The following is a 115,343-nucleotide window of genomic DNA, read 5'->3' on the forward strand; positions in this document are numbered from 1 at the left end:
CCCCCGGATTGGTAGTCTTCCCAGGAGGTGGTTTCAAAGATGTCATCCCCGAAATACCTGGCTATTTTCAGAAATTTCTCTGGTGTCTGGTAACCCGGTACCGGCGAAAGTAACTGTTGTTTTTCATTCAGAAAAACCACGGTGGGATAACTCAGGCGGTTCTGAAGCAATGCTGCCGCAAGTTCGTGATATCCTCTGCGACCGGCTGCCACATATTTAAAAGTACGCCCGTTATATGCTATTTCTTCTTTTCCTTCCCCGTCCAGTTTGACCATATAAAATTTGTCGCGCATATAAGCAGCTACTTCCGGATTGGCAAAAGTATCCTTATCCATTTTCTTACACCATCCGCACCAGTCGGTGTACACATCGACAAATATCTTCTTCGGAGAAGTATCCTGTTTTGATTTTGCTACTGCCTTTTCCCAACTCATCCAGTTCACGGAAAGGTCTTCCTGTCCGAAGACAGCCGTAAACATTCCCAGAAGTAAGATCAGCAGAAAAGACAATATATACCGTATCCAGGCCATGGTTCTGTATTTTAGTGCATAAAGGTAAGAAAAACTTTGACATCCGGCCGGTTATTTACGCTCCTTACCTTACCGGAATACGGATATTGACGGCTTTTTGGTTCCGGGTTCCCTTCAAAATAATACGATCTTCGGTTATGTGTACTCCACATGAAATTATTACATTTACTTTTTCTGACAGCAGCCTCTTCTGTCTTACGGGATTTAAGAATATACTATGATAAATTCAAAGATTATTGCCAACGGAATTATCCGGGCGGTAGGCATACTGGTCGGAATAGCACTTCTACTGTTTCTCCTGTACAAGATCAAAGCAGTTCTGATCTATATCGCTTTTGCAGTCGTTATATCACTTATCGGAAGACCAATAGTCCGGTTTTTCAAATACAAACTGCATTTCGGCAACACCATTTCCGTGGTAATCACCATGACACTGCTCGTAGGTATTATTGCCGGCCTGGTGGCTATGTTCATTCCCCTCATTATCCAGCAGGGGCATAACCTCTCTCTGCTCAATATCAATGAACTTCAGCGAAATCTGGAAAGCCTCTACACCCAGATCAGTGATTATCTTGCGGCGCGGCAGATAGATATCTCTCAGTCTTTAAAAGAATCCGATGTATTCTCGGCCTTCGGGATATCCGCCATTCCCGATTTCCTGAACTCCCTGGTCGGCACTATAGGAAATTTCGGTGCGGGATTATTCTCTGTCGTTTTTATCTCCTTTTTTTTCCTGAAAGACAGCAGGCTATTCGATGCTTCGGTCTTTACACTCATTCCGGACAACAAGGAAGAAAAAGCCCGGAGGTCTATGGAAAAGATCAAAAACCTGCTTTCCAGATATTTTATAGGTCTGGTTTTACAAATCCTTATACTTTTTGTCATATACACCATTATTTTACTGATCCTGGGCATTCCCAATGCACTGGTTATAGCCTTCCTCTGCGCCCTGCTCAACCTTATTCCCTATATCGGCCCGCTTATCGGCGGATCTCTGATGATCATCCTCACCATGACAGGGAACCTCGGAGAAGATTTCAGCAGCGTTATACTTCCCAAGAGTATTTATGTCCTTATCGGTTTTATAATTGGTCAGCTTGTCGATAATTTTGTAAGCCAACCGGTTATTTTCTCCAACAGCGTCAAATCGCATCCGCTCGAAATTTTTCTCATCATTATCATAGGAGGGCTACTTTTCGGGGTAACGGGAATGATTATTGCCGTTCCTGCATACACGGCGATAAAAGTAGTTTTGAAAGAGTTTCTGGCCGAAAACAAGATCGTAAAAAGCCTGACCAAAAACCTGTAATTCATCTTGAATAAAACACTATTATATCCGGAGGTACAACAGTATATTTCCGAAAATATTTATACCGACACCGTAGCGCTCAGCCTTCGGAAAAGTCCTTTTGAAGGGATTGCCATGCACGAAATAACCGGGCAGATCGATGCCAGGAAAAAGTCGGAAAAAAAACTACCCTCCTGGTTTTCGACTCCGGGGATCTATTACCCCTCCAAATTGTCGATAGAACAAACCTCATCGGAAAAAACAGCCGGGTACAAGGCTTCACTGACCGGAGGTGACTCCCTGATAGACCTCACCGGAGGCTTCGGAGTCGATTGCCGATTTTTTGCCCGGCAGTTCAAACAGGTATTTCATTGCGAGGTCAACGAAGAACTTTCGGCAATCGCCGCTCACAACTTCCGGCTCCTCGGGATAACGAATATCACAACCGTTCCGGGTAACGGTATCGATTATATCCGGACATCCGGAAAGCAGTTCGATTGGATCTATATAGACCCTTCACGCAGAAGTGACAGCAAAGGAAAAGTCTTTATGCTTGCAGACTGTATTCCGGATGTTCCTTTTCACCTGGATATGCTCTTTACCCATGTGGACAATATTCTTATCAAGACCTCCCCCATACTGGATATCTCCAACGGTATCCGGGAATTGTGTGACGTCCGGGAAATCCACATTGTAGCCGTAAACAATGAAGTAAAGGAATTACTATGGCTATTAGAGAAAAAATATACCGGAGACTGCCAGATAAAAACCGTTAACCTAAACGATCCCCATACGGAAAAATTTAATTTTCGAAGGGAAGCCGAGACCGGTGCCCATGTATCTTATAGCCCGCCCCTGAACTATCTGTACGAACCGAATGCCGCCATAATGAAATCGGGAGGTTTCCGGTCGCTTTCGAAGAAAACAGGACTGTCCAAACTTCATCAGCACACCCATTTGTACACTTCCGAAGACTGCTTTCCGGACTTTCCCGGGCGTACGTTCAGGATACTGAAAATAATGGATTACAATAAAAAGGCTATTAAAAAAGAGCTGGGTGCAGGACGGGCCAATATCACCACCCGAAACTTCCCCGAAAGCGTAGCGACAATCCGCAAAAAATTCGGGATAAAAGATGGGGGGGACCGCTATGTCTTTTTCACAACAGACCGGAACGACACCAAAACAGTGCTGATATGTGCAAAAAGTAATGTAATTTTATAACAATGAAACGGATCGGCGCATACGCTCCATACCTGTAATTCGAATACCTAAAAAAGATGTTCACTTTCTTTCAAAAAAAGCAAAAGGACTATCCGGACTACTGGCTGGCCTACGAGGAGTGTTTCCGGGAAAAAAACGGACCGGAAATCTTCAATACCCGTTTTGTTGCGCTCGATACGGAAACCACAGGATTCCATTATAAAAATGACCGGGTGCTCAGCATCGGGGCCGTATCCGTGATGCAAAACACCATCTCCGTCGCTGACGTTTTCGAGATCTATATCCGCCAGGACACTTTTAATCCCGAAACCGTTAAGATACACGGGTTACTCCGTGAAGACAGACGCGTGGATGCCGTGAGTGAAGAGGAAGCGATACGACAATTCCTGGATTATATCGGGAATGCGGTTCTCGTGGCCCACCATGCCAACTTTGATCTCACCATGCTAAACACAGCCCTGAAACGCATGGGATTACCGAAACTGAAAAACCAGGTACTGGATACCTCGGTCCTCTACACGAGATCGCGGATCACCTCTAATCTTATAGATCATAACCGGAGTTACAGCCTGGACGAACTTGCCGATACCCTCAATGTAGCCAAAAGTGACCGCCACACTGCTACCGGAGATGCCTATATCACGGCACTGGTCTTTCTGAAAGTACTGTCGCGGCTCGAAAAGAAGGGAATACACAAAAACAAAGACCTGTCCTGATTCCTTTTTCCCGACTTATCCTTTAACGGTAGACCTTGATATAGTCCACAATAAACTGCTGTGGAAATATCGAATCATCGACTTCCGGTCCGCCGAAATTTCCTCCTACGGCCATATTGATAAGAAAGTAAAAAGGATGTTTAAACGGATAGGTATCCTCATTTTTAGGTTCCGGGGAAAAGGTATAAACTTCCCGGCTGTCGATAAAGAATATAATCCGTTCGCTGTTCCACGATACACCGTACGTATGAAAATCCCGGGCGAGACCGGGAACTACGGTTGTTTTGGTATTTACGGTATTTCCGTGACTTTCCGGGGTATGTAATGAGGTGTGTACCGTATCGGGTTGCCGCCCTACGTATTCCATGATATCGATCTCACCCGCCCCGGGCCATCCGGCTTCTGCTATGTTACTTCCGAGCATCCATAATGCCGGCCATAGTCCTTTTCCCTTCGGCACCTTAGCCCTTATTTCTATAGTACCATACCTGAATTCCGCTTTACCCCTGGTATTGATCTTTCCACTGTAATACGTATCTCCTACTTTGTCGGCCGTAATCATGAGAAAGCCATCTTTTACGGTCACGTAATCCTTATTATAGATCTGTCGTTCGTTATTGCCCCAGCCACAAAGATCGGGACACCCGTCACCGGTTTCGTAATTCCAGCGGAGTGAAGACAGGCTATCCCCGTTAAAATGCTCCTCCCACAACAGTTCCTTATCGTTCTGGGCTATCAGTACCAGATGGGAAAAACTCAAAAACAGTAGTGCTTTTAATTTCATTATTGTTCGGATTTAAATTCGAAAGCGGTCATATCGGTATCCACAGAATTTCCGCCGATAAAAAGTTTAAAACGTCCCGGTTCGGCCTCCCATTTCCTGTTGATGGTATAAAAGGAGAGCATTTGTTCGTCAATTACAAAATTAACGGTTTTAGCCTCCCCCGGCTCAAGGTAAATTTTTTCAAAAGCTTTGAGCATTTTCACCGGACGTGTCAGGCTGGCGACTTCGTCATGCAGGTATAGCTGTACCACTTCGGCCCCGGCCATTTTACCGGTATTGGTCACGGTCACCGTTACGTTGATCTTTTCCCCGGGACCAAAAGTATCCCGGTCCTGCCGGATATTACCGTATGCAAAATGGGTATAACTCAGCCCGAACCCGAACGGGAACAACGCCTCGTTTGGCGTATCATTATAATGAGAATAGGTCACCTGTTCCCCGCCTTCCGGTCGCCCTGTAGGTTTCCTGTTATAATACAGCGGGGACTGCCCTACGCTATGCGGAAAGGATACAGGCAGCTTTCCTGCGGGATTATACTTTCCGAACAGCACTTCCCCCACTGCATTTCCGTGTTCCGTACCTAAAAACCAGGTTTCCAGAATAGCTTTCATGCTACCCGAACTTTCACTGATATTCATGGGGCGGCCGTTCATCAATACCATCACCGTATTTTTATTAATGCGATGCACCGCATCGATCAATTGCTGTTGTACCCCGGCAAAACGGATATCGGCCTGACTCCTGCCTTCACCGGACTGAAAGGCATCTTCTCCCACAACGAGAATAACCACATCTGCTTTACCTGCAAGGGACAGTGCTTCCGCAAAACCGCTGGTATCATCGGTATTGATATGGAGCGGGGACAAAAAATTCCGCGCTCCCGTGGCCAGGTCGGCCCCTTTTGCGTAGGTCACCGTACATGATGCGGGAGCATGGTTGCGTATGCCCTCCAGTACCGAAACAGCCGAACCCGGATCTGCCTGTGCTCTCCAGTTTCCGAGGGGAGAATCTTTATCGTCGGCCAAGGGCCCTATCACTGCAATGGTCCCGCTCTTTTCGTGCAGTGGCAGGATATGATCTTGGTTTTTGAGAAGCACGATAGACTTTCGGGCTGCTTCCAGGGCAACTTCACGGTTTTCAACAGTGTACAACTCCTTTTTTTCCCGTTCTTCGTTACTGTAGCGATAAGGGTCATCGAACAACCCCAGGTTAAATTTAACCCTTAAAATACGTTTTACGGCATCATCTATTACCGACTCCGGTATTTTATGGTCTTTCAGCAGGCCTGCCAGGTTTTCCTCATAGGCCCCTCCCTCCATGTCCATATCTATGCCGGCGCGTACTGCGAGTTCCGATGCACGGACCTTATCGCCCGCTACCCCGTGGGGGATCAATTCGGCAATAGCCCCCCAGTCGGACACGTTAAAACCTTTCCACTGCCACTCCTCCTTGAGAATTTCACGTTGCAAATAACGATCGGCACTCGCCGGGATACCGTCGATATCATTAAACGAACTCATAAAGGTAGCCACCCCTGCTGCTGCAGCGGCCTTAAAAGGCGGCAGTATCGTATTGTGAAGTTCATGCATACCGATATTCACCGTATTGTAATCGCGTCCTGCTTCGGCAAAACCATACCCGGCAAAATGTTTGGCGCAGGCCGCAATCGTAGCCGGATCGGAAAGATCATCGCCCTGAAATCCTTTTATTCTCGCTACGGCAATCCTCGTATTGAGATAAGGATCTTCACCCGCACCTTCCATGATTCTTCCCCAGCGTGCATCGCGGGAAACATCCATCATGGGAGCAAATGTCCAGTTGATCCCTGCAGCGGCGGCTTCTCTTGCGGCTACGGATGCTGTTTTCTCCATAAGCGCTGTATCCCAGCTGGAACTTTCTCCCAAAGGAACAGGGAACATCGTACGGTACCCATGGATAACATCATACCCGAAAATAAGAGGGATCTTAAGCCTGGAATGCTCCATAACCAACCGCTGCGCTTCCCGCGTATTTTTGACGGATGTTACATTGAGCATCCCCCCCACATATCCTTTCTTCAGCTTTTCCAGTTTTTTCCGGTCATCCGTACCGGTCGCAGGTCCGGTAACATCCCAGCTTCCGTTATACAACACCATCTGGCCTATCTTCTCTTCGAGGGTCATCAATCCCAGTACGGAATCGACCTTATGCTCCGTAACCCGTGACGGATTGTCCGGTGCGGATGAGTAATCCCCGGAACACCCGGTGAGCAGCGCTCCCATAAAACAACCACTAATGATATATGCTTTATAATTCATGATTTTTTTCAGAAAAAAGGGCAGGTCTACCCTGCCCATGTCATATAAAAACACGCTTAAACTACTGATAAACCCTTACGTAATCGACCTCCATCGCAGTCTGCTGAAAAGCGGGATCGATCGCTCCCCCGAATGTACCGCCCATAGCTACATTCAGGATAATGAAAAACGGCTGATGAAAAGGGGTGTCGGATGTATTATCGAATTTGTGAAATATCTTGTTATCCACGGCAAAGATGATCTGTTCTTCCGTCCATTCTACGGTGTAGTTATGGAATTCGGTGGCCGCATTGCTCACTCCTGTGGACTGCGTCAGACCGTTTGCCCCGGAATTCCCGGGAAAGTGCAGTGTTCCGTGGGTGATATCGGGTTCGTTACCTTTGTATTCCATGATATCGATCTCTCCGCAACCCGGCCATTCCACCTCGGTAAAATTAGACCCGAGCATCCATATTGCAGGCCAGGAACCTCCTCCTTCGGTCAGTTTTGCCCGTACTTCTATACGTCCGTACTGAAAATCGTACTTGTTCTGGGTCGTTATCCGGGAAGAGGAATACTGGAAATTATCTATATTTTCTGCGATGAGATTGATTTTCAACGTTCCGTCTTCTACCACCGCATTGTCTTCGGTATAATATTGCTTTTCCTGATTGCCCCAACCATTGTTGTTCCCTGTTTCATAATTCCAGCTGGCCGCATCGGGTTCGCTTCCCTGGTCGAACTCATCGGCCCATACCAGTTCATCGAACTGGGTTTGAAGCATTTCTTCTTCCTCTCCGCCATTACCGCCGCCACCTTCGGGATCGGTAGTCAACTTCAGGTACCAGGCCAGACTATCGTCAGATCCCATAATAGCGCGTAATTCCATATAATCGTCTTCGATCTTCATAATCTCATACGTACTGGTCCCGATATAGTAGTTCATAAATCCTCCGTCGGATATGATAAATTGTGTTCCGGGAGTACCCGGAGCTTCCGAGGAAGACGGGGCAAGATTTACGTATTTTTTACCCGAAGTATCAAAGGCCAGACACTGATCATCGCCTCCGCTACCGCCGGCAACAGAGAGGTAACTCGCATTGAAGAAGGTCTCTCCTTTATTGTCATGCTCAAAGGCAATACTACCGTCATTTTCAAGACTGAATGTCATGGCGTCATCGTAGAAACACTCGTCCTTCTCATTAGGAGCTGCCGAGTAATAATCAGGGGTAAAAGTTCCCGAAGGACCTACACCGAGGTGGGCCGGAAGTGCCTTGGCTATATACCAGGTTTTGCTCCCGTCACCAGTGAGCAGCGATTTTGTTTCCGGATCATCGAATTCACTGAATACCCGTAATGTCAATGTTTTACTGGTACTTATACCCCCGGTCCCCGTAGCCAGAACGGTAACTACATAATCATTGATACCGGGAGTAGTAAACCGATGTGTATACGTTCCGTTCGAGGTGTTTTTGGACGATTTATCGCTGAATACGAACTTGTAGTTCGTAGCGTGTTGTGCACTTACCTTAAACTCCACCAGGCCACTGCCATCCCCGTATTCGTTTTCGTCATCGACCCCGATGATTCGTGCTTCCATACTCAGGTCGGCCGGGGCAATAAGGGCCCCGAGACTGTTATCGTCATCCTGGCAACTGCTGTGCAACAGCAACAGCATACAAGCCAGTACCGAAACTATAGGTATTATATATCGTTTCATCTTATGATTTAATTTTTGAGTTGTATATCGTCTATATAATAGGTATTCCCTTCTCCGGGCTGATCAAAATTCATAAAAATGGTAACCACATCCAGATGTTCCGGGTGTTCTATGCCGGAGAAATCGAAGGTAAGCTCTTCCCATGATTCTGTCTTTGTCGTGGTTGCGGAGACCTCTGTGGCATAGTCAGACCCCGAGTCTTCCAGTTTGAGAAGTACGGTAATGCTACTTTTCGGAGACCAGGTTTTGACACTCAGTATCGTGGATGAAGAAAAATCTATAGGTTTATCGAGCAGTATATTAGAGCCTGCCCAGGTCTCGGCACCCGCAGATTTGACCAAACGGGTCACTTTTGAGGAGGTATTGATACCCGATACATCCGGATTATCCGCAATATCCGAAACAGCCCCCCCGAAATTCATCCATGCATAGGATATCGGGGCTTCGAAAGTAAGCGGAAGTTCGGGAAAAGCCAGCCGGATATTATCAAAATAATAGGTCTCTCCTTCTCCGGGAATATCGAAATTAAAAAACAGTACAAGCGTGCTGTAATCCGTAGCTTCGTCCAATGCTGACAAGTCGAAAACCAGCGTTTCCCATTGTCCGGCAACCGTAGTTGTCTGTTCGAATTCCACAAAAGTACCGGAATCCCCGGCTTTTTCCATTTTGAACAATACGGGTGCGCCGGCAGCAGGCGAATATACATCAACAGCTACGGATTTTGTCACGGAAAAATCAATTCCCCCGTTCAGGGAAGCCGATATGCCCGCCCAGGTTTCCGAGCCCTGTGGCTTGGTGTAAGCACCTACGGTGTTACTGCTATTTACCTGGTCGGGATCCGGATTGTCAACCAGGGCTACGGTAGTACCATCACCTCCCCCGAAGTAATAAAAATCGTATTTTACGGTGGGAACCTCAAAGGTTACCGGAAGTACCAGGGGTGTGGATATTTCTATATCTTCGGTGTATGCTGTAGTAGCACTACCACCGCTGAGGGCCACTACTTTTATCGTATAGGTTCCTATATCTCCGTATTCGTAAGAAGCACTTTCTCCCGAAAGGAAAGACACGGGAGCCTCATCCTCCTTTTCTCCGAAATACACCTCGAAAGCAGCTGCATGGTCTGCTACCGCAATTACGGTGACCTTAAAAGGCTCCGACTGTTCCCTGCTGATCGTGACCTCCAGGTTTTCCGGGGGCAGAAAGGACAGCAAAAGCTCTTTTTCTGCAGTGGCTGTAGCACCGGCCTGGTTCCTGGCTGTAATTCCGATGGTATACGTACCTTCCGGATAGATATGAGAGACTCCCTGTCCGGAAACGAATTCTTCCGACGGTTCGCTGCCATCTCCGAAATCTATGATAAAAGAGTGGGCTCCTTTTGCCGAAGGGTAGATACTTACCTCCCCCGAATTGTCCTGTTTGATCAGAAAATCTGCCGAAATATCGGTAGGTTCCGAGAGGTTTACACGTGTTGTGCCGTCATCATCGGAACAACCCCACACCAGCAGCATACAGGCCGAAAATATGAGTATATAGCTTTTTAGTATCGCTTTCATAATAATGATCTTTTTAGTAGTCAGGATTTTGTTCCCATGTATTCTGCGAGAACTGAATTTCTTCGAGCGGAACAGGGAAAATATTATTTTTCGGAGCGGTAAATCCGGTAATGGTACCCTGTGCTCTTCCGGTACGGACCAGGTCAAAAAAACGATGTCCTTCGCCCATAAGCTCTGACCTGCGATCGCGATAGATGGCTTCCAGCAGCACATTCCCGGAGGCGGATACTTCCCCCAGGCCTGCACGCTCCCTGACCTGGTTCAGGTAATCCCTTGCAAGTACCTCGTCAATACCTCCCCTGACCAGCGCTTCCGCAGCCATCAGCAGTACATCTGCATACCGTATAGCTCTGTAATTATTAGGCTGGGTAAGATTGGCATCTCCTTCATTGTCGTTGATCCGCGGGAGATATTTCCGGTTGTAATAGCCGGTATGTCCGGTTACCGGATCGGTATTACCGATCCCGTACGATGCACCCGTTTCGGAGACCCAGGCTTCGATATCGAGTACGGTAACATCTCTTCGGAGGTCCCCGGATTCGAAAGAATTATAGGCTTCTTCGGTAGGGAGGTTAAACCCGTAACCGGATTCGAATACAGGACCGGAATAATTACGGATACCACTGAACCCCACCATCACATTTCCTTCACTACACTGCAAACATTCGAATCCTGCCCCCTGTACACCGGTGTACTGGATCTCAAATACCGATTCGCCACTGTTTTCCGCTTCATACTCAAACAGGTCTTTATAATCCTCACCCTGCCTCGTACCGTACAGGTGATATTTACCGGAAGAGATCACCAGATTCAACATCGGGGCAGCTTCGTCAAATTTATCCTGATAAAGGTATACTTTGCCAAGCAGCGCCTGGGCGGCACCTTTGCTAACACGTCCCGTTTCGGGGGCATCAACAGCAAGTCTTTCCACCGCATATTCCAGGTCGCTCTCTATATAAGCATAGACTTCACTTACCGGGGAGCGCGGTACGATGGCCTCGTCTCCAAGAACGAACTGTCCTTCCGGTTTCATCGGGATTGCACCAAACCATTTCACGAGTTCAAAATTGAAATAAGCTCTGAGGAACCTGGTTTCCGCCAGTAACTGTTCCTTACCTTCAAAATCGGTTTTATCCTGGTTTTCTATAATAAAGGAAGCTCTTTGAACCCCTGCAAAATTCCAGTCCCATATATCATCGAGATTATCGTTTATAGGCGTATGCTCCATACGGTCTACCTGCTGCCATCCTATGACATCGGTAGCACTTTCCCCGCCCGCATGCGTGTTGTCCGAAGCGATCTCTCCCAGAATTACATTGACATAGGTAGATTGCAGTATGTCGTACGTTCCGAGCAGAGCATTGTAGTAATCATCTTCACTGTTGAAATAATTTCCCGAGGAAATTTCATAGCGCGGATCCACTTCGACAAAATCATCACTGCATGCCGTAAAAGTAAAGGTTGTGAACGCCGTGGTCAGCAACAGGCTGTATATATATGTTTTTTTCATGTTTTTCATCCGTTTAGAATTGAAGGTTTACACCGATAATGTATGTTCGCGGCACAGGATAAAATCCGTAGTCGATACCGCTGCCGATAGGATCACCGGAAGATGCCGTCGGGTCGTACCCCGAATACCTGGTAAAGGTGTGTACATTATCCACTTTGGTATAGATACGGAACTTCTCGAGCCCTGATTTTTTTATGAAGCTGTCGGGTATGGTGTACCCCAGGGTAATACTTTGTATCCTGGCAAACGATCCGTCTTCTACAAAAAAATCGGAAAATACGTGATTGGTCGTCGGTTCGGTGGTTACTCTCGGAACGCTATTTCCGGTCCCCGGTCCTGTCCAACGGTTGAGCCGGTAATTCATTTTATTGACATTGGGCTGATCCCTTTCGTAATTTCTCACGATATCATTACCGAGATTGGCAAAGGAATACGCAGAGAAATCAAATCCTTTGTATTGCAGGGACAGGTTGAGTCCCATGGTTACTTTGGGAATCGGGTTTCCGAGGTCGGTACGGTCTTTGGCATCGATAACCCCGTCACCATTGACATCCACATAGCGGATATCTCCCGGCCTTGCTTCCGCACCCAGCGCTTTTTGTGACGGATGGGTTTCTACTTCGTCCTGGGTCTGGAAAATACCGTCGGTACGATAACCGTAGAAATATCCGAGGGGTTTTCCCACTTCCATTCTCGCCGGCATAGGCTGTCCCACACTAAAAGCCCCACCTTCGTAATAGCCGGTACCATTGTTTACCCGTGTTGCTTTATTGTGGAGGGTAGCAATATTATATCCTGCCGAGATATTAAAACCGTTATCGAAGGTCTGATTGTAGTTTACGGCAAATTCAAGTCCCTGGTTCTCCACGGTTCCGGCATTGACGATAGGTCCTTCGGCGCCCGGTGCTCCGGTACCGAGTATACCGGATACGGGAATATTGGATATCAGCAGGTTTTCCCTGACATTTCTGTAATAATCGGCGATAATCTCTATTTTGTTATCGAAAAGCTGAAGATCCAGTCCGACATCAAATTTTTTGGCTTCTTCCCATTTTATTCCGGGATTAGCCAGTCTTCCCAAAGCATAGCCGTTTACAAGGCTCTGATCGTTCCCGAGAACATACGTCGCCTCCCCGTTAAGCAGGGAAAGGTAGCCGAAGGTGGGAATCCTGTCATTACCCAGCACACCGTAGCTCGCACGCAGTTTCAGAAAATTTACGGCACCGGTGTCATTGAAGAAGTCTTCTTCCGAAACCACCCATCCTGCAGAAGCCGACGGGAAATATGCCACACGATGCTCCGGTGCAAAAAGCGTAGACGCATCACGACGGATCATGGCCGAGAAGAGATATTTGTTTTTAAAGGCATACTGTAACCTGGTAAAATAGGACAACCGGCGCAAATCGTAAGCATACGAATTGTTCGTCTGGTTATCTCCGGAACCTGTTGCGGTATTGAAATCGGCAAACTTCCAGCTGTTGGCCTGGACTCCAGTACGTGTTCCGCCAAGGCCTTCCCCGTATTGTTTATAAGCCGTCATCCCCAGCATGAACGTCACCTTATGATGGTCTGCCAGCACATTGGAATACGTATTGAAAAGATCGAAAGTATAGTCGTTATCATTGATCTTGTTCAGCGTAACCATATTATCTGTACGGGTATAGATCTTACCTGCACCGTAATTGTAAATCGGTGCGAATTCACGGTTTCTCGAATTTGAGGTATTAAACCCGAACCGGGCCTGAAGCTCCATATTACGGATATATTTCAACGTAGCCTGTATGGTCCCGCTAAGACGGTTGGTGACATACTCATTGAAGGTATTATCGATCTGTGTCAACGGGTTCACTACTTCATTACCCAGACTGATGGTATTATCGAGGTTAGCTGTGGAAGGATCGATGACCGGAGCGATATTTGCCGCGTTAAAAAGTACGGAGCCCAGTGAAAAACTATTGATATTATGACGTTTAACCCTGCTGTAAAACAACTTGGTACTGACCGAGAGTTTTTCCGAAATATCGGCATTCAGGGATATCCTTGCCGTACTTCTTCTGAAATCCGCTTTATCCCCACCGATAATCCCTTCCTGATCCAGGTGTGAGGCGCCGAGCGAGTAATGGATTTTCTCTTCTCCCCCGGTAATGGACAAATTGTGATTGGTTACCGGGGCCTGGCGAAAGACTTCGTCCTGCCAGTTTGTCCCTTTGCCCAAATTACTGATATCCGGAAAAGGAAGTGCCTGCCCGGCATTGGCATAGCTTTCATTGAGCAATACGGCGTATTCCGTGGCATTAAGTACCGGAAGTTTGCGCGTGGTTTCCTGTATTCCGGTGTAAGCGTCGTACTGTATCTTCGGTTTCTGATTCTTTCGCCCCGACTTGGTCGTAACCAATACCACCCCATTAGCGGCTATGGTCCCGTAAATCGCTGCCTGGGCATCTTTGAGGACTGTGATATTCTCAATGTCTTCCGGGTTGATCGAGTTGAGACCACCTTCGTACTGAAACCCATCCAGTATGATCAGCGGCGCATTGTTCCTGTTCGTCGCAATTCCGCGTATCCTGATGTTCGCCTCCGCTCCGGGTGCTCCTCCCTGAGGCGTTACATTGATCCCGGAAGTTGTTCCCTGAAGCGCCTGAGCAGCATTCAGCGGTTTCAGATCCTCGATGGTTTTTGCCCCGATAGACGAGACTGCCCCGGTAACCTCTTTCTTCACCTGCGAACCGTAACCTACCACCACGATCTCGTTGAGATTTTCGTAGTTGGGTTCCAGACTGATGTTAACGGTTTGTTGTGTTCCGAGGACAACCTCCCGTGTAGAGAATCCTATATAAGAAAACACCAGGACATCGCCTGTCGATACGGATTCTATAATATAGTTACCGTCAAAATCGGTAACTACACCTTTTGTCGTACCCTTCACCACAATATTCACCTGTGGCAAAGGCATATTATTCTCGGCATCGGTAACATTTCCCGATACGGAAAATGTCTGCGCACCAAGGCTGAACGAAGCCGTCAATAAAAAAAATAACAGTAGTGCTTTACTCATTACGTTGATGGTTTTGATTTCAGCCAATGTATCAATTATAGCTGCTCAAAACAGAAAAACAACCTCAACAAAAATCATACATGATAAAAAAACAGCCCTGAATTTTACGAATACATCCATAAAAGACCCTGAAAATGCATAATATTCATTTTTTAAGAAAAATTAAGATTTTTTCGGGTTCATATCCGGTTTTCACCCCGTGTTGAGGTAATGTTGAGGTATTTCGAAGAATTGTTGAGTCTTAGAAATCAAGAATATACTCGGCAAGTCCCTTTTTATGATCGAGTTTCATCTTCTTGCGGAGCCTGTACCGCTTTATTTCCACACTTCTCACTGAAATATTGAGAATGGGTGCGATTTCTTTAGAGGAAAGATTCAGCCTGAGGTACGCACAAAGTTTAAGATCATTAGGAGTAAGATCGGGATGTCTCCTTTTGATGGCATGCAGAAAATCCTGGTCGGCATTATTGAATGCTTCTTCAAAGAGTTTCCAGTTATCTTCATCTTCCATGTTTTTATTGATGAAGGAAATCACATCATCAATCCTGCCCCTGTCTTTTACAGCCGACAGCCTGTCCTTTAATTCCGTAAGTAATTCGTTCTTTTTGATCAGGCTCATCGTTGTAGCCGCAAGTTCCCTGTTCTTGGAAGCCATGTCATTTTCCAGCTTCTGGTTTTCGAGGGTCATGATCTCCTGCCTGCTTTCCAGCTGTTTTATTTCCAGTTCTTTTTGCTGTCTTGCGATGAGTTTAAGGCGTTGTTTACGGTAATAATCGGAATACACACGATGGACAAGGAGTACCAGAAACAGAAATAACAGCACATAGACGATCCAGGCCGTTACGGAAGCATACCATGGCGATGCTACGGTAAACGGAAAACTTTCCGGGTCCGTAAGCCGTCCGTTGATCTTTGCCCGGACCTCAAACACGTAATCTCCGGAGGGAATATTCTTAAAATCGGCAGAGGATTGCAACTGCCATTCACTCCAGTCGGAAATGTAGTTCCTGATCCGATAGCTGTATTTAATATCATTCAGCCTGCTGTACTGGGGAATGCTGTATTGAAAGCGGATAAAATTGGTTTTCCCGGGGAGTTCGGTTTCGGTACTTTTCAGTGCTATTAACTCATACTGTTCTCCTTTGCCGGCGACCTCGACAGCCTGAATGCGGAGTTTCTCCGGAACACTCCCCTGGTACGGAAGGCTGAAAGCGGCGTATCCCCGGCTGCTCCCAACGAGATACTGCCCTTCTCCCATCTGCGATATATTTTCGAATCTCGTGGTAATACTACGGTATTCTTTGGGGATCGGCACATAATGAAGTTCGAGCTTGTTACGAAAAGCATCGGTAGCCGTATAAAAAATACCATCTTCCCCAAAACCCCACCAGGTTCCGTCTTCCGTAACCCTGGAAGTCCCGGTTATCCGCTTTACAGGGCGGGTAATGCGTTCGAGATCGTTGGCCGCGGTAAAATCTCCTGCTTCCGGATCATATTTATAGATGTGTTCTGCCGTAGAGTAATAGATACTGTCATTAAACTTAAAGACACTGATCCCAAGTGAGATATTCTCATCCGCAGGAAAACTTTTCACTTTTTTTATCGTTGCACCGGGGCCTGTATTTAACCGGAAGATACCATTGTGATCGTGAGCGATCCACAATACGGAATCATGTTCTGCCACGATATTCCTCGAAGACAAGTCGAACCCCTTGATATCCTGAACGGCACCGGACTCATCGATATAGGTAAGTCCGTCATAATGTCCCTGTACTATACCACCGTCAAAGGCCTGTAATGTCCAGGTCCCCGACTTTCCGAAAATAAGCTTGGCCTGGTCCCGGTCCAGCAAAAATGTGCCCCTGTCGTGTCCCGCATATATCCGGCCTCCAATACGGTCTACGGACCACACCTGTCCCTTGGTTCCCGCTACGAGCTTATAATTGCTATGAACCGCTATGTCCCGGAAATAAAGCCCCTGATTGGTCCCGAGATATTGCAGGTCTCCTTCAAGAAGGCTACAGTACACCGTACCTATCTTACCGAAGGTGTCGTTAAAAAGGGTTGCGGAGCTCTGCCTGTTGATTACACTGATCCCGTTGTCCGTACCACACCATATATTACCATAACGGTCTTCGAACAGGGAAAGTACGGTATTATTGATCAGTGTAGGCTGGTTGTAATGCGTTCTTTCGGCGGTCACCGGGTTTATTGTGTACAATCCGTTCCCTATACTTCCCAGAGCCAGAGTATGATCTGAAAGCATACGGGAGACAAATATACTTTCGGCATACGGATAACCTTCGACAGCTACGGGTTCCCATACCTTGTTTTCTATCGTAAAGATCCCACTGTTTCTCGTTACCGCAAGCAATTTCCCCTGATAAGGATATAATCCCACAACCATATTGCCCTGTAATTCCTCATGCGCAAGGACCAGGCGGGACTTCCCGTTTTCTATCACATATAACCCCTCGTTCACGGCCTGGTAATAAGCATTACCGTTAACCCTGAAGAGATTCAGTATAATATTGTCCGAAGGTATTATCGTAACGGAATGGTCCTGCTTGTGATAACTGTATAATCTTGCAGGGCTCTGAAACAAGATGTAATTCCCGATTTCCTCGATATGCCAGAACTGTTCGCCATATAAAATACCCGAATCGACATACGCTACAAGGCTGGTGTAGGCAAGACTTCCGTTATCCCGGTGCTCCCAGTAACCGAAATCCATATATCCCCCGGTATATATTCTGTCCCCGGAAGCCATCACAGCACGTATAACCTCTCCTTCCTTGACCTGGTAGCGCTGCCATTGAGCCCCGTTGTATTCCAGTAAACCCGAGTTATTAGCCACATACATGTGTGCATCATCTCCCTGGGCCAGCATCCAGTTTTGATTTCCTCCATCGTAACTTTCGGGACTAAACCCGAATACGGGAGGTGTTTCCTGTCCCCCTACCCGGAAACAGCACACCATACCTAACCATATTAAAATGTAAAGAGATTTTGCCATAATGGCTAAAAGTATTAATTTTTGTGATGATTTCCGGTTTTCCCGACCTGTTTAATGCGAAATCTTTAACGATCCGTATACCCGCTTTCCGAACGTGCCGGATATTCCGCTACCATCACTTCTTAAATCGTCATACTCATAACCCCGGAGTGGCAATTTTTTAAAGAATTTCTACGGAACTGATCTTCTTACTTTTTATCTTTATCGCTTATAGCCTTTCTATGAGTATCGTTTTTTTTCTATCCGATTTCCCCAAAGACAGTGGTCCCATTTACCGGGAAACCATTGCGGGACGATTTCCCGCAGAACCGTTCAACACCCTGAGCAATTTTCTTTTCCTGGCCATTATCATATACTTTTCACTGAAAATTTACAGGAATTACCGGCAACACGGTTTTCTCAGTTTTGTGATTCCTGTTCTGTTCATCGGTTTTATCGGTGGTACGGTCTATCATGCTACCCGAAGCCATGAGATCTGGCTCTTACTCGACTGGGTACCGATCCTGATGCTCTGTCTTGCGGCTTCTTTTTATTTTTGTATAAAAACCGGGAACAACCGTTGGTCGAGGCTGGGGCTATCTGCCCTGGCCGTACTGCTTATGTTCGGTACGCGATTTGTTCGCTGGCCCGGAAACCTCTCGATCTCCATAGGTTATATTGCTTCCGCGCTGGGTGTTCTTTTCCCCATCGTACTCTACCTCTTCCGTACCCGCTTCCGCAATAGTATACAAGTCGTTCTTGCCGTTTGCAGTTTTGCACTGGCCATCTCCTGTCGCTACCTCGATCTGCGTTCGGATTTTCTGCCTATGGGCACGCACTGGTTATGGCACAGTTTCGGAGCGTTGGCGGTTTTTTTCCTGATGCAGTATATTTACCTGGACAATACCGCGCTTAGCCGTACACCCAGTGCACAAGAGTCAACGCCACAATAACCAGGAATAATACACTGATGAGGTTGAGGAAAAACCCGGCCTTGACCATATCCGACATCTTTATATAGCCGCTGGAAAACACTATGGCATTCGGAGGCGTCGATATCGGCATCATAAAGGCACAACTGGAAGCTATGGCTACGGGAACAGCCAGGTACATCGGGTTTACTTCCAGTGTTTTGGCAATACCCAGAACGATAGGCATAAATATGACGATGAGCGCCACATTACTCATCAATTCCGTAACGTACAGCGTAAATGCGGTAAGCAAAAGAATGAGAAGCCATAGTGGCATACTGCCGTCTCCGGCAATCAGGTTACCGACGAATTCTACTATTCCGGTACTTTCCAGCCCTTTGGCCAGGCATATACCTCCTCCGAAAAGTAAGAGTATGCCCCATGGCAGTTTTTCTGTGTAATTCCAGTTGAGCACATATTCCCTTGCCCGGAGATTTACAGGCATGATAAACATCAGTATCCCCCCGCCCATGGCAATAATAGTATCATTGAGGTAAGCTCCTCCCAGCAAACCGTTGATCTGCGATTTGAAAACCCAGCAGCAGGCCGTCATAAAAAAGACCACAGCCACGAGTTTTTCCGCCAGGTGCATCGTACCCAGTTCCCGGAGCCGCGTTTCTACCAGTGCACCGGAACCATCCAGTCTGCCAAGTCTATGTGGAAAAAGAACCCTGGTAATCATAAAATATGTAATAAGAAGCATAACCACACAAACTGGAATCCCTATAAGTAACCATCTCCCGAATTCTACTTCCTGCCCGTAAAACTCTTTCATAAATCCTACGAATACCACATTGGGTGGTGTACCCACTATGGTCGCCACCCCTCCGATATTTGCCGCATAGGCAATGCTGAGCATAAGACCGAGCCGGAAACGCTGGTAACCCTTTTTATTCGCTTTGTCCCTTTCTCCTCCTTCTTCGAGAAGTTTTACAATAGAGAGGGCTATAGGCAGCATCATCACTGCTGTAGCGGTATTGGATATCCACATACTCAGAAAGGCTGTAGAGATCATAAAACCAAGGATAATACCGTTGGCATTGGTTCCTGTAATCTTCAGGATATTCAGGGCTATACGCCGGTGCAGGTTTTGTTTTTCCATGGCCAGGGCAATAAGGAAACCGCCCATGAATAAAAATACAATAGGACTGGCATAAGGAGCCGCAGCTTCTTCCATGGTAAAGATGCCGAATACAGGGTAAAGGACCAGTGGTAATAAAGCGGTTACCGGTAGCGGTACCGCATCTGTGATCCACCATATCACCATCCAGGTGGCCAGTGCCAGTACCTGTGATGCCCCCGGTCCGAGTGCATCCAGTTGCAGGGTCATAAGCAGGATCATAAATATTAATGGTCCTGCGACCAAACCTATCATTCTCGCCATACGAAGAAATTAATTAACGGAAAGATAATAAGCCTGCACTACCTATTGCAATACAGGCTTTAATACGGATCGTTATACTGCGTTTTCAATGATATCCTCCACAACTTCCGGATTCAGTAATGTGGAAGTATCTCCGAGGTTTGCGGTATCTTTTGAAGCGATCTTACGCAGGATACGTCTCATGATCTTACCGCTTCGGGTTTTGGGCAGTCCGCTGACAAACTGAATTTTATCGAGTTTGGCTATAGGCCCTATATGCTCCGAAATATACTGGTTGATCTCCCTGGTGAGGTTTTCCCGGTTCCTGGTTTCCCCGGTTTCCTTGAGAATAATAAAACCGTACAGAGCATTACCTTTGATATCGTGCGGGAACCCTACAATAGCGGATTCTGCTACGGCCGGATGTTCGTTTATCGCATCTTCTATAGGAGCCGTACCGAGGTTATGGCCGGAAACGATCACCACATCATCTACCCTACCGGTGATCCTGTAATAGCCTACCTCATCACGAAGGGCACCGTCTCCTGTAAAATATTTACCGGGAAATGCGGAGAAGTATGTTTCTTTATACCTCCGGTGATCTCCCCATATTGTCCTCGCCATGGAAGGCCAGGGAAACTTGATACAGAGACTTCCGACGACCTGGTTACCTTCGATCTCGTTCCTCTTTTCGTCCATAAGCACAGGCTGTACCCCGGGCAAAGGTAAAGTCGCATAAGTCGGTTTGGTCGGCGTCGCATAAGCTATCGGCGATATCATAAGTCCACCGGTTTCGGTCTGCCACCACGTATCTACGATCGGGCACTTCTTGTTTCCTACATGGTCATTGTACCAGTGCCAGGCCTCTTCATTGATAGGTTCTCCGACGGAACCGAGTACTTTAAGGGAAGAAAGATCATATTTCGTCACCCAGTCGGTACTTTCTTTGGCCAGTGCCCGTATGGCTGTAGGTGCCGTATAGAACTGGGTAACTTTGTGTTTATCCACAACTTCCCAGAACCTTCCGAAATCGGGGTATGAAGGTACTCCTTCGAACATCACGGTGGTTGCCCCGTTGGCCAGGGGGCCGTATAATATATAGGAATGTCCGGTGATCCAGCCTATGTCGGCCGTACACCAGTACACATCCTTTTCTTCGTACTGAAAAACATTCTTAAAGGTGTACGCCGTATAGATCATGTAACCAGCCGTGGTATGCAGCATCCCCTTGGGCTTTCCGGTAGAACCGGATGTGTAGAGTATAAACAGGGGATCTTCGGCATCCATAACTTCCGCTATGGATTCGGTCGAAGCTTTTTCATACAGGGGAGCAAGCCATTCGTCGCGGCCTTCTTTCATCGGAATATCGGCATTGGTCCGTTTTACAACCAGTACTTTGTCTATGGACGGACAGGTTTCCAATGCGCCATCCACGATACCTTTAAGGTCTATGGTCTTATTTCCGCGAAACCCTCCGTCGGAAGTAACCACCATTTTACATTCGCAGTCCTGTATGCGAGCCGCAAGGGCCGATTCGGAGAATCCGGCAAAAACCACGGAATGGATTGCCCCGATACGGGCACAGGCCAGTACCGTAACGGCAAGTTCCGGTATCATAGGAAGGTAAATACAAACACGATCTCCTTTTCTGATCCCCTGGTCACGCAGTACATTGGCCATTTTACAAACCCTGTTGTACAGGTCGTTATACGTAATGTGTTCTGCCTCTTCATCCGGATCATTAGGTTCGAAAATAATGGCCGTTTTATCTCCGCGCTTGGCCAGGTGACGGTCTATACAGTTTTTGGTAATATTAAGTTTTCCGTTTACAAACCATTTAACTTCTGCTTCTTCGAGCCGGTACTCCAGTACTTTGTCCCATTTTTTGTACCAGACAAAATCTTCGGCAATCTTGGACCAGAATTTTCTGGGTTCCCGGACCGACCTCTTGTACACCTTAAAATATTGCTCCAAGCTCTTTACTTCGTAAACACCCATAGTCAGTTTTTTTCTTTTTTATAGTTATACTGTGATCATGTCAACGAAAAGGACTGCAAACAGACCCCGGTCTGTACACTAAACACCCCGGTAAAGCACAGGATAAAGTGTTCTGAAGAATTCCTTAGGGTTAACATCACCTTATTAATAGTATCTGCTTTTTATTATTTTACCGTATAAAAATGCAAAAACATATCAAATATATAATTAAAATCTTCTCTAAACATACTTTTCACTTATAAACTTAACGGTCCTCCGTAGAATTAGCGATCCGATATTATTTTTCTCTAACCTGCCGTATCCGGCGGATTACACCTCAGTGTGAAACAGCCTCTCCGGCATCGGCAGGAATACGGATATTTTCGACGATTTTCTGTACTTCCGGAGGCGGGGGTGGCGTAAAACTGTTTACCGTAAGAGCTACTATAAAATTGGCGATCATAGCTACCATCCCGAAACCTTCGGGAGAAATTCCGAACCACCAGTCTGCGGGTTCTCCGCCACCGAACATGCCAAATTTGAACTTCATCATATAAAAGAGCATACACAATATCCCGACAACCATACCACTTATAGCTCCCTCCTTGTTCATACGCTTGTAAAAAATACCGAGTATGATGGCCGGAAAAAATGATGCCGCGGCGAGCCCGAAGGCCAGTGCAACCACTGCAGCGACAAACCCGGGAGGATTAATCCCGAAATATCCGGCAATGACCACGGCTACCGCAGCACTTCCGCGGGCTATCCACAATTCGGTTTTATCGGAAATATCGGGTTTCCACTGTTTTTTTATCAGATCGTGAGATACTGAAGTGGAAATAACCAATAATAATCCGGCTGCAGTAGACAAGGCTGCGGCCAGTCCACCTGCAGCTACCAGCGCAATAACCCAGTTGGGTAATCTCGCTATCTCCGGGTTGGCCAGTACCATGATATCATTATCGATCTTAAGCTCATTGGCTTCTTTATCCGCCAGGTATTGTATTCTGCCGTCATTGTTCTTGTCGGTAAACTGCAATAGCCCCGTAGCTTCCCAGTTGGTAAACCATTCCGGCATTTCGGCATAGGGTTTATCGCTTACGGTCTCGATAAGATTTGTCCTGGCAAATGCGGAAACCGCAGGAGCCGTAGTGTACAGGATACCAATAAAAAGCAGGGCGAGCCCGGCAGATTTCCGTGCATCTTTTACACCGGGAACGGTAAAAAAGCGAACGATCACATGGGGAAGTCCGGCTGTCCCCACCATAAGGGCGAGCGTGATGGCAAACACGTCGATCATGCTTTTGGTTCCGTCCGTATACCGGGCAAATCCCAGTTCTTCGGACAACCCGTTCAGCTTGTCGAGCAGATAGGTTCCGGAACCATCGGCCAGGGTATCCCCCATTCCGAGTTGCGGAACAGGATTGCCCGTCATCTGTATGGAGATAAAGATAGCCGGCACCATAAAGGCAAATATCAGTACGCAATACTGGGCTACCTGAGTATATGTGATCCCTTTCATTCCACCGAGAACGGCATAAAAGAGTACGATAATCATCCCGATGATAACCCCGGTATTGATATCGACTTCGAGGAAACGCGAAAACACAACGCCCACACCGCGCATCTGTCCTGCCACGTAGGTAAAAGACACCAGCAACGCACAAAATACAGCCACGGTCCGGGCCGTAGAAGAATAATACCGGTCTCCTATAAAATCGGGAACCGTAAACTTTCCGAATTTCCTGAGGTAAGGAGCCAGAAGCAATGCCAGGAGTACGTATCCGCCGGTCCATCCCATAAGATATACCGCTCCGTCATATCCCATAAAAGAAATTATCCCGGCCATCGATATAAAAGATGCCGCAGACATCCAATCTGCCGCGGTAGCCAGACCATTGGCCAGGGGCGAAACCCCTCCACCTGCAACATAAAACTCTTTGGTAGAACCGGCACGCGACCAGATGGCAATCCCGATGTAAATGGCAAAAGAAATAGCTACAAGGACATACGTCCATATCTGTACACTCATGGTTGGTGGTATTTAGTGGTTTTTCAGTACTAAAATTCAGGTAAGATCACAGCAAACTGTCTATGAATATGGTATCGGTAACAGAGCGTCTCACTTGTCATACCCATACTTCTTGTCGAGTTTGTTCATCAAGCGGATATAAACGAATATAAGAATGATAAAAACATACAAGGCTCCCTGTTGCGCAAACCAGAAACCGAGTTCGAATCCCCCGATACGAATAGTATTGAGAAGATCTTTAAAGAGTATCCCCGCGCCGTAGGAAACAAGGAACCATATAACAAGGAGTATCGACAGGTATTTCAGGTTTTCTTTCCAGTATGCCTTTGCTTTTTGTTGTGATGTCATAAAAACAGTGCTTTATTTCAGCAATAAATATAATATTTTAACACAAAAACAACATCATGCGCACTTAAAAACACGACAAAATATCGATTTACCAACATTTTTCGTGAAACCGTGGTATATATAAACAAAAAATCCCCCTGCATTTATACGATACAGGAGGATTTTCCGGTAAACAGAAATATGATCCCGGTTCTATTTACTGTTTCTGGTCTCCATTCCGGGAGGATATTTTTCGAGTATGCTTTTTACGAATTCATTAATACGCTCTTCCTTTTTATCCATACGCTGGGAGAGATATCCCGTACCTTTACCCTGCCATACCAGTTCGTTCTTTCCGGCATCGATAAAATCGATGAATAAAGAGCCTTCGGTTGTTGTGGATACGTTAGGATACGCCATTCCCCACCAGTACGGGTTCCATCCCCAACCCCAGCCGTAGTTATTGTAGACATCTACCCGCTCTTTTTCGGTGGTAAAGATACTGATGAGCATATCGGGATTTTCCGACTTGGTCATTCCCTTGGCATTCAATTCGGATTCGATAGCTCTGAGAATTCTCTTTTTATCGAGATCCGAGATCTCCGCTTTGTCTATTCCGGGTTTGAAAAAGGCGAAGGTTCTGTACGTATTAAAGTTGGCATGCTTATCGTAATCGGCAGCCACCCGGACTGTAGAGCACGACCCGGCAATCATGGCCAGTACAAGTACCGGTAATAGTCTTATTGCTTTCATCTTTTTATATTTATTTGTTGTTATTATGACGCTCCCATACCTTCGGTTTCAGGATAGGGTATAATATGGTTTGTTTTATTAAAAATACAAATTTTCAGCCGGGTTTTACCTTTGGTGCGCTGCAGGTTCATGTTAAATATTTTCCAAAAGCTTATCCTCAACATCATTCGCGAGCGTTACTTTAAGTTTCGGCTCCATCTGCATGGCCCTGTTTATGGCAAAAACAGCTTCTCTATTCCTGCCCCAGCTACGTCTTGCTATGCCGTTATTAACATCCCAGAACAACATGGAACGCAGCCGATTACCCGCCTCTTTAGTACCATCAAGAACCATGCCGAATCCGCCGTTTATCACTTCGCCCCATCCGACACCTCCGCCATTGTGGATACTTACCCAGGTAGCACCCCGAAAACTATCGCCGATAACGTTGTGAATAGCCATATCTGCTGTGAAACGCGAACCGTCATAAATATTGGAGGTTTCCCGGTAGGGCGAGTCGGTTCCCGACACGTCGTGATGATCTCTTCCGAGGATGACCTCCCCGATCTCTCCGGCAGCAATGACCCTGTTAAAGGCTTCTGCAATTTTCATTCTTCCTTCCGCATCGGCATACAATATCCTGGCCTGCGACCCTACGACCAGTTTATTTTCCTGTGCCCCTCGTATCCACCGGATATTATCGGCCATCTGCTGCTGTATTTCCTCCGGGGAATTACGACGGATCTCTTCAAGTATTTCACAGGCAATCGCATCGGTCCGGGCCAAGTCATCAGGATTTCCACTGGCACAGACCCAACGGAAAGGACCGAAACCGTAGTCGAAACACATGGGCCCCATAATATCCTGTACATAGGAAGGATACCGGAATTCGCGTTCTTCCGGTCCGGCCTGCTGTCCGCCCGACGCCCACACATCTGCCCCAGCCCTGGAAGCTTCCAGCAAAAATGCATTACCGTAATCAAAGAAATAGGTTCCCGCCGCCGCATGCCTGTTTATGGCCGCAGCCTGCCGCCGCAGGCTTTCCTGAACATGGTTCCTGAATACTTGCGGGGCTTCGGACATCATCGTATTGGCTTCTTCAAAAGAAAGCCCTGCCGGGTAATACCCGCCCGCCCACGGATTGTGTAACGAAGTTTGATCGGAACCCAGTGCCACCGGTATATTTTCCCGGTCAAAGTGTTCCCATACATCCACTATATTCCCCAGATAGGCCATAGAGACAATCTCACGGGCAGCTATGGCCTTTTCCACTCTTTTGCCCAGAAGGTCCAGGTCCGTTACGACTTCATCCACCCATCCCTGGGAATGCCGGGTATGTACCGCTTTCGGATTGACCTCTGCACATACGGTAATACAACCGGCTATGTTGCCTGCCTTGGGCTGTGCGCCACTCATTCCACCCAGGCCGGAGGTCAGGAATACTGCTCCCGTACCTTCTTCTCCCGGAACCGAAGGGGTTTTTCCTATTTTCCGCAGCGCATTCATCACGGTAATCGTCGTACCGTGTACAATGCCTTGCGGACCTATATACATGTAGCTTCCGGCAGTCATTTGCCCGTATTGGGTAACCCCGAGTGCATTAAACCGTTCCCAGTCGTCCGGAGCAGAATAGTTCGGGATCATCATACCATTGGTCACTACGACCCTCGGAGCCTCGCGGTGTGAAGGAAACAACCCCAGGGGATGCCCGGAATACATCACCAGGGTCTGCTCTTCTGTCATTTCCGATAAGTACTGCATCACCAGCCGGTATTGGGCCCAGTTCTGAAAAACAGCACCGTTACCACCATAGGTAATAAGTTCGTGCGGATGCTGCGCTACGGCAGGGTCCAGGTTATTCTGTATCATCAGCATAATGGCAGCAGCCTGTCGGCAACGGGCCGGATATTCGTCGACAGGGCGGGCATACATAGCGTAATCCGGACGGAACCTGTACATATAAATACGTCCGTATCTACGGAGCTCTTCGGCAAATTCCGGGAGCAGGGCCTCATGATGTTTTTTATCAAAATAGCGCAGCGCATTGCGCAGAGCCAGTTTCTTTTCTTTAGGGCTAAGTATATCTTTTCGTCTCGGCGCATGATTTACGGTCTTATCATAAACCTTTGCATCGGGCAGTTCTGAAGGGATACCCTCTTTTATTTGTTCCTGAAATGTCATGATATGATGAGATTTGTCGATACGGTCCGGTTTATCGGTAAACGTAACCTCCCGCATCGGGTTCCTTAAAAATGTTGCTGAAATATAAAAAGTATGTTGCTGACGGTAAAACGGAGAATCCGGGAGACAAGCCCGTAAGGTTTTCAACAGAGGCCTTTTTTTATAATTTCGGGGTTAACCTCCGAGTCACCTGCCTTACGGCAGCCGGATTAAATCTCCTTTATCGGACAGGAGCAGAACCGGCATTCACCGGTATAGCCATTGGTAAAACCCTATGGGTACCGTATATCTACCCGGTGATGCGTACAGGCAACCCTGATCTGATATTGTAAACGATCACTCTCCATCATTGTTTTTTACCGGTCTTTTTGTCGAAGCCATAAGGACAGTGTCTGCAACCGCTTTCACAACAATATCCACGCTTCAGGTGATACTGTTCGGTAAAGACCTTATAACCTTTTTCGGAAAGGTAATAATCGCCTTCTTCTATGGGGATAATTTTTCTGATCAAAATCTGAAATTACACGGATTTACCTCCCGTGCCTGATTATTTTCGGACAAACATCACAAACTGACACTTATCTTGTTATATTTACAAAGGTAAATTTTTGATTTCATTTCTGAAAGCGACGTATGATTTTAATCTTCAGACACCTTTTCCCGAGTCGTTATGTAGCATTGACGCTATGGCCGGTAATTTTCATCAAGACCGGGGAACTCAAAAACGACGCGGTGCTCCTCAACCATGAAAGAATTCACCTCCGGCAGCAACTGGAACTCTTTATTCTCCCTTTTTACATCATATACGGCATCGAATGGACGGCGGGACTGCTCCGTCACGGCAATGCTTATATCGCCTACAAAAACATCAGTTTCGAACGCGAAGCGTATACCAACGAGCACAACCTTGACTACCTGAAATCCAGGAAACCATGGCAGTTTTTACCTTATTTTTTTAACGCATCTTAACAGCGAACTGGCATTTTTTTTGCTGTGATTCAGACAAAAAATTCAGTACCCATGAGACCTTTGATTTTTCTTCTTACTGTCCTGTTCGCCACGGTTTCCTGTAGCGGACAAGAAAACCGGGACACAACTCCGGAAAACAAAAAACAAGCCCACAACGACATTCCGAAACCGAAAGAAAGCTGGAAGGTGGACAAAGAGGTGGATGAAAACGGCAATGTAATCCGTATGGATTCTGTCTACTCCTGGTCTTACCACTCGGACGGCAGAGAACTTTCCCCGGAAACCATGGACAGCCTGATGCAAAGTTTCAGTCAGGGATTCGGAGGACATCTCTCCATGCCCGGGATGGGAGGTGAAGACTTTTTCGGTTCTTTTGCTACCGACTCCACCATGTTCGAACCCTTCGGGAATGACAGCCTGTTCTTTAAAGGCATGGAACAGCGGCACAAGCTGTTCGAAGAAATGATGCGCAAGGCCGATTCGCTCCATCGTGATGCCATGGAATCGTTCGGAAAGACCAACAAACTTTAAAGCATTGCGATACGGCCAACCGGCTAAAATCATTAAAGCTCCGGCACAGGTATGGTAACGGGGCTTTAATTTTTTGTGCTCCGCCCCTTGTTTGCTACCTTTGTAAGGTTAACAAAGTTATTTTGAATCAGGAAATACCATTGGATATTGTCCTCCGACAAGGAATTCGTCTTGAAATAAAGCGAGATGACCTGTTGCATCCTTTTATTTCCGGGAATAAATTCCGGAAGATGAAATACAATATTCACGAAGCCGTGAAACAGGAGCATCACACCCTGCTTACGTTCGGCGGAGCTTACTCCAATCATATCGCTGCAGTCGCCGCAGCAGGTAAGGAATACGGTTTCAGGACCATTGGAATCATCCGCGGGGAAGAACTGGCTGAAAAAGTCCGGGAAAATCCCACCTTATCCTTTGCCGAAAAATCGGGAATGCAATTCCGTTTTATCTCCAGAAGTGATTTCAGAGAGCAGCATACGGCAGCATTCCTTGATGGCCTTCGCAACGAATTCGGTTCGTTCTACCTCCTGCCCGAAGGAGGTACCAATGATCTCGCCGTAAAGGGTTGTGAAGAAATCCTAAATCCCGGGGATAAAGGCTTCGACTACCTGTGTTGTGCGGTCGGTACGGGCGGGACCATATCGGGCCTTATCAACAGTTCGGAAAAAAATCAGGAGGTCCTGGGGTTCCCGGCACTGAAAGGTGATTTTTTAACCGATGATATTCGTAAATTTGCACATCAGGATAACTGGAGTTTACGACAGGAGTTTCATTTTGGCGGATATGCCAGGGTCAATGAAGAGCTCATTCGCTTTATCAACGATTTCAGACAAAAAACCGGTATCCCGCTGGATCCGGTATATACCGGTAAAATGATGTATGGCATATTGAAACTCATCGATAGCGGTTATTTTAAAAGCGGGGCCAGTATACTGGCCATACATACCGGCGGATTACAGGGGATTCCGGGTATGAATACCGTATTACAGAAAAAACATTTACCCCTCATAGAACAAGGATAAACACCATGAACCGGGAACTCGTTACCGGGAAAACATATAAAGATAACGGACAAACGCATGCGAAAAATAGTATTTGCACTTATCATCCTGGGACTGGTCGCCTCTTCCTGTGGCTCCAAGAAAAAGGCTACTAAAAAAAGACATGAGCACAAGACCAAAACAACAAGAGTGGATTCAAGGCCTGCCACTCCGGTAGAAACCAAAAGGGAAACTAAAAGTACCGGGTTTCATCCCATAAGCGTCAATTCTACTGAAGAGTACATCGAGGTTTTTGGGCCCATTGCACAGGACGAAATGCGTGAGTTCGGTATTCCGGCGAGTATTACCATAGCACAGGGAATCCTGGAAAGCGGCTCCGGAAGGGGAGAACTCACCCTGAAGACGAATAACCATTTCGGAATCAAGTGCCATACCGGATGGACCGGGGGAATGGAATATCACGATGACGACGAAAAAGGAGAGTGTTTCCGCAAATACGATCATCCGATGACCTCCTACAGAGATCACTCCCTCTTCCTGACCAGCAGAAGCAGATATGCTTCTCTTTTCGAACTGGATAAAGACGATTATCACGGCTGGGCCAAGGGACTGCGTAAGGCAGGTTATGCTACCGACCCGAGATATCCGCAAAAACTGATAGCACTTATAGACCGATACGAGCTTTACAAGTACGATGAAGAGGTCCTCGGAAGCTCCGGGCGGAGAAAGCAGTTTGCTTCTGAGGCAGGCATACATATCGTCCGCCGGGGAGACACCCTGTACTCCATTTCCAAAAGGTACAACACCACGGTGGATGACCTTAAAAGGGTAAACCGGCTGAGGAACAACAATATTGCCGTAGGACAGGAACTCAAGGTCCGGTAATTGCCCTCAATGGTGCCCACACTACACAAAACACAGACAACAGCCATATAATACAGCATAAAAAACACATCTTATGATATACCAGAGAAGCAGCGCATTATTTGCTGAAGCCGAAAAATATATACCGGGCGGTGTTAACTCTCCCGTACGGGCTTTTAAATCCGTAGGAGGCACCCCTGTTTTTATAGAAAAGGCCAAGGGAGCTTATCTGTACGATGCCGATGGTAACAGACTTATCGATTATATCGCTTCGTGGGGACCCATGATTCTGGGTCATGCCCATGAACCGGTGATCAGGGCGGTAACCGAAAAAGCGGAAAAAGGCACTTCTTTCGGTATGCCTACCGAAACGGAGACCGAAATAGCGCGTCTTGCCGTCTCCATGGTTCCCGGTATAGACAAAATACGTTTTGTAAACAGTGGTACGGAAGCCTGTATGAGCGCCGTAAGACTGGCCAGAGGATATACCGGGAGAGATAAGATCATCAAATTTGCGGGATGTTATCACGGTCACTCGGATGCTTTTCTGATTCAGGCCGGAAGCGGTGCGGTAACTTTCGGATCGCCCGACAGCCCAGGGGTAACCCGCGGCACGGCACAGGATACGTTGCTTACCGATTACAACGACCCGGAAAGTGTAAAAAAGCTGTTTGAAGCCAACTCCGATGAAATTGCAGCCATTATCATAGAGCCGGTTGCGGGAAATATGGGCTGTATTCTCCCGGATGAAGGTTTTCTGCAAGGACTGCGTTCGCTATGTGACACGCACGGTGCATTACTTATTTTCGACGAGGTAATGACCGGGTTTAGGCTTGCCCGTGGCGGTGCCCAGGAGTGCTTTGGTATCAAAGCTGATATCGTAACCTTCGGTAAGGTCATCGGTGGTGGACTCCCCGTAGGTGCCTTTGCCGCACGTAACGAAATCATGAACCATCTCGCCCCGCTCGGCCCTGTTTACCAGGCAGGGACATTAAGCGGAAACCCGCTTGCCATGAGCGCCGGACTCGCCATGCTTTCGGAATTGAACGATAACCCCGGTATTTTTGAAAGCCTGGAGGAAAAGACCCTGTACCTGCACAAAGGAATAGCAAGGTTACTGAACAAGCACAGCGTACCACACCGTATTAACCGTCTGGGCTCCATGATATCCGTACACTTTACGGACTGTGACGTCCGGGATTTCAAAAGCTCGGCAACGGGAAATAACAACAGTTTCAAAAAATTCTTCCACGGTATGCTCGACGAAGGGATTCACCTCCCACCAAGTGCTTTTGAAAGCTGGTTCCTCAACGATGCGCTGAGCTATGAGGACCTCGACTTTACCCTCAATGCCGTAGATAAAGTTGCTACTACGCTATAACCGGAACATAAGCGTGTACAACCCAAAACCAACACTCCCGATCCCCTGCACTTCATGAGGGATCGGGAAAAACCAAAACCACAACTTATATGGACACCGATAAAATTATACGCTGGGGAATCATAGGCTGCGGAAATGTCACCGAAAAAAAGAGCGGTCCTGCCTATTACAAAACCAAAGGCTTTGAGGTTGCCGCCGTCATGCGGCGCGATAAAGACAAAGCAAAGGATTATGCACAAAGACATGGTATCCGAAAATATTATACCGATGCCGATGCCCTTATCCGGGACGGGGAAATCGATGCCATCTATATTGCCACTCCCCCGGATACGCATAAATATTATGCCCTGAAAACAGCACAGGCGGGCAAACCTTGTTGTATAGAAAAACCCATGGCCCCGTCGCATGCGGACTGCCTGGACATACAGCGGGCCTTCGAAAATGCCGGCATCCCTCTTTTTGTAGCCTACTACCGGCGTTCCCTGCCCAGGTTCACTCAGGTAAAAAACTGGCTTCACGGCAACCGCATCGGGGAGGTAAGACATATCAGCTGGCATCTCAGCAAACCGGCTACTCCGCAGGATCTTTCCGGAGAATATAACTGGAGAACCGATCGCGAGATCGCTCCGGGTGGTTATTTTGACGACCTGGCCAGCCACGGGCTCGACCTGTTTACCTTCCTTCTCGGGGACATCAGCGACGTACATGGTATAAGCACCAATCAGCAGGGACTTTACCAGGCCAAAGATGCCATGACTGCGTGTTGGATACATGAAAACGGCATTACGGGTTCCGGAAGCTGGAATTTCGGGAGCCATACCCGTACCGACAGGGTTGAAATTTCCGGAAGCCTCGGGAGTATTACCTTTTCGGTTTTCGAGGAAGCCCCCCTGACACTACTTACCCAAGAAAGCACTCAGGAACTGTTTGTCGATAATCCGGAACACATACAGCTGCATCACGTAGAAAACATGCAACGTCAGCTTAGCGGAGCGGGCATACACCCCTCTACCGGGTCGACGGCCGTACACACTGCATGGATTATGGACAAAATACTGGGAACACTGTAAGCGACAGCTACGGACAGCTTCCTGTGCATGCTCCCGGGGAATATTCACACCTCTACCCGGTTCGGACACCCCGGGGTCCGTATGATAACACAACATTTGCGAACAAAAAATCATTCAACTGTTGCCTGTTTCATTATAATTCCATTACTTTGCCCCTGTTTTGCGCTCGTTAATACGGCAGGCATTACACGAAGTTCAGAAAAATAATTTCAATGTTATCAAGAAAGGCTGAGGGAATAGACCCGTTGAAGCCTTAGCAACCCTCCCCCACGGAGAAGGTGCTACATTCTACCCCTAAGGGGAAAGATAACCCCGTGTTTTACTCAACACGGCTTGCAGGGTAATTACTTTCCGTAATAGCTTTTCTGGTAACATATAGCATACAACTAAAACACAGTTACATTGAAAAGCAATTTAAATCAGCTTGAGATCACAGATTTTACTACCGGGATCGGTGTAAAAGTTCCGCGTATTCCGCTGTCTTACCAGGTTTTCGGCAAACCTATGGGAGAAGCCCCCGTGATCCTGATTAACCATGCCCTTACCGGAAACTCCGATGTTGCCGGGGAAACAGGCTGGTGGAAAGACCTGATCGGAAAAGGCAAAGGTATAGATACGGATTTCTATACCATCCTGGCTTTTAATGTTCCCGGAAACGGTTATGACGGTTTTGTCATTGACAACTACAAAGATTTCGTAGCACGAGACATCGCCAGAATATTTCTTACCGGCCTTCACAGGCTGGGTATCAAGAAACTTTTTGCCCTTATCGGTGGCTCCATGGGCGGTGGTATTGCCTGGGAAATGGCCGTGCTCAACCCGGATATCACGGAACATCTTATTCCTATAGCATCTGACTGGAAATCGACAGACTGGCTCATTGCCAACTGCCAGGTACAGGAACAGTTTCTCGTAAACTCCCGCCAGCCCGTACATGATGCCCGTATGCATGCCATGCTGTGCTATCGTACACCTGCATCTTTCAAAACCCGCTTTAACCGGACTACCAATGAGGAACTCCAGGTTTTTAATGTGGAAAGCTGGTTATTGCACCACGGTAATAAACTCCAGGAACGTTTTCAGCTTGCGGCCTACAAGCTGATGAACCAACTGTTGAAAACCATCGATGTGACCCGGGGGCATAAAGCACATTTTAATGTTCTGGAATCTATCAATGCCAATATTCATATTATCGGAGTGGACTCCGATCTTTTCTTCACCGCCGAAGAAAACCGGGAAACCCACAAGCAGCTTGCGCAGGCTCACGACAGGGTTACGTATGGGGAAATACACTCCGTACACGGACATGATGCTTTTTTAATAGAATTCGAACAACTGGAAAAACTCATAGGAGGTATATTTCAAAAAGGAAAAAACAACAGGATGAAAGTATTGAAGTTTGGAGGTAAATCACTCGCCAACGGAGAAGGAATTACCAATGCATTACAGATTATAGAAGACAAAATAGCACAGGGTGAAAAGATCACCGTAGTAGTTTCCGCAAGAGGTAATGCGACCAACGAACTGGAGGACCTCCTTGAAAAAGCAGCCAAAGGCGAAGATTATACCGAGCCACTGCAAGCCTTTAAAGACTATCAGCAAGCCGGTTTCGACTATGTGGATTTCACTGCTGAATTCACCAAACTGGAAAAACTGTTTGAAGGGGTAAGGCTACTCGGGGATTACAGCTCCAAGATCAAAGACCAGATCCTGTCCAAAGGAGAGGTCATTTCCGCAAAACTCATTACGGAGGTCCTGAAACACAAAGGGTTTCCGGCCGTGTTTACCGACACCCGTAAACTCATCAAAACCGATGAGAAATTCGGAAATGCCCAACCCCTCGAGAAACTGTCCAAGGAAAATGTACTCCGCCATTTCGAAGAGCATAACCATAACACCGTAAATATCGTAACCGGTTTTATCGCTTCCAATGCCAGGAACGAGACGACAACGCTCGGCAGGAACGGAAGCAATTACACCGCTTCACTCATCGCTAATTTCCTTGATGCCGAAGAATTGCAGAGTTACACCCATGTGGATGGCATCTTTACCGCCAACCCGGAGCTCGTCCCCGATGCACAGCGTATAGCGCAGCTGTCTTACAATGAGGCTAACGAAATGGCTAATTTCGGAGCGACCATACTACACGCAAAAACGATTATACCGCTTATCGAAAAAAACATCCCGCTACGGATACTCAATACCTTTAACAATGACAACAAGGGAACACTGATTACCTCCGCACCCAACAAAGAGGGTATAAAATCGCTTTCCGTACTGGAAAATGTGGCCTTGCTCAATCTCGAAGGCCGCGGCCTCCTGGGAAAAGCAGGAGTAGATGCCAGGATATTCAGGGCGCTCGGCGACAGTAACATCAGTGTCAGCATTATTTCGCAGGGATCTTCGGAACGCGGTATAGGGCTCGTGGTGGATGCGGAAAACGCAACCCAAGCTATCGTGGAACTCGAAAAAGAATTCGAAAAGGATTTTTATTCCAAAGACGTCAATAAAATCTCGGCCGTAGACGATGTTTCCGTCATATCCATTGTCGGGCAAGACCTGAGCACTTTTCACAAACCATACAACGCACTGATCCGTAACCAGGTAGTCCCCCTGCTTTTTAACAACACGGTGACCGGAAAGAACGTCAGCCTTGTGGTTAAAAAATCTCAGCTTCACAAAGCACTCAATGTTATTCACGGAGAGATCTTCGGGATCTCCAAAAAGATCAATATCGCTATTTTCGGACATGGCCTGGTGGGAGGAACGCTTATCGAACAAATCCTCTCCTCTGCAGATACCATTGAAAAACGCAAGAACATCCGCCTGAATATTTTCGCGGTTGCCAATTCCCGAAAAGCACTACTGGACAAAAACGGTATAGGTACGGACTGGAAGGATGCCATCGCGGACAGCAGTTCGCCTTCGGGAGCAGAAGCCGTTATCGCTTATGCCAAAGCGCACCACCTCGAAAACCTGATTGCTATAGACAATACGGCCAGTACGGATTTTGTGGAGCACTACATCGGGCTTATCGAAAATGGTTTTGATATCGTATCATCCAACAAAATAGCGAATACCCTGAGCTACAATTTTTATAAAGAACTGAGAGCAACGCTGGACCGGAACCAGAAGCAGTATCTTTACGAGACCAACGTAGGAGCCGGTCTGCCATTGATAGACACCATAAAGCTACTTCATCTTTCCGGCGAAAATATTACCGGGATCAAGGGAGTATTTTCCGGTTCGCTCAGTTATCTCTTCAATACCTTTTCACTGGAAGACCGGCCGTTCAGTGGCGTATTACAGGAAGCCATCGACAAAGGGTTTACCGAACCCGACCCGAGGGAAGACCTGTCCGGTAACGACGTAGGAAGGAAGCTGCTCATCCTCGCACGGGAACTGGACCTGCACAACGAATTCGGTGATATAAAAATACAAAATCTCATCCCGGAAGCTTCCGGACTTCGCGAGGGTGAGTCTTCCGGTTTCCTGTCGCGTCTGGCTGAACTCGACGCGCCTTATGCAGAGATCAAGGCCAGGCAGGAACCCGGACATGTATTGCGGTATATCGGAGAACTTTCCGGAGACCTGCAACAGGATAAAGGTATTCTCGAAGTAAAACTCGTTTCCGTACCCGAACAAAGTGCCCTTGGCCAGGTTAAAGGTTCCGACTCCATATTCGAGATCTATACGGAGTCTTACGGCACACGACCCCTGGTGATCCAGGGAGCCGGTGCGGGTGCCAGCGTAACCGCCCGGGGAGTATTCGGAGATATTCTCCGTCTTGCAGACCGGGGAGCATAGTAAACCGCTTCTGTAACACAAAAGAAACACACAGGATGACTCCACATTTAAAACAGGATTTCGGTCAACTGCAATCCCTATTGAACGATATCACCAACCAGGCTGCCGGGTACCTCGGCAGCCTGCCTGGCCGGTCCGTATTCGCCATACCGGAGATCGCCGATCTTCCCGAACCGGCCGAAGAAGGACTGGGCACAGCAAAAACATTGGAATTGTTCAATACGAGGTTTGAACCGCTCATGGTTGCTTCTTCCGGGCCACGGTATCTCGGTTTTGTTACCGGGGGTACTACACCTGCTTCTATAGCAGGAGACTGGCTGGCTACGGTATATGACCAGAATACCCAGGTTTCACGGGGAGAAGGAGATATATCGGCGGTTATAGAAGAGGAAGCCATATCCCTGTTGCTCGATCTGTTTGAACTTCCGGCAGAATTCTTCGGAGGCTTTGTTACGGGGGCCACGATGTCCAACTTTACCTGCCTGGGAGTAGCCCGGCAGTGGTACGGGAAACAACAGGAAAAGGATTATGCCAAAGACGGTATTACCGACCGGGTAAATGTACTGTCCGCCACTCCGCATTCTTCTTCGGTAAAGTCACTGGCCATGCTGGGTCTCGGAAGCAGGAACATCATCCGTGTAAACACAGCAGACGGTAACCGGGAAGCCATGGATACCGAAGACCTCGAACGCCGTATCCGAGCCCTGAACGGAGCTCCTTTTATCCTGATTTCGAGTGCCGGAACGGTAAACACCGTAGATTTCGATAATTTCAAAGCGATCGCAAGACTGCGCGAAAACCATAATTTCTGGTGGCATATCGATGCCGCATTCGGCGGTTTCGCCGCCTGTTCCCCACAGCATAAGCACCTGCTCGAAGACTGGGAAAAAGCAGACAGCATTACCATAGACTGTCATAAATGGCTTAACGTGCCTTACGACAGTGCCTTTTTCCTCGTCAGGGAAGAACATAAACGCCTGCAGGTCGAAACGTTTCAGAATTCCGATGCCCCGTACCTCGGAGACCCTTCGGAAAATTTTAACTACCTGAATTTTCTTCCGGAAAACTCAAGGAGACTCCGAGCCCTCCCCGTCTGGTTTACCCTTATGGCTTACGGGAAAAAAGGATACCGTCATATCGTAGAGAATTCGGTAAAAATGTCCGGACTCCTCGAAGAATTTATAGTACAAAGCCCTAAATTTGAACTCCTGGCTCCCGTTAGACTCAATACCGTATGTTTTACGCTAAGCGGCACGGAAAACCAGGAAACAGTCTCCCGGTTTCTTAGCGCACTCAACCGCACCGGGAAAGTCTTTATGACCCCAACGGTCTACCGGGACAGAAAGGGTATCCGTGCGGCTTTTGTCAACTGGATGACCGATGAAAACGATATCAGAATAATCACGGAATATATGGACCGCATCGCCGGAGAAATTTTACAGTAACATATTCCGATCAGCTAATAAAACAAAATACAAGATCATGAGCAAATCCCATTTTGAAACCGATGCCATACGCACACAAATAGAAAGAACAGAATTTCTGGAACATACCAGTCCGCTGTATCTCACGTCGAGCTTTGTTTTTGAGGACGCCGAAGATATGAGAGCTTCCTTTGCCGAAGAAAAAGAGCGGAATATATACAGTCGCTTTACCAACCCGAATACTTCGGAGTTTGTCGATAAGATCTGTAAGATGGAAGGTGCCGAAAGCGGTTATGCCTTTGCTACCGGGATGGCAGCCGTATTCTCTACCTTTGCGGCGCTGCTCAACAGCGGCGACCATATCGTTGCTGCCCGTTCCGTATTCGGGTCTACCCACACGCTGTTTACCAAATTCCTGCCGAAATGGAATATCAACACCTCTTATTTCAAGGTGAACGAGACGGAAAAAATAAGGTCATTGATCACCCCGGAAACCAAAATACTGTTTGCCGAAACCCCCACCAACCCGGCAGTGGATATTCTGGACCTGGAACTGTTGGGTGAGATTGCGAGAGAGCACAACCTGATCCTCATTATCGACAATTGTTTTGCCACCCCTTACCTGCAAAACCCAATTAAATTCGGAGCGGATCTGGTGATACACTCCGCTACCAAACTCATAGACGGACAAGGTCGTGTACTCGGGGGAATTACCGTAGGAAAAAAAGACCTCATCCGTGAGATCTACCTGTTTTCCCGAAATACCGGACCGTCACTCTCTCCTTTTAATGCCTGGGTGCTTTCCAAGAGCCTGGAGACTCTGGCTGTCCGTGTAGACAGACATTGTGAAAATGCCCTTAAAGTAGCTACATTTCTCGAAGAGCATTCTCAGGTCAACTGGGTGAAATATCCTTTCCTGAAATCGCATCCACAATACGAGGTGGCCAGGAATCAAATGAAGGCGGGTGGAAGTATCGTGGCCTTTGAGATCAAGGGTGGCGTAGAAGCAGGACGCAAATTCCTCGATGCTATTAAAATGTGCTCGCTTTCCGCCAATCTCGGAGACACCCGGACCATTGTGACCCACCCGGCCTCTACCACGCACAGCAAGCTCAGCGAAGAGGACCGCCTGCAGGTAAGTATTACGGACGGACTCGTCAGGGTTTCCGTAGGTCTGGAAAACGTATCGGATGTGATCGCCGATCTCGACCAGGCGCTGCGGGCTTAAACACGGATTTCCGGCAAGCCTTAAAAATATGCCAAAGTTTACGGGGCTCATCGCTATAATTGAAGATGATTTTTTAATTTAGTACAAACAAATAAAAAACACATCCTCCCTTATGAAAACATATTTTAGCGCATGTATCATGATCCTGACAATAGGTTTCTCCATAGGATCTTATGCCCAGAATTTCAGCGGACTGGATAAAAGTCCGTGTGATATTGCTTATTACCGTACCGATCGCAAGGCACCACCGGTGGCCAAGGTCATTTACGGACGCCCCCTGAAGAAAGACAGACCTGTTTTCGGGAATCTCGTCCCTTATGATAAGGTATGGCGTACAGGTGCCAATGAGGCCACAGAGATCACATTCTTCAAAGATGTTACCTTTGGAGACCAGGACGTAGCAGCAGGTACCTATACCCTGTTTAGCATTCCCGGACAACAGGAATGGACGATAATCCTCAACAGTGATACCGACGTCTGGGGCGCTTTTGATTATAAACAGGATAAGGATGTAGCGAGAGTCACAGTACCGGCAAGCAAGGACAAAAAGTCTCTGGAAGCTTTTTCCATAACATTCGAACCGGGAGACGATGAAAGTGCTGACATGTATCTCGGATGGGACACCACAAGAGTAAAGGTTCCGGTAAGAGCAAGATAAATCTTTTTATTACTATCCGAAAAAGCCGGGAATTGTTACCAGATAACATTTCCGGCTTTTTTATTTTTCTTTCATCACATCAGCCGGAGTACATCCGTACATTTGCCGGAATTCCCGTATAAAATGGGACTGGTCGTAATACCCCGCATCATAAAAAAACATGGGGTCTTCCCCTACCGATCGGGCCAGGCCCGTTTGCAAACCATACTGAAAACGCACTACCTTGCTAAAGGCTTTGGGTGTACTTCCCATATAAAAACCGAAAAGACGTCGCAATTGTCTCGGACTGATCCCCGTATCCAGTTCATCCTGTAACCGTAATCCTCCCCTTTTTCTCAGGATGATATCAAGAGCATTAAAAAACCGACCGTCAATCGCCGGCATCAACCCGGTTGTTATTTCCCGGAAACGGGCATCGAAAAAACACGCGTATTCCGTAAAAGAGGCCGTTTCCGGCATATATTGCACAAGACTTTTAAAGATTCCCGGAAGCACATCGCCCAGGACCGTCACCTTTCCGGCGAGCTCCTGTCCGTCAACACGGAACAACAAAGGGAAAACCGAAGGCAGGAAACGGATGCCCATATAACGGAAACGATACCCCAGCGGAAACTCGGTATAACCTGTAGAAAATCCCATAACGAAAAGCTGCTCCGGATTTTCCGTTTCAAAAAAAATATCGGTACAGGCATCGGCCACCACCTTGTATTGAAAAAGAGTTTTTAAAGGAGCAATGGTTTTCAGTTCCCAATAACAATAGATAAGCCCCGACAGGTCATGGTGCGGAAACAGTTCGTTATAACATACCCCTTCCCCGTACTGTCCGGCAAAAGGCTGTAAGGGCGTGAAGTTTTTTCGTATATCGGGAATATTGCGTATCACTTCATGACCGTTTGCTCACAAAAATAAAGGATTTTCGGATAGCTTCGGAGATCACGGATACCGATTGGGTTCAGTATACCTTTTTTCCACCTACAAACGTCCCTTCTACCTTGGTTTCCGGGATATTCTGTAAGGGAATTTCCATAATATTTTTATCCACGATAATAAAATCGGCGAGTTTTCCTTTTTCTATACTCCCTTTTTCATTTTCTTCGAAGTTGGCATATGCCGCCCAGACTGTCATTCCCTTAAGGGCCTCTTCACGGCTCAGTCCGTCTTCAGGCTGGAATCCTCCTTCCGGGTATCCTTTGAGATCCTTTCGGCTCACCGCGGCATAAAAAGTATAAAAAGGGTTGACCTCCTCTACCGGAAAATCAGTTCCGAGTGCTATGACCCCGGCCTTGTCCAAAAGTGTTTTATACGCGTAAGCTCCTTTCATCCGTTCTTTCCCCAGGCGGTCCTGCGCCCAGTACATATCGCTTGTGGCATGTGTGGGTTGCACCGAGGGTATGATCCCTTTTCCGAAATAATCGAGATCTTCCGGGCTTATGATCTGTGCGTGTTCTATCCGCCAGCGCCTGTCCTTTTTTCCTTTCAGTGCCTTGTCATACGCGCGAAGCACGGCAATATTTGCCGAGTCTCCTATGGCATGGGTATTCATCTGAAAACCGGAAGAAGCTATTTTTATAGCCAGGGCTTCGATGTCCTTAACCGGGGTTACCATGGCGCCGTGATGTCCGGGATCATCCGTATACGGAGCTTTCAGAGCTGCTCCCCTGGAGCCCAATGCCCCGTCTGCATATACTTTTACCGATCCTACATGTAGTTTCCCCGTGTTTTTAACTCCCCTCGACAGGAAGTACACCACATCTTTGTAATTATTGCTCACCATAGCGTAGATACGCATATTCAGCGCCTCCATACGTTGCAGGCTATCGATGAGTTCTATGACTTCACGACCGAGTCCGGCATCACTTACCGTGGTAAGTCCGTAACTGAAACATATCTTTTCGGCATCCTGTAATGCCTGTACCTGTATTTTTCTTCCGGGAGGTGGTAAGACGGAGTCTACCAGACGCATGGGGCCGTCAATAAGTATTCCGGTAGGTTTTTCGTTCCTGAGAACAATCTGTCCGTTTTCCGAAGTGGTTTTTCCATCTATCCCGGCCATTCGCAGCACCTTGCTGTTCACCATATAAGCATGCCCGTCTATACGTTCGAGTACCACGGGAATATCGGGAAAAAGGGAGTCAAGTACATGATTATCGGGAAAGTCCCTGCCCTCCCAGTCATTTTGGTCCCAGCCTCTGCCGAAGATCACTTCCGGCTGTCTCTGCCTGTTGAAGGTTACGATACGCTCTACAATCTCTTCGAAACTACCGGTACCGCGCAAATCGGCATGCTGCTGATTGAGGCCGAGGCCGTAAAAGTGACAATGGGCATCTATAAATCCGGGAAACACCGTTTTTCCGTTGACATCAATAATTTCTCTGGCCGAGTATTTATCACTTATATCTGCCATACTTCCTACGGCGACAAACCTGCCATCCTTAATAGCAAAAGAAGTGGCTTTGTCGAAGTTGTCGTTGACAGTGTACACATTGGCGTTGATAACAACAACATCTACAGGTTCCTTTTTTTTACAGGAGCTCAGAACGAGCACAAGTGCCGCCAGGGAAAACAGTGCTTTTTTCATGGGGGTGAAATTAATTTAGGGTTATGTAAAATTAGGAAAGCCTGAACGAACTTTGCCGTAAAAGTTGTAAAATTTTACAGTTCCGTATGCCTGGCATATTTACGCCATTTTTCGAGACACAACTCCATATCGTCGGGTATGGGCGAATCGAATCGCAGTATCTCCCCGGTCACCGGATGCTCAAACCCTAAGGTCTTGGCGTGGAGGGCTTGTCTCGGCAGGGTCTTAAAGCAATTTTCCACAAACTGCTTATATTTGGTAAACGTGGTCCCTTTGAGTATCTTCTCTCCCCCGTAACGCTCATCGTTGAACAGGGTATGCCCTATATGTTTCATATGAACACGTATCTGATGGGTTCGCCCGGTTTCGAGTTTGCAGGACACCAGGGTTACATAACCGAAGCGTTCGAGCACCTTGTAGTGGGTAACGGCTTCTTTTCCGTGTGAGCCGTCTTCGAAAACAGCCATCTGTAAACGGTTTTTAGGGTGCCGTCCTATATGTCCTTCTACCGTACCTTCGTCTTCTTTTACATTGCCCCATACCAGCGCCAGATATTCTCTCTCACTGGTTTTATCAAAGAATTGCCTGGCCAGGTGCGTCATGGCCTGTTCGGTCCTGGCTACCACCAGAAGTCCGCTGGTGTCTTTGTCTATACGATGTACCAGTCCGGGGCGTTCATTACTGTTTTTGGGAAGGTGATCGAAATGGTATACCAAAGCATTGATCAGTGTTCCGCTGTAATTGCCGTGACCGGGATGTACTACCATACCTGCAGGTTTGTTTACGACCAGCAATTCATCGTCTTCATAAACAATATCCAGGGGGATATTCTCCGGGGTAAGCAGGTATTCGTATGGCGGATGCTCAAAAAGTACCCTGACCTCATCATCGGCCTTCACCCGGTAATTGGATTTCACGGCTGCACCGTTCACCCATATATTACCGTTTTTGGCGGCTTGCTGTATTTTATTACGGGTGGCATTCTCTATAAAATTCATCAGGAATTTATCTACCCGTAAAGGTTCCTGCCCTCTCCCTGCCTTAAAATTGTAGTGTTCGTATAGTTCGTCGTCCTGTTCTTCGATCTCGTTATGCTCCGCCATCCTGTTCTGTATTGGTTTCTCCGGCTTCTTCGGCTGCTTTGGCCGCTTCTTCTTTTTTCCGTTCTTCTTCACCGCCGTTTCCACAAACGAGGTCTATCTTCGTAGTCTTCGGGTACTTTTCTCCGGGGGCAATTTTTTTCCCCTGGTACTGAATGTAGTACACCATATCTTTTCCGATCTCATCGATGTATTCCACTCTGCCCACTTCCAGGCCTACAGCCCGTAACATAGACTCGGCATTCCTTCGGGTTACCTGTATAATATTGGGGACACTGACTTCACGGTAACCGGAAGGGTTGATGGTAAGATAGATCTTCCTGTTTCGCTTTACCGTACTTCCCCCCAGAGGTTCCTGCTCTATAACGGAATACCGCGGATATCCCGGGTTAAAATTCGCCGAATCCAGAACTTCAAAACGGAGGTCTGCATTGTCCAGCGTTCCTTTCACCTCGTTCAGTGTCTTCTTGGAAAGATCCGGCACAGTAACAAACTCCCCGTGATTGGTTGTTATCTTCAACCATTGCAAAACGAGCAAAACCAATGCTCCCAGTACCACAACGGCTATTATTATCTGGGTTAAAAAGGCTTTGCTTCCCAGGAATCTAAAAATACTCATGTCCTTAATTTAGTTGACAAAGATATAAAACTGTTTGCTTTCTCCGGGAAGGAAATGCAGGGTCGTCATACCCCTGTTCATCAGCAACCCATACAGGCCTCCGTTAGTGCGGATCCGCGCCGAATTTAATCGGAAAAGTTTTTTATCTTTTGATTTATTAATGATACTTTTGATTAAACGAATTTTCGGAACTCTTTCGTGTAACCAATGAAAAAAAATATTGCTATCCTCATGGGGGGATACTCCAGTGAGTATCAAATTTCCCTGAAAAGCGGCAATGTGGTGTATCAGCACCTCAGCCGCAACGTGTACAATCTTTACCGCATTCACATCTTCAGGGATAAATGGGTGTATGTCGATGATCACGATGAGGAATTTCCCGTAGACCGTCACGATTTCAGTATTTCTCCCGGGAAAGAGAAAATAAATTTCGACGGTGTTTTTATTGCCATTCACGGTTCTCCGGGAGAGGATGGTTACCTGCAGGCCTACCTGGACCTGCTGAACATTCCGCATACATCCTGCGGTTTTTACCAGGCAGCCCTGACGTTTAACAAGCGGGATTGTCTTTCGGTACTCAAAGCCTACGACATTCCCTGTGCCACATCTTTCTACCTGAACAAAGGAGACGAGATCAGCACTTCGGATATCGTGGCCAGGGTAGGTATGCCCTGTTTCGTAAAAGCCAATAAGGCCGGCTCGAGTTTCGGGGTATCCAAGGTACACCGGGAAGAAGACCTGATGCAGGCTATCGAATATTCTTTCAAGGAAGACGACGAGATTATCATAGAGTCTTTCCTCGACGGTACGGAAGTATCCGTAGGGGTTATCCGTTACCGAGGAGAAACCACCGTACTCCCTATTACGGAAATTGTTTCGGAAAACGATTTTTTCGATTACAACGCCAAATACATGGGACAATCCCAGGAAATCACTCCGGCGCGTCTTCCGGATGAAATGACGGCAAAAGTTTCCGAAATTGCGAAAAAAGTATATGAAATCCTGAAACTATCGGGTTTCAGCCGGAGCGAATATATCATTGTAAATGATGTTCCGCACCTGCTGGAGATCAATACTATTCCGGGAATGACGGCAGAAAGTATCCTGCCCCAACAAGCCGGGGTCGCCGGGATTTCCCTCGGAGATCTTTTTGACAATGCCGTAGCGGAAGCTCTAAAAAAATAGTTATCTTACAGGGAAAGCAACAGCCCGATAACAAACCTCAAAAAACGAAACCATGAAGCGAGCCATTTTCCCGGGGTCTTTCGACCCGATCACCCTCGGGCATTACGACATTATTACCAGAGGATTAACACTATTCGATGAACTGGTGATAGCTATAGGGATCAATGCGGAGAAAAAATATATGTTCCCCATAGAAGAAAGAAAGAGATTTATAGAAGAGGCCTTCCGGGATATTCCCAAGATCAGGGTTATGACCTACGAGGGACTGACGGTGGATTTCTGCAAACAGATCGATGCCCAGTTTATCCTGAGAGGACTCCGGAATCCCGCAGATTTTGAATTTGAAAAGGCTATTGCTCATACCAACCGGAAATTATCCGAGATCGAAACTGTATTTTTACTGACCTCTTCCGGAAAATCTTATATCAGTTCTTCTATCGTCCGCGACGTTATACGCAATAACGGGGATTATACGGGACTGGTGCCGGATACGGTAAGGATAAAAACCTGAACAGTATTGCGGAAACCCGATAACAAGCCTATAAGACCATAAAAACCCGGTCATACGGGCTTTGCTTGGTATTACTAATCAGGCGACAGGCCATGAACCCGTTTTAAAAACGGTTGTCTCCGCTCAGCATATCTCCGAGTCCTCCGAGCACACTGCCTTCTCCCTTGTCTTTTCCTCCGCCCTGAGGTGCGGCTGCCCATACTCTTCCGGCAAGGCGGCTAAAGGGTAGCGATTGAATATAAACCACTCCCGGACCGCGAAGCGTAGCAAAGAAGAGTCCTTCCCCTCCGAATACGGTATTTTTTATTCCTCCTACGAACTCTATATTATAATCCACATCTTTGGTAAAGCCTACAATACAACCCGTATCTACTTTTAAAACCTCACCAGGGGCAAGTTCTTTACGGGCCATAGTTCCTCCGGCATGCACAAAGGCCATACCATCTCCTTCGAGCTTCTGCATAATGAAACCTTCGCCCCCAAAGAAACCTCTCCCCAAGCGCTTTGAAAATTCAATCCCGACACTCACTCCTTTTGCCGCACAGAGAAAAGCATCTTTCTGGCATACAAATTTACCACCGTAATGGGTAAGATCTATGGGGACGATCTTTCCCGGATAGGGAGAGGCAAAACTTACCTTTTTCTTTCCGGTTTCCGCATTCAGGAAAACGGTCATAAAAAGGCTCTCCCCGGTCAATAAGCGCTTTCCGGCGGAGAACAATTTTCCCAATACTCCTTTTTCCTGGTTAGACCCATCTCCGAAGATGGTATCCATACTTATACCGTTATCCATCATCATAAAGCTGCCTGCCTCGGCAACAACGGCTTCCTGCGGGTCCAGCTCTATTTCCACATATTGCATTTCCTCGCCGTAAATATGGTAATCAATTTCGTGTGCTGTCATCTGGTTCTGTTTTTATCGATTATATCGTTGTATAAGTAGCCCGGAAAACAAAATCGTTACAGAAATACCTGTGTTTTTTACGAGGCCACCCCGGTACCGGAGGCATAGCCCCGGGGGGAATCATGCTCCAGCGAAACCCTCGTCTTCGGCAGACTATCCGGAAATTCCCGCTGCATAAAAACAAGCAGGTGCTCCCGTACATATACCCGGAGATCCCATCCGTCCGAAGAATTCCGGGTACTCATCAGGGCCCGTACTTCTACCCTGTTCTCTTTTGCGTCGGTTACCTGCAGTACATTGACTTTCCCGTCCCACAACTGTGAACTTTCCAGGAGGCGGGTCAATTCTTCCCGCATACGGTCAAAATCCACCGAATAATCGGTATAGATAAAGACGGTACCGAGGATCTCCGCACTGGTGCGGGTCCAGTTCTGAAAAGGGTGTTCTATAAAATACGTAGAGGGCACCACCAGGCGCCGCAGATCCCATATTTTAATAACGACATAGGTCAGGGTAATTTCTTCGATACGTCCCCACTCCCCTTCCACGACGACCACATCGTCTACCCGGATAGGCTGGGTAAAAGCGATCTGTAAACCGGCCAGCATAGAACCGAAGACCTTTTGTGCGGCAAGTCCCAGGATAATCCCGGCTACACCCGCAGAAGCAAAAATACTGATCCCTATACGGCGGATATTGTCAAAAGACATCAGTACGAACGCTATGGCCATCAGGATGATGATAAAAATAACGACCCGTTCAATGATATTGTATTGGGTATAGAGCTTGCGCGAATGAAGGTTGTCCGCTACGGTCAGGTCAGCATGCCGCAGAAAGAGCTTTTTGGCTATGCCTGTTGCCACAATAGCCGCCCAGGCAAAACTGACAATCAGAAGAATAGCACCCAATTTTTCCATAAGCACCCCGATTTCACGGTTTATACCGTAAAAGGTAGTTTTCAGTACGGAAACAGCAAGGGCCATCATAAAAAGCAGGGTAGGAAGCAAAAAGGGTTTGAAACTTTTCAGGGATATTTTCATAGCAAAGGATTTGTGTGCCCTTAAAATAAGGAAAAAAAATGAAAGAAAAGACACGGACCCCATGACACCACAGGTGTTACAGCGCCCGAGATTTCTATGCATTCCTTCTGGTGTTCTCTTCAAATTTCTTAATTTAGTGGAACCGACCCTCCGTCATCTCCGGGTATCCCCGAAACAAAAATCTTAAATATGACTGATATTCACATTGATAAGAAAAAACTCATTCATCTCAGAAGAGATTTGCACCGGCATCCGGAAGTATCAGGACACGAAAAGGAAACCGCAAAAAAGATCAGCTCCTTTCTCCGTGAATACCATCCCGATGAAATTACAGAAAACCTGGGGGGGCATGGTATTGCTGCGATATACCACGGAACAAAGCCCGGAAAGACCGTGCTTATACGATGCGAGCTCGATGCTTTGCCTATCCCGGAAGTCAACACCTTCGCCCATCGTTCGGAATATGAAGGTGTGTCTCATAAATGCGGGCATGACGGCCACATGGCTATGGTTGCAGGACTCGCTATGATATGCCATGAAAACCGGCCGGAACACGGTAAAGTTATACTCCTTTTTCAGCCTGCGGAAGAAAACGGCGAAGGTGCGAAAAAGGTGCTTGCCGACAAGCAATGGAAAAAACTCGAACCGGATTACGTCTTTGCCCTGCACAACGTACCGGGCTTTCCCGCGGGGCAGGTGGTGGTCAAGGAGCATATCTTTACTCCTGCCGTACACAGCATTATTATAGCACTTCAGGGCCGTACCGCTCATGCGGGAGAACCGCAAAAGGGAATTAACCCTGCATACGCTATTGCCGAAATTATTGAAGAGTTCCGCACACTGGTACAACCGGATATGACTTCGGACGATTTCTGCCAGGTGACTCCGGTCCACATCCGCATGGGAGAAAAAGCCTATGGGATATCCGCGGGGGAAGGCGAAATTCATTTTACAATCCGCTGTAAAGACAACGATCGTATGGAAAATATGGCAAAAACAGCCGAGACCATAGTCAAGGAAATTGCACGGCGTCACGGGCTGAAAAACGCAATTTCATGGACGCAGGGCTTCTTTGCCAATGAAAACCATCCGCAGCCCACACAATGGATACGTGAAGCCGCGACTTCCGAAGGGTTTGATCTCTTCGAGAAAGACACTCCTTTTGGCTGGGGTGAAGATTTCGGCCTTTTTACCCGAAAATACCCGGGGGCCCTCTTCGGACTCGGGGCCGGAGAAAAGACCCCGGCTCTTCACAATCCCGATTACGATTTTCCGGACGATATCATACCTACAGGTATCCGTATGTTTCACTCCTTAATTCAAAAAGTAACCGCGCAACAATAATATGCACACCAATTCGACCATTACATTAAGTCTATCTGCTCTTAAAAAAAATATTACCTTTTTGAAAAGAACCTTTGGCAGGGATGTAAAAATATCATCCGTGGTTAAAGGTAATGCCTACGGACACGGTATACCGGAGTTTGTACGGATGGCCTCGCGTTGCGGCATCCGCCACTTCTCCGTATTTGATACGGACGAGGCAAAAAAAGTAAAAGAAGCAGCGACAAAGAACACGGAAATCATGATCATGGGATTTCTTCAAAACGAGGATATTCCCTGGGCCATTGCTCATGATGTCTCCTTTTTTGTCTTTGAAAAAGAACGTTTGCAACAGGCGGTCAGAGCTGCCAAAAAATCAGGTAAAAAAGCGGGGATTCATATCGAAGTAGAAACAGGGATGAACCGTACCGGATTTGATTTACGCGAAATTCCCACCGTCATCCGCCTGTTGAAAAAAGAAAAGGAACACCTCGATTTCAAAGGACTCTGTACTCATTATGCAGGTGCCGAAAGCGTTGCCAATCACTATCGTGTTACGGAACAGATCGGGATGTATAAAAAAGTGTACACCATGTTCCAGAAAGAAGGGCTTGTACCGGAACTACGACATACGGCCTGCTCTGCCGCTGCCATGGTATATCCGGAGACCCGTATGGATATGGTCCGCATCGGCATTATGCAATACGGGTTATGGCCCAGCCCGGAAACTTTTGTCAGTTTTCTGAACAAAAGAAAGATCAAAACCGATCCGTTACGCAGGGTCATCGCCTGGACCAGTGAAGTGATGAGTATCAAGGAAGTGAAATCGGGTGATTTTATCGGATATGGCACCTCCTTTATGGCCAAACAAAAAATGAAAATTGCCGTGGTGCCCGTCGGATACTCGCATGGGTACAGCCGCTCGCTGAGCAATCAGGGCCGGGTACTGATCCATGGCAGACGATGCGTCGTTGTCGGAAATGTAGGCATGAATATGATGATTGTGGATGTGTCCGAACTCAAAGGTCTTAAAACGGGAGATGAAGTGGTGATGATCGGTAGCCAGGGACAGGACGACATGTCGGTAGCCTCCTTCGGTGATTACAGCAACCAGTTGAATTACGAATTGCTCTCCCGGCTCTCCAAAGATATCCCGAGAAAAACAGATGTCTGAAAATGTGCCGGTTAACTATTTTCATGTAACTTTTTAGGGCTGTATGTCAAACGGTTCGGCTATGGAAGAAAAGATCAGGTCATTTGCGGAGTTTTACAGGTTTTACCTCACCGAACACCGGAATAAAACCAGCCGTATATTGCACTTTACAGGAACCTTTCTTACCCTGATTCTCGTTGTGGTCTTTCTCGCTACGGGAGGAGGCTGGGCATGGGTGCTGGTTCCGGTAACGGGCTACGGATTTGCCTGGGCAGGCCATGCCTTTTTTGAAAAAAACAAACCGGCCACCTTTAAATATCCCTTGTGGAGCCTGGTTTCGGATTTCAGGCTCTTCTTTGAGATCCTTAGCGGAAAGTGTTCCTTTGATAGTCGTAAAGACTCCACACCATATCGGTAATCCGGGAAATACCCCGGCAACAATACATCACGACTTTACCCGTACCGTCCATTCGAAATTAAAAGCAGAGACCACATCGTCCTGTTCGTCCTTACCTATGGCCTGCATCCAGAAGGTCTGCCCTTCTCCGGTTTCCATCGTCTTGCGGAGTGCTTCTTCGATACGTTCCCCGTCGTTACAGGTAAAAGTGATCTTTCCCTTGGCCTTTTTGGAAAAATTAGCATTGTTATTGGCCACAAGCATAGATATTTTTTTCCCCGTGGCCTGTATTTTGGTCATCACCATAGCGCCCGTAGCCAACTCCGCAGCCATACCCTGTACCGCCCAGAACATCGATCGGAAAGGATTCTGATTAATCCAGCGGTGACGAACGGTAACTACACAGCTTTTCTCATCTATATGTTTTACCCGCACCCCGCACCACCAGGCCGAGGGGAGTTTGAACATGATAAAGGTATTCAGTTTCCTGGGAGAAATCGTCATATTCCGTTTTTTACGGACAAGATATTGAAAATATCGTTATACCGAAAAAGATTGTTTTATTCCTATCTGAAAAATCAGCAAAAACACCGTAAAAACAAGGCTTCCCGGCTTCCTTAAGCTGCCCCTTTCACTCTAAATAAACAACATATCTACCGATTACACATGTTAATATTATGTTAATTTTAAGTACTATGTTTTGCATAATACCTTCTTTTGGATATATATTTGCATAAGAAAATAATAGGTTATGGAATCGACTATCACACAAAACCATAGAAATGTAGCCGCATTAATACATGCTTCTACCTTCTCCAAGTATCTTGTTCCTTTCGGAAACTTCTTATTGCCCCTCGTATTCTGGATGTCCAATAAGAAGAGCTCTCCTTTTGTGGAATATCACGGTAAGCAGGCCATCAATTTCCAGGTTAGCATTTTGCTTTATAACATAGCCCTGGGAATCACGGCCATTCCTCTTGCTCTGTTTACAGCGTGGGATTTTGCGAGTTTCAATTTTATCGGGGGCATGGATACGATCAACATCCAAACCGGACTCGACAGTATATTCAACCACGGCGAACATTTCTTACTGTGGGGTGTATATGGCATTCTCTACCTTTCGCTTTTTCTGCTCAACGTGATCTGTACGATCATCGCGGCGATGAAGGCTCATGAAGGCCTGGCATACCGATATCCTATGACTGTTAATTTCATCCGTTAGACCATCAATCATCATCATACCATCATCAAAAAACGAACAGTTAATTAAAGCATTTATGAACTCATGAACATTGAAAACACAAAAGCGCAGATGCGTAAGGGAGTTCTGGAATACTGCATTTTGTCCATTCTTCGGGATAAGGACAAATATGCCTCGGAAATACTGGAAACCCTGAAAGACGCAAAAATGCTGGTAGTGGAGGGCACGATATACCCGCTGCTAACCCGGTTGAAAAATGCAGGGCTGCTCAATTACCGTTGGGAAGAATCAACTTCCGGTCCTCCCAGAAAGTATTACACCCTGACGGATACGGGAAAACTATTTCTCAACGAACTCTCTTCCACCTGGGAAGAACTGCACAATGCTGTAACTATTGTAACAAGCCAAAAAACCTCAGATAATGAATAAGACAACAAATATAAATCTCGGCGGACTCTTCTTCCACATCGATGAGGATGCCTATATAAAACTCCGGAATTACCTCGAGGCTATAAAACGATCTTTTACCAGCTCCGAGGGCAGTGATGAGATCATTGCGGACATCGAAGCCAGGATTGCCGAGCTTTTTTCGGAAAAGATCAAGAACGAAAGACAGGTCATCGGGGTGTCGGAAGTCGATGAAGTTATCACTATTATGGGGCAACCGGAAGATTATCTCGTAGATGATGAGATCTTCGAAGACGAGCCTAAAAGGAAAAGTTCTTCCTCCTCTTCTTCACAGGCATCTTCCACCCAAAGAAAAGCAGGTAAAAAACTCTTCCGCGATCCCGATGACAAATATATCGGCGGGGTTTCTTCCGGATTGGGACATTATCTCGGGGTAGATGCGTTATGGATACGACTGTTATGGGTGTTTCTTGTCGTCGCCGGTGTAGGATCGGGGATTCTGATCTATATATTGTTATGGATACTTGTGCCGGAAGCCACCACGACTTCGCAAAAGCTCGCCATGAAAGGGGAACCTGTAAACATCAGCAACATCGAAAAAAAGGTGAGAGAGGGTTTTACGGAAGTCTCCGAAAAGGTTAAAAACGTAGATTATAAGAAAGTGGGAAACCGGGTAAAGTCGAGTTCCAGGACTTTCTTTGATTTCCTCGGTGACACCATGGGCGTACTGCTCAATGTCATAGCCAAATTCATAGGGATCATCATCATTCTATGTGCCGCCGGGGTTATCATCGGGTTATTCATCGGGCTGTTTACCTTCGGATCTACAGGGTTGATCGAAGGCCCCTGGAGCTATTATATCGAAGTGCACAATGCCACGGGAATTCCCGTATGGGCAGTATCTGTCATGGCTTTCTTTGCCATCGGAATTCCGTTCTTCTTCCTGTTCCTGCTCGGCCTGAAAATCCTGGTCAACAACCTGAAATCCATTGGCAATACGGCAAAATATGTACTGCTTGCCCTTTGGATATTGGCTGTGATAGGACTTACCGCACTGGGGATCAAACAGGCTACGGAGCAGGCTTTCACCGCGAGTTCCACAGAAATGCGTAAACTCCCCTCCCCGGTTTCGGATACCTTATGGTTCCGTGCCGAAAGCTATGACTCCTGGGATGACAGGTACTATCACGACCGGTTTGATATTGTTATGAAAGACGACTCCCGAAAACTGTATCTCGAAGCTGTCAGGATCAATTTTAAGGCCTCTGAAGATAGTACAGGAACGGTTAAGATACTGAAAAGTGCAGAAAGCAGCAGTTATGACAAGGCGCGGGAAAAGGCATCCGGTATAGCATACGATTACGCCATGAAAAACAACACCCTTTACTTTCATGACTATTTGCTTACCGATTACGCCAATAAATACAGGAACCAGGAAGTAAAGATCACTGTTGCGCTTCCGACCGGTACGGTGATCTACCTCGATCCTTCGATACAGCGGAAATTAGGTTCTGACCATGCCAACAATATGAGGTATGCTACCTATGACATGGCCAACCATTTCTGGAAGATCGGAAAAAACGAATTGATCTGCCTGGACTGCGAAACCGAAGAGATTCCTGATGAAGATATGAAAGAGGAACCTCATGACAATGACAGGATCAGGATCGACTCGGAGGGGATCGATATCGATATCAAGGATGAAAACGGGGAGAATTTTAAAATGAAAATTGACCGTGAGGGAATACAGATCAAAGCCGGAACCAAAAAAGACACGGTGATATAACAGTTCATCTGCCAAATTATACAACTCAGAAAAAAATATTATAACTACCGGATAAAACAGAACAACTTTGTAAGCACAATAAGCAATCAATAATCATCTATCATCAACATCATCTATCAACCAAAAAACGAACAGCTATGACCACAATCGTAAAATTACTCATCGCAGCAGCACTATCCCTCTTTCTCTCTTCCTGCCAGTTTAATATCGCAGGTGTATCGGGAAACGGGAACGTACAAACTGAAAAAAGAACCTCCGTTGCGGACGGATTTACTTCCGTAAAAGCCAGCCACGGGCTCGATGTTTATATCCGGCAGGAAAATACTTTTGAGGTTACGGTAGAAGCCGACGAAAACCTCCTGGAGCTTATCCGTACCGAAGTAGAAGGCAACGAGCTCCACATCTATGCCAAAAAAAGCATTGGAAATGCCAAGGCTAAAAAAATATATGTCAGCGCTCCGAAAATAGAAGGTATTACCTCCTCCAGCGGCGCCGATATTATTGTGGAAAACCTACTGAAAAGCGATAAACTGGAACTGAAATCTTCCAGTGGCAGTGATATTGTCGTGGAAACGCATGCCGATTATGTTTCCTGCGACAGCAGCAGCGGATCGGATATCCGGATCAAGGGAGAAGCCAACACACTCGATGCCGAGGCGAGCAGTGGGAGCGCTGTCAGGGCCAGGGATCTTAAAGTAGCCAAATGCAAGGCCAGAGCCAGCAGCGGGGGCGATGTATATATCCATGTTACCGAAGACCTGGTCGCCGATGCCAGCAGTGGCGGTAATGTCCGGTATTCCGGTAACCCCAAGTCCGTGTCTTCCGGAAAATCCGTATCCGGAAATGTGAGCAAAGACTAATTTTTTTATCAAATATAATCAGGCATGATTCTCCGGTGGAGTTCATGCCTTTTGTTTTTTACAATGCCTGCGGTTTCTTCTTTCCCAGAGCGAAAAGAAGGATGAGTCCGGCTATCATCACCCCCAAACGTGCTATATAATCGCCGTATTTCACATAAAAAGTGAGTTTTTCATTCATTGCTATTTCTCCCCTAAGGGTCCCCCGGGTATCATAAGCAAGGGTTTGCAGGATATCCCCCCTGGGATTGATAAATGCAGATATCCCCGTATTGGCACTCCGGGCAACACTGCGCCGTGTTTCTATGGCTCTCAACCTTGCGTAACTGAGATGCTGCTTATGTCCCTGTGAATTGCTCCACCAGCCATCGTTGGTTATTATGGCCAGGAAATCTGCTCCTTTATGGATATAACCGGTGACGAATTCGCCGTATATGGATTCATAACAGATGACCGGAGCGGCTTCTCCGCTTTCCGAAGTAAATACGGACCGTTCATCCTGCACCGCACGCGAGGATATGCTCCCACCAAGGTCGATCATAATATTACCCAATACAGGTTCGAGAATACTCCTGAACGGAAAGTGCTCTACACCCACCACCAGTTTGGATTTGATATAAAACTGCAGACTATCGGTCTTATTGATCTGCACGGCCGCATTATAGGCATCATACCATCCGCCCCCGCGTATTTTATTGGCTGTAGGTGTCGGATGTTCCGGACCGGTATAGCGCCTGTAAAAATCGGCCCCGGTGATAATCTGTAAACGGGGATGCTTTACGGCAAACTGTTGCAGGATCATTTTACCCTGAGACCTTCCGAAACCATCTATGTTCACGCCTTCCGAAAGTGTGGTCTCGGGAGCAATCAGGTAGTCTGTATTTTCATCGACGACAGCTTCTGCCATCCGGACCATATTTGTTGCCGTGGTTTTGTTCCGCAACTCATATTTTTCACTATACGGATCCACATTGGGTTGCAGGAGTACGACCTCAGCCTTGTTTTCGGGCTCCTTATAACTACTGTACAGAAAAAGAGATATAATAACAGGGATGGCTATAACCAGTACATTTCCCGCGATACCACGGGTAAGCCGTTTTTTATCCCTGCTTTGTAGATAGCCTCCCACGGTTAGAAATATTCCGATATTGACTATCCATATCCAAAGACTTCCCCCGAAGGTCCCGGTGTACTCATACCACTGTATCCAGGCGGGATACTCGGAAAATCCATTACCGAGGTTCAGCCAGGGCCAGGAAAAATCCCAGTTGAGATGAAATTTTTCAAAGGCCATCCACAAAGCCGGTAAAAACACCAGGTGTATTTTCGGCGGCAGTTTTCGCGCTACGAGATGATACATCCAGAACACCAGCGTCATCAGCAGAGAATTAACAACTATGGCAAATGTCATACCGAATGGCGTCGAATACCATATCCACCATGTCGTGATACTATTCCAGACCAGAAAAGTCAGGTAGGCATGTCCGAACACCTTTTGTCCTTTCCGGGGCTTCCCGGACATCCGGATATTTTTTTCGGCAAGAAGTAAAGGCACAAAAGCCGTGAAAAGCAATAGCGGGATGCCATAAACAGGCCATCCGGCGGCAAGTAATAATCCTGAGCACAAGGCCAGAACCAAATTATTTTTTGTCATCTTTACGGTATTTCGGGTCCGGCAGGAACCTTAGACTATATATAATAAGGCAAGTTACCAAAGTTTGGTCAAACTTATACTAAAATACTATTAATCTCGTATTTTTACCGAAACATTCTATTTCTTATGAAGAAACATATTCCGAATATTCTTACGCTGCTCAACCTTTTTTGCGGAACCGTAGCTGTCATATATGCTGTAAACGGACAGACCGGGATTGCTGCCTTTTTTGTTTTTCTCGGTATATTTTTCGATTTTTTTGACGGTTTTGCCGCCCGTAAACTGCATGTACAGAGCGACATCGGGCTCCAGCTGGACTCTCTTGCCGACATGGTCACCAGCGGCGTGGTTCCGGGAATGGTAATGTACCACCTGTTACAGCTGAGCCTTGATCCGGGATCGTGGGGACAGGGCATCCGTGTAGACCTTTCTTCTCCCCAGGGCTTTATACCTTTTACAGGATTATTTATTACCCTGGCCTCGGCATACAGGCTGGCTAAATTTAATATCGACGATGATCAGCAGACTTCTTTTACAGGCCTGCCTACTCCTGCCAATACATTATTCATACTCTCACTTCCACTCATACTGATTTACCAGGAAAGCGAACTGGCATTTTCTCTGATCCGAAACACATGGGTGCTCATCATTCTTACATTTATCAGTTGTTATATCCTCAATGCCAAAGTAAAACTGTTCGCCCTGAAGTTCAAGAACTGGGGATTCCGGGAAAATGCAATAAAGTATGTTTTCCTGTTATCGTGTATCGTTCTGCTTGTCCTGCTACGGTTTGCCGCCATCCCCGTCATTATATTATCGTACATCATCGTTTCGGTAGCTACCAACAAAAAAACCGGAGCCGTTTAGAAAAAACGGGATTAACGGTATCTCCGCTTTCGGAAGTAACCGAATCCCAAAGCAAAAACGATCAGGATTACGAGAGGCAGTATGAGATTGATCACCTTCCGGAATACGGCTTCTTCAGCAACCTTTTCCTTGTCCAGAAAAGGAATGGTCACTTTTTTACTGCGGATGTAGATGAGACCGTTTTCATCGAGCAGGTAGTTGACACAGTTTCTCAGAAACTCTTTATTACCGTAGAAGTTATTTGTCCATTTATCATACCCCAGTTCGAGGGGGCGCCCCTTGTTCAACTGGTTTTTGATCAGGTCACCATCTGCTATGACAATCATCCCGGTCTCCACCCCGGTGTCGAGATTATCTTTTAGGTCCAGCGGCTTTATCCTGTTTTTGTATACGGAATTAAACCTGCCTTCCAGCAGTACGGCCAGAGGCTGGTTCCCATTGTTATAAGTGGCTTTATCCGGTTCGCGGGTAATGATCTCCAGATCGATATCGGCAGGTACCCCCACTGTTTTGGAAAGCGGGGAACTGGACAGTAATATCGTTTTCCGGACCGGATTTTTTAATGTATCTATCGCATTGGCAAAATCAAACCGAAGGGCTTCGATATTGGTATTTACCGGATGGTTGTCCGGAGACATTACCATAGGCGCATAATACCAGGGATAAGGATCGTAGCGGGAATCGTTTCCCTCTCCCGAAGCCATGACTATCTGGGTAAAATACAGATCATTGACCAATACCGGATTGATCCTTACTCCGTAAGAGAAAAACATATCTCCGAGATTGAGATCTCTCGGCAAGGCCATGGTCTTCCCGGATTCGTTATACAGGCTGTCCATTTCGGCATGGACCTGATCTATGAGCCACAACGATTTTCCACCGTGCATCACATACTGGTCGAGGACTGCTTTTTCCTCGTCGGTGAAAGCAACAGTAGGTTTGGCCACGAGGATCATATCGTACTGCTCCAGTTGCTGCAGTGTCCGCTGGGGCGAGACGGCAACAGAATCGAGGGTAAAAGGAGCCAGGTTGTAATAGTCCCGAAGCGATCCGAGAAAATCGGCCATATATATATCTTCAAGTTCTCCATTTCCCTTAAGGACAGCTATATTCTTCTTATCGGTAATGGTGAGTTTTGCAAAGGCATCGGCAAAGACATATTCCAGCTGCTGTACCGAATTTCTTACCCTTTCTTCGTCAGTTGCCCCGAGTTTGTTTTTGAGCAGCGGTACCCGTACACTGCGGTTTGCGTAGTTGGCAAGGGCCCATGGGAATAGTATTTCCCGGGAGACTTTACCGGCCTTTTCTTCGGAGAAGTTCAACGGGGTAAGCCCGATAGACTGTAATTCACGAATGACAGCCTCGGAATTCTCACTATCTTCCAGAGGGTCTACGAAATTGAACCGAATATTCCTGTTCTTTGCCGCAAACTCTTCGAGTATTTGCCGGGTCTCATCACGAAGTTTCCTGAATTGCGATGGCAGTTCTCCCCCGAGAAATACATCGACAAAAACAGGTTCCTCCAGTTTTGCAAGGGGTTTTACGGAAGCTTCGGAAAGTGTGTAGCGGTTATCCTGTGTAAGATCGAACCGGCCGTAAAAAGATACGGATACAGCATTCAGTACGATCAGGAGCACCAGGACTCCCGCAATGACTACCAAAGGTTTTTTCTGTAATCTAAACAGCATCCGGTCGGTTTTTCAGTTTCACAACGGTAACAAAAAGAAAGAAGAAGGCTATGGATATAAAATACAGAATATCTCGCGTATCCAGAACCCCCCGGCCTATACTGTCGAAATGGGCTTTCATCCCCAAGCCTGAAATATCCGTTCCAAACCCCAAAGCAAGCAACCCTTCGAAACCATAATAAAAAAGGAAGCAGACAAATACGGAAACCAGGAATGCCACGATCTGGTTGGTGGAGAGGGTCGAAGCAAAAATACCGATGGCCGTATAGGATAATATCAGGAAGAGCAGTCCGAAATAAGAGCCCAGTGTACTGCCGGTATCGAGGTTACCTTCGGGATTTCCCAATTGCCAAACAGTCCAGACATATAATAGTGTAGGTAGCAGAGCCAGAAGAACCAGAGCAAAGGCCCCCAGGTATTTCCCGAGAACGATCTGCCACATCGTCAAAGGACGGGTAAACAGGATTTCGAGTGTTCCCTGTTTTTTTTCTTCGGAAAAGCTTTTCATGGTCACTGCCGGAATGAGGAAAAGCAATATCCAGGGAGCAAGTCTGAAAAAGGCAGTCAGATCGGCAAATCCCGAGTTCAGTATATTGTATTCTCCGTCAAAAATCCACAGGAAAAGTCCGTTGATGACCAGGAACACAGCAATCACCAGGTATCCCACGGGAGAAGCAAAAAACGAAATTATTTCTTTTTTGAATATTGCGAACATACTCTGCGTTCTATTCCTTGACGGGGTTTATCCCCTGTTATAAAAATCGTATGGTTACCACATCCCGGTAACTCAACCCGAGAAGGCTCGAAGCCCCTCCGACCGTTTCGAGATTGCTGCGGTAAATGGCCAGTTCGACATATCCGGACGAGTTAAAAACTGCCAGCCGGCGGCCATCGTCGTCCCGTCTGGGCTTTTCTACCGCAAAGTTGACAATATCGCTGTATTTGGTATAGATACGGTCGAACCGGTAATTACGGGCATACAGTTCAAAATCTCTTCCTTTACGGATATTTTCGAACAACTGCCGTGAAATATTGGTCACTACATTACCGTAATTATCTACATAAATCACATGCCCTGTAACCAGGTTTTGCTCCGTATTGACAATGGGTGTAAATGTTCTTAACGATTTGAGTTCCGTTACCGGTTTTCCCACAACTTCCAGGGTACCTCCCCTTGCGATGTGGCATGCTACCTTTACAAAAACGTCCATGGCAGGAAAAATGGTATCCAGATCGTTATAAATATTTATTTCTACGATCTTATCCGGTTTACGGTCACCCGCCACCAAAGACATGATCCCGTTATCGGCTCCTACAAAAAAGTGATCGTTGAGCAGGACGGCTATATGGCGGTTATCCGGGTTGCGTTCGGAATCGACACCGTAAACATGGATACTTCCCTTAGGGAAATTCTTATAGGCATTTTTGAGAATATAGGCCGCCTCCTGGACATTAAAAGGACTGACGGAATGTGATATATCCACAATCTTCACGTCTTCGGTCTCACTGTAAATAGCTCCTTTAATGGCACCTGTAAAGTGGTCTTTCTCCCCGAAATCCGTAGTTAAACTTATTATAGCCATAAAAATAGTACCGACGCTTTTTTTGTGTAAATTAGCGATAAATAACCTTGTTATTATCGTTATCCGTATGTGGGGTAATGCGAACCACAAACGTACTAAAAAAGTAGGGGATAGCCCCTATAGCAAAACAGACTTTTTTATAGTATCTTTAAACAACAATAGTAAAACTTTAGAGAAGTTGCCCCCCCTTGTACGGCTTGCTTTACAGCCACAGGACACTTCTCCCGGAAAGCGAACACAAAGATTAATCAAACCCATCAGCTTTTGAACGAAATAATAGTAGAACTTACTGAGATCAGCCCGAGAGAATTCTTCGGCGAGCAAAACATCAACATCGAACTGCTCAAAAAATACTTCCCAAAACTAAAAATCGTGGCCCGCGGAAATAAGATCAAGGCCTATGGCGACGAGGAACTTCTGGAAGAATTCGATAAACGACTGGACATGCTGGTCATGTATTTCGGGAAATACAACAAACTGGACGAAAATACCATAGAGCGCATCCTTACCAGCGATGATAAGGAGGCCTATGAAGCCCCCATGCTCGAAAATGCGCAGGTGCTGCTTCACGGGGTCAATGGCAGGCTCATCAAGGCCCAGACCGTTAATCAGCAACGACTGGTAGACATGATGAAGAAAAACGATATGGTCTTTGCCATAGGACCGGCCGGAACAGGAAAAACCTATACGGGTGTAGCCCTGGCCGTAAAAGCCCTTAAAGAAAAGCAGGTCAAACGTATCATTTTGACCCGCCCTGCCGTGGAAGCGGGTGAAAACCTGGGATTCCTCCCGGGAGACCTCAAGGAAAAACTGGACCCGTATATGCAGCCGCTTTACGATGCTTTACGAGATATGATCCCGGCCGAGAAACTCCAAAATTATATCGAAACAGGAATTATCCAGATCGCACCTATGGCTTTCATGCGCGGGCGTACCCTCGACAATGCCTTTGTCATTCTCGATGAAGCTCAGAATACCACGCACGCCCAGATGAAAATGTTTCTGACCCGTATGGGAAAAAATGCCAAATTCATGATTACGGGCGACCCGGGACAGATCGATCTTCCGCGAAGAGTGATTTCCGGATTGAAAGAAGCTCTGCTCGTGCTTAAAGATATCAACGGTATCGGTATGGTTTACCTGGATGATAAAGATGTAATCCGCCACCGACTGGTGAAAAATATTATCGAGGCTTACAAGGAGATTGAGCATACGAACGGTTAAAAGCCGGGGTTTCGGCACGATGGCTTAACGGCCATCACTCAACCGCCTCTATGAAGTTCAGATATTTTGAAGAGGGAGTTAAAATCGAAAACAACTACAAAAAGCATGAGCAAAGGCGGCTGAGTGCCCGAGCGAAGCAAAGGGTGTATCGAAGTCCCGGATTAATGAACTTTTCCCGTATATTTGCGACAAAATTACGATCTTCATAAGATGAGCAACAGTACCATAACCGCAACACATTATAATTTTCCCGGGCAGAAAAACGTCTATAAAGGAAAAGTCCGTGAAGTATATACGTTAGAAAACGACCTCCTGGTCATGATCGCAACAGACAGACTTTCGGCTTTTGACGTGGTCATGCCCAAGGGAATTCCATACAAAGGTCAGATCCTGAACCAGATCGCTACCAACATGATGAAAGCCACCGAAGATATCGTACCCAACTGGCTTATCGCTACCCCAGACCCGAATGTAGCTGTGGGGCACCGGTGTACCCCGTTTAAGGTGGAAATGGTGATACGAGGATACCTGTCCGGTCATGCCGCAAGGGAATACCATGCCGGAAAACGACTTTTATGTGGTGTATCCATGCCTGAAGGATTAAAAGAAAACGACAAATTCCCCGGGCCTATTATTACTCCTTCTACCAAGGCGGATAACGGAGAACACGACGAAGATATTTCCAGAGAAGATATTCTGAGAAAAGGGATTGTTTCCGAAGAAGATTATACGCAGCTCGAAGCCTATACCAGGGCTCTTTTTCAACGTGGAACGGAAATTGCCGCCAAACAGGGGCTTATCCTTGTGGACACCAAATACGAATTCGGGAAAACAGCAGATGGTAAGATCGTCCTTATCGATGAGATCCATACGCCGGACTCTTCCCGATATTTCTATGCCAACGGGTATCAGGAACGTCAGGATAAGGGAGAAAAACAAAAACAATTGTCCAAGGAATTTGTTCGTCAATGGCTAATCGAAAACGGATTCCAGGGCAAAGAAGGGCAACAGATCCCGGAAATGACCGATACCTATATCAATTCCGTATCCGAACGCTACATCGAACTCTATGAGCAGATCACCGGAGAAACCTTCCAACGTGCCGATATCAGTAATATCGAAGCGCGTATCGAAAAAAACGTCTTGGGGTATTTGAATACGACCAGCTAATCCGATTTATTGCTACAGAACATAATATTACCAAAAAGCGTCCCGGTCGTTAAAGTTAAACGGCCGGGACGCTTTTATATGGATATACAGCTTATAATGATGTACTATACGTCTACCCTCTTCCTTTTCTCCGAAGGCAGGAACACGGTGAGTAACCCTAGTAACGGAAGGAAAGAACACATTTTAAATACATATTCTATACTCGTGGCGTCCGCAATATCGCCAAGTACCGCGGAACCAATTCCCGCTATCCCGAAGGCAAAGCCGAAAAACAGCCCGGATACCATCCCTACTTTTCCCGGGATCAGCTCTTGGGCATATACCAGGATAGCGGAGAAAGCCGAGGATAATATCAGTCCGATAAGCACGGTCAGTGTCCCCGTCCAGAACAGGTTTACATAAGGCAGGATAAGGGTAAAAGGTGCGATACCCAGGATACTGAACCAGATTACATACTTACGCCCGAAACGGTCACCCAAAGGTCCGCCGAAAAACGTACCGGCTGCTATGGCAAACAGGAATACAAAAAGATAAACCTGGGATGCCTGTACGGACACGTCAAATTTATCCATCAGGTAAAAGGTATAATAGCTGGTAAGACTGCTCATATAGATATACTTGGAAAAAATAAGAAAAAGCAGTACGACAATAGACCAGATTACCTGTGTCCGGGACAAGCGATGCCCTAGGGCATGATCGTATGTCTTTTTCTTTTGTGCCGGTGCCCGGTACAGATTGTTCTTATACCACTGCCCCACGCGCGACAGTACGATAATCGCCAGTAAAGCCGCCAGTGAGAACCAGATGACCGAAGATTGTCCGAACGGTACAATGATCATCGCAGCCAGCAACGGCCCCATAGAACTCCCGGCGTTTCCTCCTACCTGGAAAAGAGACTGGGCCATACCGTGCCGTCCCCCCGAGGCCATATGGGCTATACGCGAAGCTTCCGGATGAAAAACGGAAGATCCCATACCTATAAGACCCACAGCAAGTAATATGGTGCCGAAGTTAGGCGCCATGGATAAAACTACCAATCCTATCAAGGTAAATCCCATACCTATGGCAAGAGAATACGGTTTCGGGTATTTATCGGTATAGAGCCCTACAAGGGGCTGTAGCAATGAGGCCGTAAGCTGAAAAGTAAGGGTTATAAGTCCTACCTGGGCAAAACTAAGTTTAAAGGTTTCTTTCACCAGAGGATAAATAGAGGGAATAAGCGATTGCAGCGTATCGTTCATCATATGAGAAAAACTCAGTGCAAACAGAACGGGAAAGACCGTCTTTTCTGCCGAGACCCCCGATCCCGCAGAAACCGATGTATTTTTGTGCATAGTCTGAAGTATTTTAATACTATGCAAATTTATACCGGGTCTCTTTAAGCTATATGCAATATTTATACTTTTTACGATGCCCAAGATCGCAAAAACACAAGCTGGCTGTTTGCCCGATTTTAAATACTTTTGCATCAAAGAGAACATCATGCTGCCAAACGATACGATCATAGCCTTAGCCACTCCGAGCGGTGCCGGAGCCATTGCCATTATCCGGTTGTCCGGGAAAGATGCGATTCGCATTGCCGGAGAAAAATTCCGTTCGGTTAAAGGCAAAGAGCTATCAGTACAAAAAAGCCATACCATTCATCTGGGACATATCGTCGATGGCCCCAAGGTGCTGGACGAGGTTCTGGTCAGTATTTTTAAAAACCCGCATTCTTATACAGGGGAAGATGTCATCGAAATTTCCTGTCACGGCTCCCCTTATATTCAACGTGAAATACTTCAGCTTTTTTTGCGTAACGGTTGCCGTATGGCCAATGCCGGGGAGTTTACGCTTCGTGCCTTCCTCAATGGCAAGCTCGACCTCAGCCAGGCCGAAGCCGTGGCCGACCTTATCGCTTCGGATAACGAAGCCTCACACCAGGTAGCCATACAACAAATGCGCGGCGGATTTTCCGGGGAAATAGAAAAACTACGCCAGGAACTACTCAACTTCGCTTCACTCATCGAACTGGAACTCGACTTCGCCGAAGAGGATGTGGAATTTGCCGATCGGAGTCAGTTCGAAGAATTGCTGCAACGTATAGAACTGGTCCTCAAGCGTCTTATCGATTCGTTTGCTGTGGGCAATGTGATCAAAAACGGTATTCCCGTCGCCATCGTAGGGGCGCCTAATGTTGGTAAGTCTACCCTGCTCAATGCCCTGCTCAACGAAGAACGGGCTATCGTAAGCGATATCGCCGGAACTACCCGCGATACTATCGAAGACGAAATAGTGATCAACGGTATCGCCTTCCGTTTTATAGACACTGCCGGTATACGGGAAACCGAAGATGTGGTTGAGAGTATAGGAATCAAAAAAACCTTCGAAAAAATCACCCAGGCACAAGTCGTTATCTACCTTTTCGACGCCTCCCACTTCGCCGAAAACAGCGAAACCATCACCGTAGAAATCGAAAAGATCAGAAACCAGTTCCCGCAAAAACCACTGCTTATCCTGGCCAATAAAACCGACCTCGCCAGCAAAGAAAATATTGCCTCCGGATTGCATTATGACAACCTCCTGTTTATCTCCGCCAAACAAAACGAAGGTATAGAAACTTTGAAAGACAAGCTGCTTGAATTTGTAAACACCGGGGCATTGCGCAACAACGAAACTATTGTTACCAATTCCCGCCACTACGATGCTTTGCTCAAGGCCCTGGAAGAAATTCAGAAGGTGCAGCATGGGTTGCAAGCCGGAATTTCAGGCGACCTCCTTGCCATTGATATCCGCGAAGCGTTGTATCATTTCGGGGAGATCACGGGGCAGGTAACCAATGATGAGTTGCTGGGAAATATTTTTGCTAATTTTTGTATCGGGAAGTAATTTCTATTATTCAAAACTTAATCTAACCATTATTCATGGATAACTATCTCGTAATCTACAAGCAGCTCAATAGCAATTTTAATTGACGTGAATACTATTTAGAGCTTTTGAAAGTAAAGATGTTTTTAAGACTTTAATCTCCTTCGATCAGGTTAGCTCTTGTGTGATAATCCGGAAGCATTACCGGTATTCATCGGAACGATGAAGGAAACTACGGGATTATATATGCCCGGGTAAGCCTGAATCAATAGGGCCTCGGCATTGAAAATCGGCTATATCGGAGGGCGTACTGATACTTTTCTGTACAGCGAAATTATTATCGGGAATCTTTATAGCTTCCGTATCACTTAAAATAACCACCTGATTTCCTGAAACTCCCACAGCTCTCAAATCGTCCAGGTCCATGGAAGCCTCTACGTACTGGTAATTTTGTTAAGCCTGGCCAACACACCGTTATCCCCAGTAGCGGTATAATAATAATGATCTCCGTAGGTTACATCCGTAGCCGCATATCCCTGCAGGCCTTTGTAAGTATAGGAATCATCGAGGAGGCCGTTTGTCAATTGTATGTCCCCTACCAGAGCGGTCGACTCCATTCCGGAAATTTTAGCTACATCCGCAGCACCGGCAATATAGAGCTTCCGGTTCCGAACTGTTATCCCAAAGAATATGGTATTCTACAACATTCCTTTTTAGAAACACTATTCATTTCCCTTTCACCATGTCTTTTCCGTTTTTTCAAGGGAAATTTCGTTGCACTTTTAATTATGTACTACATATTATTCCGCGTTTGTTCCTTTTATGAAGAATATTTTCTAATTTTAGCCGAAAACAAATCCGGTATTTCCCGAAAGTCATGCTTTCTGCTTAACATTCGGAAGGGATTTGAATCCGGAAATCGAATAAGGATGAGAAAACAGCATAAATTCATTACATATCCTCAAAAACAATTACCTCCCGCTCCTTTTTTAGAAAAGTAAATGATCATCTTATATTTCAATATGAAAATCAATTATCCCTACCCTACAAGCCTTCCCGTAGTATTCCTCCGGGCTCAAACACGTTTCGGTCATCTGAAAATATGGATGTTCCTGATATGCACATCATATCTTCTTCCCCTGGCGGCCCAGTCCGATCACATTTTATGGTATGACAAACCCGCCACATATTTCGAGGAAACCCTTGAGCTCGGAAATGGAAAAATGGGTGCTGCTGTTTTCGGGGGCGTCGCAACGGACAGTATTTTCCTCAATGATGCCACACTATGGTCCGGCGAACCGGTGAATGCCAATAACAATCCCGATGCGCACTCATATATTCCCGCTATTCGCAAAGCCCTCGAAGAAGAAAACTACAAACTGGCCGATGAACTTCAGCATAAGGTACAGGGAGCTTTTTCGCAATCATATATGCCATTGGGAACATTGAAACTGGAATTCGAAGGTCAGGACAACTATACAAATTACCGCAGGGAACTGGATATCAGTAAGGCCGTTTCCAGAATCACATACGAGAGTAATGGTGTACAGTACCAAAGGGAATATTTTGTGTCCCACCCGGATCAGGTAATGATTATAAAACTGAGCAGTTCCGGCAAACAGGCTATCAGCGGAAAAATAAGCTTCAACAGCCTGATGAAGTTTAATACAACCACATCATCAGACACTTACGAAATAAACGGGTATGCTCCATATCACGTAGAACCGAATTATCGGGGAGACATGCCCGATGCAGTACTTTTCGACCCGGAACGCGGCACGCGCTTTACTACCCTGCTCAAAGCCGTACACAAAGACGGCCGTGTCGAAGTAAGTGAGAAAGGGATAGAAATAGTTGGTTGCAGTCAGGTTGTACTGTATATCGCCGAAGAAACCAGTTTTAACGGATACAACAAAAACCCGGCTACAGAAGGGAAAGACCAGCTCCGTATAGCTCGTAAAAACCTGGATAACGCTCTCCGAAAGCCATTGAGAACAATAGAAGACGATCATCGTAAAGACTATACCGGTCTTTTCAGCCGGGTGGCTCTGAGCCTCGGTGAAACCCATGCCCCCGATCTTCCGACCAACGAAAGACTATTGCGCTATGCGGAGGGTAAGGAAGACAAAAAACTGGAAGTGCTGTATTTTCAATACGGAAGATACCTGCTGATATCTTCTTCACGTACCCCGGGGGTTCCTGCGAACTTACAGGGGATATGGAACCCTTATATGCGTCCGCCATGGAGTAGTAACTATACGCTGAACATCAATCTCGAAGAAAATTACTGGCTGGCAGAAACCGCAAACCTTTCGGAAATGCATCGTCCTTTATTCGATTTTATCAAAAACCTGTCGGTAACCGGGGCCATCACCGCCAAAACCTATTACGGGACCGGCGGATGGACGGCTTCACAGAATTCCGATATCTGGGCATTGACCAATCCCGTAGGCGATTTCGGAGAAGGCGACCCGAACTGGGCCAACTGGAATATGGGTGGGGTCTGGCTGGCTACGCACCTTTGGGAGCACTACGCATTTACCAAAGACCGGAAGTTTTTAAAAGAAAAAGCATATCCCATATTACAGGGAGCCGTCCGGTTTTGCCTGGATTGGGTCGTAAAGGATAAGGAAGGTCACTGGATAACATCCCCTTCCACATCACCGGAAAATCTTTTTATCACGCCCGAAGGTTATGCCGGGGCCACACTCTACGGAGCCTCAGCCGATATCGGTATGATCAAAGAAATAACGACCGATTTCCTATTGGCATCGAAACTCCTCGGTGTTCAAAACGACCTGACCGGGAAAGCGGCAGAAGTCCGGGACGGACTACGCCCTTACCAGATAGGTAAAAAAGGGAATTTACAGGAATGGTATTACGACTGGGAAGACCAGGAACCCTTACATCGTCATCAATCGCACCTGTTCGGACTTTATCCCGGACACCATATCTCTCCTTCCGCTACTCCCGAACTTGCCGAAGCTTCTGCTAAAACGCTCGACATCAAAGGCGATGAAACCACCGGCTGGTCCAAAGGCTGGCGGATCAACCTCTGGGCGAGGCTACGCGATGGCGACCGCGCCTATAAAATGTACAGGGAACTGCTAAAGTATGTGGATCCTGACGGATTCAAGGGAAATCACGGCGGACACGGAGGAACCTACCCGAACCTTTTCGATGCCCATCCCCCGTTCCAGATTGACGGAAATTTCGGTGGTGCTGCCGCGGTTATCGAAATGTTACTGCAATCGGATATGGAACATATATATCTTCTCCCTGCATTACCGGAAACGTGGAAAGACGGTAAAGTTTCGGGTATCTGTGCCAGAGGTGCCTTTGAAGTTTCTATGGAATGGAAAAACGAAAGGCTTATCCGTAGTACGATTACAGCAAGAAAAACAGGGACCACGACGCTCGTCTACGGAAACTCACAAAAAAACATACAGCTCAGGAAAGGAAAGTCTGTAATGCTGACCTGGTAATACCGCTAAACTTTTCAATCTCATACGGCAGCCCGGCACATCCCGGGCTGCCGTTTTAATAACATCATAACAACGGCGACTATCAACCTGCAGCCGTTGACTTTTTCGGAACATCCCCGTGTTTCTTTATCCTGAGCACTACCGATTTACTGGCCGGAGTATTGCTCTGATCAGCTACCGTACCTATAGGGACAAGGACATTGGCTTCCGGAAAATACGTGGCGCAACATTTTTCGGGAATATTATAAGCGATGATTACAAATTTTCGGGCCACACGCGCTGTTCCCCCCTGATCATTATACAAATCTACCACATCGCGGTCGCGGTATCCCAGCTTTTCTATGTCCTTTGTATTCATCAGGATAATCCTTCGCTCATTGTGAATCCCCCTGTACCGGTCTTCGAGTCCGTAAACCGTGGTATTAAACTGGTCGTGAGAACGGATCGTCATCATCAGCAATTCATCATCTTCCAGGTGCACCATCTCCACATCGGATACATGAAACCTGGCTTTGAGGGTATCCGTAGGAAAGCGTTTCTCACGGGCACTGTTCGGCAAATAAAAGCCTCCCGGCTCCCGGACTCTTTTATTGTACTGCTCAAATCCCGGGATCGTGGCTTCTATAGCATCACGGATATGATCGTTATGGTCCAGGAACCGGTCCCAGTTTACCTTCGATCTGTTCCCCAATACCGCTTTGGCAAGGTGGCAGATGATGGCCGTTTCGCTCCTAAGATGGGTGCTGACCGGTTGGAGGCGTCCCTGGCTCATTTGTACCACTCCCATAGAATTTTCACAACTCACAAACTGTTTCTCTCCACCGACCTCATGGATATCACTACGCCCGAATGTGGGCAGGATCAGGGCTTCCTTCCCGGTTATAAGATGACTGCGGTTGAGTTTGGTACTGACCTGGACAGTCAGTCTGCACTGTTGCAGTGCCTGTGCCGTATATAGGGTATCCGGTGTAGCGGAGAGGAAGTTACCCCCCATCCCCATAAAAACTTTAACCCTTCCGTCGTGCATGGCCTTTATGGAATTAACGACATCAAAACCATGATGCTGCGGCGGATGAAAACCAAAATTCCGCGCTATACTATCCAGTAATTCCTGCGAAGGCTGTTCGAAGATCCCCATGGTGCGGTCGCCCTGGACATTGCTGTGTCCGCGAACCGGGCATGTACCGGCACCGGGTTTGCCGATGCTCCCTTTCAGTAAAAGAAGATTGACAAACTCCTTGATCGTATCCACGGAATTTTTATGCTGTGTGAGCCCCATGGCCCAGCAGGTGATAATGTTGTTCTTCTTACACAGTATTCCGGCTACTTCCCGGAGCTGTTCCAGACCTATACCACACGCTTCACTGAGTTCCTCCAGGCTATGCTTATCCAGACTTTCGATAAACTCGTCGTATTCCGAAGTGTGCTCCCGGATAAAATCATGATCGAACACTGTTCCGGGATGTTGACGCTCCTGTTCCAGCATCAGCTTCATCAGGGCCTTCATCAACGGCAGATCGCCATTGATCTTTACCTGCAGGAATACATCGCTCAGTTTCTTCCCCATCCCCAGCATCCCCTTTACTTCCTGGGGATTATCGAAAGCGATAAGTCCGGTTTCGGGTAGCGGGTTGACTGCAATAATAATGCACCCGTTTCTCTTGGCTTTTTCGAGAGCACTAAGCATCCTCGGGTGATTGGTCCCGGGGTTCTGCCCGGCTATGATGATCACTTCGGCACGGTACAGATCTTCCAGAGTTACCGATCCTTTACCGATACCGAGACTCTCCCCAAGGGCCACCCCGCTACTTTCATGGCACATATTGGAACAATCCGGTAAGTTATTGGTTCCGTATTCCCTGGCAAAAAGCTGGTAGAGGAAAGCCGCCTCATTACTCGTTCTTCCTGACGTATAAAAGGTTGCTTCATCAGGGCTATCGAGCGATTGCAGATGTCTCGCTATGATACGAAAAGCCTCTTCCCAGGAAACAGGCTCATAATGCGTAGCGTTTTCACGCCGATAAACCGGTTCTCCCAGGCGCCCTTTTTTTCCGATATGAAAATCATCCAGTCCGGATAATGCAGCGATGGAATGCTTTGCAAAAAAACCGGCATGAAGCACTTTCGTGGTCGCTTCGTCTGCTATGGCTTTTGCCCCGTTCTCACAATATTCGGCAATAGCACTCCGGTGTCCGTCCGGATCGGGCCATGCACAACTCGGACAATCGATCCCCCCTTTCTGATTGAGATTGAGGAGGGCTTTCATTCCCCTGCCGGGGCCCATTTCACCAAACACATGTTTCATAGCCGAAACCACTGCCGGAAATCCGGCAGCTACTTCCTTGGGAGTATTGACCTTGAGATTATTCAACGTTTCCGGGTTTTCGGCATGGACCGATGCTCCGTTATCTTCCGACCCGGAAGCCTCTTTTTTATCCGTCTTCATCATCTTGTGTTTTTAGCAGACCTGGTTGGGGTTCATATACATATCACTTTGATCTTCCCGTGTCTGGTCCAGACATTGAAAATCTTTTTCTACCAAAAGAAACAGGATATGACCGTTTTCGCCTGGTAAGCTATCCTCATACCCCACCTTATCGGTTTCCAAAAGGGATTTTACGAAAACCGGCGGAATAAAAACCGTCATGATCCCGTTTTTAAAACAGGCATCAAGATGTTGCAAATCCTTTTTTTGTTCCAGCCGATACCGGAACACCCCTGTACCGAACCGGGTTTCTTCCGCTACGAAACCTTTACTTTCCAGGTCTGCAACCTCGGTTTTGGTGAGACGCAAACGGACACTGTTGCCCTTGATCCTTATTTTCATCCGAATATATTTGTTCTGTGTCGTTAAGATAGGTGGCTCTGTTACCGACCTGCGGTATTCCCTACCTGACTTTTAGGTTTATAATCTCCTCAGGATGTTGTTATCTTTTGTAGTATCCTTTGGTTGTCATAATAAATATTATAACGATCTTCTCTCAAAAATCCTACCAGAGTGATATCGAACTGCCCGGCGGTTTCCACGGCAAGACTGCTTGGAGCTCCCACCGCGCATACGATGGTGATACCGGCCATGGCTGCCTTCTGCAAAAGTTCAAAACTCGCCCTGCCACTCAGCACTAATACGCTGTTTACCGGATCGGGAAGCTGATTTTTACCCGATAAGGCAGCCCCGATCAGTTTATCCAGGGCGTTATGTCTCCCCACATCTTCACGCAACATCAAAAGTTTACCGGCTCCGGAAAAGAAGGCTGCGGCATGAATACTCCCGGTAAACCGGAAAACATCCTGTACACGGCGCAGTAGCTCCGGTAACCGTACCATCGTATGATCGTGTATAACCAACGATGAAACCCGGTGTACAGGACACACCTGTCTGACCTGTTCCATACTTTGCTTTCCGCAGACCCCACAGCTGCTGCTGGTGTAAAAATTGCGCTGCAATTTCCCGATATCCGGCCGGACATCCTCCCTGAGGTACACCCTTACGATATTCTCCCGGTTTTCGGCATGACCCTGCTCCGTACAGTAACGTATACCTTTTACCTGTGCCATCTCCCGGATAATACCTTCGGTAAACAAAAAACCCAGGGCGAGCTCAAAGTCATGCCCGGGGGTACGCATGGTTACGGCAATACTCCGCGTAAACCATTGCTGTCCGTCGGTATAATCCAGCCTGATCTCCATCGGTTCCTCTACGGCGAGCAGATCGTCATAATCCTGCAGTTCTCCGTCCCGGAACCGGGTAATTTTTACCGGGAAAACACTTGTTTTTTTCATGATCGGAATATTACCAGTAAGTTACGAAAAACCGTTGAGAAAAATAACAGAGGGATCCCGTTTTTCATTTGGAAAAAAAAGCAGTAAAATCTTCCGGAGTATCATAGCTTTGCAACCTTTCCGGATCCTCCGGAACGAGGGTTTTTACCCGGTGTTCCGTCATAAATTTACGCAACGACCTCCCCCCGGCACGATAATATCCGGGTAATTTCTCCAGGCAGGACGCTTCGTAAATTGTTATCAACGGTTCCGCCACTTTATGATCGGGACGATAAAAGCAAACGATATCACAGTCCGGGGAACGCGAAGAAAATAACCTTGACAAATCGGCAAGGGTCAATGCGGGATAATCGCATCCGAGAACAAAAAAAGATATTCCGGAAAAATGCGATGACACGGTCAGTAATCCACTCATGGGGCCACAACCTGTATAGTTCCCGTCATCCGGAAAAATGTCGCTTTGTACGCAATCGCCGGGAGGCAATGTATTGTTGGACGATATCATCACCCGGTCGCAAAACAATTCCAGTAATCCGGCCGTATGCACAAATTGAAAGCTGTCGTGATACCGGAGCAAGGCCTTATTTGTTTTCATCCTGCTACTCGATCCCCCGCAAAGCACAAGCCCGTAGAGTGGAGCTGAATTCGGAGGTATCTCCTCAAAAAAAAGTGGTGGTAACATCCGATACCCCGGATCAGGATAGCGGTCCATCAACACATCTGTCATCAGCATCGGTATACCGAATAAAAGTTTTACGGCTATCTGACCTCGGCGGACAATGTTCAGAAGACACTGCAGTAACAAGCCCTCTGCTCCATCAAAACCTGTTTCCTGAAATGGCGCAAGGTCCACAAACAACCATACTGTGGTTTGCGAAGGTAATCCAGATAATGCGGTGGAAAGATATGTTGCGATACACTCCGGGTCCGGGACCTCCGCCAAACTTCTCATTTCGGCAATACGAAATTCGGCAACAGCAGGGTTACTCCGGACCCAGGTCCGGAAACCTTCGGTAATCGCAGGGGCTTGCGGCATACTCCATAAGAATACGGGATGATCCATAAGGGCTTTTGTTAAAGATACGGAAAAGCGATCAATAAACCAGCTGGGATATACTGCTATGCAGGTTTTAATTTCAGGTATTGCAACTTCAATATATCGCGTTATCCTGCTTCGGAAAATTAATTACAGGTATGCTGCATCCGGAATTTACCATCACGATCCGGCTTTGTTTCACAGTATCATCCCAGGTATTCCCGGGTATGCTGCATGGCTTCCGTACTCGATCGGAAATAACACACCCTGATCCCCATTTGCTCCATATTAGCCAGGGCTTTAGCTACCTTTTCTTTGGATTTTCGTTTCCGGGTCTTACGGATATATACCGTACTGATGTTTTCCGGGAAGATTTTGCTGATATTTTCGTAAATAAACGGGTCCTGCTGACTGTCATCTCCCAGAAGAACAAAACGCAATTCCGGATAGAACTCCACAAGGTGTTTTATTTTGTAGAATTTATGATTGTGATCTCCTCCCCCCGTAAATAAAAAATCGGCTATACCCATCTTTATCTTTTTAAGGTGTAATACGGCCTTCGGAAATTGATGCAAGCGGGTAAACTGTATGATGAAATTGTATAAATTCCATTCGCTGCTACTCACATAAAAAAAGGCATTATTGGTCTCTTTATCTTTTCGCCCGATACGATTCAGAAGGCGATAATGCTCCACAACTTCTTCGAAAACATGCCTTTTGTTGATGTTTTTGGTCAGTAATACGTACAACTTTTTGAAAATGTTGCCCGAATGGGAAATGAGAAACGTATCGTCTATATCGGAAATCACCCCGTACTCCCCGGCATACGGCTTTACGAATTCTCCTTTTTCCCGTTTTACAACACCTTCGACCCGGGTCTCAATCGTAAAATCATGCCAGCCGCTATCCAGTTTTTCCTCGTACGGAATAGTTATCCGGAAATACCCGTCTTCGAGTGTTTTGGTCTTCACCTCAAGATTCCCGAACCGAAAAATAATATCGGTATTGGCTATGGTTTTGATACTGAACATCCGGATAACTGCCCAGGCATGTTTATACCAGCGCTTATCCAGATCGAAGACATCAGGGGCATATTTTTTAAAGACATGTCCCATAACCACAATTTCCCTTGCATTGGCATATCCGCTGTAAATTTTAAGGTCTACTTCCATAAATTAAGTAAAATATAACGTTGTCGCTTTGATAGAATTTATACTTTTAACAGTCTCAGAAATATGCAGATTATGAAACTATTACTGGTTATAAATCCCATTAGCGGAGATCAAGATAAGGAACCGTTTGTCAAAAAAATAAAAGATCACGTAAATTCCCAAGACGAATTGGATATTTTTAGAACAAATGGTGAAAATGACCTGGAACAACTCCGGGAATATTTCCGGAAAAAGTATGACAGGGTATTGGTTATCGGCGGTGACGGAACCGTCAAACTCGTTGCCGAAGCTATGGATGATTCCCCTGTGAGTATCGGGATTATCCCGGCAGGTTCTGCGAACGGACTGGCCAGCGACCTGGGACTACCGGAATCTCCGGAGGATGCAATTACCGTGGCCCTGGGTTCCGAAACCCGGAAGATCGACGGTGTTTACCTCAATGGGGAACTGGGGCTCCACATCAGCGATCTCGGCCTCAATGCCGAACTGATCAAGGAATACGAGAACGGTTTCTTTCGCGGTAAACTGGGGTATGCCCTGAATTCTATCCCCACTTTGTTCCAAAGTGAAGGACCCTATGATTTTACCATACAAACGAAAAACAGAACCCGGAAGATCCGCGGGATTATGCTCGCCTTTGCCAACAGCAAAAAGTTCGGTACGGGAGCCGTAGTCAATCCGGACGGAAAAATTGATGATGGTATTTTTGAGATCCTCGTCTTTAAAAAATTGGATTTTATAGAGATTATAAAGACGCTTCAGCATACGGAACAACTATCCCGTGATTTTGTAGAGATCATTCCCGTAAAAGAAGTAAGGGTTACTACGACCAAACCGGTAGATTTTCAGGTTGACGGCGAATACTGTCAGGCCGTTTCGGAAGTCAGAGCACGGATAGCGCCCCAGAAACTGGAGATCGCTGTCGGTAAATAATGTTTTAGGGCTACGTTTTTTAAGCATGTTACAGCAGACCTCTCATGCTATACTCCTATTTTATTCTCCCTGCCTGTTTCGGACAACTAAGTATAGCGCATACAAAAGAGGAACCTCATAATGAAGCTCCTCTTCTTTAGACTGTAGGCTGACGGGATGACAGTGGAACACCTGATACTACTTTTGACGTTTTTAGCCGTGATAAGGTAACAGTATTCTAAAAATTAATACGTTATATAACCCGTTGTGCATTATGAATAAAAATCGTTGTTTACGCTATGTCGAACGTAGTCGAAACATCTCCTTCTGTCAGTAAAGATTCTTCAGCAGGGCTTGGATGACGTCTTTCAAACTATAATGCACAACGGGTGTTATATATGATTAGTGTAGTCTCATGGCAGCGTTTAATTTTTCAATAATTCTCGCTTCCTCATTGTGTCCGTCGGTTGATAATCTAAGTAATGGAAGACCTATTGTTTTCAAGATATGATTTTTTTTGTTGTCCCTTTCCTGTTGCAATACATTGTTATGGAATGACACCCCATCAACCTCTATAGCCAGGACAGGGGTTTTGTCAATCTTGTTATACAACAGAAAATCGATCCTTGAATTCTTCTTTATGAATCGAATCTCATCTTCTGAGAATGGCTGAAAATCTCGGACAAGATCTCTTAGCCTATATTCCCTCACCAGGTCAATCGATGAAAACTGGGCATTATTTAATAATATATTTTCATTCAACAACTTGTAGATAATGATTTCTGCCGGGGATCCTTTTATGTTTCTGTTGGATGAAAAAAACGAGATAAAGACTCTATTATACTCTTTGTACAAAAGGTCGAAGACAGAACGGATACTGCCTTTGACTATTGTTTCATTCGGATCTGAGGTATAATGTATATAGCGTATCAGATCACCGATGTTTGTTCCGTGAGGAAGTTTCATCGACTTGGGCATTATAACGATAAATTCTTTAACTGCCCTAGATACTGCTACATTGATAAGATTTGGATTATCTATAAATGGATTTATCTCGGCCTTTACGGTGTTGAATATAACTACATCCTTTTCACGCCCCTGAAATTTATGTATGGTATCGGCTTCTGTTCCATTGGGTAATTGCTTTCGTAATCTGTCTGCATGGCTTCTATAGGGAGCAATAACACCGACTTCCGTGTGGTGGAATTTGCGTTTTTGGATATATTCGTCAGTTTCGTCAATCTGTTTTTGGTTGTAATTACCACTTCTTCCAGCTACGTTTGTATAAACAATTCTAAACGGATGATTGTCCCAGGAAGTCATAATGACCAGATTATTATTGTAATACTTCTTGTTGCAAAACCCAATAATGGTAGGATGGCATCGATAATGTTCTTTTAATAATACTGACTTTATGTTATCCCCATATAGATTTTTCAGTGAGTCCAAAATATTCTTCTTTACATAATCGTATACAGCGGAAATATTGTACTCGGCTTGGAATTGTTCCGCAGCTGCTTGACTGTGTTTATCTACAATGTGAGTAAGTTGCATGCTATCTCCCACTACAATCGCATTTCGGCAGCATGAAAAGCATACGGCAGATTTTATGATATCTACCTGTGAAGCCTCATCTATAATCAAGTAATCAAAAAGATATCCTTTCGGAATGCTTGTGTGTAACGAGAGCGTAGAACTCAGAATTACAGGATAACGCTCTATAAATGTATCAAACTGGCTGCGATAATTTTCAATCGCAAACTCAACTTTCTCCAAACGATTATATTTTTCGAACAAAGTGGCATTGAACACCGCTTTGGATCTCTCCACAAAATGCTTAAGATTAATTTCTTCATCGTTCGACATTAACCAGTTTTCGGTACCCGAGATTTCATTTTTTAGGTTTGCTATGTATAATTCATAGAATTTATGGTTGACATAAACAGGCAACTCTTCGCTGTACTGAATAATAGTCTTCAGGTCAAATAAACCATATTGCAGAATAAACCTTAGCTTATGGATGATGGACAACTGGCTTTCTACGTCGACGACCGATAATAAATCTTTTAATTTTAAAGTTTTGTTAGCAGTCCATTTACGGTAAAATTTCTTGTCAAGTACTGATTTTATATTCTGATCGAGTGGCTGTTCTGTTTTTATATGGCCAAACTCTATTTCAGCATCTGACAATTTTGTTTTCAGAACAGCTAATTTATTTCGGTACTGAAAACATGTGGTGAGTATAGAGTCCAGACTCCGAACTTCATTTTTCAGGTTTGTTAATCGCTCTTCCGAAACCTTAAAATCTTGATGCACTATTTGTTCTTCAAGATTATCGAAGAATAAAGCTTTGTTGTCGTTATTTCCAAGTGAAGCCACAACCATTCCATAGCCGTATTTAGCTAACTTCTCCCGTACATTGAATACTGCAGAATTATTGTTCGAGACAATTGCAACAGTTTTATTTTGTAAGATAAGATTGGCAATAACATTTAGTATAGTTTGTGTTTTTCCTGTACCCGGAGGGCCTTCTATTATACTTATACTATGGCTAAGAGTGGTCTCAACTGCCAGTTTTTGGCTCTCATTGCAGCCGAAAGGATAAATTAACCCCTCGTTTGGAGATTCCATAGAAGGATTGACGCCATCGATGTATTTGGATAGAGCTGACCTTAAATCCAATATATCTATATCCTCAAGTGCCTTGAGTAATATCTCGGAGCTTATTTGATTTGGGTTTTTATTATCTGTCTCCTCAATTGGAATATCAAATGATACGTCATTATTTTCTTTCAGTATCCTTTTAAAATAATTGATGACCGATTCTGTTTGACCGACATTCTTTTTTGTATCACTGATTTCTATATCGGCATTGTTTTCAATTGGATAAGAACAATTATCGCCATTTCGAAAAATCAAATATCGACCATAGTTATCAACCGTATTATACCTCTTATTCAATTTACCATTCTCGTATATACGCACGTCTTCACGTGTCGACACAAATGGATAGTAGCGTACTTTGTCCGTTCCATAGGTATAACTTTTTCCTTTGCTGAACGTGATAAGATATCCTCTATCTGTTTGGATGACAGATGAAACATCTCTTTTGTATTCGAACTGTGAAGATGTTTTGTTTTTCAAGTATACTATAAACGGATGGTTCATCGGAATCCGAATATAAGCATTTTGATCTACATAGGTGTTTTAGCAAGTTATTAATCCCCCCGGAGAAGCATTGCACAAAAATAGTGTATTGGGATTAGCTGTATCTCCTATTTCCCAAACACATTACCGCAGCTATCCCTTGTGAGATAGGTTGTAAAGCAATGAATGCGATTCGCTACACTCCCTTATAATTTCTGTTTGTGATTATTGCTCAAACAAACTTGGCATATCCACAAACAAAAATACCCCGACTGATGTCGGGGCATTCATTGCCTTGGCGGAGAAAGAGGGATTCGAACCCCCGGAGGTGTGACCCTCAACGGTTTTCAAGACCGCCGCATTCGACCACTCTGCCATTTCTCCTAAGCGGATGCAAATATAGAAAGCTTTTTCATTTTGCCAAAACATTTTTTTGGCTTTTTATTTCGGCTTCGGTATTACTTTGATACTGAGATTTTATTCACGCTCCACTCAGGCAAACCATACGCTTTCTGCATCCCGAAAAAACAAAGTATCACAATTTTTTCTGCGTCAACAAAAAACCATTTTTGATATGATTTCGTATATAAAGTCTGAAACATGCAAAAACATCTTTTTTTTAACCAACTGATCCTAATATTTATCAAATTATGACATCAACAACTTTTCAGATAGCAACATCCTTTATAAGACACTAAAAAACAATATAATACAAACCAACCACAAATTCACTTAAAAATTCACTATTGAGCTATTGCCTATTGTTATTTGTCGAAAAATTATAGATTTTAAGAAAAAAATAACAATATTTATACAAATCGGATGTTAAACAAAAATAAAATTAACTCTAAATCTTCAATTAATGTTCAACAAAGCTTCAGTACTTGTGCTATTTACGCTCCTGTTATCGGCTCCGTCCGTATGGGCACAAGACAAGACCATTACAGGAACAGTGACCAGTGCCGTTGACGGACTTCCCCTCCCCGGTGTGAATGTGGTACTCAAGGGAACGAGTAACGGTACATCCACCGATTTTGATGGTAATTACACCATAAACCAGATTCCGGAAAACGGTGTACTGGTATTTTCGACCCTCGGATATACGACCAAAGAAGTACCGGTGGGCGCAAATACCACAATAGATACCGCTCTGGAAGAAAGTACGGAACAACTCAGTGAAGTTGTTGTAACCGCACTGGGTATCAATAAAGAACGAAAAAAACTGGGTTATGCGGTAACCGAAGTGGACAGTGATGACTTTAATAAGGCCCGGGAAGTCAACGTAGCCAACTCTCTGAGCGGGCGTGTTGCCGGTCTGGTCGTCAAAGGAACCAGCAGTGGTCCCGGCGGGACAGCCAAAGTAACGCTCCGGGGACTGCCGAGTATCAGTGGTACGGGGTCTCCACTATATGTTATAGATGGTATTCCCATGGACAATACCCAAAGAGGAGGGGCCGGGGAATACGGTGGTGGCGACAACGGTGACGGTATCGGGAACCTCAACCCTGACGACATCGAAAAAATGACCGTACTCAAAGGTCAGTCTGCTTCCGCACTGTACGGTGCAAGAGCCTCAAACGGTGTTATCCTCATCACTACCAAGAAAGGAAAAAAAGGAGATGACTGGGCCTTGAACTACACACTGAACATGATGATGGAAAACCCGGTGGATCTCACCGATTTCCAGAAGGTATACGGGCAGGGTACCGGAGGTGCGAAACCCACCACGGCAGCCAATGCACGTACAACGGCCAGATTTGCCTGGGGAGGACGACTGGATGGCAGCAATGTTATCGGTTATGATGGAAACCAGTACACCTATGCCCCTACCAACAACAATTACCTGAGCTTTTACAGAACCGGAACCAATATCACCAACAGCGTGTCTGTTTCCAAAGGGACGGAAAACGGGTCTTTCAGGCTGTCCATGTCCAACCTGACTTCCGAATCCATAGTCCCCAGCAGTGACATAAAACGAAATACCATCACTCTGAATGCCGATCAGAACATTACAGACAAACTCAATATATCCGCAATGGTGAATTACATCGATCAGCGATCGGACAATATTCCCTTTTTGAGTGACGGCCCAAAAAACCCGAATAACTTCCTGTTTCTGGCGCCCAATGTCAACCATAACATATATGCTCCGGGATACGATACTGTAACCGGGAATGAGATTGTTTTCAGCGATGATGCCTATGTCACCAACCCGTACTTTATTATCAACCAGGGTGTGAATGACCTTACCCGAAAACGTACCATTTCCGTACTCAGTACAAAATATAGTTTTACCCCGGAGATCTATGCTATGGTACGTCTCGGAAACGACGTGTCCAACGATAAGTTTTTCAGTGTAGATCCTACCGGGCTCGCCTATACCAACGAAATGGCGGGTAACCTCAATGCCAAAGGACAATCCGAACGTTCCGAACTCAATATAGACGGTATTTTTGGTGCTACCGTTAAATTATCCGAAGACTTCGAACTGGATGCACTGGCCGGGGCCAATCTCAGAAAAAACAAATTCGAACTGGTCAGTGTCGGCGGGACCGAGTTTGTACTTCCTTATCTCTACTCTCCTACCAATGTGAAAAATTTCAGTAGGGATTACCAGTACAACGAGAGAGAAGTACATTCCGCATACTATTCCCTGGGGATGGGCTATAAAGACTTCCTTACCCTGACCACCACGGGACGCTATGATGTATATTCCACCTTATCCGCACCACAGCAATCGGACAACAGCCTGTTTTCTCCTTCTGTAACCGGTGCCTTTATTTTCAGTGAACTTTTAAATTCGGAAACCTTGAGTTTCGGAAAACTGCGGGCCTCGTATGCCGTAACCAGTGGTGAACCATCGGAACCATACCAGAACCAGTTCTATTATACTTCCGGTAACTCTTATGCCGGCGTTCCTACAGGATCCTCACCTCTGCAATTGCCTAATGCCAATCTGAAACCTTTTACGACCAGTGAAATGGAATTTGGTCTGGAGCTTAATTTTTTCAGTAACCGGCTTACTTTCGATATCGCCTATTTCGATAAAAAGACGCATGATGAAATCCTGCAGACCAATCTGAGTATTACCTCCGGATTCAACAAGGGCTGGGTCGCTACGGGATCTACACAGAACAAGGGATTGGAGGTTCTTGTTACCGGGATGCCCGTAAGGAATGAAAATTTCACCTGGCAGACTTCCGTTAACCTGACTTCCGTCAAAAACAAGGTTTTACAAACAGACAATGACAATAACCCCATAACACTCGGACAGAACAGAGCTACCCTCGGAAATGCGGTAACCGCTTATGTCGTGGGCAAATCGGGACCTCAGATCATGGCTTACGACTATGCCTATGACGCTAACGGAAATATCGAAGTGGACGGCGCAGGGCTTCCAGTCCGAGGTGAGCTGACTACCTGGGGAAGTGTCCTTCCCAACCTGTACGGGGGATGGAATAACGAATTCAGGTATAAGAATTTTAACCTTTCCTTTCTGATCGATTACAATTTCGGGAATAAAGTCTTGTCGGCGACAGAATATTACTCCCAGTTCCGGGGTCTCAATAAAAGCACGCTGGCAGGACGCGAAAACGGTATTACCACCAACGGTATCACCGCATCAGCCGAAAGTTATTATCAGGCGCTGGTACAGAATGTTACCAAGACCAGTGTGGTGGACGGAGATTTTATCAAACTCCGGCAACTGTCTATCGGGTACACCTTCCCGGAGAAAGCTTTCGAAAAAATGCCGGTTCTCAAAGGCGTTAATATTTCACTCGTGGCACGAAATCTCTTTTTCCTGATGCGAAAAGCAGATAACATCGACCCCGAATCCAATTTCGGATCTACGATCAGCTATACCGGTATCGAAGGGACAAGCCTTCCTTCCACCCGTTCCATAGGTATGAACATCAACTTTAAACTTAACTGATCATGAAAAAACACATCCATATATTTTTCGTCATAACGCTCCTGTCCCTTACGGCATGCGACAGTGATTTTGCCGACGTCAATACCGATCCCAATAATGCCGACAAGGAACTTTTCGATCCTAACCTCATACTCCCGACCGTATCCTATAATTATGGAAATCTGACTACCGGGTATACCGGCCCCATCCTTTTTCAGAGCATGTGGGTCCAGGTTATGGCATCGACTTCTACAGGAGAAGCCAACTATTATTCCAATGCCGACAAATACGTAATGTCCGGCAGTACCAATTCTTACATACAGGGAGCCTGGAACCAGGGATACGAAGCGGCTTCGCGAATAGCACAGATGCAATCTCTTGCCGAAGAAAAAGGCATGCCCAACCTGATTGCCGTAGGAGATATCATGAAGGTATTGTGCCTCTCCTATGTATCGGATATTTACGGAGATATCCCCTATAGTGAGGCATTAAATGCGGAAGGAGGAACGACCCGTCCTGCTTATGACAGGCAGCAGGACCTCTACCCCGTAATGCTGTCCGACCTGGAAGCTGCCATACTGGCCATCGATCCTTCACAGGATGACATTACCAATGATGTGTTTTATGACGGAGATCTCGATCAGTGGAAGAAATTCGGATATTCCCTCATGCTCAAATTAGCCATGAGGCTCGTCAATGTAAATCCCGTTTTATCCGTAGAATACGCTAATAAGGCAATAGCAGGAGGTGTTTTCGAATCGGCAAACGATGAGGCCGTGCTCCCTTCCGACGAAACAAACGGCTATTCCAACAGTAATGCCAATGCATTGCGAATTGTAGGTGACCTTTACGAAGTACGATGGTCCAAAACCATGATCGATTATCTTCAGGCAACGGATGACCCGAGACTTGCCGTAGTTGCGGAAATTCCCGAGGCCGGTCTGAAGGCCAATACGGATATCTCTCTCGAAGGGGATAACACTCCCGCTCAGCAACAAGGCATGCCCAATGGTTATGACATGAAGGGCGGAGCTACCGATATTTCCAACGAACCCGATTATCCCGGGGGCACCGGGTCCGGTGATGACATCACTCCCATAGGCGCGTACTCCAGGCCCACCGCCATTTACAGAAATCGCGATGCAACCATATTTGTACTGACCTATGCCGAAGTACAGCTTCTCCTTGCGGATGCCGCAATACGGGGCGGATACAACACCACACTCACCGCTGCGGAATACTATGCCAACGGAGTTACCGGCGCCATGCAAGCCCTGAATAAATTCAACGGTTTGCAGGTCTCTTCCGAAGATATTTCCGAATATGCCTCAGCAAATCCGCTGGACATCAGCAGTGATGACAATGCACTGAAAATGATCAACGAACAGCTCTGGGCCACTACAGGTTTGCTGGCCAATTATAACGAAGCCTGGAACAACTGGAAAAGATCGGGATACCCGGAATTGACGCCTGTCAATTATACCGGGAATTTCTCGAACGGTATGATCCCCGTAAGGCAGCCCTATCCCAGTACGGAAAGTACCACAAACCCGGAGAACCTGCAACAGGCGATCACCAACATGGGAGGTGACACCTGGAATACCAGGGTGTGGTGGAATGCGGAATAACTAAAAAAGTATCATATAAAAATAAAGAAGGAGGGGCAAACGCCCCTCCTTCTTTTTTGCCATCACAGGTCTGTCTAATAAAGTTTTTGAAGACTCGAGGCATCAAATGCTTCGATCTCCTCAAAACGGTGTGCCTGTACCTTACGAACCCATTCCGGATCCTGTAAGACAGAACGCCCTACGGCCACCAGGTCGAAGTCCCCGCGTTCATATCTTCGTACGAGTTCGTCCATTCCGGTTGCTGATGCTCCTTCCCCGCTCCAGGCTCCCAGAAAATCTCCTGAAAGTCCTACGGACCCCACTGTAATAGTCGGTTGTCCCGAAACTTTTTTGAGCCAGCCGGCAAAATTGAGATCCGATCCTTCAAATTCGGGTTCCCAGTACCTGCGTTGCGAACCGTGAAAAATATCCACTCCTGCTTCCGTAAGCGGAGCGATCCACGCTTCCATTTCTTCCGGGGTATACGCGAGTTTTACGGAATAATCCTGTTGTTTCCATTGCGAAATACGCAGTATGATCACCATCTCCGGGCCAACGGCTTTCCGCACGGCTTTTACGACCTCACGACCAAACCTGCTCCGTTCCCCGATACTTTTTCCACCGTAATCATCTGTCCTATGATTCGTCCCTTCCCAGAAAAACTGGTCGATCAGGTACCCGTGAGCTCCATGGATTTCGAGGGCATCAAACCCGAGCTCTTTGGCATGACGTGCAGACGCGGCAAAAGCTTCTATCGTTTTTTCGATATCCGCAACCGACATGGTATCCGGACTTTCCAGCGGAGCATCCGGCAACCATTTTCCGGCTTTGGTATTCCCTACGTGCCACAACTGCGGGGCTATCTTTCCGTGAGCGGCATGTACATCCTCCACCACACGTTTCCATCCCCGAAGTGCTTCCTCTCCGTAAAAATCGGGAATATCCCTCATGTTTTTAGATGCCGGACGATCAATGACCGTACCCTCCGTTAAAATAAGTCCTATCCCTCCGAGGGCCCTTCGCCTATAGTAATCGGCAACATCCTCTCCCGGAACACCATCCGTGGAAAAAGCCCTGGTCATCGGGGCCATAACAAAGCGGTTACTCAATCTTAGTCCATTATATACAAAAGGTTCAAACAAACTATCTATAGCCATTTTCTTCTCTTCTTTAAAGTGTTAAATCAAAAAATCCATACAAAACTAACACTAATAGTTTACTTTTGTAACTAATGATAGTTTTTTGTGGTAACTATAAGGTAACTATGACCCCCAACAATAAGGAGATACCCGATATGAAAAACGATATATTAAAGTACAGCAATTGCCCTATACAACGTTCTATGGCCATTCTCGGCTCCAAGTGGAAACCGATTATCATCTATACGCTGCGGGACCGGAAAGCACGTTTCGGGCAACTTCATGCCTCCATAGGACATATTTCCAGGAAGGTACTTACCGACATGCTCAGGGAACTGGAACATGACGAAATCATCCTGCGGCAGGAATTTAAAGAAATCCCTCCCAGGGTAGAATATCATCTTACGGAAAAAGGCAAAGCCCTTATCCCCATTATGACAGCACTTACCCGGTGGGATGATCTATACTCCCGGCACCACGAAGCTGCACAGACAGAAAAAGTCTCCGGTACGTAACAACTGTTTCCCGGATACCCTGAAAAAATACCTGAAACCCGGGATGCCCGAAAAGCGATTTGTATCGTATATTCGCCTACGAAATACGGGCATTAATTATACACATTTCCGCTACCGGAAAGGCAAAAACCAGAACAATGATAAAAGTATATATTACAGACGATCATCCTATTGTACAGGAAGGCATAAAGAACCTCCTCGCTACCCGGGATGAAATTTCGTTAACCGGTGTTTACCAGAATGGCAAAGACACCCTGGAAGCCCTGGTCAAAGAAGAACCGGATGTTCTGTTACTGGACATCAACCTACCGGATATCAGTGGTATCGAACTCAGCAAACAGATCCGAGATGCCTACCCGGAACTGAAAATCATCGTACTCAGTGTTCACAATGAAAAAGCCGTGATAAGCAGTGTCCTGCAAAACGGGGTCAACGGATATGTGCTCAAAAACTCCATAGGAGACGAAATCATACAGGCCATTCACAAAGTGATAGACGGCGAATTGTACATGTGTGTGCAAACCCGCGACATATACAATAACCAGGATACCACAGGGCCCGATTTCATACCGAAAATCACCCGAAGGGAAAAGGAGATCCTGCAACTGGTTACGGAGGGAATGACCTCTGCCCAGATCGCGGAAAAACTCTTTATCAGTCCTTATACCGTGGAAACACACCGGAAAAATCTCATGGAAAAATTTGATGTCAATAACATGACAGCAATCATAAAATACGCTACGGAGTTTAAACTCCTCTGATATAAGGAAAACAGGAGCCGGTTTTTTAACTTCCGGTTCCTGCCTGCTTTATTTCTGCACCCTGTTTTTCCCGGACGTTCCGGGTCCCTCTCTTCCTGTATCCGGAGATACATTTCCGCCCGTGGTACTTATTTTTGTGAAGTCACTGACATTTTTAAGTTGCTTTCGTTAAATTTGCCGAAAAACAAAACAGTTCATGTTAATCATAGGAATCGCCGGTGGAACGGGTTGCGGCAAAACCACCGTTGTTAACCAGATCATCGACGAATTACCGGAAAATGAAGTAGGTGTTATTTCACAGGATTCCTACTATAAAGACACATCGCACCTGTCTTATGAAGAGCGGACCAAAATAAACTTTGATCACCCCAGGGCCATCGATTTCGATCTCCTGGTAAATCACCTGAAAACTTTAAAAGAGGGCGAACCCGTGCATCAGCCGGTCTACTCTTTTGTAAAGCACAACCGAACCAAAGATACGGTGCTGACCCATCCGCGAAAAGTGATGATCGTGGAGGGTATCCTTATTCTCACACATCCCGAGATAAGGGATATGTTTGATATTAAAATATTCGTTCACGCCGATTCGGACGAGCGCCTGATCCGTCGTTTAAAAAGAGATATCAACGAGCGCGGAAGAGACCTGGACGAAGTATTGAACCGTTACCAGAATACGCTCAAACCCATGCACCAGCAATTTATCGAACCGACAAAAGAATTTGCAGATATCATAATCCCGAACAATAAATACAATACCGTGGCAGTTGGTATAGTACGAACTATTATCAACGAGAAACTGGCCTGAAAAGCCGGTTGAAGAAGACACCCCCTGCGCCCGGAACGCAAAACCGCTTCCGAACGGCGTAGATAAGATCGCATAAGCAGGAACCTTTTATATTCATAGCGGATGAATTTTATAAAAAAAATACGAACGAACAGGTGGTTTTCATTCTTCAGTAATATTTATGTTATTGTATTGACGGTCTTTGCGGTGTGGATGATCTTTTTCGATACCAATTCCCTGCTTACACACATGGAACTCGAAAAAGAAATTGATAAATTGCAAAAGCAAAAAGAGTACCTGCAAAAAGAGATCAGCGAAGACAAAAAGGTTATCGACAACCTTAAAGAAGATCGTAATATAGAAAAATTTGCCCGGGAAGAATACTATTTCAAGAAAGACGACGAGGAGATCTATATTATAGAGAAGCAGGACAGCATTGCTTGGAAAAAGAAAAAAAAGAAAAAGGAATAGTTTCCGTAACGATCGGGAACCGGACCACATAACGGCTTAAAACGGGTAAGTCCATCGGGGTGGCTCCGTCATAAAGCTCCGAAATAGTCCTTAAATACGGAGTGGGATTTTCCCTTGCTTTTTAAGGACATAAAACCAGTACAGGCATGCATAAACTTCTGTTTGACGAGTTCCCCGAAGTTTCCGCCAAGATGTGGAAACAAAAAATCCAATTTGATCTCAAGGGGGCAGAATACAGTACATTACTCTCAAAAGCCGCCGAAGGTATCGATATCAGGCCTTTTTACCACCCGGACGATGCTATACCGGTACATGCCGGCCTCAAGAAGTCCGGAAGCTGGAAAACCGGGCAGAGGATATACGCCGGAAATGAAGAAATGGCCGCCAAAAAAGCGATACATGCCATCGACCGCGGTGCGGAAAGCCTTTGGTTTACTGTGCCTTCCGAGGATACCGATCTTTCCGCCCTGCTCGGTCAGCTCCCCGCTACCGGGGTATCCCTGCATATCCAACCCCTGTTTCTGAGTCCGGATTTTACCAGGAAATCACAGGAGCAGCTTTCCGGCTTTTCAAAGGTTTACCTGCACAACGATACCATAGGCAACCTCGCCCGGAGCGGCAACTGGTTCTACACCTTCGAAAAAGATCGTGATCTTTTCCTGCAGACCATAGGATCGGGAGAAAAACTCAGTAGCGTGATCACTACAGATCTCTCCCTGTATCAGAATGCAGGGGCTAATATCGTGCAACAACTGGCCTATGCCATGGCCCATATCAATGAATATCTCAACCTGCCGGAAACCACAACGGCACTGGACGGCAGGACTGTTGTTTTTAAAACTGCCATAGGTTCCGATTACTTCTTCGAGATCGCTAAATTACGTGCCCTTAGAATTTTATGGCACACACTGAGCCGGCAGTACGGGATAAAGACCGAATGTCATATCCTGGCCTTCCCTACCCGACGAAATAAAACGCTTTACGATTACAATGTCAATATGCTGCGGACTACCACCGAATGTATGAGTGCCATTCTCGGTGGTGCCGACACTATTTGCAACCTCCCTTATGACTCCATCTACCACAAAGACAACGAGTTTTCAGAACGCATAGCCCGTAACCAGCTTCTTATCCTGAAAAACGAGAGTTATTTCGACAAAGTATCCAATCCGGCAGACGGGGCTTATTACATCGAAGACATCACCAACAGGATATCGGAAAAAGCCCTCGATATCTTTAAACAGATCGAAGCCGGCGGGGGCTTTCTGCAACAACTGAAAGACCATACCATTCAGAAAAAAATAAAAGAAAGTGCCCGTACGGAACAGCAGTTGTTCGATGAAGGACAGCATGTACTGATAGGTACCAACACCTATCGAAACCCCGACGACCGGATGACCGGAGCACTGGAATTGTTCCCCTTTATCAAAACCAGGCCGAGAAAAACACTGATCGAACCGGTTACAGAAAGAAGGTTGGCCGAAAAGACCGAACAGGAACGCCTGGCACGGGAACAAAAGAACAACGATTAAGGTTTCGTCCGTCCGGAACACTCAAGCTGTAATATCCCGGTAACAGATATTATTGGAAGCCACCGGAAAAAAGGGGGATCATTATGTGTAATACAAAGACCGACATTACCCATGAAAAGAAAAAATCTTCAACATATCACACTATCATATCCGGAAGACAAACCAACGGCTTCCGGAGCGCACCATACCTTTGCCGAAGGCATTGAAGTAAAGCCGGAGTTCACGAAAAAAGACCTCAGGGATACCGGGCATCTCCGTTTTGCAGCCGGAATTCCGCCTTTTCTGCGGGGTCCTTACAGTACCATGCATGTCTCACGTCCATGGACGATAAGACAATATGCCGGGTTCTCCACTGCCGAAGAGAGCAACGCCTTCTACCGCCGTAATCTCGCTGCCGGACAGAAAGGACTTTCGGTCGCTTTTGATCTGGCCACCCATCGCGGGTACGACAGCGATCACGAACGTGTGGTTGGCGATGTGGGAAAAGCCGGAGTAGCCATAGATTCGGTGGAAGACATGAAAATATTGTTTGACCGGATTCCTCTCGATCAGATGTCCGTATCCATGACCATGAACGGTGCGGTACTGCCTGTTATGGCTTTTTATATCGTAGTAGCCGAAGAGCAGGGCGTATCTCCGAAACAACTATCCGGAACCATACAAAACGATATTCTCAAGGAGTTTATGGTTAGGAATACCTATATCTATCCGCCAGGTCCCTCCATGAAGATCATTGCGGATATTTTCGGGTACACCAGCAAAAACATGCCGAGGTTCAACAGCATCAGCATCTCCGGATACCACATGCAGGAAGCCGGGGCTACTGCCGATATCGAACTGGCCTATACCCTGGCTGACGGGCTTGAGTATATCCGCACGGGGCTCCAGGCAGGGATGGATATCGACACCTTTGCCCCCCGCCTTTCCTTTTTCTGGGCCATCGGGATGAATCACTTTATGGAAATTGCCAAAATGCGGGCCGGGCGGATGCTTTGGGCAAAGCTCGTTAAACAGTTTGGCCCGAAAAACGAAAAATCACTTTCGCTGCGTACCCACTGCCAGACCAGCGGATGGAGCCTGACCGAACAGGATCCTTTCAACAATGTTGCCCGTACCTGTATCGAGGCATCAGCAGCCGTATTCGGAGGTACACAATCGCTCCACACCAATGCGCTTGACGAAGCCATTGCATTACCCACCGATTTTTCTGCCAGGATAGCCCGGAATACGCAGTTATACCTCCAGGAAGAGACCGGGATTACCCGCACGGTCGATCCCTGGGCCGGAAGCTATTACGTCGAGTATCTTACGGACCGGATAGCGCAACAGGCCTGGAAACTCATCGAAGAAGTCGAAGCGCTCGGCGGAATGACAAAAGCCATCGAAGCCGGGATCCCGAAAATGCGTATCGAAGAAGCCGCCGCCCGCAAACAGGCCCGTATAGACAGCGGGCAGGATATTATTGTAGGTGTCAATAAATACCGTCTGAAAAAAGAAGATCCCCTCCACATCCTCGAAGTAGATAATCAGACCGTAAGAAAACAACAGGTAGAGCGACTGGAAAAAATAAAGACGGAGCGCGATACCCGACAGGTGAAAGCTGCGCTCGAAAAAATAAGCGCATGTGCCCGTACAGGTGAAGGAAATTTATTAGATTTAGCCGTTCATGCTGCAAGGCACCGGGCGACACTCGGAGAGATCAGTGATGCGCTCAGTGCTGTTTTCGGCAGACATAAAGCCAGAATTCAATCTTTTACCGGGGTGTATTCCAAAGAAATAAAGAACGATCGGAGTTTCGAAAAAGCCAGACAACTGGCCGATGAGTTTGCCGCACTGGAAGGGCGAAGACCGCGGATCATGATCGCCAAAATGGGACAGGACGGTCACGATCGCGGAGCCAAAGTCGTAGCTACGGGCTATGCCGATGTAGGCTTTGACGTAGACATAGGCCCCTTGTTCCAGACACCCGCCGAAGCGGCCAAACAAGCCGTGGAAAACGATGTGCACATCCTGGGGGTTTCCTCACTCGCCGCAGGGCACAAAACCCTGGTGCCCCAGGTTATCGAAGCCTTAAAAGCTTACGGACGCGAAGATATCCTCGTTATCGTCGGCGGTGTGATCCCCGCACAGGACTACGATTTTCTTTTTGATGCCGGAGCCATAGCTGTTTTCGGCCCCGGAACCAGGATCAGCGATGCAGCCATACAAATGCTGGAGATTCTGATACAAATGCACTCGTAAACCGTTCCGGATCACACGATCTAAATACCATGCACGGGAAAACTTTTTAACGTATTGGTTACTATGCACGCATACTAAATTTTGTATCTTTACGAAAAACACAGCTATCATGTACACCGACAAAATGCTTCGCGACGATGCGCTTAAAGGAAAAAACATCGTAGTTACCGGCGGCGGCAGTGGCCTTGGCAAGGCCATGACAAAATACTTCCTCGAGCTCGGGGCCCGTGTGGCCATTACATCCCGCGACCTGGAAAAACTGCAACATACGGCCAGGGAACTCGAAGATGAGACCGGGGGTACCTGCCTTCCCGTAGCCTGCGACGTCCGGCATTACGATCAGGTCGAAGCTATGCTGAAACAAGTCCTGGACAACTTCGGGCAAGTCGATGTGCTGCTCAACAATGCAGCCGGGAATTTTATCTCTCCTACCGAAAGATTATCGGCCAATGCTTTCGATACTATAATAGACATCGTACTGAAAGGCAGCAAAAACTGCACTCTTGCTTTCGGAAAGCACTGGATAGCCGGCAAACAACAAAATACGGTTGTACTCAACATTGTCACTACCTATTCCTGGACAGGTTCGGCCTATGTTGTGCCCAGCGCTACCGCTAAAGCCGGTGTACTGGCCATGACACGAAGCCTTGCTGTAGAATGGGCCAAATACGGTATCCGTTTTAATGCCATTGCTCCCGGGCCCTTCCCTACCAAAGGAGCATGGGACCGTTTACTCCCCGGAGAACTCAAGGAAAAATTCGACCTGGCCAGGAAAGTTCCGCTGAAACGCGTGGGAGAACACCAGGAACTCGCTAACCTGGCAGCCTACCTCGTATCCGATTTTGCCGCCTATCTCAACGGAGAGGTCATCACCATAGACGGTGGTGAGTGGCTCAAGGGGGCGGGACAATTTAACCTTCTCGATCAGATCCCGGAAGCGATGTGGGATATGCTCGAAAATACAATCCGGAAAAACTCCAGATAACGGTGTTTTCCGAACCCCGAAATCGTACAGACAGAAACTTATAAAACATTCTATACCCGTATGCTTATCGGTATACGGGGTATAATCGCAAGGCATACAATGACCTGCAGGGCACTGTTAACAAATTTCATTTTCAAAACCCGGAAATAGTTGTATTTTTACCTGTCTAAATCCAATTGAAATTACATGGGTAAAATAATAGCCATTGCGAATCAGAAAGGCGGCGTAGGCAAGACCACTACGTCTGTTAATCTGGCTGCCTCACTCGGTGTTCTGGAAAAGAAGGTTCTTCTTATTGACGCCGACCCGCAAGCCAATGCCACTTCCGGACTGGGTTTGGATGTAGAAGAGATCGAAGCAGGAACATACCAGCTCCTGGAGCACACCATGAATGCCAAAGACGCCATTATCGGCACGGATTCCCCGAATGTAGACCTTATCCCCGCACATATAGACCTCGTTGCTATTGAAATAGAACTGGTAGACAAAGATCGTAGAGAATATATGCTCAAGGAAGCGCTCGCAGGCCTTCGCGACGAATATGATTATATTCTTATCGACTGTGCCCCCTCACTGGGATTACTGACACTCAATGCCCTGACGGCGGCAGACGCTGTCATCATTCCCATACAGTGCGAATACTTTGCCCTGGAAGGCCTTGGAAAACTGCTGAACACTATAAAAAGCGTACAGAAGATCCACAATCACAACCTCGATATCGAAGGGCTGTTACTCACTATGTACGACGCCAGGCTACGCCTTTCCAACCAGGTCGTGGAAGAAGTGCAGAAACACTTTAACGATATGGTCTTCGAAACGATCATCCAAAGGAATGTACGCCTCAGTGAGGCTCCGAGTTACGGAGAAAGTATCATTAATTATGATGCGAGCAGTAAGGGAGCGGCAAATTATTTAAATTTGGCCCACGAAATCATTAAAAAGAACAAGCAGACGGTTTAATGGCAAAAGCGACAAAAAAACAAGCATTAGGAAGAGGATTATCAGCATTATTGAAGGACCCGGAAAATGATATCAAGACGGCGACCGACAAAAATGCGGATAAAGTGGTAGGTAATATTGTAGAGTTGGATATCACAGCCATTGAAGTTAATCCTTTTCAGCCGCGGACCAATTTTAACGAAGATACACTCCAGGAACTGGCTACCTCCATCAAAGAATTGGGGGTTATCCAACCGATTACGGTACGGAAGATAGAGTTCAACAAATACCAGCTCGTCTCGGGAGAACGACGATTCCGGGCTTCCAAGCTGGTCGGTCTCACTACTGTTCCGGCTTATATACGTATCGCCAATGACCAGGAATCCCTGGAAATGGCCCTGGTGGAAAATATACAACGGCAGGATCTCGACCCTATTGAGATCGCCCTTTCTTACCAGCGTCTTATCGATGAAATACAACTCACCCAGGAACAACTCAGTGACCGGGTAGGAAAAAAACGCTCTACCATAGCCAACTACCTCAGGCTCCTGAAACTCGACCCCATCATCCAGACGGGAATGCGCGACGGTTTTGTGAGTATGGGACACGGCAGAGCGCTGATCAATATCGAAGACAAAGAAGTACAACTGGCTATCTACGAGAAGATCATATCCAATGGCCTGTCCGTAAGGGAAACCGAGAAGCTGGTCAAGACACTCCAGGAAAAAGACGGCAAAACAGCTTCAGAACCCGCGTCGGGCAAGCTCCCCACTTATATCGATGACAAGATGGGAGAAATCGCAGAATACTTTTCCACCAAAGTAGACGTTAAGGTATCCAGGAACGGCAAGGGAAAACTCATTATCCCTTTTCATTCCCGCGAAGATTTCATCCGGCTGACCAAACTCTTAAAATAAGAACACCGATAGACACCAAATACAGTACATAACGTTTTCCGGAATACGGAATACCAAAATAACGAGTACCGAATGCCAAGTACCACATGCAAAGTATCATCCCGAAATGTCAGTATCGGGTACCCGTCTTCGGATACTTCAGCCCGGATTGCCGGCAGATATGGTAGTTTCACAAGAAGTTTTTACTGCCGTACGCACTTTCCTGCGGATCACCCACACCAACTCCTGCTGCTTTGCCTCTTTGTATTTTTTCTTACTCTCTTTCAGCCCGTTACGGCACAGGAAGAAACCGAAAAAGACTCGACACGTACAGAAAAACCTGTGGTTATCCGGGATACCGTGCTTACGGAAAGGTTCACCATAGATCCTCTGTCTCCCAGTAAAGCCGCATTCTATTCGGCCATACTGCCCGGACTCGGCCAGATATACAACAAAAGATACTGGAAGGTTCCTATTGTGTACGGAGCCATAGGTACCGGTCTGTATTTTTATATATCCAACAAAGACCAGTACCACCGCTACAGGAATGCCTATAAAAGAAGGCTTGCCGGTTTTACGGATGACGAATTCTATAATCTCGACGGTATAGCCAATGCAGACGGAAGCCCGGACGTATCCATGGATGCCCTCCGGCGGGCTCAGGACTACTACCAGCGGTACAAAGACCTTTCATTGCTTATAACCATAGGGCTATATGCATTGAACATCATCGATGCCAATGTCGATGCGCACCTCAAACAGCACAATATAAGCCAGGACCTTACGCTGCGTCCCCTTATCGTCCCCAATGATTTTACCACAGGCACTACATTCGGACTATCTCTTAGTTTTAATTTTTGACCTGAAAGTAACGCACATTACCGGAAAATGAGATACGAAAAATCTATTTCCGGAATATATCATATAAAAAACACCTGAAGAGAATATCTAAACCAAGTACGATAATGAAAATAGCATTACTGGGATACGGAAAAATGGGAAAAATGATCGAGCAAACGGCCATTTCCCGTAACCATGAGATTATAGCGAAGATCGACAACGAATTTACTGCCGGAGATATTAAAAATGCCGATGTGGCCATCGATTTCAGCATTCCTTCCGCAGCTTTTAACAATATAACGACTTGTTTTAAAAACGGCATCCCCGTGATTTCCGGAACAACGGGCTGGCTGGACAAATACGACGAAGCCATAGCGTGCTGTAAGAAAAATAACGGTGCCTTTATATACGCCTCCAACTTTAGCCTGGGGGTTAACATTTTCTTTCAGCTTAATGCATACCTGGCGCAGATGATGTCCGGTTTAAAAGAATACCAGATCGGTATGGAGGAGATCCATCATACGCAAAAGCTCGATGCCCCGAGCGGGACCGCTATCACTCTGGCCGAAGGTATTATTAAAAACACCTCAAAAACCGGCTGGAAACTCGATCATGCCGGAGAGCATGAGATCCCGATCGTTGCCAAACGTATCGAAAATGTACCCGGAACACACAGTATCCGGTATTCGAGCAAGGTCGATGATATCGAAATTACCCATACCGCCCACAATCGGGAAGGATTTGCTCTTGGCGCCGTTATCGCTGCGGAATGGATCATCGGTAAAACCGGTATATTCGATATGAAAGATGTTTTAAATCTTCGGTAAAAAAATAATTTTCGCCGCCTTTTGTGTATTTTGCACTGAAAACATCATCACCGTACTACGGAGAGGTGAAGAAAAACAACTTACAATAAGATTACAATGACAGCAACAGCATGGTTTGTTTTTTTCCTTGTCCTGCAGGTCGTTCATTTTGCCGGAACCTGGAAATTATACCAAAAGGCAGGAAGAAAAGCATGGGAAGCCCTTATCCCCGTTTATAATGCCGTGATCCTGATGAAAATCGTCAACAGGCCATGGTGGTGGGTGGTCCTGTTATTTATTCCCATCATAAACCTCATCATGTTTCCGGTGGTATGGGTGGAAACCGCGCGCAGTTTTGGCAGGAACTCCACCACAGACACCTGGCTGACCATCCTCTCGCTGGGTTTATACCTGTACTACATCAACTCCCTCGACGTATCGCATATACCGGAGAGGAGTACAAAACCTGCAACGGCGACAGGAGAATGGGTAAGTTCCATTCTTTTTGCCATTGTGGCGGCTACACTGGTGCATACCTATATTATGCAGCCTTATGTAATTCCCACTTCCTCCCTGGAAAAATCCCTGCTGGTGGGTGATTTTCTCTTTGTCAGTAAATTTCACTACGGGGCAAGGACGCCGATGACCGCTGTGGCTGCTCCTATGGTGCACGACACTATTCCGGGGTTGAAAATAAAATCGTACCTGAACAAACCACAACTCCCCTATTTCCGGTTCCCGGCACTTCAGCATATTCGCAGGAACGACATTGTAGTCTTTAACTGGCCAACGGACACCGTCCGGTATTTCGGAGACCGGAGGATTCCGGGTGTACATAAACCCATTGACAAAAAATCGAATTACGTTAAACGCTGTGTTGGTATTCCGGGAGATTCCCTCCGGATACGGAACGGCTACGTCTATATAAACGGGCAACGCCTGCAATTACCGGACCGTGCAAAAACTCAGTATTCGTACCTGGTGAAGACCAAAGGAGGAGAACTGAGCCGCTCATATATGTATGAAAGATTTGGCGTGACCGACCCTTTTTACCAGGTGGGAAACAATACCTACCGCTTTACCGCGCTCACCGAAGAAAGTGCCTCACGGCTCGAAAAAAATCAGAATGTGGTCAGTGTAGAAAGACGGATAGCGTCGGAAGGCTTGCCGGATCCGCGTATTTTTCCCAATACGAGGGACAAAAAATGGAGTACGGACAATTTCGGGCCGATCTATATTCCGAAAAAAGGAAAGACCGTAACGCTTAATTCCGAAAGTCTACCGTTTTACCGCAGAATCATCGAAGAATACGAACACCATACCCTTGAGGAAAAAGGCGGACATATACTCATTGATGGGCAGCAAACGGATGCCTATACATTTCAACAGGATTATTTCTGGATGATGGGCGATAACCGGCATAACTCGGAGGACAGCAGGTACTGGGGTTATGTACCGGAAGATCATATCGTCGGCAAACCCGTATTTATCTGGATGAGCTGGGATAACCAGGGTGGTGGTGTACGTTGGGAAAGGGTCTTCACTACAGTAGGAGGTTCCGGAGAACCTGTATCCTACCTCAAATACGTACTGATTGTCGTGGCCGGATGGATCATCTTTAGTTTTATACGAAAGAAACGTAAAAAATAATAACTTAACCGGGAATTCACCGCAGTTCCCGGTCGCTCTTGTGTTATGGAACAAAAAATTCTCATGCACCCAACATACTTCCCTTCTGTTATGCACATGGTCGGGATCGTAAACCACCGGGTAACTCTGGAAATGCACGACAATTTCCAGAAACAAACCTACCGGAACCGTATGTACGTATACGGCCCCGGAGGAAAACAACTTTTATCTATTCCCGTAAAGCACAGTAAAACGGAAGACCATCAGAAGTACAGGGACATTCGTATAGAACACGACTTCAACTGGCGTAAACAACACTGGAAAACTCTGGAAACCGCATACAGGACCTCTCCTTTTTTTGAATTCTACGAAGACGATCTCGCTCCCATCTTCGAAAAGAAAACCGTGTTTCTCATGGATCTCAACCTGGAAACCATGACTTTTTTATGCGATGTATTACAGATTGATCCGGAATACGACAAAACCTCTTCGTACACCAAAACAATATCCGGACGGAAAGATTATCGGTTTATGGTCGACGCCAAAGAAGAACCTGCGTACGAACTCGCCCCATACACCCAGGTTTTCGCGGAAAAACACGGTTTCATATCCAACTTAAGTATGCTCGACCTGCTGTTCAACGAAGGGCCCAACACCCTCAATTATCTCGAGCAACAAAAATTATCCGGCTTGTACTAACCGGATTTTTCTCTTTCTCCGTATCGGAACTTCCTTTATTTGGAAGAAAAACACAGGAGCTACTATATTTTTTTACTCCGGTAACGGGTTTCTTTGTTAAACATCCGTTAACTTCGCAAAAAACCGTAACGCTTTTGTGTACTTTTCTACCCATTAAGCATAGATAAACCGAGTAAAAATATATAAATGACTGCAACAGGTTGGTTCTTATTTTTTCTAATCCTCCAAATCGTCCATTTTGCCGGCACCTGGAAACTCTATCAGAAAGCCGGAAGAAAAGCATGGGAAGCGCTTATCCCCGTGTATAATGCCATAGTGCTCATGAAAATTATCAACCGCCCGGTATGGTGGGTGATACTGCTTTTCATTCCTATTATAAACCTTATTATGTTCCCGGTGGTATGGGTAGAAACCGCAAGAAGTTATGGCCGTAACAGTACGGCAGACACCTGGCTGACCATACTGACCCTCGGGCTTTATATTTACTACATCAATTATGCCCTGGAAGTCACCTATATCCCCGAAAGAAGTCTGAAACCACGGACTGCCACGGGCGAGTGGGTCAGCTCCATACTTTTTGCCATCGTTGCCGCCACGCTGGTGCACACATATATCATGCAACCATACGTGATACCGACTTCTTCCCTGGAAAAGTCTTTACTGGTCGGGGATTTTCTCTTCGTCAGCAAATTTCACTACGGGGCCAGGGTGCCGATGACCACCGTTGCCGCCCCCATGGTGCACGACACCATACCCGGACTGGGCATGAAGTCGTACCTGTTCAACGATGACATTTCCAAAAAGAATACCTCCTGGATGAATAAATTCCAGTTGCCCTATATGCGGCTTCCCGGATTTGAGGACATTAAACGCAATGAGATCGTGGTGTTCAATCAGCCTGCCGATACCTTAAGGGATATGAATGATTTTTACCCGGACAGAAATTATTACAAACCTATCGATAAAAAAACCAATCTCGTAAAACGATGTGTAGGTGTGCCCGGGGACTCTCTCGAAATCAGGGACGGATATGTTTATATCAACGGAGAAAAAACCGTACTCCCCGACCGGGCAAGACCTCAGTATTCTTATATCGTCAAAACCAACGGGGCTAACCTCAGCCCGGCTTATATGTACGAAAGGTTTGACGTAACGGACAATTTCGGACAGCGTTCGGACGGAAGCTACTATTTTGTAGCTCTGACCGAAGAAAGTGCCCTGAGACTCTCCAAAACCCCCAATGTAGTCAGTGTAGAACGCCAGGTAGAAGCTTCCGGACGCCCTAACCCACGTCTTTTCCCCAACACTAAAGACAATATGTGGAGTGCGGATAATTTCGGGCCGATATACATCCCCGAAAAAGGAAAAAAGATAGCGCTGACCAAAGAAAACCTGCCGCTTTACAAACGTATTATCCGCGAATACGAAGGCAATACGTTACAGGTTAACGGAAACGAAATCACAATCAACGGGCAACCTGCGGAATCCTATACTTTTAAACAGGATTATTACTGGATGATGGGAGATAACCGGGACAATTCCATAGACAGCCGGTATTGGGGATATGTACCTTTTGACCATGTGGTCGGAAAACCGGTATTTGTCTGGTTCAGCTGGGATAAGATCAGTAAAAATGTACGCTGGGACCGGGTTTTTACCACGGTTAACGGGTCAGGAAAACCGGTATCTTATTTCAAATACTTTCTTATTGCGGTAGCCGCCTGGATCGTATTCGGTTTTATACGCAAAAAGAAAATTAAAAAATAAGTGCTGCGGTTTTGCATTCACTACGGGATCCATTTTATTTTACCTGTCCTGATAGCTTACAGGTTTTATCGCCCGCGGTTTCTGCGGGTGAGCCTTATCCTGTTATCGGGCATACTGATAGATCTGGATCATCTGCCGGCCATACCGGTATTTGATCCGGACCGTTGCAGTATCGGTTTTCACCTGCTGCACAGTTACCCGGCCATTGTCCTGTACATATTGCTATTCCTCTGGAAACCTACACGTATTGCCGGGCTCGCACTCCTGATCCACATTCTTGCCGATGTGACGGATTGCCTGATGATGAACCTCTGAACGGTAATCAATCAGGATTTATCGATATGCCCGAGGTCTTTATCCGGCTCTATACGATCGCGAAGCATTTGTTTTAATACTTTGATCTCTTCAAAACCACCGTGTCGCTTACGGTCAAAAAGCACTTCGTCATCCACGTAAATTCGGTACACCCCGGCAACCCGTCCCGGACGAAGGGCTACTTCCCCCAGATCTTCTTCAAAAGTAGACAAAAACTCCTGTGCCATATAAGCAGCACGGAGCAGCCAGCGGCATTTGGTACAATATTCGATGGTAACTCGTGGTTTTGGCATCACATGGTATTTTAAAAACAGTATGTTATTCCCCTTTCTTTTCGGGTGTCTTGCCGAACCGGATCTTTGCCATGACGGGATAGTGATCCGAAAGAAGTTCGGAATAATTTTTATGAGACAGGATCTCCATGTCGGGATCGGACAGAATAAAATCGATCCGCATCGGAAAATAATCAAAGTCATAAGAACGACCAAAACCACTCCCTTGCTCGATAAAAGAGTCTTTCATAGTACCCCGCACACGTTTGTACACATACGAAAAAGGCGTATTGTTAAAATCACCGGCGATAATCATCTTGTGTTTCGAGCCCTGCCGATGTTCGTCGAAAATCTCCACCTGGCGATGCTGTAAAGCAAAGGCATTTCCCATCCGTTTGAAAAGCATTTCCGGGTTTTCATCGGAAATATGCTCCTTACTCGGTACAATATGAAGGGATTCCAAATGAAGATTGTATATCCTCACCGTATCTTTTCCTTTGACAATATCTACATACAATGCATTGTTTCCTGTTTTGGGAAACTCCAGCGATCCCCGCTCTACTATAGGGTACTTGGAAAATACCGCCTGCCCGGTGCGGTTGTTTCTTGTGGTATATTTTATAAACTGGTACGGATAGTTCTTGTTGAATGCATCTTTCTGCGTATAATAAAACTCCTGCACACACAATACATCAGGCGCTTCCCTATCGATAAGCTCCACGATCTTCTCCGGAACATCATTATCCTTCAGCCATCCGTATGCATTGAATATACGCACATTATAGGTCATCAGTTTTATCCCGTCCTCCTCACTTTCGGAGCTTCCCGAAAGCCTGTACATAGCCCCTACATGCTTATAGCCGATAAGCAAAATAATGAGCGAAAGCATAAACTGCCTCTTCAATTGCACCAGCCAGTACAGCATAAAACCGATGTTAACGGCAATAAATACCGGAACCGTAAGACTAAGCACGGAAATCAGCGGAAACTGTTTCGGAAATACATAGGGCAGGATATAAGACAACAACAATAATACCGCGAAAAGGGTATTGAAAAAAAATATGATCTTATTGAAGAAACCCAGCTTTTTCATGGAAACCGTAAGGACATGGAGATTTTTTAATTGTTTACACTACCAAAAACACGGTCTAATCTTTACCTGCCTGGAATAAAAAGTCTTTTTCCGCCTTGGTCAGGCTTTCGTATCCGCTTTTACTGATCTTATCAAGTATTTTGTCTATCTGCTGCTGCCTGTTATCTTTATCCTCCGCGGTTATCTTTCCGGAAGCTGATGTGGTCCTGTTATTTCTATGCACCGTTTTTAACGGAGAATTCGACTTGCGTTTAAAAAGGTTCACCACAGCAGATACGGTACGCTCAAACCCCGAACCGATATCTCTTCCGTTGGTCAGGTTCCTGGCATAGATATAGCCGAGGAAAGCGCCACCGAGATGTGCAAGATGTCCCCCGGCATTGCTTATGGGGATCTGTATAAGATCGATGAGTACTACGGCCACCCCTACGTACCAGAGTTTGACATTGAACAGGAAAAACAAACGTACTTCCTGATAAGGCATATAGGTACAGATAAAGATCAGAACAGCCATTACTGCAGCCGAAGCCCCTATAAGCGAGGTACTGATCCCGGAAAATACGGGAAACAGGTTATAGCTCAGCATAAAAACCAGCCCTCCGGCCATTGCTCCGAGAAAATATACATTGAGAAAACGTCTTCCTCCGAAAAGGTTAAGAAATATCCTTCCGGAGAAGTATAGGAGTATCATATTCCAGAAAATATGCGAAAATCCGCCGTGAAAAAAGGCATACGATACAATAGACCACGGCTGGGTAATAAAATTACCGAAACTCATGGGCAATTCGAACCAGCGTACAAAAAAATCGGCAGGTAAGCGAAATAAGAATACGAGGAGTACATCGAGAATAAAGATCAGCACATTGATAACAATGAGCTTCTCCGCTACATTCAGGGCAGCGTATTTATACTTCAAATCATTGCCGATACTCATACTTACTGGAAAATTTAGACTTCTTTTTGCACCTGTTCAAATCTCAAAATCTATGCGCCGCTCTGTTCATACGGCTTTAAGGGAATGTATCCGGGTCAGTTCCACCTGTTGTTTTTGAACTGGTTTTTCTTCCAGTACCACATCATGATAAAACCGAACAATGCACCCCCAACGTGCGCAAAATGCGCTATACCTCCTCCGAAAAGCGAATACCCCGTAAACCCGGAGAAAAGGTCCAGCCCTATCAGGACCGGGATAAAATACTTGGCCTTGATGGGTATGGGAACAAAAATAAGAAACAATTCGGCATTGGGAAACATCATGGCAAAGGCCACCAGCACTCCGTAGATGGCTCCTGAAGCACCTACTGCCGGCTGTATATACGCTGCAAGCAAATTATCTATAGTTCCCTTAGGAGCAACCTGATACCAGTAATCATTATATTTTCCTTCCCGCAATAAGGCAAAAATATCTTCTTCCTTGATTCCCGCGTGCATCAGAGCCTTAAGACCTTCGTTAAACTGATAGTATCCCACACCCGTATGGATCAGCGCAGCCCCGAGACCCGCCGAAAAATAAAAAAACAGAAACTTATTACGTCCCCACATTTGTTCCAGGGGTGACCCGAAAGCCCACAATGCATACATATTAAAGAATATATGCATAAATCCGCCATGCATAAACATATGCGTGACTATCTGCCACAAACGGAAGTTTTCATTCCTGGGAAACCAGAGAGAAAACAATTCTATCATCTGATCGTGATACAACTGGGTTGCCACAAAAAACAACACGTTGATGATCAGCAAATGCTTTATAGCTTCGGTTACTCTGTACATCTATAAAAATTTTTTATCGAGGTCTTCTACGGTTATTGTTATATAAGTGGGCCTGTTAAACGGAGAAACGTTGGGCTCCTTACAGGCAAACAGGTCGTTGACCAGGGCTTCCTGTGAGGCCTCGTTCAGTATCTCTCCCGATCGCACGGCCAGGGTCTTACTCAGTGATTTGGCAAGCCGGTCGGTCTGCGAAAAACTACGGTCCGGGATCTCGTCTTTAAAATCGGCTATCAGCTGTTCCAGGATAATGCTCACCTCACTTTCCGAAACACTTGCCGGGATGCCGGTTATCGTAATTTCATCCCCTTCCAGCTTATCTATGGCAAAACCTATAAATTGCAGTGTGTCTTTCAACTCGTGCAGCAAAGCGACATCCGAAGACGAACAATACAGTACGATAGGGAACAGTAATTGCTGGCTTATACCTTCCTTAACGGTCATCTGTCTCAGAAATTGTTCGTACAATACGCGTTGGTGCGCACGGTACTGGTCGATAATCACCATACCGGATTTTATTGTCGTAACGATATATTTTTTGTGCAGTTGGTAAGTCGTTACGGAAGGTTCGCTGCCGGAACTTTCCTCGAAGAGCATGCCACTTTGCCGCACCTCCGATCCCATAACTTCTCCGGACTCTATTTCTACCGAACTGAAGTGATCCGTATCGCTTTTGTCGCGATCTCCCAGTCCGACATACAGGCTCTCCCAGTCTGCCGGCCTGCCCTGTCTTGCATTTTGTTGCCAGGAAGGCCGTCCTCCCCCGCTTCCGCTGCCGGAACCGGTTTGCGAATGGCCGGAAGAAAAAGTATTGCCCTGCGATTCTTCTTCACGGAAGGGATTAAAATCGGAATCCACCTCTATAGTCGGCACATGGACCGGTTTATTCTTGTAATCATAAGGTGTATCCAGCCCCCCGTCTTTATCAAAATCGAGGACCGGGGCAATATTAAACTGTCCCAGGCTGTGTTTTATAGCCGATCTCAGTATGGCATACAGCGTATGCTCATCATCAAATTTTATTTCGGTCTTGGTCGGATGGATATTGATATCCACCGTTGCAGGATTCACCTCCAGGTAAAGGAAATATCCCGGGTGTGCCTGCTCCCTGATGAGTCCTTCAAAAGCAGAAACCACCGCATGATGCAGGTATGGGCTTTTGATAAATCGATTATTGACGAAGAAAAACTGTTCTCCCCTGCTTTTTCGTGCATTTTCCGGCTTATAGACGAAGCCGGAAAGTTTTACCACCCCGGTCGTTTCACCGACGGGCACCAGCTTTTCATTAGTCTTATTTCCGAATATATTGACCACCCGTTGGCGGTAATTGGACGCAGGTAATGAAAACAGGTCATTACCGTTGTGGTACATGTCAAAATGGATATCGGGATGAGCAAGGGCTACACGTTGAAATTCATCGATCACATGACGGAGCTCTACCTGATTTGATTTCAAAAAGTTTCGTCGTGCCGGGATATTAAAAAACAGGTTCTTTACGGCGATAGAGGTTCCGTCTGCAGTGACGGCCACTTCCTGCTCCGTAATTTTACCTCCTTCTATACGGATTCTCGCCCCGACTTCTTCGTGATGCAGCTTGGTGTGCATTTCCACATGGGCAATAGCAGCTATGGATGCCAATGCTTCTCCCCGGAACCCTTTGGTTCCCAACTGAAAAAGATCTTCCGCCGAACGTATTTTGGAAGTGGCATGCCGCTCAAAACTGAGACGCGCATCGGTAGCACTCATTCCGGAACCGTTATCGACGACCTGTATAAGTGTTTTACCGGCATCTTTAACGATAAGTTTTATTTCGGTGGCCCCTGCATCTACGGCATTTTCTATAAGTTCCTTCACCACAGAAGCAGGCCTTTGTACAACCTCTCCTGCCGCAATCTGGTTAGCAACATGATCCGGTAAAAGCTGTATAATATCTGCCATTATATCTTAAAGGTGAATATGCTTAGGTCAAAATCGATGATAAAGAGAAAAAGGAGGATCAGGAGGATCACTATGATAAGTACGGTTCTGTTGGCTCTCCGGTCCGGATTGCTCTTCATATCGTCCAGGGCACTGTTTATTTTATTTTTGATCCCTTTACTGTCTCCCGTTGCCCTGCGGAACTGGTCGAACCTCCCTTCCATACGGAAAGGGCTCCCATCCTTATCTCCTTTGTAGTAACGAGGGGTGTAACTGAATTTTTTATTCTTTCGTGTCTTAAATACTCCCATAATTCTCTATCCCCCAAAATTACTGAAAATACTACAAAAATTTAAGAAGACAGGGATTTAATTTTTAAAACAACGAAGTCATACCGGCTGAAAAATACTACATTTCGCCCACCCGGTATTATGATTTTATAAGAGTACTGAAAGTTCTACTGTCCGAGCACGACCATTTTTATGGCCGCTATAGCTGCTTCTGTCCCCTTGTTGCCGTGTTTACCACCGCTACGTTCTACAGCCTGCTGCATGTTGTTGTCGGTAAGCACACAAAAGATCACGGGACGGTCGTAGCGCACATTCAGGTCTTTAATTCCCTGTGCTGTGGCACTACATACAAAATCGAAGTGTTTGGTCTCTCCCTGTATTACGCTGCCTATGGCTATAACGGCATCGACCTCTTGCTGTTCGAGCATTTTCTTGCACCCGAAGGTCAGTTCAAAACTTCCGGGCACATTCCACCGAACGATATTTTCGGGCAATGCCCCGCAATCGATCAACGCCTCCCGGGCGCCATTAAAAAGTCCTTCCGTAATGGTGTCGTTCCATTCCGAAACAACAATCCCAAACCGAAAGGGCTTCGCGCTTGGGATTGTTGTTTTATCGTAATGAGATAAGTTTTTGTTTTCGGTAGCCATATTTTTATTTCGAGCTTTCGAGCTTTCCGATGTATATATCTATGGTTCGTCCTTCTTCCGAATTGGGATATTCATCTTTCACACGGTTGAAATACTTCAGCGCTTTATCGTTCTTTCCGAGTTCCTGGGCCGTAATCCCTGCCTTAAAAAGAAATCTCGGTGTAGTAAATTCGTTTTTACTCGCCGCAAAAGCATCCTCGTAATACCCCAGTGCATCCTCCGGCTGATCGAGCTGCACAAAAGCATCGGCAATCCCTCCTTTGGCCAGCGGGCCGAGGATCGCATCTTTGGTCGAAAAATCCTGAAGATAGGTGATAGCTTCCTGGTATTTGTTCATGTTCAGGTATGCCATTCCTGCGCTGTAGTTTGCCAGGTTAGCAGCATCCGTCCCCTTGTATTTGTCTATGATATCGAGAAAACCGTACTTTCCTTCGGCACCTTTGAGGGCCAAGGTATAAAGCGAATCCTTATTGGTACCGTTTACAGCCTCGTTAAAATACTGCTGTGCAAAGAAAGACTCATTAGAGGCTTCGATATTCTTCGGTTTCTTTATAAATTCCTGGTAACCCAGAAATCCGAGGACCACCACCGCAACGATCCCGATACCTCCGAAAATATATTTCTGGTTACGGGCTACCCAGGCTTCTGTTCTCGAAGCTCCGGCATCCAACGATCCGAAAACCTCGGCCGTCGTGCTTTGCGTTTCTTCCAGTTCCTGTTCTTCTTTCTTATTTTGTGGTTTATATCCTCGTTTCTTGTACGTTGCCATCTTAAGACTTTATTTTGTGCCGCAAAAATATAATTTTTATTCATATATGAAAGGGTATTTATTCGATTATTTTGATTAGTTTAGGCAACTTTCAGGCAAGGTATACCAATACAGGCAATAGCTCAAAAAGGGAATGTTTTTAAAAAAATTATCTTTAGTTAACTATAAGAATTTCAGTACTGCGGATTTTGATTTTGATGAGAAGATCAACTGTTTTGTAGGAAACAACGGTATCGGAAAAACGAATGTGCTGGATGCTATTTACCACCTCTCTTTCGGAAAAAGCTACTTCAACCCCATCGCCCTTCAAAATATCAGGCACGGGGAAGACTTTTTTGTCATCGATGGCAGGTTCGAAAAAAACGGGCTGGAAGAGCATGTGATCTGCAGTCTTAAAAAAGGACAGAAGAAAACCATCAAACGGAACGGCAAGCCATACGACAAACTGTCGGATCATATCGGTATGCTTCCCCTCGTGATCATATCCCCGGCCGACCGGGACCTTATTACGGAAGGCAGCGAAACCCGCCGAAAGTTTATAGACAGTGTGATTTCGCAATCCGACAAAAATTATCTCAACCAGCTTATCTTCTATAACCGGGCGCTGACCCAGAGAAATTCGCTGTTGAAGTATTTTGCGCTGAATCACACTTACGATCACGATACCTTAGCTATATACAACGAGCAGTTGCACAATTACGGCACCGAGATTTTCCGGGTAAGGCAAGGTTTTTTAAAAGCCTTCATTCCTATTTTCACAGAACAATATAAGGCTATATCCGGTAATAGCGAACAGGTAAACATCGCTTACAGCAGTCAGCTTCTGGACGCCCCCCTGGAGGAACAGCTCCGGATTACCGTCAATAAAGACAAGGCCCTGCAATATACCAGTACGGGAGTACACCGGGATGATCTCAGTTTTGAGATCGAAGGGTTTCCGGTAAAAAAATTCGGGAGCCAGGGACAACAGAAATCCTTTCTCATCGCCCTGAAACTGGCCCAGTTCAACTTTATAAAAAAACAGGCCGGGGTAACACCGATATTGCTACTGGACGATATCTTTGACAAACTCGATGAAAACCGGGTGGCACAGATCGTAAAGCTGATGGATGAGAATTTCGGACAGCTCTTTATCAGCGATACCCATGCCGACCGAACGGAAGCCGTGGTCAGAGACACACATCAATCCTATAAAATATTCCGGTTATGAAGATCGTAAAATCATATAGTACCCAAATCACAAGGTTTTGCACCCTTATTGTTGTACTTTGGGGGTGTACCCCTTCGCCTGATTCACAATTAAAAGACCTCAACGGTTACTGGGAAATCGAGAAGGTGGAATTTCCGGATGGTACCGTCAAAGAATACGGGATCAATACCACCATAGATTATATAGAAACCACTACGGACAGCAGTGGTATCCGAAAAAAAATGCAACCCCGCCTGGATGGCGGTTATAATACCTCGGGAGACCAGGAAAATTTTGGCATCCTGATTAAAGAAGGGCATCTTTTCCTGGAATATCATACTCCGCTAAGTAGTTGGGAAGAAAAAGTAATCAAGGTTACCGAAGAAAGACTTATTCTTCGCAATACCGATAATTTGAACTACTTTTACAAACGGTTCGAGCCTATGAATCTGGACCTGAAAAACGATTAAACAACACCCCGGATATCCGGAAGGCTTCGAAGCCCGGATCTGGCGAAATACATCAAAAAAAAACAGTGTAACCACCACGCGGTAATGGCAAAACGAAATAGCGAACATATCTCTCTGTCAGATGCACTAAAAGCGTTTATCGAAGAAAACAGGCTGCAACCCGGCATGGATAAGATGAATGTCAGGGATGCCTGGAAGCAGCTTATGGGGAGCGGCATCAACAATTACACTTCGGATGTTCAGCTCAAGGGCGATACACTTTACGTAAGTCTGACATCTTCTGTGCTCCGTGAAGAACTCAGTTACGGGAAACAGAAAATACTGACCATGATCAACGAAGAACTCGGGAAAGAACTGGTAAAAAAACTGGTGTTACGCTAACAGAACTGTATAAAAAAACAGGAGGCATTCTTAATAAAAAACACTTCCTGTCTCTTTCTTTTCTTTTTCAGCTTAAAATTCCGGAAAGATTAGAATATCTCTCTTCCGGAAAAATGGAAAGCACCTTCGATAGCTGCATTTTCATCACTATCGGAACCGTGAACTGCGTTTTCTCCTATAGAAGCCGCATATAACTTACGGATAGTTCCTTCGGCAGCTTCGGCCGGATTGGTTGCACCGATCAGTGCACGGAAATCCTCAACCGCATTTTCTTTCTCCAGAATAGCTGCAACAATAGGTCCCCGGGTCATGAATTCCACAAGCTCCCCGAAAAAAGGACGCTCCCTGTGGATACCGTAAAACTCCTCTGCATCTCTTTTGCTGAGTTGCGTGTATTTCATCGCTACGATTTTAAATCCGGCAGCAGTGATCTTCTCTAAGATAGCCCCGATATGGCCGTTCTCAACCGCGTCGGGTTTAATCATGGTAAATGTTCTGTTTGTCGCCATTTGCTTCTTTAAAATTTTGTGCAAAGGTACTCCTTTACTCAGAAAGTACAAAGTTTAACGCAAGGTAGCCCTTCCTCGTCAAATCTTCTGCCCGGAAACAATGGTTTACCTTTCGCTTGTCACCTTTTTTTCTGCATGGGAATAACGATGGTGTCCCTCCGGTCGCGGGAAGACTTCCACTCTACTTCAGCTGGAACATACTCATCTTTCTCGACATGATATTTCAACCTGGGCCGGCAATTAAAACCGTTGGAAATCCTGTATCCTTCAAAATATCCCGTGCTGTCGGTTTCGCTGGCATACCGGATACTTTCCCGGTAATAGCTGGCACCTTCCAGAGGCTCTCCTGTGTTGGCATCGACGACCCTGCATTGCAGATATTGCATACAATCACAGGAAAAAAGACATAATATTACAACGGTCCCGAAACACAGGGTTTTCCACATTTTCCTTCACTTTTATTATTCTATAAATCGTTATACTCCCCTGCCCTATATTATTATAAACCGGGAGCCCGGATAACAATATACAAAAACTCAGAGGCCTTCCGGATAGATTATCCCGGAATAATATTTCTTTATTTTTTTCTTTCTTTCTTTATCCTTAGCGTATCCGTTCAGGGCCAGGGGAATATGTACCAGCAACAATAACACCCCGGAAATCACGAGGAACGAAGAGGCCATATATTCCCAGGCTTGCGCAAACGAATCGGCCGAAGCTCCCTGTATCCACCATTTGCTTTGCTGTATGCTTTCGGATATCCCGGAACTGAAAACCAGGGTCAGGACTATAGTAGCCGCTCCCACTATGGCCGCAGCTACATGTCGAAACCACTGGTCGGACGGAAACTTTTTCTCCTCTTCACCCAGAGACAGATGGGGTCCGAAACGCATCAGCCAACCATCTTTTGTTACTTCGGCATTTACCGGGTTTTTGCTGTAAGCCAGCATAAAAGGCAGCCAGTCCCGGTTATACTTCAGTTCGAGACTTCCCATACGTACTACCATACCTTCTATCTGAGAGGATGCATTGCTAAAATGAGCAAGGAATGTGGGAACGCCATGTAAAACCCGTACCGGGACAGGAGAAGGCCACTTCGGAGCCCGCCAGATCCTCCAGAGACAATACAGAAGAAGGACTCCACCCGAAATAACTCCCCAATGGGCATACTGTCCTAATACAGCACTAAGGCCCAGCATAAAAAAAGCTACCGAAAGCAATAAGGCTCCTCCCATACCAGCACCCGCTTTTTCCTGGCCTTCTATTTCCATGGGCGTTTGGTCGCGATTGGAAATAAGCCTTACTTCCGTACCTTCTTCATTCCCGCCCGGCAGTTTGCCGGTCTCCCCCTTCTCCATCTGTTCTTTGGTGTAAATACTATGTGACAGGGAATACCTGCCATTCAAGGAAAGTACTAACGGGTTCTTCTCCGTTTTAACCACCTCCGCCGTATTAATTTCCTGCACGTAATTAATCCCTTCATCCTCCAGGGTCACTTCGAGTCCGCCTACCATATTATGCCATTCCGTATTGTATCGCGTGGCGATCCCGTGGCGGGCAAACAGTCCTTTTATAATGTAAACATCATCCCCGGTACGTTTATAAAACTTTTTTCTGGGGCCTTTCTGTTGTTGCAAACGATCGAGAAGTTCACATTCTTCCGGGGTGAGTTTCCGGTAAAGTACCATTTCCTTTTCCGCTTCACGCGATGAAGAGCGGTCTTTAAAACGACGGGAAAAATAGATAATGGCACTGACCAGGGAATAGGTCAATACCCCGAATAACAACACATAATATAAGACATTCATTATTTTTATTCCTTAATGTATATTACAAACTTCAAAGTTTCCATGAACTTCTGCAATCCCAGAAAACAGGGATTTTCGGAAAGCTAAATACCCGGCTGCTGCGAGACTTATTTTTATATATTTACAAACAGGTGCTCGCATATTCCCTAAAAATCCTGGTTTTCTGGGATTCCCTGCTGAAAGGAGATACCGTATTTTTGTATCGTATGCCGGAAAAAATAATTATCTGGAGTTTTGAAACGTGGTACCATACGGTTATCAGCATGTTTCTGTTCTTCAATCTTCTTTACTGGGGCAGCGCTTTGGGAGGACAGTTGCTCTTAAAGTTTTTCCACAGGAAATCGGTAATCAGTACTATAGACAACGATAACATACGCCCGGGACAGGTAAAAAGAGAAATATCAAAATCAATGATGTCTATTGCGGTCTTTAGTCTCCAGGGTATTATTTTTCAGCAGGGAATACAGCATGGCTGGCTACATATTTCCTATTCGTTCAATTGGATATGCCTTATAGAAATACCTGTTTTGTTCTTCTGGAATGAGATCCATTTTTACCTGTGCCACGTCCTGATGCACCGAAAATGGTTTATGCGCCACGTTCATACCGAACATCACCGTTCCAAAGAACCTACGGTATTTTCTACCTATAGTTTTCACTGGTTCGAGGCATTCTTGCTGGGTACGGTTATTATTCCACCGTTGCTCTTCTACCCGTTCCATGTCTTATCCGTATTATCGCTTCCTGTAATGAGCATTCTCATTAACATGCTCGGGCACAGCAATTACGAATTTCACGGCAGTCGTAACCCCGGTCATCTGCTGAAGTTTTCTTATCGTCACAGTATGCATCACAAAACGGCAAAAGGAAATTTCGGTTTTATGCTCCCCTGGTTCGACCAGCTATTTAATACCACATACAAAACCAAAGAAAAATGAATAAAGTATATATTACGGCTTCCGGGACATTTTTGCCGAATGCCCCGGTAAGCAATGAAGAGATGGAACACATGCTCGGGACGATCAACGGTAACCCTTCGCGAAGAAAATCTGTTTTTCTCCGGAAAAACGGTATAAAAAGTCGCTATTACGCTATCGACAAGACACAGAAAACCACGCACAAAGCTTACGAAATGGCTGCTTCAGCCATACGAAACTGCCTGGATCAAAGCGGGATTTCTGAAAAAGAGATCGGGTTTTTAAGTACCGGCACCACACAAAGTGATCTGCCCGTACCCGGTTTTGCCAGTATGGTACACGGAGAAAGCGGACTGGGGCGTTGTGGTATCTCATCGCATCAAAGCGTATGCGCTTCGGGCCTGATGGCGGTAAAAAGCGCTTTTATGCAGGTACAATCGGGGGAAACAAAGAATGCCATATCCTGCGCAGCCGAATTGTCCAGCCGGATGTTTAAGTCCGACCGTTTTCTTCACCAGGCTTTCGTAACCGAAGGAGCAGAAATCCCGCTGGAAACCGAATTCCTCCGCTGGATGCTCAGCGACGGTGCCGGAGCCCTGCTGTTACAGGACAGTCCCTCCCCCGGCGGGCTCTCTCTCGAAGTAGAGTGGATAGACCTGCAATCGTATGCCAACACCTATGAAGTATGTATGTACACCGGGGCCAGAAAAGCAGCAGACGGCTCCATAGCGGAAACCTGGCTCGATTGCGGCAGTGTCTCTGAAGCAGACCGGGAAGGCATGATCAACCTGAGACAGGATATGCACCTCGTAGAAAATATCGTGAAACTCGGTGTCGACCGTTTTTTTGAACTCACGGACAGTGGCAGAATCGATCCGAAAAATATCGATTGGTTGCTCTGCCACTATTCATCCCATCATTTCAAACCACAGATCGTCGACCTGCTACGGAAAGGAGGACTGGAAATTGAAGAAGAAAAGTGGTTCACTACACTTTACGACAAAGGCAATATGGGATCGGCATCGATCTTTGTGACTATCGACGAACTTCTGCGAAGCGGCAAGCTTCGCGAAGGACAACAGATACTCTGTATGGTTCCGGAAAGCGGCCGTTTTATTACCGGTTTTATGGCACTCAAAGTGGTCTCGGGCAAACCGAAAGTATCTTCCGGCGAACTTCAGCAGGCCATTAAAGCGCCGGATATCCATATTACGGGAAGTCCGGTACAGGAATGGCTGGTAAGGCAACTGACCACGACCTGGTTCGATTTCGAACGATCGCTGCAGGAAGTCCCTTTGGTTCGCAAAATATACAACGGAACACTTACCCTGGAAGAATACCAACGTCTGCTTGTCAATCTCCGTCAACAGGTCATAGACGGTTCGCAATGGATCGCAAGGGCGGCATCTCATGTAAGCATGGAACACTTCCCGGTCCGTTCCTCTTTTATCCGGCATGCTTCGGACGAGCACCGGGATTATCAGCTCCTGGAAAAAAATTACCTGCAATGCGGAGGACGTGAAGAAGACATTCTTACCGGCAATAAAAATATCGGTAGCGAAGCCTTAAGTGCTTTTATGTTTCACCGGGCGAGTCAGCCCGACCCTTTCGATCTGCTGGGAGGAATGTTTATCATCGAAGGCCTCGGGAACAGGGTAGCCGGAAAATG

General features: G+C 46.3%; 97 protein-coding genes, 1 tRNA gene and 1 riboswitch (2 of these 99 cut by a window edge). Of the genes, 51 read left to right on the forward strand and 47 right to left on the reverse strand.

Annotated elements, in window-relative coordinates; translation table 11 throughout:
• Positions 1-530, reverse strand: partial view of a thioredoxin family protein gene (locus tag BT112_RS00275; RefSeq protein ID WP_072315302.1) — the 5' portion only. The gene continues 13 nt to the left of window position 1, outside the view; only the first 530 of its 543 coding nucleotides appear in the window; its start codon is at positions 528-530; the stop codon falls past the left edge of the window.
• Between the two features lie 220 nt (positions 531-750).
• On the opposite strand from BT112_RS00275, the gene BT112_RS00280 reads away from it, so the two are divergent.
• Genes BT112_RS00280 through BT112_RS00290 form a run of 3 tightly spaced genes read left to right on the forward strand, consistent with a single transcriptional unit; the run spans position 751 to position 3,758 of the window.
• Complete coding sequence (locus BT112_RS00280) at positions 751-1,839, forward strand: AI-2E family transporter (RefSeq protein ID WP_072315526.1); 1,089 nt, start codon at positions 751-753, stop codon at positions 1,837-1,839.
• A 6-nt stretch (positions 1,840-1,845) separates the two neighbouring features.
• A complete protein-coding gene (locus BT112_RS00285; RefSeq protein ID WP_072315303.1) occupies positions 1,846-3,042 on the forward strand; it encodes a class I SAM-dependent methyltransferase in 1,197 nt (398 codons plus the stop codon).
• A 56-nt stretch (positions 3,043-3,098) separates the two neighbouring features.
• Positions 3,099-3,758 carry a 3'-5' exonuclease gene (locus tag BT112_RS00290; protein ID WP_072315304.1) on the forward strand — a complete coding sequence of 220 codons (660 nt, stop codon included), beginning with the start codon at positions 3,099-3,101 and terminating at the stop codon, positions 3,756-3,758.
• A 22-nt stretch (positions 3,759-3,780) separates the two neighbouring features.
• Here BT112_RS00290 and BT112_RS00295 read toward each other — a convergent pair whose 3' ends face one another.
• The 7 genes from BT112_RS00295 to BT112_RS00325 all read right to left on the reverse strand — a co-directional run bounded on the left by BT112_RS00295 (position 3,781) and on the right by BT112_RS00325 (position 17,675).
• The gene (locus BT112_RS00295) at positions 3,781-4,542 is read right to left on the reverse strand and encodes a glycoside hydrolase family 16 protein (protein WP_072315305.1); all 762 of its coding nucleotides are present in this window, start codon (positions 4,540-4,542) and stop codon (positions 3,781-3,783) included.
• Entirely contained in the window at positions 4,542-6,839 is a 2,298-nt protein-coding gene (bglX, locus tag BT112_RS00300) for a beta-glucosidase BglX (RefSeq protein ID WP_083564723.1), read from the reverse strand. The genes BT112_RS00295 and bglX overlap by 1 nt, the downstream gene beginning before the upstream one ends.
• 61 nt (positions 6,840-6,900) lie before the next feature.
• Positions 6,901-8,538, reverse strand: a complete 1,638-nt coding sequence (locus tag BT112_RS00305; RefSeq protein WP_072315306.1) for a family 16 glycosylhydrolase — start codon at positions 8,536-8,538, stop codon at positions 6,901-6,903.
• Between the two features lie 8 nt (positions 8,539-8,546).
• Positions 8,547-10,094 carry a hypothetical protein gene (locus tag BT112_RS00310; protein WP_072315307.1) on the reverse strand — a complete coding sequence of 516 codons (1,548 nt, stop codon included), beginning with the start codon at positions 10,092-10,094 and terminating at the stop codon, positions 8,547-8,549.
• A 13-nt stretch (positions 10,095-10,107) separates the two neighbouring features.
• Positions 10,108-11,604, reverse strand: coding sequence for a RagB/SusD family nutrient uptake outer membrane protein (locus BT112_RS00315; RefSeq protein WP_072315531.1), 1,497 nt, complete (start codon positions 11,602-11,604; stop codon positions 10,108-10,110).
• A 13-nt stretch (positions 11,605-11,617) separates the two neighbouring features.
• Complete coding sequence (locus BT112_RS00320; protein ID WP_072315308.1) at positions 11,618-14,659, reverse strand: SusC/RagA family TonB-linked outer membrane protein; 3,042 nt, start codon at positions 14,657-14,659, stop codon at positions 11,618-11,620.
• Positions 14,660-14,900: 241 nt separating this feature from the next.
• Complete coding sequence (locus tag BT112_RS00325) at positions 14,901-17,675, reverse strand: triple tyrosine motif-containing protein (protein WP_072315309.1); 2,775 nt, start codon at positions 17,673-17,675, stop codon at positions 14,901-14,903.
• A 221-nt stretch (positions 17,676-17,896) separates the two neighbouring features.
• Between BT112_RS00325 and BT112_RS00330 the strand changes: the two genes are divergently transcribed.
• Complete coding sequence (locus BT112_RS00330; RefSeq protein WP_072315310.1) at positions 17,897-18,607, forward strand: ceramidase domain-containing protein; 711 nt, start codon at positions 17,897-17,899, stop codon at positions 18,605-18,607.
• Here BT112_RS00330 and BT112_RS00335 read toward each other — a convergent pair.
• The 7 genes from BT112_RS00335 to BT112_RS21715 form a co-directional block, all read right to left on the reverse strand.
• A complete protein-coding gene (locus BT112_RS00335; protein ID WP_072315311.1) occupies positions 18,567-20,009 on the reverse strand; it encodes an SLC13 family permease in 1,443 nt (480 codons plus the stop codon). The genes BT112_RS00330 and BT112_RS00335 overlap by 41 nt on opposite strands.
• 72 nt (positions 20,010-20,081) lie before the next feature.
• A complete protein-coding gene (gene acs / locus BT112_RS00340) occupies positions 20,082-21,986 on the reverse strand; it encodes an acetate--CoA ligase (RefSeq protein ID WP_072315312.1) in 1,905 nt (634 codons plus the stop codon).
• 316 nt (positions 21,987-22,302) lie between these two features.
• Complete coding sequence (locus BT112_RS00345) at positions 22,303-23,997, reverse strand: sodium:solute symporter family protein (protein WP_072315313.1); 1,695 nt, start codon at positions 23,995-23,997, stop codon at positions 22,303-22,305.
• A gap of 90 nt (positions 23,998-24,087) precedes the next feature.
• The gene (locus BT112_RS00350; protein WP_072315314.1) at positions 24,088-24,345 is read right to left on the reverse strand and encodes a DUF4212 domain-containing protein; all 258 of its coding nucleotides are present in this window, start codon (positions 24,343-24,345) and stop codon (positions 24,088-24,090) included.
• Positions 24,346-24,537: 192 nt separating this feature from the next.
• Positions 24,538-25,077: a DUF4136 domain-containing protein gene (locus BT112_RS00355; protein ID WP_072315315.1), complete on the reverse strand. Its 540-nt coding sequence runs from the start codon at positions 25,075-25,077 to the stop codon at positions 24,538-24,540.
• Between the two features lie 132 nt (positions 25,078-25,209).
• Positions 25,210-27,237, reverse strand: a complete 2,028-nt coding sequence (locus BT112_RS00360) for a urocanate hydratase (RefSeq protein WP_072315532.1) — start codon at positions 27,235-27,237, stop codon at positions 25,210-25,212.
• 346 nt (positions 27,238-27,583) lie between these two features.
• Positions 27,584-27,745, reverse strand: a complete 162-nt coding sequence (locus BT112_RS21715) for a C1orf53 family protein (RefSeq protein ID WP_175545719.1) — start codon at positions 27,743-27,745, stop codon at positions 27,584-27,586.
• A gap of 125 nt (positions 27,746-27,870) precedes the next feature.
• Here BT112_RS21715 and BT112_RS00370 point away from each other — a divergent pair, with 125 nt between their 5' ends.
• The 10 genes from BT112_RS00370 (at position 27,871) to BT112_RS00415 (ending at position 40,170) form a co-directional block, all read left to right on the forward strand.
• Positions 27,871-28,206 (forward strand): hypothetical protein, encoded by a 336-nt coding sequence (locus BT112_RS00370; protein WP_072315317.1) that lies wholly within the window; start codon positions 27,871-27,873, stop codon positions 28,204-28,206.
• Between the two features lie 51 nt (positions 28,207-28,257).
• Positions 28,258-28,737 carry a hypothetical protein gene (locus BT112_RS00375; protein WP_072315318.1) on the forward strand — a complete coding sequence of 160 codons (480 nt, stop codon included), beginning with the start codon at positions 28,258-28,260 and terminating at the stop codon, positions 28,735-28,737.
• A gap of 122 nt (positions 28,738-28,859) precedes the next feature.
• A complete protein-coding gene (locus tag BT112_RS00380) occupies positions 28,860-29,759 on the forward strand; it encodes a 1-aminocyclopropane-1-carboxylate deaminase/D-cysteine desulfhydrase (protein WP_083564715.1) in 900 nt (299 codons plus the stop codon).
• A 57-nt stretch (positions 29,760-29,816) separates the two neighbouring features.
• Positions 29,817-30,623, forward strand: a complete 807-nt coding sequence (locus BT112_RS00385; RefSeq protein WP_072315320.1) for a glucosaminidase domain-containing protein — start codon at positions 29,817-29,819, stop codon at positions 30,621-30,623.
• A 73-nt stretch (positions 30,624-30,696) separates the two neighbouring features.
• Entirely contained in the window at positions 30,697-31,983 is a 1,287-nt protein-coding gene (gene hemL, locus BT112_RS00390) for a glutamate-1-semialdehyde 2,1-aminomutase (RefSeq protein WP_072315321.1), read from the forward strand.
• A gap of 89 nt (positions 31,984-32,072) precedes the next feature.
• Positions 32,073-33,053 (forward strand): Gfo/Idh/MocA family protein, encoded by a 981-nt coding sequence (locus BT112_RS00395; RefSeq protein ID WP_072315322.1) that lies wholly within the window; start codon positions 32,073-32,075, stop codon positions 33,051-33,053.
• Positions 33,054-33,265: 212 nt separating this feature from the next.
• A riboswitch (SAM riboswitch) is annotated at positions 33,266-33,366 on the forward strand.
• Positions 33,367-33,455: 89 nt separating this feature from the next.
• The gene (thrA, locus tag BT112_RS00400; protein ID WP_072315323.1) at positions 33,456-36,860 is read left to right on the forward strand and encodes a bifunctional aspartate kinase/homoserine dehydrogenase I; all 3,405 of its coding nucleotides are present in this window, start codon (positions 33,456-33,458) and stop codon (positions 36,858-36,860) included.
• A 35-nt stretch (positions 36,861-36,895) separates the two neighbouring features.
• Positions 36,896-38,305 (forward strand): pyridoxal phosphate-dependent decarboxylase family protein, encoded by a 1,410-nt coding sequence (locus BT112_RS00405; protein ID WP_072315324.1) that lies wholly within the window; start codon positions 36,896-36,898, stop codon positions 38,303-38,305.
• Between the two features lie 37 nt (positions 38,306-38,342).
• On the forward strand, positions 38,343-39,512 hold the full coding sequence (locus tag BT112_RS00410) for a trans-sulfuration enzyme family protein (protein WP_072315325.1): 1,170 nt from the start codon (positions 38,343-38,345) through the stop codon (positions 39,510-39,512).
• A gap of 112 nt (positions 39,513-39,624) precedes the next feature.
• Complete coding sequence (locus BT112_RS00415; protein WP_072315326.1) at positions 39,625-40,170, forward strand: DUF2911 domain-containing protein; 546 nt, start codon at positions 39,625-39,627, stop codon at positions 40,168-40,170.
• 60 nt (positions 40,171-40,230) lie between these two features.
• Here BT112_RS00415 and BT112_RS00420 read toward each other — a convergent pair whose 3' ends face one another.
• The 4 genes from BT112_RS00420 to BT112_RS00435 form a co-directional block, all read right to left on the reverse strand.
• Positions 40,231-41,052: a helix-turn-helix domain-containing protein gene (locus BT112_RS00420; RefSeq protein ID WP_072315327.1), complete on the reverse strand. Its 822-nt coding sequence runs from the start codon at positions 41,050-41,052 to the stop codon at positions 40,231-40,233.
• A gap of 70 nt (positions 41,053-41,122) precedes the next feature.
• Positions 41,123-42,748 (reverse strand): amidohydrolase, encoded by a 1,626-nt coding sequence (locus BT112_RS00425; RefSeq protein WP_072315328.1) that lies wholly within the window; start codon positions 42,746-42,748, stop codon positions 41,123-41,125.
• A 74-nt stretch (positions 42,749-42,822) separates the two neighbouring features.
• Positions 42,823-43,851 carry an RluA family pseudouridine synthase gene (locus BT112_RS00430; RefSeq protein WP_072315329.1) on the reverse strand — a complete coding sequence of 343 codons (1,029 nt, stop codon included), beginning with the start codon at positions 43,849-43,851 and terminating at the stop codon, positions 42,823-42,825.
• A complete protein-coding gene (locus BT112_RS00435; RefSeq protein ID WP_072315330.1) occupies positions 43,838-44,467 on the reverse strand; it encodes a PASTA domain-containing protein in 630 nt (209 codons plus the stop codon). The genes BT112_RS00430 and BT112_RS00435 overlap by 14 nt, the downstream gene beginning before the upstream one ends.
• 207 nt (positions 44,468-44,674) lie before the next feature.
• On the opposite strand from BT112_RS00435, the gene BT112_RS00440 reads away from it, so the two are divergent.
• Both BT112_RS00440 and coaD read left to right on the forward strand, forming a co-directional pair.
• Complete coding sequence (locus BT112_RS00440; RefSeq protein ID WP_072315331.1) at positions 44,675-45,652, forward strand: D-alanine--D-alanine ligase; 978 nt, start codon at positions 44,675-44,677, stop codon at positions 45,650-45,652.
• Positions 45,653-45,704: 52 nt separating this feature from the next.
• Positions 45,705-46,163, forward strand: a complete 459-nt coding sequence (gene coaD, locus BT112_RS00445; protein WP_072315332.1) for a pantetheine-phosphate adenylyltransferase — start codon at positions 45,705-45,707, stop codon at positions 46,161-46,163.
• A gap of 103 nt (positions 46,164-46,266) precedes the next feature.
• Here the strand turns inward: coaD and BT112_RS00450 are convergent, their stop codons facing one another.
• Both BT112_RS00450 and BT112_RS00455 read right to left on the reverse strand, forming a co-directional pair.
• On the reverse strand, positions 46,267-47,067 hold the full coding sequence (locus BT112_RS00450; RefSeq protein ID WP_072315333.1) for a TIGR00266 family protein: 801 nt from the start codon (positions 47,065-47,067) through the stop codon (positions 46,267-46,269).
• A 77-nt stretch (positions 47,068-47,144) separates the two neighbouring features.
• Positions 47,145-48,107 (reverse strand): mechanosensitive ion channel family protein, encoded by a 963-nt coding sequence (locus tag BT112_RS00455; protein ID WP_245776948.1) that lies wholly within the window; start codon positions 48,105-48,107, stop codon positions 47,145-47,147.
• Positions 48,108-48,296: 189 nt separating this feature from the next.
• On the opposite strand from BT112_RS00455, the gene BT112_RS00460 reads away from it, so the two are divergent.
• The 3 genes from BT112_RS00460 to BT112_RS00470 all read left to right on the forward strand — a co-directional run bounded on the left by BT112_RS00460 (position 48,297) and on the right by BT112_RS00470 (position 51,001).
• Positions 48,297-49,451 carry an amidohydrolase gene (locus tag BT112_RS00460; RefSeq protein WP_072315334.1) on the forward strand — a complete coding sequence of 385 codons (1,155 nt, stop codon included), beginning with the start codon at positions 48,297-48,299 and terminating at the stop codon, positions 49,449-49,451.
• A 1-nt stretch (position 49,452) separates the two neighbouring features.
• Complete coding sequence (gene alr / locus BT112_RS00465; RefSeq protein ID WP_072315335.1) at positions 49,453-50,604, forward strand: alanine racemase; 1,152 nt, start codon at positions 49,453-49,455, stop codon at positions 50,602-50,604.
• Positions 50,605-50,665: 61 nt separating this feature from the next.
• Complete coding sequence (locus BT112_RS00470) at positions 50,666-51,001, forward strand: Mpo1-like protein (RefSeq protein WP_175545716.1); 336 nt, start codon at positions 50,666-50,668, stop codon at positions 50,999-51,001.
• 27 nt (positions 51,002-51,028) lie between these two features.
• Here the strand turns inward: BT112_RS00470 and BT112_RS00475 are convergent, their stop codons facing one another.
• Entirely contained in the window at positions 51,029-51,484 is a 456-nt protein-coding gene (locus BT112_RS00475; protein ID WP_072315337.1) for a DUF4442 domain-containing protein, read from the reverse strand.
• A gap of 247 nt (positions 51,485-51,731) precedes the next feature.
• Between BT112_RS00475 and BT112_RS00480 the strand changes: the two genes are divergently transcribed.
• The 4 genes from BT112_RS00480 to BT112_RS00495 all read left to right on the forward strand — a co-directional run bounded on the left by BT112_RS00480 (position 51,732) and on the right by BT112_RS00495 (position 55,235).
• Positions 51,732-52,202, forward strand: a complete 471-nt coding sequence (locus tag BT112_RS00480; protein ID WP_072315338.1) for a DUF4870 domain-containing protein — start codon at positions 51,732-51,734, stop codon at positions 52,200-52,202.
• 63 nt (positions 52,203-52,265) lie between these two features.
• Positions 52,266-52,610 carry a PadR family transcriptional regulator gene (locus BT112_RS00485; protein ID WP_072315339.1) on the forward strand — a complete coding sequence of 115 codons (345 nt, stop codon included), beginning with the start codon at positions 52,266-52,268 and terminating at the stop codon, positions 52,608-52,610.
• On the forward strand, positions 52,603-54,375 hold the full coding sequence (locus BT112_RS00490) for a PspC domain-containing protein (RefSeq protein ID WP_072315340.1): 1,773 nt from the start codon (positions 52,603-52,605) through the stop codon (positions 54,373-54,375). Before BT112_RS00485 ends, BT112_RS00490 begins: the two co-directional genes overlap by 8 nt.
• Before the next feature lie 137 nt (positions 54,376-54,512).
• Positions 54,513-55,235: a head GIN domain-containing protein gene (locus BT112_RS00495; protein ID WP_072315341.1), complete on the forward strand. Its 723-nt coding sequence runs from the start codon at positions 54,513-54,515 to the stop codon at positions 55,233-55,235.
• 58 nt (positions 55,236-55,293) lie between these two features.
• Here the strand turns inward: BT112_RS00495 and lnt are convergent, their stop codons facing one another.
• Positions 55,294-56,886: an apolipoprotein N-acyltransferase gene (lnt, locus tag BT112_RS00500; protein WP_072315342.1), complete on the reverse strand. Its 1,593-nt coding sequence runs from the start codon at positions 56,884-56,886 to the stop codon at positions 55,294-55,296.
• Positions 56,887-57,012: 126 nt separating this feature from the next.
• On the opposite strand from lnt, the gene BT112_RS00505 reads away from it, so the two are divergent.
• Positions 57,013-57,753 (forward strand): CDP-alcohol phosphatidyltransferase family protein, encoded by a 741-nt coding sequence (locus BT112_RS00505; RefSeq protein WP_072315343.1) that lies wholly within the window; start codon positions 57,013-57,015, stop codon positions 57,751-57,753.
• An 11-nt stretch (positions 57,754-57,764) separates the two neighbouring features.
• Here BT112_RS00505 and gldG read toward each other — a convergent pair whose 3' ends face one another.
• The 3 genes from gldG to BT112_RS00520 are packed head-to-tail and all read right to left on the reverse strand — an operon-like array spanning position 57,765 to position 61,024.
• A complete protein-coding gene (gene gldG / locus BT112_RS00510) occupies positions 57,765-59,441 on the reverse strand; it encodes a gliding motility-associated ABC transporter substrate-binding protein GldG (RefSeq protein WP_072315344.1) in 1,677 nt (558 codons plus the stop codon).
• Positions 59,431-60,156 carry a gliding motility-associated ABC transporter permease subunit GldF gene (gene gldF / locus BT112_RS00515; protein WP_072315345.1) on the reverse strand — a complete coding sequence of 242 codons (726 nt, stop codon included), beginning with the start codon at positions 60,154-60,156 and terminating at the stop codon, positions 59,431-59,433. The genes gldG and gldF overlap by 11 nt, the downstream gene beginning before the upstream one ends.
• Positions 60,157-60,193: 37 nt before the next feature.
• Positions 60,194-61,024: an SAM hydrolase/SAM-dependent halogenase family protein gene (locus BT112_RS00520; protein WP_072315346.1), complete on the reverse strand. Its 831-nt coding sequence runs from the start codon at positions 61,022-61,024 to the stop codon at positions 60,194-60,196.
• Positions 61,025-61,288: 264 nt separating this feature from the next.
• Between BT112_RS00520 and BT112_RS00530 the strand changes: the two genes are divergently transcribed.
• Together BT112_RS00530 and BT112_RS00535 are read left to right on the forward strand one after the other, a co-directional pair.
• Positions 61,289-62,248: a PhoH family protein gene (locus BT112_RS00530; protein ID WP_072315348.1), complete on the forward strand. Its 960-nt coding sequence runs from the start codon at positions 61,289-61,291 to the stop codon at positions 62,246-62,248.
• Between the two features lie 210 nt (positions 62,249-62,458).
• The gene (locus BT112_RS00535; protein ID WP_072315349.1) at positions 62,459-63,418 is read left to right on the forward strand and encodes a phosphoribosylaminoimidazolesuccinocarboxamide synthase; all 960 of its coding nucleotides are present in this window, start codon (positions 62,459-62,461) and stop codon (positions 63,416-63,418) included.
• A gap of 104 nt (positions 63,419-63,522) precedes the next feature.
• Here the strand turns inward: BT112_RS00535 and BT112_RS00540 are convergent, their stop codons facing one another.
• Complete coding sequence (locus tag BT112_RS00540; protein ID WP_072315350.1) at positions 63,523-64,752, reverse strand: MFS transporter; 1,230 nt, start codon at positions 64,750-64,752, stop codon at positions 63,523-63,525.
• Between the two features lie 148 nt (positions 64,753-64,900).
• On the opposite strand from BT112_RS00540, the gene mnmE reads away from it, so the two are divergent.
• Positions 64,901-66,286, forward strand: coding sequence for a tRNA uridine-5-carboxymethylaminomethyl(34) synthesis GTPase MnmE (mnmE, locus tag BT112_RS00545; protein WP_072315534.1), 1,386 nt, complete (start codon positions 64,901-64,903; stop codon positions 66,284-66,286).
• A 413-nt stretch (positions 66,287-66,699) separates the two neighbouring features.
• Here the strand turns inward: mnmE and BT112_RS00555 are convergent, their stop codons facing one another.
• Positions 66,700-66,882, reverse strand: a complete 183-nt coding sequence (locus BT112_RS00555; RefSeq protein ID WP_072315352.1) for a hypothetical protein — start codon at positions 66,880-66,882, stop codon at positions 66,700-66,702.
• A 405-nt stretch (positions 66,883-67,287) separates the two neighbouring features.
• Between BT112_RS00555 and BT112_RS00560 the strand changes: the two genes are divergently transcribed.
• The gene (locus tag BT112_RS00560) at positions 67,288-69,750 is read left to right on the forward strand and encodes a glycoside hydrolase family 95 protein (RefSeq protein ID WP_245776950.1); all 2,463 of its coding nucleotides are present in this window, start codon (positions 67,288-67,290) and stop codon (positions 69,748-69,750) included.
• An 82-nt stretch (positions 69,751-69,832) separates the two neighbouring features.
• On the opposite strand, the gene BT112_RS00565 is transcribed toward BT112_RS00560, so the two are convergent.
• The 5 genes from BT112_RS00565 to BT112_RS00585 all read right to left on the reverse strand — a co-directional run bounded on the left by BT112_RS00565 (position 69,833) and on the right by BT112_RS00585 (position 75,741).
• Positions 69,833-72,199 (reverse strand): FdhF/YdeP family oxidoreductase, encoded by a 2,367-nt coding sequence (locus BT112_RS00565; protein WP_245776951.1) that lies wholly within the window; start codon positions 72,197-72,199, stop codon positions 69,833-69,835.
• Positions 72,200-72,208: 9 nt separating this feature from the next.
• Positions 72,209-72,577, reverse strand: coding sequence for a DUF7009 family protein (locus BT112_RS00570; RefSeq protein WP_072315354.1), 369 nt, complete (start codon positions 72,575-72,577; stop codon positions 72,209-72,211).
• Positions 72,578-72,666: 89 nt separating this feature from the next.
• Positions 72,667-73,533, reverse strand: a complete 867-nt coding sequence (gene fdhD, locus BT112_RS00575) for a formate dehydrogenase accessory sulfurtransferase FdhD (RefSeq protein WP_072315355.1) — start codon at positions 73,531-73,533, stop codon at positions 72,667-72,669.
• A gap of 64 nt (positions 73,534-73,597) precedes the next feature.
• Positions 73,598-74,596, reverse strand: coding sequence for an NTP transferase domain-containing protein (locus BT112_RS21460; RefSeq protein ID WP_083564717.1), 999 nt, complete (start codon positions 74,594-74,596; stop codon positions 73,598-73,600).
• 179 nt (positions 74,597-74,775) lie between these two features.
• Positions 74,776-75,741, reverse strand: a complete 966-nt coding sequence (locus tag BT112_RS00585; protein WP_072315356.1) for an App1 family protein — start codon at positions 75,739-75,741, stop codon at positions 74,776-74,778.
• A 72-nt stretch (positions 75,742-75,813) separates the two neighbouring features.
• Here BT112_RS00585 and BT112_RS00590 point away from each other — a divergent pair, with 72 nt between their 5' ends.
• Complete coding sequence (locus BT112_RS00590; RefSeq protein WP_245776952.1) at positions 75,814-76,674, forward strand: diacylglycerol/lipid kinase family protein; 861 nt, start codon at positions 75,814-75,816, stop codon at positions 76,672-76,674.
• A 381-nt stretch (positions 76,675-77,055) separates the two neighbouring features.
• Here the strand turns inward: BT112_RS00590 and BT112_RS00595 are convergent, their stop codons facing one another.
• Both BT112_RS00595 and BT112_RS00600 read right to left on the reverse strand, forming a co-directional pair.
• Positions 77,056-79,797, reverse strand: a complete 2,742-nt coding sequence (locus tag BT112_RS00595; protein WP_217652310.1) for an AAA domain-containing protein — start codon at positions 79,795-79,797, stop codon at positions 77,056-77,058.
• 299 nt (positions 79,798-80,096) lie between these two features.
• A tRNA-Ser gene (locus tag BT112_RS00600) sits at positions 80,097-80,184 on the reverse strand.
• Between the two features lie 478 nt (positions 80,185-80,662).
• Here BT112_RS00600 and BT112_RS00610 point away from each other — a divergent pair.
• Both BT112_RS00610 and BT112_RS00615 read left to right on the forward strand, forming a co-directional pair.
• Complete coding sequence (locus BT112_RS00610) at positions 80,663-83,734, forward strand: SusC/RagA family TonB-linked outer membrane protein (protein WP_072315360.1); 3,072 nt, start codon at positions 80,663-80,665, stop codon at positions 83,732-83,734.
• Between the two features lie 2 nt (positions 83,735-83,736).
• Positions 83,737-85,341: a SusD/RagB family nutrient-binding outer membrane lipoprotein gene (locus BT112_RS00615; RefSeq protein WP_072315361.1), complete on the forward strand. Its 1,605-nt coding sequence runs from the start codon at positions 83,737-83,739 to the stop codon at positions 85,339-85,341.
• A gap of 74 nt (positions 85,342-85,415) precedes the next feature.
• Here BT112_RS00615 and BT112_RS00620 read toward each other — a convergent pair whose 3' ends face one another.
• A complete protein-coding gene (locus tag BT112_RS00620; protein ID WP_072315362.1) occupies positions 85,416-86,477 on the reverse strand; it encodes an NADH:flavin oxidoreductase in 1,062 nt (353 codons plus the stop codon).
• 137 nt (positions 86,478-86,614) lie between these two features.
• On the opposite strand from BT112_RS00620, the gene BT112_RS00625 reads away from it, so the two are divergent.
• From BT112_RS00625 to BT112_RS00695, 15 genes are all read left to right on the forward strand, one after another.
• The gene (locus BT112_RS00625; RefSeq protein ID WP_072315536.1) at positions 86,615-86,974 is read left to right on the forward strand and encodes a winged helix-turn-helix transcriptional regulator; all 360 of its coding nucleotides are present in this window, start codon (positions 86,615-86,617) and stop codon (positions 86,972-86,974) included.
• Positions 86,975-87,111: 137 nt separating this feature from the next.
• Complete coding sequence (locus BT112_RS00630; RefSeq protein WP_072315540.1) at positions 87,112-87,735, forward strand: response regulator; 624 nt, start codon at positions 87,112-87,114, stop codon at positions 87,733-87,735.
• A 196-nt stretch (positions 87,736-87,931) separates the two neighbouring features.
• Positions 87,932-88,540: a uridine kinase gene (udk, locus tag BT112_RS00635; protein ID WP_072315363.1), complete on the forward strand. Its 609-nt coding sequence runs from the start codon at positions 87,932-87,934 to the stop codon at positions 88,538-88,540.
• A 102-nt stretch (positions 88,541-88,642) separates the two neighbouring features.
• A complete protein-coding gene (locus BT112_RS00640) occupies positions 88,643-88,990 on the forward strand; it encodes an FtsB family cell division protein (RefSeq protein WP_072315364.1) in 348 nt (115 codons plus the stop codon).
• Positions 88,991-89,136: 146 nt separating this feature from the next.
• Positions 89,137-90,522, forward strand: a complete 1,386-nt coding sequence (locus tag BT112_RS00645) for a methylmalonyl-CoA mutase subunit beta (RefSeq protein WP_072315365.1) — start codon at positions 89,137-89,139, stop codon at positions 90,520-90,522.
• Positions 90,523-90,633: 111 nt separating this feature from the next.
• Positions 90,634-92,763 (forward strand): methylmalonyl-CoA mutase, encoded by a 2,130-nt coding sequence (scpA, locus tag BT112_RS00650; RefSeq protein ID WP_072315366.1) that lies wholly within the window; start codon positions 90,634-90,636, stop codon positions 92,761-92,763.
• Positions 92,764-92,869: 106 nt separating this feature from the next.
• Positions 92,870-93,748 (forward strand): SDR family oxidoreductase, encoded by an 879-nt coding sequence (locus BT112_RS00655; protein ID WP_072315367.1) that lies wholly within the window; start codon positions 92,870-92,872, stop codon positions 93,746-93,748.
• A 186-nt stretch (positions 93,749-93,934) separates the two neighbouring features.
• Complete coding sequence (locus tag BT112_RS00660; protein ID WP_072315368.1) at positions 93,935-94,708, forward strand: ParA family protein; 774 nt, start codon at positions 93,935-93,937, stop codon at positions 94,706-94,708.
• Entirely contained in the window at positions 94,708-95,604 is an 897-nt protein-coding gene (locus BT112_RS00665; protein ID WP_072315369.1) for a ParB/RepB/Spo0J family partition protein, read from the forward strand. Before BT112_RS00660 ends, BT112_RS00665 begins: the two co-directional genes overlap by 1 nt.
• A gap of 72 nt (positions 95,605-95,676) precedes the next feature.
• Positions 95,677-96,444 (forward strand): DUF5683 domain-containing protein, encoded by a 768-nt coding sequence (locus BT112_RS00670; protein WP_245776953.1) that lies wholly within the window; start codon positions 95,677-95,679, stop codon positions 96,442-96,444.
• A 104-nt stretch (positions 96,445-96,548) separates the two neighbouring features.
• Positions 96,549-97,250 carry a 4-hydroxy-tetrahydrodipicolinate reductase gene (gene dapB / locus BT112_RS00675; protein WP_072315370.1) on the forward strand — a complete coding sequence of 234 codons (702 nt, stop codon included), beginning with the start codon at positions 96,549-96,551 and terminating at the stop codon, positions 97,248-97,250.
• A gap of 96 nt (positions 97,251-97,346) precedes the next feature.
• Complete coding sequence (gene lepB, locus BT112_RS00680) at positions 97,347-98,879, forward strand: signal peptidase I (RefSeq protein WP_072315371.1); 1,533 nt, start codon at positions 97,347-97,349, stop codon at positions 98,877-98,879.
• Positions 98,880-98,942: 63 nt separating this feature from the next.
• Positions 98,943-99,557, forward strand: coding sequence for a WbqC family protein (locus tag BT112_RS00685; RefSeq protein WP_245776954.1), 615 nt, complete (start codon positions 98,943-98,945; stop codon positions 99,555-99,557).
• A gap of 186 nt (positions 99,558-99,743) precedes the next feature.
• Entirely contained in the window at positions 99,744-101,324 is a 1,581-nt protein-coding gene (lepB, locus tag BT112_RS00690) for a signal peptidase I (protein ID WP_072315373.1), read from the forward strand.
• Positions 101,325-101,639 carry a DUF6122 family protein gene (locus tag BT112_RS00695; protein WP_072315374.1) on the forward strand — a complete coding sequence of 105 codons (315 nt, stop codon included), beginning with the start codon at positions 101,325-101,327 and terminating at the stop codon, positions 101,637-101,639.
• 11 nt (positions 101,640-101,650) lie between these two features.
• On the opposite strand, the gene BT112_RS00700 is transcribed toward BT112_RS00695, so the two are convergent.
• The 8 genes from BT112_RS00700 to BT112_RS00735 form a co-directional block, all read right to left on the reverse strand.
• Positions 101,651-101,932, reverse strand: a complete 282-nt coding sequence (locus BT112_RS00700) for an Rdx family protein (RefSeq protein ID WP_072315375.1) — start codon at positions 101,930-101,932, stop codon at positions 101,651-101,653.
• Between the two features lie 25 nt (positions 101,933-101,957).
• Positions 101,958-103,004 (reverse strand): endonuclease/exonuclease/phosphatase family protein, encoded by a 1,047-nt coding sequence (locus BT112_RS00705; RefSeq protein ID WP_072315376.1) that lies wholly within the window; start codon positions 103,002-103,004, stop codon positions 101,958-101,960.
• Between the two features lie 55 nt (positions 103,005-103,059).
• Positions 103,060-103,938, reverse strand: a complete 879-nt coding sequence (locus BT112_RS00710) for a rhomboid family intramembrane serine protease (protein ID WP_072315377.1) — start codon at positions 103,936-103,938, stop codon at positions 103,060-103,062.
• Between the two features lie 95 nt (positions 103,939-104,033).
• Positions 104,034-104,777, reverse strand: a complete 744-nt coding sequence (locus BT112_RS00715) for a rhomboid family intramembrane serine protease (RefSeq protein ID WP_072315378.1) — start codon at positions 104,775-104,777, stop codon at positions 104,034-104,036.
• Entirely contained in the window at positions 104,778-106,712 is a 1,935-nt protein-coding gene (gene mutL, locus BT112_RS00720) for a DNA mismatch repair endonuclease MutL (RefSeq protein WP_072315379.1), read from the reverse strand.
• A complete protein-coding gene (locus BT112_RS00725; RefSeq protein ID WP_072315380.1) occupies positions 106,712-107,002 on the reverse strand; it encodes a riboflavin synthase subunit beta in 291 nt (96 codons plus the stop codon). The genes mutL and BT112_RS00725 overlap by 1 nt, the downstream gene beginning before the upstream one ends.
• A gap of 146 nt (positions 107,003-107,148) precedes the next feature.
• The gene (gene ribH, locus BT112_RS00730) at positions 107,149-107,631 is read right to left on the reverse strand and encodes a 6,7-dimethyl-8-ribityllumazine synthase (protein ID WP_072315381.1); all 483 of its coding nucleotides are present in this window, start codon (positions 107,629-107,631) and stop codon (positions 107,149-107,151) included.
• A gap of 4 nt (positions 107,632-107,635) precedes the next feature.
• Positions 107,636-108,400, reverse strand: coding sequence for a tetratricopeptide repeat protein (locus BT112_RS00735; RefSeq protein WP_072315382.1), 765 nt, complete (start codon positions 108,398-108,400; stop codon positions 107,636-107,638).
• A 133-nt stretch (positions 108,401-108,533) separates the two neighbouring features.
• Between BT112_RS00735 and recF the strand changes: the two genes are divergently transcribed.
• The 3 genes from recF to BT112_RS00750 all read left to right on the forward strand — a co-directional run bounded on the left by recF (position 108,534) and on the right by BT112_RS00750 (position 110,440).
• On the forward strand, positions 108,534-109,610 hold the full coding sequence (gene recF, locus BT112_RS00740; RefSeq protein WP_072315383.1) for a DNA replication/repair protein RecF: 1,077 nt from the start codon (positions 108,534-108,536) through the stop codon (positions 109,608-109,610).
• Positions 109,607-110,059, forward strand: coding sequence for a hypothetical protein (locus BT112_RS00745; protein WP_072315384.1), 453 nt, complete (start codon positions 109,607-109,609; stop codon positions 110,057-110,059). The genes recF and BT112_RS00745 overlap by 4 nt, the downstream gene beginning before the upstream one ends.
• A gap of 84 nt (positions 110,060-110,143) precedes the next feature.
• Positions 110,144-110,440, forward strand: a complete 297-nt coding sequence (locus tag BT112_RS00750; protein ID WP_072315385.1) for a DciA family protein — start codon at positions 110,144-110,146, stop codon at positions 110,438-110,440.
• Between the two features lie 89 nt (positions 110,441-110,529).
• Here the strand turns inward: BT112_RS00750 and BT112_RS00755 are convergent, their stop codons facing one another.
• The 3 genes from BT112_RS00755 to BT112_RS00765 form a co-directional block, all read right to left on the reverse strand.
• Positions 110,530-110,949: a nucleoside-diphosphate kinase gene (locus BT112_RS00755; RefSeq protein WP_072315386.1), complete on the reverse strand. Its 420-nt coding sequence runs from the start codon at positions 110,947-110,949 to the stop codon at positions 110,530-110,532.
• 119 nt (positions 110,950-111,068) lie between these two features.
• Positions 111,069-111,335 carry a carboxypeptidase-like regulatory domain-containing protein gene (locus BT112_RS00760; RefSeq protein WP_139275908.1) on the reverse strand — a complete coding sequence of 89 codons (267 nt, stop codon included), beginning with the start codon at positions 111,333-111,335 and terminating at the stop codon, positions 111,069-111,071.
• Positions 111,336-111,485: 150 nt separating this feature from the next.
• Positions 111,486-112,757 carry an IgaA/UmoB family intracellular growth attenuator gene (locus BT112_RS00765; RefSeq protein ID WP_072315388.1) on the reverse strand — a complete coding sequence of 424 codons (1,272 nt, stop codon included), beginning with the start codon at positions 112,755-112,757 and terminating at the stop codon, positions 111,486-111,488.
• Between the two features lie 131 nt (positions 112,758-112,888).
• Here BT112_RS00765 and BT112_RS00770 point away from each other — a divergent pair, with 131 nt between their 5' ends.
• Positions 112,889-113,695, forward strand: a complete 807-nt coding sequence (locus BT112_RS00770; RefSeq protein WP_072315389.1) for a sterol desaturase family protein — start codon at positions 112,889-112,891, stop codon at positions 113,693-113,695.
• Positions 113,692-115,343, forward strand: partial view of a beta-ketoacyl-ACP synthase III gene (locus tag BT112_RS00775; protein WP_072315390.1) — the 5' portion only. Its footprint extends 220 nt past the window's final position; only the first 1,652 of its 1,872 coding nucleotides appear in the window; the start codon lies at positions 113,692-113,694; the stop codon falls past the right edge of the window. Before BT112_RS00770 ends, BT112_RS00775 begins: the two co-directional genes overlap by 4 nt.

The sequence above is a fragment of the Sinomicrobium oceani genome (assembly GCF_900119185.1).
GTDB classification, from domain to species: Bacteria; Bacteroidota; Bacteroidia; order Flavobacteriales; family Flavobacteriaceae; genus Sinomicrobium; species Sinomicrobium oceani.

What these genes read in the sequence shown, in the direction of transcription:
- BT112_RS00290 (WP_072315304.1), top strand. Translation starts at nt 3,099, where the DNA reads ATGTTCACTTTCTTTCAAAAAAAGCAAAAGGACTATCCGGACTACTGG.
- BT112_RS00295 (WP_072315305.1), bottom strand. Translation starts at nt 4,542, where the DNA reads ATGAAATTAAAAGCACTACTGTTTTTGAGTTTTTCCCATCTGGTACTG.
- bglX (WP_083564723.1), bottom strand. Translation starts at nt 6,839, where the DNA reads ATGAATTATAAAGCATATATCATTAGTGGTTGTTTTATGGGAGCGCTG.
- BT112_RS00305 (WP_072315306.1), bottom strand. Translation starts at nt 8,538, where the DNA reads ATGAAACGATATATAATACCTATAGTTTCGGTACTGGCTTGTATGCTG.
- BT112_RS00310 (WP_072315307.1), bottom strand. Translation starts at nt 10,094, where the DNA reads ATGAAAGCGATACTAAAAAGCTATATACTCATATTTTCGGCCTGTATG.
- BT112_RS00315 (WP_072315531.1), bottom strand. Translation starts at nt 11,604, where the DNA reads ATGAAAAAAACATATATATACAGCCTGTTGCTGACCACGGCGTTCACA.
- BT112_RS00320 (WP_072315308.1), bottom strand. Translation starts at nt 14,659, where the DNA reads ATGAGTAAAGCACTACTGTTATTTTTTTTATTGACGGCTTCGTTCAGC.
- BT112_RS00325 (WP_072315309.1), bottom strand. Translation starts at nt 17,675, where the DNA reads ATGGCAAAATCTCTTTACATTTTAATATGGTTAGGTATGGTGTGCTGT.
- BT112_RS00330 (WP_072315310.1), top strand. Translation starts at nt 17,897, where the DNA reads ATGAGTATCGTTTTTTTTCTATCCGATTTCCCCAAAGACAGTGGTCCC.
- BT112_RS00335 (WP_072315311.1), bottom strand. Translation starts at nt 20,009, where the DNA reads ATGGCGAGAATGATAGGTTTGGTCGCAGGACCATTAATATTTATGATC.
- acs (WP_072315312.1), bottom strand. Translation starts at nt 21,986, where the DNA reads ATGGGTGTTTACGAAGTAAAGAGCTTGGAGCAATATTTTAAGGTGTAC.
- BT112_RS00345 (WP_072315313.1), bottom strand. Translation starts at nt 23,997, where the DNA reads ATGAGTGTACAGATATGGACGTATGTCCTTGTAGCTATTTCTTTTGCC.
- BT112_RS00350 (WP_072315314.1), bottom strand. Translation starts at nt 24,345, where the DNA reads ATGACATCACAACAAAAAGCAAAGGCATACTGGAAAGAAAACCTGAAA.
- BT112_RS00355 (WP_072315315.1), bottom strand. Translation starts at nt 25,077, where the DNA reads ATGAAAGCAATAAGACTATTACCGGTACTTGTACTGGCCATGATTGCC.
- BT112_RS00360 (WP_072315532.1), bottom strand. Translation starts at nt 27,237, where the DNA reads ATGACATTTCAGGAACAAATAAAAGAGGGTATCCCTTCAGAACTGCCC.
- BT112_RS00370 (WP_072315317.1), top strand. Translation starts at nt 27,871, where the DNA reads ATGATTTTAATCTTCAGACACCTTTTCCCGAGTCGTTATGTAGCATTG.
- BT112_RS00375 (WP_072315318.1), top strand. Translation starts at nt 28,258, where the DNA reads ATGAGACCTTTGATTTTTCTTCTTACTGTCCTGTTCGCCACGGTTTCC.
- BT112_RS00385 (WP_072315320.1), top strand. Translation starts at nt 29,817, where the DNA reads ATGCGAAAAATAGTATTTGCACTTATCATCCTGGGACTGGTCGCCTCT.
- hemL (WP_072315321.1), top strand. Translation starts at nt 30,697, where the DNA reads ATGATATACCAGAGAAGCAGCGCATTATTTGCTGAAGCCGAAAAATAT.
- BT112_RS00395 (WP_072315322.1), top strand. Translation starts at nt 32,073, where the DNA reads ATGGACACCGATAAAATTATACGCTGGGGAATCATAGGCTGCGGAAAT.
- BT112_RS00405 (WP_072315324.1), top strand. Translation starts at nt 36,896, where the DNA reads ATGACTCCACATTTAAAACAGGATTTCGGTCAACTGCAATCCCTATTG.
- BT112_RS00410 (WP_072315325.1), top strand. Translation starts at nt 38,343, where the DNA reads ATGAGCAAATCCCATTTTGAAACCGATGCCATACGCACACAAATAGAA.
- BT112_RS00415 (WP_072315326.1), top strand. Translation starts at nt 39,625, where the DNA reads ATGAAAACATATTTTAGCGCATGTATCATGATCCTGACAATAGGTTTC.
- BT112_RS00425 (WP_072315328.1), bottom strand. Translation starts at nt 42,748, where the DNA reads ATGAAAAAAGCACTGTTTTCCCTGGCGGCACTTGTGCTCGTTCTGAGC.
- BT112_RS00430 (WP_072315329.1), bottom strand. Translation starts at nt 43,851, where the DNA reads ATGGCGGAGCATAACGAGATCGAAGAACAGGACGACGAACTATACGAA.
- BT112_RS00435 (WP_072315330.1), bottom strand. Translation starts at nt 44,467, where the DNA reads ATGAGTATTTTTAGATTCCTGGGAAGCAAAGCCTTTTTAACCCAGATA.
- BT112_RS00440 (WP_072315331.1), top strand. Translation starts at nt 44,675, where the DNA reads ATGAAAAAAAATATTGCTATCCTCATGGGGGGATACTCCAGTGAGTAT.
- coaD (WP_072315332.1), top strand. Translation starts at nt 45,705, where the DNA reads ATGAAGCGAGCCATTTTCCCGGGGTCTTTCGACCCGATCACCCTCGGG.
- BT112_RS00450 (WP_072315333.1), bottom strand. Translation starts at nt 47,067, where the DNA reads ATGACAGCACACGAAATTGATTACCATATTTACGGCGAGGAAATGCAA.
- BT112_RS00455 (WP_245776948.1), bottom strand. Translation starts at nt 48,107, where the DNA reads ATGAAAATATCCCTGAAAAGTTTCAAACCCTTTTTGCTTCCTACCCTG.
- BT112_RS00460 (WP_072315334.1), top strand. Translation starts at nt 48,297, where the DNA reads ATGACTGATATTCACATTGATAAGAAAAAACTCATTCATCTCAGAAGA.
- alr (WP_072315335.1), top strand. Translation starts at nt 49,453, where the DNA reads ATGCACACCAATTCGACCATTACATTAAGTCTATCTGCTCTTAAAAAA.
- BT112_RS00470 (WP_175545716.1), top strand. Translation starts at nt 50,666, where the DNA reads ATGGAAGAAAAGATCAGGTCATTTGCGGAGTTTTACAGGTTTTACCTC.
- BT112_RS00475 (WP_072315337.1), bottom strand. Translation starts at nt 51,484, where the DNA reads ATGACGATTTCTCCCAGGAAACTGAATACCTTTATCATGTTCAAACTC.
- BT112_RS00480 (WP_072315338.1), top strand. Translation starts at nt 51,732, where the DNA reads ATGGAATCGACTATCACACAAAACCATAGAAATGTAGCCGCATTAATA.
- BT112_RS00485 (WP_072315339.1), top strand. Translation starts at nt 52,266, where the DNA reads ATGAACATTGAAAACACAAAAGCGCAGATGCGTAAGGGAGTTCTGGAA.
- BT112_RS00490 (WP_072315340.1), top strand. Translation starts at nt 52,603, where the DNA reads ATGAATAAGACAACAAATATAAATCTCGGCGGACTCTTCTTCCACATC.
- BT112_RS00495 (WP_072315341.1), top strand. Translation starts at nt 54,513, where the DNA reads ATGACCACAATCGTAAAATTACTCATCGCAGCAGCACTATCCCTCTTT.
- lnt (WP_072315342.1), bottom strand. Translation starts at nt 56,886, where the DNA reads ATGACAAAAAATAATTTGGTTCTGGCCTTGTGCTCAGGATTATTACTT.
- BT112_RS00505 (WP_072315343.1), top strand. Translation starts at nt 57,013, where the DNA reads ATGAAGAAACATATTCCGAATATTCTTACGCTGCTCAACCTTTTTTGC.
- gldG (WP_072315344.1), bottom strand. Translation starts at nt 59,441, where the DNA reads ATGCTGTTTAGATTACAGAAAAAACCTTTGGTAGTCATTGCGGGAGTC.
- gldF (WP_072315345.1), bottom strand. Translation starts at nt 60,156, where the DNA reads ATGTTCGCAATATTCAAAAAAGAAATAATTTCGTTTTTTGCTTCTCCC.
- BT112_RS00520 (WP_072315346.1), bottom strand. Translation starts at nt 61,024, where the DNA reads ATGGCTATAATAAGTTTAACTACGGATTTCGGGGAGAAAGACCACTTT.
- BT112_RS00535 (WP_072315349.1), top strand. Translation starts at nt 62,459, where the DNA reads ATGAGCAACAGTACCATAACCGCAACACATTATAATTTTCCCGGGCAG.
- BT112_RS00540 (WP_072315350.1), bottom strand. Translation starts at nt 64,752, where the DNA reads ATGCACAAAAATACATCGGTTTCTGCGGGATCGGGGGTCTCGGCAGAA.
- mnmE (WP_072315534.1), top strand. Translation starts at nt 64,901, where the DNA reads ATGCTGCCAAACGATACGATCATAGCCTTAGCCACTCCGAGCGGTGCC.
- BT112_RS00555 (WP_072315352.1), bottom strand. Translation starts at nt 66,882, where the DNA reads ATGGAGTCGACCGCTCTGGTAGGGGACATACAATTGACAAACGGCCTC.
- BT112_RS00560 (WP_245776950.1), top strand. Translation starts at nt 67,288, where the DNA reads ATGAAAATCAATTATCCCTACCCTACAAGCCTTCCCGTAGTATTCCTC.
- BT112_RS00565 (WP_245776951.1), bottom strand. Translation starts at nt 72,199, where the DNA reads ATGATGAAGACGGATAAAAAAGAGGCTTCCGGGTCGGAAGATAACGGA.
- BT112_RS00570 (WP_072315354.1), bottom strand. Translation starts at nt 72,577, where the DNA reads ATGAAAATAAGGATCAAGGGCAACAGTGTCCGTTTGCGTCTCACCAAA.
- fdhD (WP_072315355.1), bottom strand. Translation starts at nt 73,533, where the DNA reads ATGAAAAAAACAAGTGTTTTCCCGGTAAAAATTACCCGGTTCCGGGAC.
- BT112_RS21460 (WP_083564717.1), bottom strand. Translation starts at nt 74,596, where the DNA reads ATGGATCATCCCGTATTCTTATGGAGTATGCCGCAAGCCCCTGCGATT.
- BT112_RS00585 (WP_072315356.1), bottom strand. Translation starts at nt 75,741, where the DNA reads ATGGAAGTAGACCTTAAAATTTACAGCGGATATGCCAATGCAAGGGAA.
- BT112_RS00590 (WP_245776952.1), top strand. Translation starts at nt 75,814, where the DNA reads ATGAAACTATTACTGGTTATAAATCCCATTAGCGGAGATCAAGATAAG.
- BT112_RS00610 (WP_072315360.1), top strand. Translation starts at nt 80,663, where the DNA reads ATGTTCAACAAAGCTTCAGTACTTGTGCTATTTACGCTCCTGTTATCG.
- BT112_RS00615 (WP_072315361.1), top strand. Translation starts at nt 83,737, where the DNA reads ATGAAAAAACACATCCATATATTTTTCGTCATAACGCTCCTGTCCCTT.
- BT112_RS00620 (WP_072315362.1), bottom strand. Translation starts at nt 86,477, where the DNA reads ATGGCTATAGATAGTTTGTTTGAACCTTTTGTATATAATGGACTAAGA.
- BT112_RS00625 (WP_072315536.1), top strand. Translation starts at nt 86,615, where the DNA reads ATGAAAAACGATATATTAAAGTACAGCAATTGCCCTATACAACGTTCT.
- BT112_RS00630 (WP_072315540.1), top strand. Translation starts at nt 87,112, where the DNA reads ATGATAAAAGTATATATTACAGACGATCATCCTATTGTACAGGAAGGC.
- udk (WP_072315363.1), top strand. Translation starts at nt 87,932, where the DNA reads ATGTTAATCATAGGAATCGCCGGTGGAACGGGTTGCGGCAAAACCACC.
- BT112_RS00640 (WP_072315364.1), top strand. Translation starts at nt 88,643, where the DNA reads ATGAATTTTATAAAAAAAATACGAACGAACAGGTGGTTTTCATTCTTC.
- BT112_RS00645 (WP_072315365.1), top strand. Translation starts at nt 89,137, where the DNA reads ATGCATAAACTTCTGTTTGACGAGTTCCCCGAAGTTTCCGCCAAGATG.
- scpA (WP_072315366.1), top strand. Translation starts at nt 90,634, where the DNA reads ATGAAAAGAAAAAATCTTCAACATATCACACTATCATATCCGGAAGAC.
- BT112_RS00660 (WP_072315368.1), top strand. Translation starts at nt 93,935, where the DNA reads ATGGGTAAAATAATAGCCATTGCGAATCAGAAAGGCGGCGTAGGCAAG.
- BT112_RS00665 (WP_072315369.1), top strand. Translation starts at nt 94,708, where the DNA reads ATGGCAAAAGCGACAAAAAAACAAGCATTAGGAAGAGGATTATCAGCA.
- BT112_RS00670 (WP_245776953.1), top strand. Translation starts at nt 95,677, where the DNA reads ATGCCAAGTACCACATGCAAAGTATCATCCCGAAATGTCAGTATCGGG.
- dapB (WP_072315370.1), top strand. Translation starts at nt 96,549, where the DNA reads ATGAAAATAGCATTACTGGGATACGGAAAAATGGGAAAAATGATCGAG.
- lepB (WP_072315371.1), top strand. Translation starts at nt 97,347, where the DNA reads ATGACAGCAACAGCATGGTTTGTTTTTTTCCTTGTCCTGCAGGTCGTT.
- BT112_RS00685 (WP_245776954.1), top strand. Translation starts at nt 98,943, where the DNA reads ATGCACCCAACATACTTCCCTTCTGTTATGCACATGGTCGGGATCGTA.
- lepB (WP_072315373.1), top strand. Translation starts at nt 99,744, where the DNA reads ATGACTGCAACAGGTTGGTTCTTATTTTTTCTAATCCTCCAAATCGTC.
- BT112_RS00700 (WP_072315375.1), bottom strand. Translation starts at nt 101,932, where the DNA reads ATGCCAAAACCACGAGTTACCATCGAATATTGTACCAAATGCCGCTGG.
- BT112_RS00705 (WP_072315376.1), bottom strand. Translation starts at nt 103,004, where the DNA reads ATGAAAAAGCTGGGTTTCTTCAATAAGATCATATTTTTTTTCAATACC.
- BT112_RS00710 (WP_072315377.1), bottom strand. Translation starts at nt 103,938, where the DNA reads ATGAGTATCGGCAATGATTTGAAGTATAAATACGCTGCCCTGAATGTA.
- BT112_RS00715 (WP_072315378.1), bottom strand. Translation starts at nt 104,777, where the DNA reads ATGTACAGAGTAACCGAAGCTATAAAGCATTTGCTGATCATCAACGTG.
- mutL (WP_072315379.1), bottom strand. Translation starts at nt 106,712, where the DNA reads ATGGCAGATATTATACAGCTTTTACCGGATCATGTTGCTAACCAGATT.
- BT112_RS00725 (WP_072315380.1), bottom strand. Translation starts at nt 107,002, where the DNA reads ATGGGAGTATTTAAGACACGAAAGAATAAAAAATTCAGTTACACCCCT.
- ribH (WP_072315381.1), bottom strand. Translation starts at nt 107,631, where the DNA reads ATGGCTACCGAAAACAAAAACTTATCTCATTACGATAAAACAACAATC.
- BT112_RS00735 (WP_072315382.1), bottom strand. Translation starts at nt 108,400, where the DNA reads ATGGCAACGTACAAGAAACGAGGATATAAACCACAAAATAAGAAAGAA.
- recF (WP_072315383.1), top strand. Translation starts at nt 108,534, where the DNA reads ATGTTTTTAAAAAAATTATCTTTAGTTAACTATAAGAATTTCAGTACT.
- BT112_RS00745 (WP_072315384.1), top strand. Translation starts at nt 109,607, where the DNA reads ATGAAGATCGTAAAATCATATAGTACCCAAATCACAAGGTTTTGCACC.
- BT112_RS00750 (WP_072315385.1), top strand. Translation starts at nt 110,144, where the DNA reads ATGGCAAAACGAAATAGCGAACATATCTCTCTGTCAGATGCACTAAAA.
- BT112_RS00755 (WP_072315386.1), bottom strand. Translation starts at nt 110,949, where the DNA reads ATGGCGACAAACAGAACATTTACCATGATTAAACCCGACGCGGTTGAG.
- BT112_RS00760 (WP_139275908.1), bottom strand. Translation starts at nt 111,335, where the DNA reads ATGCAATATCTGCAATGCAGGGTCGTCGATGCCAACACAGGAGAGCCT.
- BT112_RS00765 (WP_072315388.1), bottom strand. Translation starts at nt 112,757, where the DNA reads ATGAATGTCTTATATTATGTGTTGTTATTCGGGGTATTGACCTATTCC.